Annotated in this window: 101 protein-coding genes, 2 tRNA genes and 1 riboswitch (2 of these 104 cut by a window edge); of the genes, 44 read left to right on the forward strand and 59 right to left on the reverse strand. The window is 36.1% G+C overall.

Annotated elements, in window-relative coordinates; translation table 11 throughout:
• On the forward strand, nt 1-408 hold the 3' portion of the coding sequence (locus ZA07_RS02655) for a GEVED domain-containing protein (protein ID WP_053970186.1). The gene continues 3987 nt to the left of window position 1, outside the view; the window shows 408 of its 4395 coding nt (coding positions 3988-4395); the start codon falls outside the window, past its left edge; the stop codon is at nt 406-408.
• Between the two features lie 7 nt (nt 409-415).
• On the opposite strand, the gene ZA07_RS02660 is transcribed toward ZA07_RS02655, so the two are convergent.
• Nucleotides 416-739, reverse strand: coding sequence for a hypothetical protein (locus tag ZA07_RS02660; protein ID WP_053970187.1), 324 nt, complete (start codon nt 737-739; stop codon nt 416-418).
• Between the two features lie 49 nt (nt 740-788).
• Here ZA07_RS02660 and ZA07_RS16140 point away from each other — a divergent pair, with 49 nt between their 5' ends.
• The 3 genes from ZA07_RS16140 (at nt 789) to ZA07_RS02670 (ending at nt 3622) form a co-directional block, all read left to right on the forward strand.
• A complete protein-coding gene (locus tag ZA07_RS16140; RefSeq protein WP_232395455.1) occupies nt 789-947 on the forward strand; it encodes a DUF5522 domain-containing protein in 159 nt (52 codons plus the stop codon).
• 127 nt (nt 948-1074) lie between these two features.
• Nucleotides 1075-3063 carry a urocanate hydratase gene (locus ZA07_RS02665; RefSeq protein WP_053970188.1) on the forward strand — a complete coding sequence of 663 codons (1989 nt, stop codon included), beginning with the start codon at nt 1075-1077 and terminating at the stop codon, nt 3061-3063.
• A gap of 19 nt (nt 3064-3082) precedes the next feature.
• On the forward strand, nt 3083-3622 hold the full coding sequence (locus tag ZA07_RS02670) for a DUF4136 domain-containing protein (RefSeq protein ID WP_053970189.1): 540 nt from the start codon (nt 3083-3085) through the stop codon (nt 3620-3622).
• Between the two features lie 33 nt (nt 3623-3655).
• On the opposite strand, the gene ZA07_RS02675 is transcribed toward ZA07_RS02670, so the two are convergent.
• On the reverse strand, nt 3656-4009 hold the full coding sequence (locus ZA07_RS02675; protein ID WP_157492040.1) for a hypothetical protein: 354 nt from the start codon (nt 4007-4009) through the stop codon (nt 3656-3658).
• A gap of 362 nt (nt 4010-4371) precedes the next feature.
• Here ZA07_RS02675 and ZA07_RS02680 point away from each other — a divergent pair, with 362 nt between their 5' ends.
• Nucleotides 4372-6135 (forward strand): aromatic amino acid hydroxylase, encoded by a 1764-nt coding sequence (locus ZA07_RS02680; protein WP_053970191.1) that lies wholly within the window; start codon nt 4372-4374, stop codon nt 6133-6135.
• On the opposite strand, the gene ZA07_RS02685 is transcribed toward ZA07_RS02680, so the two are convergent.
• From ZA07_RS02685 to alaS, 8 genes are all read right to left on the reverse strand, one after another.
• Nucleotides 6132-6881 (reverse strand): enoyl-CoA hydratase/isomerase family protein, encoded by a 750-nt coding sequence (locus ZA07_RS02685; RefSeq protein ID WP_053970192.1) that lies wholly within the window; start codon nt 6879-6881, stop codon nt 6132-6134. The genes ZA07_RS02680 and ZA07_RS02685 overlap by 4 nt on opposite strands.
• 110 nt (nt 6882-6991) lie before the next feature.
• Nucleotides 6992-7606, reverse strand: a complete 615-nt coding sequence (locus ZA07_RS02690; protein WP_053970193.1) for a DUF4230 domain-containing protein — start codon at nt 7604-7606, stop codon at nt 6992-6994.
• 136 nt (nt 7607-7742) lie between these two features.
• A complete protein-coding gene (locus ZA07_RS02695) occupies nt 7743-8393 on the reverse strand; it encodes a response regulator transcription factor (RefSeq protein ID WP_053970194.1) in 651 nt (216 codons plus the stop codon).
• Nucleotides 8383-10257: a tetratricopeptide repeat protein gene (locus tag ZA07_RS02700; RefSeq protein ID WP_197276690.1), complete on the reverse strand. Its 1875-nt coding sequence runs from the start codon at nt 10255-10257 to the stop codon at nt 8383-8385. Before ZA07_RS02700 ends, ZA07_RS02695 begins: the two co-directional genes overlap by 11 nt.
• Nucleotides 10258-10565: 308 nt before the next feature.
• Entirely contained in the window at nt 10566-11087 is a 522-nt protein-coding gene (locus tag ZA07_RS02705) for a DUF6252 family protein (protein WP_053970196.1), read from the reverse strand.
• A gap of 78 nt (nt 11088-11165) precedes the next feature.
• Nucleotides 11166-12068 (reverse strand): GSCFA domain-containing protein, encoded by a 903-nt coding sequence (locus tag ZA07_RS02710; protein ID WP_231628618.1) that lies wholly within the window; start codon nt 12066-12068, stop codon nt 11166-11168.
• A 126-nt stretch (nt 12069-12194) separates the two neighbouring features.
• The gene (locus ZA07_RS02715; RefSeq protein ID WP_053970198.1) at nt 12195-12935 is read right to left on the reverse strand and encodes a hypothetical protein; all 741 of its coding nucleotides are present in this window, start codon (nt 12933-12935) and stop codon (nt 12195-12197) included.
• Between the two features lie 63 nt (nt 12936-12998).
• The gene (alaS, locus tag ZA07_RS02720) at nt 12999-15611 is read right to left on the reverse strand and encodes an alanine--tRNA ligase (RefSeq protein WP_053970199.1); all 2613 of its coding nucleotides are present in this window, start codon (nt 15609-15611) and stop codon (nt 12999-13001) included.
• A gap of 130 nt (nt 15612-15741) precedes the next feature.
• Between alaS and ZA07_RS02725 the strand changes: the two genes are divergently transcribed.
• From ZA07_RS02725 to ZA07_RS02745, 5 genes are all read left to right on the forward strand, one after another.
• Nucleotides 15742-16713: a M23 family metallopeptidase gene (locus ZA07_RS02725; RefSeq protein WP_053970200.1), complete on the forward strand. Its 972-nt coding sequence runs from the start codon at nt 15742-15744 to the stop codon at nt 16711-16713.
• On the forward strand, nt 16713-17042 hold the full coding sequence (locus ZA07_RS02730) for a MerR family transcriptional regulator (protein WP_053970201.1): 330 nt from the start codon (nt 16713-16715) through the stop codon (nt 17040-17042). Before ZA07_RS02725 ends, ZA07_RS02730 begins: the two co-directional genes overlap by 1 nt.
• Nucleotides 17043-17117: 75 nt before the next feature.
• A complete protein-coding gene (locus ZA07_RS02735) occupies nt 17118-17717 on the forward strand; it encodes a LemA family protein (RefSeq protein WP_053970202.1) in 600 nt (199 codons plus the stop codon).
• A 5-nt stretch (nt 17718-17722) separates the two neighbouring features.
• Nucleotides 17723-18169, forward strand: coding sequence for a TPM domain-containing protein (locus ZA07_RS02740; protein WP_053970203.1), 447 nt, complete (start codon nt 17723-17725; stop codon nt 18167-18169).
• Nucleotides 18166-18993: a YgcG family protein gene (locus ZA07_RS02745; protein WP_053970204.1), complete on the forward strand. Its 828-nt coding sequence runs from the start codon at nt 18166-18168 to the stop codon at nt 18991-18993. The genes ZA07_RS02740 and ZA07_RS02745 overlap by 4 nt, the downstream gene beginning before the upstream one ends.
• Nucleotides 18994-19076: 83 nt before the next feature.
• Here the strand turns inward: ZA07_RS02745 and ZA07_RS02750 are convergent, their stop codons facing one another.
• Nucleotides 19077-21884 (reverse strand): outer membrane beta-barrel protein, encoded by a 2808-nt coding sequence (locus ZA07_RS02750; RefSeq protein ID WP_053970205.1) that lies wholly within the window; start codon nt 21882-21884, stop codon nt 19077-19079.
• Between the two features lie 127 nt (nt 21885-22011).
• Nucleotides 22012-23316 carry a ribosome biogenesis GTPase Der gene (gene der, locus ZA07_RS02755; protein WP_053970206.1) on the reverse strand — a complete coding sequence of 435 codons (1305 nt, stop codon included), beginning with the start codon at nt 23314-23316 and terminating at the stop codon, nt 22012-22014.
• Between the two features lie 80 nt (nt 23317-23396).
• Here der and ZA07_RS02760 point away from each other — a divergent pair, with 80 nt between their 5' ends.
• The gene (locus ZA07_RS02760) at nt 23397-23903 is read left to right on the forward strand and encodes a hypothetical protein (protein WP_053970207.1); all 507 of its coding nucleotides are present in this window, start codon (nt 23397-23399) and stop codon (nt 23901-23903) included.
• A 9-nt stretch (nt 23904-23912) separates the two neighbouring features.
• Here the strand turns inward: ZA07_RS02760 and era are convergent, their stop codons facing one another.
• Entirely contained in the window at nt 23913-24797 is an 885-nt protein-coding gene (gene era, locus ZA07_RS02765; protein ID WP_053970208.1) for a GTPase Era, read from the reverse strand.
• A 109-nt stretch (nt 24798-24906) separates the two neighbouring features.
• Here era and ZA07_RS02770 point away from each other — a divergent pair, with 109 nt between their 5' ends.
• Together ZA07_RS02770 and hutF are read left to right on the forward strand one after the other, a co-directional pair.
• Nucleotides 24907-25698, forward strand: coding sequence for an N-formylglutamate amidohydrolase (locus tag ZA07_RS02770; protein WP_053970209.1), 792 nt, complete (start codon nt 24907-24909; stop codon nt 25696-25698).
• Nucleotides 25698-27077 carry a formimidoylglutamate deiminase gene (gene hutF / locus ZA07_RS02775; protein WP_053970210.1) on the forward strand — a complete coding sequence of 460 codons (1380 nt, stop codon included), beginning with the start codon at nt 25698-25700 and terminating at the stop codon, nt 27075-27077. Before ZA07_RS02770 ends, hutF begins: the two co-directional genes overlap by 1 nt.
• Before the next feature lie 4 nt (nt 27078-27081).
• Here hutF and ZA07_RS02780 read toward each other — a convergent pair whose 3' ends face one another.
• A complete protein-coding gene (locus tag ZA07_RS02780; protein WP_053970211.1) occupies nt 27082-27540 on the reverse strand; it encodes an RNA methyltransferase in 459 nt (152 codons plus the stop codon).
• Nucleotides 27541-27637: 97 nt separating this feature from the next.
• Here ZA07_RS02780 and ZA07_RS02785 point away from each other — a divergent pair, with 97 nt between their 5' ends.
• Both ZA07_RS02785 and ZA07_RS02790 read left to right on the forward strand, forming a co-directional pair.
• Nucleotides 27638-28393 carry a metallophosphoesterase gene (locus tag ZA07_RS02785; protein ID WP_053970212.1) on the forward strand — a complete coding sequence of 252 codons (756 nt, stop codon included), beginning with the start codon at nt 27638-27640 and terminating at the stop codon, nt 28391-28393.
• 11 nt (nt 28394-28404) lie between these two features.
• Nucleotides 28405-28752 (forward strand): VOC family protein, encoded by a 348-nt coding sequence (locus ZA07_RS02790; RefSeq protein ID WP_053970213.1) that lies wholly within the window; start codon nt 28405-28407, stop codon nt 28750-28752.
• 37 nt (nt 28753-28789) lie between these two features.
• On the opposite strand, the gene ZA07_RS02795 is transcribed toward ZA07_RS02790, so the two are convergent.
• From ZA07_RS02795 to ZA07_RS02805, 3 genes are read right to left on the reverse strand one after another with little or no spacing between them, the layout of a single operon-like run.
• The gene (locus tag ZA07_RS02795) at nt 28790-29836 is read right to left on the reverse strand and encodes an NAD(P)-dependent alcohol dehydrogenase (protein ID WP_053970214.1); all 1047 of its coding nucleotides are present in this window, start codon (nt 29834-29836) and stop codon (nt 28790-28792) included.
• A 2-nt stretch (nt 29837-29838) separates the two neighbouring features.
• On the reverse strand, nt 29839-30873 hold the full coding sequence (locus ZA07_RS02800) for an Atu2307/SP_0267 family LLM class monooxygenase (RefSeq protein ID WP_053970391.1): 1035 nt from the start codon (nt 30871-30873) through the stop codon (nt 29839-29841).
• Nucleotides 30874-30905: 32 nt separating this feature from the next.
• On the reverse strand, nt 30906-31871 hold the full coding sequence (locus ZA07_RS02805) for an aldo/keto reductase (protein ID WP_053970215.1): 966 nt from the start codon (nt 31869-31871) through the stop codon (nt 30906-30908).
• A 510-nt stretch (nt 31872-32381) separates the two neighbouring features.
• On the opposite strand from ZA07_RS02805, the gene ZA07_RS02810 reads away from it, so the two are divergent.
• The 9 genes from ZA07_RS02810 to ZA07_RS02845 all read left to right on the forward strand — a co-directional run bounded on the left by ZA07_RS02810 (nt 32382) and on the right by ZA07_RS02845 (nt 40494).
• Entirely contained in the window at nt 32382-33290 is a 909-nt protein-coding gene (locus tag ZA07_RS02810; RefSeq protein WP_053970216.1) for a hypothetical protein, read from the forward strand.
• A gap of 166 nt (nt 33291-33456) precedes the next feature.
• Nucleotides 33457-33984: a hypothetical protein gene (locus tag ZA07_RS02815; RefSeq protein WP_197276691.1), complete on the forward strand. Its 528-nt coding sequence runs from the start codon at nt 33457-33459 to the stop codon at nt 33982-33984.
• 133 nt (nt 33985-34117) lie between these two features.
• Complete coding sequence (locus ZA07_RS16145; protein WP_197276692.1) at nt 34118-34327, forward strand: SIMPL domain-containing protein; 210 nt, start codon at nt 34118-34120, stop codon at nt 34325-34327.
• Nucleotides 34328-34365: 38 nt separating this feature from the next.
• Nucleotides 34366-34815, forward strand: a complete 450-nt coding sequence (locus ZA07_RS02820; protein WP_231628619.1) for an SIMPL domain-containing protein — start codon at nt 34366-34368, stop codon at nt 34813-34815.
• A 141-nt stretch (nt 34816-34956) separates the two neighbouring features.
• Nucleotides 34957-35460, forward strand: coding sequence for a hypothetical protein (locus ZA07_RS02825; RefSeq protein ID WP_157492042.1), 504 nt, complete (start codon nt 34957-34959; stop codon nt 35458-35460).
• Nucleotides 35461-35617: 157 nt separating this feature from the next.
• Nucleotides 35618-36271, forward strand: coding sequence for a DUF6000 family protein (locus ZA07_RS02830; RefSeq protein WP_053970219.1), 654 nt, complete (start codon nt 35618-35620; stop codon nt 36269-36271).
• Nucleotides 36272-36400: 129 nt separating this feature from the next.
• A complete protein-coding gene (locus ZA07_RS02835) occupies nt 36401-37573 on the forward strand; it encodes a serine hydrolase (RefSeq protein WP_053970220.1) in 1173 nt (390 codons plus the stop codon).
• Between the two features lie 69 nt (nt 37574-37642).
• On the forward strand, nt 37643-38902 hold the full coding sequence (locus ZA07_RS02840) for a TlpA disulfide reductase family protein (protein WP_053970221.1): 1260 nt from the start codon (nt 37643-37645) through the stop codon (nt 38900-38902).
• Between the two features lie 170 nt (nt 38903-39072).
• Nucleotides 39073-40494: an amidohydrolase family protein gene (locus ZA07_RS02845; protein WP_053970222.1), complete on the forward strand. Its 1422-nt coding sequence runs from the start codon at nt 39073-39075 to the stop codon at nt 40492-40494.
• A 106-nt stretch (nt 40495-40600) separates the two neighbouring features.
• Here the strand turns inward: ZA07_RS02845 and ZA07_RS02850 are convergent, their stop codons facing one another.
• The gene (locus tag ZA07_RS02850) at nt 40601-41188 is read right to left on the reverse strand and encodes a hypothetical protein (RefSeq protein WP_053970223.1); all 588 of its coding nucleotides are present in this window, start codon (nt 41186-41188) and stop codon (nt 40601-40603) included.
• Between the two features lie 54 nt (nt 41189-41242).
• Nucleotides 41243-41335: transfer RNA gene (locus tag ZA07_RS15975), tRNA-OTHER, on the reverse strand.
• 351 nt (nt 41336-41686) lie between these two features.
• Here ZA07_RS15975 and ZA07_RS02855 point away from each other — a divergent pair.
• From ZA07_RS02855 to ZA07_RS02885, 7 genes are all read left to right on the forward strand, one after another.
• Nucleotides 41687-42751: a hypothetical protein gene (locus ZA07_RS02855; RefSeq protein ID WP_053970224.1), complete on the forward strand. Its 1065-nt coding sequence runs from the start codon at nt 41687-41689 to the stop codon at nt 42749-42751.
• A 168-nt stretch (nt 42752-42919) separates the two neighbouring features.
• Nucleotides 42920-44242 carry a hypothetical protein gene (locus tag ZA07_RS02860; protein WP_157492043.1) on the forward strand — a complete coding sequence of 441 codons (1323 nt, stop codon included), beginning with the start codon at nt 42920-42922 and terminating at the stop codon, nt 44240-44242.
• Nucleotides 44243-44404: 162 nt separating this feature from the next.
• Nucleotides 44405-45505 carry a reverse transcriptase family protein gene (locus ZA07_RS02865; RefSeq protein WP_053970226.1) on the forward strand — a complete coding sequence of 367 codons (1101 nt, stop codon included), beginning with the start codon at nt 44405-44407 and terminating at the stop codon, nt 45503-45505.
• 136 nt (nt 45506-45641) lie between these two features.
• Complete coding sequence (locus ZA07_RS02870) at nt 45642-48314, forward strand: UvrD-helicase domain-containing protein (RefSeq protein WP_053970227.1); 2673 nt, start codon at nt 45642-45644, stop codon at nt 48312-48314.
• A 151-nt stretch (nt 48315-48465) separates the two neighbouring features.
• On the forward strand, nt 48466-49422 hold the full coding sequence (locus ZA07_RS02875) for a hypothetical protein (protein ID WP_053970228.1): 957 nt from the start codon (nt 48466-48468) through the stop codon (nt 49420-49422).
• Between the two features lie 55 nt (nt 49423-49477).
• Entirely contained in the window at nt 49478-50392 is a 915-nt protein-coding gene (locus ZA07_RS02880; RefSeq protein ID WP_053970229.1) for a hypothetical protein, read from the forward strand.
• Between the two features lie 90 nt (nt 50393-50482).
• Nucleotides 50483-51178, forward strand: coding sequence for a YDG/SRA domain-containing protein (locus ZA07_RS02885; protein ID WP_053970230.1), 696 nt, complete (start codon nt 50483-50485; stop codon nt 51176-51178).
• A 4-nt stretch (nt 51179-51182) separates the two neighbouring features.
• On the opposite strand, the gene ZA07_RS02890 is transcribed toward ZA07_RS02885, so the two are convergent.
• The 21 genes from ZA07_RS02890 to ZA07_RS02995 form a co-directional block, all read right to left on the reverse strand.
• On the reverse strand, nt 51183-51536 hold the full coding sequence (locus ZA07_RS02890; protein WP_053970231.1) for a (deoxy)nucleoside triphosphate pyrophosphohydrolase: 354 nt from the start codon (nt 51534-51536) through the stop codon (nt 51183-51185).
• Nucleotides 51537-51800: 264 nt separating this feature from the next.
• Nucleotides 51801-52454 (reverse strand): DUF4391 domain-containing protein, encoded by a 654-nt coding sequence (locus tag ZA07_RS02895; protein WP_053970232.1) that lies wholly within the window; start codon nt 52452-52454, stop codon nt 51801-51803.
• On the reverse strand, nt 52454-55687 hold the full coding sequence (locus ZA07_RS02900) for a helicase-related protein (protein WP_053970233.1): 3234 nt from the start codon (nt 55685-55687) through the stop codon (nt 52454-52456). The genes ZA07_RS02895 and ZA07_RS02900 overlap by 1 nt, the downstream gene beginning before the upstream one ends.
• Before the next feature lie 9 nt (nt 55688-55696).
• Nucleotides 55697-57601 (reverse strand): DUF262 domain-containing protein, encoded by a 1905-nt coding sequence (locus ZA07_RS02905; protein WP_053970234.1) that lies wholly within the window; start codon nt 57599-57601, stop codon nt 55697-55699.
• A 4-nt stretch (nt 57602-57605) separates the two neighbouring features.
• Nucleotides 57606-59528: a site-specific DNA-methyltransferase gene (locus ZA07_RS02910; protein WP_053970235.1), complete on the reverse strand. Its 1923-nt coding sequence runs from the start codon at nt 59526-59528 to the stop codon at nt 57606-57608.
• A gap of 1 nt (nt 59529) precedes the next feature.
• Nucleotides 59530-62658 (reverse strand): type III restriction-modification system endonuclease, encoded by a 3129-nt coding sequence (locus ZA07_RS02915; protein WP_053970236.1) that lies wholly within the window; start codon nt 62656-62658, stop codon nt 59530-59532.
• A gap of 9 nt (nt 62659-62667) precedes the next feature.
• On the reverse strand, nt 62668-63948 hold the full coding sequence (locus tag ZA07_RS02920; protein ID WP_053970237.1) for a DGQHR domain-containing protein: 1281 nt from the start codon (nt 63946-63948) through the stop codon (nt 62668-62670).
• A 9-nt stretch (nt 63949-63957) separates the two neighbouring features.
• Entirely contained in the window at nt 63958-64761 is an 804-nt protein-coding gene (locus ZA07_RS02925; RefSeq protein WP_053970238.1) for a hypothetical protein, read from the reverse strand.
• A gap of 3 nt (nt 64762-64764) precedes the next feature.
• Complete coding sequence (locus ZA07_RS02930; RefSeq protein ID WP_053970239.1) at nt 64765-66651, reverse strand: site-specific DNA-methyltransferase; 1887 nt, start codon at nt 66649-66651, stop codon at nt 64765-64767.
• Between the two features lie 446 nt (nt 66652-67097).
• Entirely contained in the window at nt 67098-67397 is a 300-nt protein-coding gene (locus ZA07_RS02935; RefSeq protein WP_053970240.1) for a hypothetical protein, read from the reverse strand.
• Nucleotides 67398-67591: 194 nt separating this feature from the next.
• Nucleotides 67592-68257, reverse strand: a complete 666-nt coding sequence (locus tag ZA07_RS02940) for a response regulator transcription factor (protein ID WP_053970241.1) — start codon at nt 68255-68257, stop codon at nt 67592-67594.
• 2 nt (nt 68258-68259) lie between these two features.
• Entirely contained in the window at nt 68260-69924 is a 1665-nt protein-coding gene (locus tag ZA07_RS02945; protein ID WP_053970242.1) for a tetratricopeptide repeat protein, read from the reverse strand.
• A 77-nt stretch (nt 69925-70001) separates the two neighbouring features.
• Nucleotides 70002-70733, reverse strand: coding sequence for an SOS response-associated peptidase (locus ZA07_RS02950; RefSeq protein ID WP_053970243.1), 732 nt, complete (start codon nt 70731-70733; stop codon nt 70002-70004).
• A gap of 262 nt (nt 70734-70995) precedes the next feature.
• A complete protein-coding gene (locus tag ZA07_RS02960; protein WP_053970245.1) occupies nt 70996-71472 on the reverse strand; it encodes a hypothetical protein in 477 nt (158 codons plus the stop codon).
• Nucleotides 71473-71524: 52 nt separating this feature from the next.
• Nucleotides 71525-71617, reverse strand: a riboswitch (SAM-I-IV-variant riboswitch).
• A gap of 236 nt (nt 71618-71853) precedes the next feature.
• Nucleotides 71854-72351: a hypothetical protein gene (locus tag ZA07_RS02965; RefSeq protein ID WP_053970246.1), complete on the reverse strand. Its 498-nt coding sequence runs from the start codon at nt 72349-72351 to the stop codon at nt 71854-71856.
• Nucleotides 72348-73070 carry a hypothetical protein gene (locus ZA07_RS02970; RefSeq protein WP_053970247.1) on the reverse strand — a complete coding sequence of 241 codons (723 nt, stop codon included), beginning with the start codon at nt 73068-73070 and terminating at the stop codon, nt 72348-72350. The genes ZA07_RS02965 and ZA07_RS02970 overlap by 4 nt, the downstream gene beginning before the upstream one ends.
• Nucleotides 73067-74437, reverse strand: coding sequence for a site-specific integrase (locus ZA07_RS02975; RefSeq protein WP_053970248.1), 1371 nt, complete (start codon nt 74435-74437; stop codon nt 73067-73069). Before ZA07_RS02975 ends, ZA07_RS02970 begins: the two co-directional genes overlap by 4 nt.
• A gap of 53 nt (nt 74438-74490) precedes the next feature.
• Nucleotides 74491-74563, reverse strand: a tRNA-Met gene (locus tag ZA07_RS02980).
• Between the two features lie 61 nt (nt 74564-74624).
• Nucleotides 74625-74804 (reverse strand): CPXCG motif-containing cysteine-rich protein, encoded by a 180-nt coding sequence (locus ZA07_RS02985; RefSeq protein WP_053970249.1) that lies wholly within the window; start codon nt 74802-74804, stop codon nt 74625-74627.
• A 71-nt stretch (nt 74805-74875) separates the two neighbouring features.
• The gene (locus tag ZA07_RS02990) at nt 74876-75703 is read right to left on the reverse strand and encodes a Two component regulator three Y domain protein (RefSeq protein ID WP_053970250.1); all 828 of its coding nucleotides are present in this window, start codon (nt 75701-75703) and stop codon (nt 74876-74878) included.
• Nucleotides 75704-75870: 167 nt separating this feature from the next.
• Complete coding sequence (locus tag ZA07_RS02995; RefSeq protein ID WP_053970251.1) at nt 75871-77778, reverse strand: ATP-binding cassette domain-containing protein; 1908 nt, start codon at nt 77776-77778, stop codon at nt 75871-75873.
• An 82-nt stretch (nt 77779-77860) separates the two neighbouring features.
• Here ZA07_RS02995 and ZA07_RS03000 point away from each other — a divergent pair, with 82 nt between their 5' ends.
• On the forward strand, nt 77861-78259 hold the full coding sequence (locus ZA07_RS03000; RefSeq protein WP_053970252.1) for a DUF983 domain-containing protein: 399 nt from the start codon (nt 77861-77863) through the stop codon (nt 78257-78259).
• Here the strand turns inward: ZA07_RS03000 and ZA07_RS03005 are convergent.
• From ZA07_RS03005 to ZA07_RS03045, 9 genes are all read right to left on the reverse strand, one after another.
• Entirely contained in the window at nt 78234-79277 is a 1044-nt protein-coding gene (locus ZA07_RS03005; RefSeq protein WP_053970253.1) for an FAD-binding oxidoreductase, read from the reverse strand. The genes ZA07_RS03000 and ZA07_RS03005 overlap by 26 nt on opposite strands.
• A gap of 73 nt (nt 79278-79350) precedes the next feature.
• Nucleotides 79351-80250, reverse strand: a complete 900-nt coding sequence (gldN, locus tag ZA07_RS03010) for a gliding motility protein GldN (RefSeq protein WP_053970254.1) — start codon at nt 80248-80250, stop codon at nt 79351-79353.
• A gap of 48 nt (nt 80251-80298) precedes the next feature.
• Nucleotides 80299-81873, reverse strand: a complete 1575-nt coding sequence (gldM, locus tag ZA07_RS03015; RefSeq protein WP_053970255.1) for a gliding motility protein GldM — start codon at nt 81871-81873, stop codon at nt 80299-80301.
• A 55-nt stretch (nt 81874-81928) separates the two neighbouring features.
• The gene (gldL, locus tag ZA07_RS03020; RefSeq protein ID WP_053970256.1) at nt 81929-82567 is read right to left on the reverse strand and encodes a gliding motility protein GldL; all 639 of its coding nucleotides are present in this window, start codon (nt 82565-82567) and stop codon (nt 81929-81931) included.
• Nucleotides 82568-82641: 74 nt separating this feature from the next.
• On the reverse strand, nt 82642-84009 hold the full coding sequence (gldK, locus tag ZA07_RS03025; protein ID WP_082316496.1) for a gliding motility lipoprotein GldK: 1368 nt from the start codon (nt 84007-84009) through the stop codon (nt 82642-82644).
• A gap of 157 nt (nt 84010-84166) precedes the next feature.
• A complete protein-coding gene (locus ZA07_RS03030) occupies nt 84167-85333 on the reverse strand; it encodes a formimidoylglutamase (protein ID WP_053970257.1) in 1167 nt (388 codons plus the stop codon).
• 9 nt (nt 85334-85342) lie between these two features.
• Complete coding sequence (gene topA / locus ZA07_RS03035; RefSeq protein ID WP_053970258.1) at nt 85343-87829, reverse strand: type I DNA topoisomerase; 2487 nt, start codon at nt 87827-87829, stop codon at nt 85343-85345.
• Between the two features lie 160 nt (nt 87830-87989).
• On the reverse strand, nt 87990-88730 hold the full coding sequence (locus tag ZA07_RS03040; RefSeq protein ID WP_053970259.1) for a hypothetical protein: 741 nt from the start codon (nt 88728-88730) through the stop codon (nt 87990-87992).
• 74 nt (nt 88731-88804) lie between these two features.
• Nucleotides 88805-90040: an LVIVD repeat-containing protein gene (locus ZA07_RS03045; protein WP_053970260.1), complete on the reverse strand. Its 1236-nt coding sequence runs from the start codon at nt 90038-90040 to the stop codon at nt 88805-88807.
• Between the two features lie 146 nt (nt 90041-90186).
• Here ZA07_RS03045 and miaB point away from each other — a divergent pair, with 146 nt between their 5' ends.
• The 9 genes from miaB to ZA07_RS03090 all read left to right on the forward strand — a co-directional run bounded on the left by miaB (nt 90187) and on the right by ZA07_RS03090 (nt 99483).
• Nucleotides 90187-91632, forward strand: a complete 1446-nt coding sequence (miaB, locus tag ZA07_RS03050) for a tRNA (N6-isopentenyl adenosine(37)-C2)-methylthiotransferase MiaB (RefSeq protein WP_053970261.1) — start codon at nt 90187-90189, stop codon at nt 91630-91632.
• Between the two features lie 4 nt (nt 91633-91636).
• Complete coding sequence (locus ZA07_RS03055; RefSeq protein ID WP_053970393.1) at nt 91637-92905, forward strand: sigma-54-dependent Fis family transcriptional regulator; 1269 nt, start codon at nt 91637-91639, stop codon at nt 92903-92905.
• Between the two features lie 6 nt (nt 92906-92911).
• Nucleotides 92912-93421 (forward strand): LptE family protein, encoded by a 510-nt coding sequence (locus ZA07_RS03060; protein WP_053970262.1) that lies wholly within the window; start codon nt 92912-92914, stop codon nt 93419-93421.
• A gap of 4 nt (nt 93422-93425) precedes the next feature.
• The gene (locus ZA07_RS03065; RefSeq protein ID WP_053970263.1) at nt 93426-94427 is read left to right on the forward strand and encodes a hypothetical protein; all 1002 of its coding nucleotides are present in this window, start codon (nt 93426-93428) and stop codon (nt 94425-94427) included.
• A 6-nt stretch (nt 94428-94433) separates the two neighbouring features.
• Nucleotides 94434-94790, forward strand: coding sequence for a preprotein translocase subunit SecG (gene secG / locus ZA07_RS03070; protein WP_053970264.1), 357 nt, complete (start codon nt 94434-94436; stop codon nt 94788-94790).
• A gap of 147 nt (nt 94791-94937) precedes the next feature.
• The gene (groES, locus tag ZA07_RS03075; protein WP_053970265.1) at nt 94938-95213 is read left to right on the forward strand and encodes a co-chaperone GroES; all 276 of its coding nucleotides are present in this window, start codon (nt 94938-94940) and stop codon (nt 95211-95213) included.
• 23 nt (nt 95214-95236) lie between these two features.
• Nucleotides 95237-96868 (forward strand): chaperonin GroEL, encoded by a 1632-nt coding sequence (gene groL / locus ZA07_RS03080; RefSeq protein WP_053970266.1) that lies wholly within the window; start codon nt 95237-95239, stop codon nt 96866-96868.
• A gap of 230 nt (nt 96869-97098) precedes the next feature.
• The gene (locus ZA07_RS03085; protein ID WP_082316497.1) at nt 97099-98361 is read left to right on the forward strand and encodes a parallel beta-helix domain-containing protein; all 1263 of its coding nucleotides are present in this window, start codon (nt 97099-97101) and stop codon (nt 98359-98361) included.
• Nucleotides 98362-98424: 63 nt separating this feature from the next.
• Nucleotides 98425-99483, forward strand: coding sequence for an SO2930 family diheme c-type cytochrome (locus tag ZA07_RS03090; protein ID WP_053970268.1), 1059 nt, complete (start codon nt 98425-98427; stop codon nt 99481-99483).
• A 159-nt stretch (nt 99484-99642) separates the two neighbouring features.
• On the opposite strand, the gene ZA07_RS03095 is transcribed toward ZA07_RS03090, so the two are convergent.
• From ZA07_RS03095 to ZA07_RS03125, 7 genes are all read right to left on the reverse strand, one after another.
• The gene (locus ZA07_RS03095; protein ID WP_053970269.1) at nt 99643-100413 is read right to left on the reverse strand and encodes a 3-hydroxybutyrate dehydrogenase; all 771 of its coding nucleotides are present in this window, start codon (nt 100411-100413) and stop codon (nt 99643-99645) included.
• Nucleotides 100406-101188: an alpha/beta fold hydrolase gene (locus ZA07_RS03100; RefSeq protein ID WP_053970270.1), complete on the reverse strand. Its 783-nt coding sequence runs from the start codon at nt 101186-101188 to the stop codon at nt 100406-100408. Before ZA07_RS03100 ends, ZA07_RS03095 begins: the two co-directional genes overlap by 8 nt.
• A 12-nt stretch (nt 101189-101200) precedes the next feature.
• Nucleotides 101201-103687 (reverse strand): TonB-dependent receptor, encoded by a 2487-nt coding sequence (locus ZA07_RS03105; protein WP_053970271.1) that lies wholly within the window; start codon nt 103685-103687, stop codon nt 101201-101203.
• Nucleotides 103688-103826: 139 nt separating this feature from the next.
• The gene (locus ZA07_RS03110; RefSeq protein ID WP_053970272.1) at nt 103827-105257 is read right to left on the reverse strand and encodes a hypothetical protein; all 1431 of its coding nucleotides are present in this window, start codon (nt 105255-105257) and stop codon (nt 103827-103829) included.
• Nucleotides 105254-106123 (reverse strand): alpha/beta fold hydrolase, encoded by an 870-nt coding sequence (locus ZA07_RS03115; protein ID WP_197276693.1) that lies wholly within the window; start codon nt 106121-106123, stop codon nt 105254-105256. The genes ZA07_RS03110 and ZA07_RS03115 overlap by 4 nt, the downstream gene beginning before the upstream one ends.
• A 77-nt stretch (nt 106124-106200) precedes the next feature.
• Nucleotides 106201-107706, reverse strand: a complete 1506-nt coding sequence (locus ZA07_RS03120; protein WP_053970274.1) for a class I adenylate-forming enzyme family protein — start codon at nt 107704-107706, stop codon at nt 106201-106203.
• Entirely contained in the window at nt 107699-109183 is a 1485-nt protein-coding gene (locus tag ZA07_RS03125) for a sodium/pantothenate symporter (protein ID WP_053970275.1), read from the reverse strand. Before ZA07_RS03125 ends, ZA07_RS03120 begins: the two co-directional genes overlap by 8 nt.
• 285 nt (nt 109184-109468) lie before the next feature.
• On the opposite strand from ZA07_RS03125, the gene ZA07_RS03130 reads away from it, so the two are divergent.
• Nucleotides 109469-111853, forward strand: coding sequence for a hypothetical protein (locus ZA07_RS03130; RefSeq protein ID WP_053970276.1), 2385 nt, complete (start codon nt 109469-109471; stop codon nt 111851-111853).
• A gap of 267 nt (nt 111854-112120) precedes the next feature.
• Here the strand turns inward: ZA07_RS03130 and ZA07_RS03135 are convergent, their stop codons facing one another.
• The 3 genes from ZA07_RS03135 to xrtF all read right to left on the reverse strand — a co-directional run bounded on the left by ZA07_RS03135 (nt 112121) and on the right by xrtF (nt 113806).
• Nucleotides 112121-112735, reverse strand: coding sequence for a hypothetical protein (locus ZA07_RS03135; protein WP_053970277.1), 615 nt, complete (start codon nt 112733-112735; stop codon nt 112121-112123).
• Nucleotides 112736-112824: 89 nt separating this feature from the next.
• The gene (locus ZA07_RS03140; protein ID WP_053970278.1) at nt 112825-113259 is read right to left on the reverse strand and encodes an exosortase F system-associated protein; all 435 of its coding nucleotides are present in this window, start codon (nt 113257-113259) and stop codon (nt 112825-112827) included.
• On the reverse strand, nt 113252-113806 hold the full coding sequence (gene xrtF, locus ZA07_RS03145) for an exosortase family protein XrtF (protein ID WP_082316499.1): 555 nt from the start codon (nt 113804-113806) through the stop codon (nt 113252-113254). Before xrtF ends, ZA07_RS03140 begins: the two co-directional genes overlap by 8 nt.
• A gap of 87 nt (nt 113807-113893) precedes the next feature.
• Here xrtF and ZA07_RS03150 point away from each other — a divergent pair, with 87 nt between their 5' ends.
• Complete coding sequence (locus ZA07_RS03150) at nt 113894-114349, forward strand: GAF domain-containing protein (protein WP_053970279.1); 456 nt, start codon at nt 113894-113896, stop codon at nt 114347-114349.
• Nucleotides 114350-114461: 112 nt separating this feature from the next.
• A protein-coding gene (purH, locus tag ZA07_RS03155) for a bifunctional phosphoribosylaminoimidazolecarboxamide formyltransferase/IMP cyclohydrolase (protein ID WP_053970280.1) crosses the window boundary here: on the forward strand, nt 114462-115343 show its 5' portion. 651 nt of this gene lie beyond the right edge of the window; 882 of the gene's 1533 nt are visible here — the first part of the coding sequence; its start codon is at nt 114462-114464; the stop codon falls past the right edge of the window.

The following is a 115343-nucleotide window of genomic DNA, read 5'->3' on the forward strand; positions in this document are numbered from 1 at the left end:
GGACTTTTTGAAGACGCCACCCAAAACATTTATTTAGAAGACACTTATACGGGAATTATTTCAGATTTAAGAATGGCTCCTTTCAGCTTTAACAGTGATGAGGGCATTTACAACGATCGATTTATTTTAAGGTACACTAATGAAACGCTTAGTTTACCTGAATCTATATTGGAAAATACCATTTCAATAAAAGCTCCAAACGGCAGTTATATTTTGGTGAATTCATCCCAAGGTCCCATTGAAGAAATTCATATTTTAGACCTCACAGGAAAGCGCCTTATACAAGAGAATGCACTCAGCTCCTCTCAGGTAAAGTTAGAATCCTTAAATCTTTCAACAGGTTCCTATTTGGTTTCCGTAACCCTTAAAAATGGATTTAAGAAAACTCAAAAAGTGATTTTAAAATAAACACCAACTAAATATATTTTAAAAAGGCCCAAACAGATCTTGATTTTAGATAGTCAGGATCTGTTTCGTTTAAATAAGCTTCTCTTTCAAAGGAAATGTTCCGATAGGCCAATCGTTTATTTTTATACTTGAAGAATCGTATGGTAAATTCCAAAAAATACCACACATAAAAAGGAATAATAAAAAGTTCCAATTGCTGTACTTTGTGGATCCTTTCATGAAGCAACAATACCTTGTCATTTCTTAATTCGGGATATTTTAAAATGATAAAAGGAAAAATAGTCAAACCACTATAGCCTTTTGGTATCAATTTTTTTGAAATGACAATCATATTTTCAGAAAACTAAAATCAATCCAAATTACATTATCTTTGCCACATGATAAAAAAAAGAATTCCTATTGAGGAAGGCGATTATTATTTAACCCCTGAAGGCTACCGATGCTTTACCGAACAATACCATTTAAAAAGAGGTTATTGTTGTGAAAGTGGCTGTAGGCATTGCCCATACGGATATAACAAAAAGACAAATTCGCAATAGCCTTGGATCGGTTGTTAATGACATATCGCAAAAAAGTTGCCAATACCCACCACCGGGTAGATATTCGTTACCCCTAGTTTTTCTTGAACACTTCACACCAAACAAGTTTAACTAAATTAAAGCAACCATGACATTTAAAGAAGAAATATTACAGGGGATACCAAGTGAATTACCTACCCCAAAACCATTCGAAAATCAAATAAACCACGCTCCTAAACGAAAGGAAATTTTATCCCAAGAAGAAAAAACCTTGGCACTTAAAAATGCCCTTAGGTATTTTGAGCCTAAACATCATAAAACTTTAATCCCTGAATTTAGGGAAGAGCTAGAAACCTATGGACGAATTTACATGTACAGATTCCGTCCCAATTATAAAATGTATGCTCGCCCTATAGAGGAATACCCGGCAAAAAGCAAGCAGGCTGCAGCCATTATGTTGATGATTCAAAACAACCTAGACTATGCTGTAGCCCAACATCCACATGAATTAATTACCTATGGTGGTAATGGTGCTGTCTTTCAAAATTGGGCCCAATACTTATTAACCATGAAATATTTGGCTCAAATGACCGATGAACAAACATTGGTTATGTATTCTGGCCACCCAATGGGCTTGTTCCCTTCTCACAAAGAGGCTCCAAGGGTTGTGGTTACCAATGGAATGATGACACCTAATTATTCTAAACCAGACGATTGGGAAAAATTCAATGCGTTAGGTGTCACTCAGTACGGACAAATGACAGCTGGGAGTTATATGTACATCGGTCCACAAGGTATTGTTCACGGAACTACAATTACCGTTTTAAACGGATTCAGAAAAATAAACAAAACACCTAAAGGTCACCTCTTTGTTACATCTGGTCTTGGCGGAATGAGTGGTGCTCAACCAAAGGCAGGAAATATTGCAGGTTGCATCACCGTTTGTGCGGAGGTGAATCCTAAAATCACCAAAATTAGACATGAACAAGGATGGATTGATGAAATCATTACCAATTTAGATGACCTAGTTTCTAGGGTACAAAAAGCAAAAACAGCTGAAGAAACCATCTCATTGGCCTATCTAGGCAATGTGGTTGATGTTTGGGAAAAGTTTGATGCTGAAAACATTCAAATAGATTTAGGAAGTGACCAAACATCCCTTCACAACCCATGGGCTGGAGGATACTATCCTGCGGGCCTATCTTTTGAAGAAGCTAATAATATGATGGCAAGCATTCCAGAACTATTCAGGGACAAAGTGCAAGAAAGCCTACGTCGTCATGCTAATGCTATCAATAAACATACAGCCAAAGGCACCTATTTTTTTGATTACGGAAATGCCTTTTTATTGGAAGCTTCCCGAGCCGGAGCAGATGTAATGGCTGAAAACCCAACTATAGGTCGTGAATTTAAGTATCCTAGCTATGTACAGGATATCATGGGACCCATGTGTTTTGACTATGGATTCGGACCATTCAGATGGGTTTGCACTTCAGGAAAACCAGAAGATCTAGAAAAAACAGATACTTTAGCTTGTCAAGTTTTGGAAGATTTAATGAAGCAAGCCCCAGAAGACATCCAACAACAAATGGCAGATAATATTCAATGGATCAAAGGTGCACAGGAAAACAAACTTGTTGTTGGTTCCCAAGCCAGAATTCTTTATGCCGATGCAGAGGGTCGCATGAGAATTGCAAAGGCCTTCAATGATGCTATTGCCAATGGGGAAATAGGCTACGTTGTTTTAGGAAGAGATCATCATGATGTTTCAGGTACAGATTCTCCTTACCGAGAAACAAGCAACATCTATGACGGATCCCGATTTACTGCCGATATGGCCATTCACAATGTTATTGGAGATAGTTTTAGAGGCGCTACCTGGGTGAGTATTCACAACGGTGGTGGCGTTGGATGGGGTGAAGTTATAAATGGCGGATTCGGCATGGTTCTTGATGGTACTTTAGAAGCAGAAAAGCGCTTAAAATCAATGCTTTTCTGGGATGTCAACAATGGTATTTCAAGACGCAGTTGGGCCAGAAATGATGGTGCGATGACAGCCATTCAAAGAGCCATGGAAAACGAGCCATTACTAAGCGTAACTTTACCAAATTTAGTTGACGAAAATTTGCTAAATTAGAAGGACTAAATCATACGCTATGAAAAACACTTTAAGAACTTTTGGAGTATTACTTTTGTTAATCTCCGTATCCTCTTGCACCTCTGTGAGGGTGGCAACGGATTATGACAAAAACGCAAATTTTGACAATTATAAATCATTTGCCTTTTACAAACCAGGTATTGATAAAGCCGAAATAAGCGATTTAGACAAAAGAAGGATTCTTCGAGCCATTGAAACCGAGATGTTAGCCAAAGGCTTTACCAAATCTGAAACTCCCGATTTGTTAATAAGCATTTTTACCAAATCTAGAGAGCAAGTGAATGTTTACAACAACGGCTGGGGACCATATGGTTATGGTTGGGGCTGGAGTCCTTATTACTGGAACTCTTACAGTTCTGTATCAACAAGCACCGAAGGAACCTTATATGTTGATCTTATTGATGCCCAAAGAAAAGAATTGGTTTGGCAGGGTGTTGGAAGTGGATACCTGACTCAAAACATGGATAAGAAAATTGAAAGAATTTCTGAATTTGTCCATGAAATCCTAATGCAATATCCTCCTGGACAAAAAAAATAAAGCATAAAAAAAGCGACTTTAAGTCGCTTTTTTTTATTTAGGCATATCCATGTAATGATACTTCTTATATTGTTCTGGTGTTAGGATATCAGTCATCTTAAGATCTAGATTTTCATTAATGACATCCATTCTAGCTTTCTCTAATTTTGGCTCTAAATTAGCTTTTTTAATCTCTCCTGTATTCTTTGCAGCCTCAACAAACACTTCAAGAACCAACTCTTCCTGTTGCCCGTTTAAATGTAGTTTTTTACTCAATTCTATTGCATCCTGTTTAGCCTGTGCAATTAAATCTTCTGATGCAGCAACTTTTTTATCTTGAGCTACAGTAGTTTGCATTCCAACAAAGAAAAGCAACATAAAACCAAATAAGGAAATGACCTTTTTCATAATATAATAATAGTTAATTAGAATTTTAATTTAAGTGCTAAATATACAAATTAAATTGAATTATTTTTCCTCAGCTATGAAAAATGCCTTTTACAGCATAGCTTTTCACTTTATCCAATAAAAACGTATCTAATATTCAATATCTCCCATTTTTTGATCTCCTTTATTAGTTCATCTAACAAATTATAGAACTCTTTAAAATTATTTCCCTTAAAGAAAATCCAAATAGTAATTACGTCCTTGAATTATAAATAGTTAAATAGGCGAGATGAATTGCAAAACAAAGGAAGATTCGTTATTTTCCTTTATACCAACAAAAAAATTGAATATTTTGTAACTTTACCCAGATACTTTTAAGAATTATGGAATTACAATCAATAGAATCCAATAACATTTTAGATAGGCTTCCAAAGCACTTAAAACAATTCATCAAACCACAGAACTATGATGATTACACCCCAATTAATCAAGCTGTTTGGAGATATGTGATGAGAAAGAATGTGGACTATTTGAGTAAAGTAGCTCACAAATCATATGTTGACGGATTAAAACAAACTGGCATTTCTATTGATGACATTCCTAACATGTATGGAATGAACCGCATTCTTAAAGAAATTGGTTGGGCAGCCGTAGCAGTAGATGGATTTATTCCTCCGAATGCGTTTATGGAATTTCAGGCCTATAATGTGCTGGTAATTGCCAGTGACATCAGGCAATTGGAACATATTGAATACACACCAGCACCAGACATCATCCATGAAGGAGCAGGACATGCCCCTATAATTGCAAATCCTGAATATGCCGAATATTTAAGACGATTTGGAGAAATAGGTTGTAAAGCCATTTCTTCTGCCAAAGATTATGAACTTTATGAGGCTGTAAGATACCTTTCCATATTGAAAGAAGCTCCAGGAAGTAAAGAAGAGGACATTCAAAAAGCTGAAGCCGATGTTGAATACCTTCAGGAAAACATGGGTAAACCAAGTGAAATGGCTTTAATAAGAAACCTACATTGGTGGACCGTTGAGTATGGATTGATAGGTACTTTGGATAATCCAAAAATTTATGGCGCTGGATTACTTTCTTCAATAGGCGAAAGTACTTGGTGTATGACAGACCAAGTAAAAAAACTTCCGTATTCTATTAAAGCTGCAGACCAAAGTTTTGACATTACGAAACCCCAACCCCAATTGTTTGTGACCCCCAATTTTGCCCATTTAAGTTTGGTTTTAGAAGAATTTGCAAATACCATGGCACTTCGAACTGGAGGTTTATCGGGAGTCAATAAACTTATTGAATCAGAAGCTCTAGGGTCTATTGAACTAAGCACTGGTCTTCAAATTTCTGGCGTTTTTTCAAATGTAATTTCTCACAAAGACAAACCTATTTATATTCAAACCACAGGAAAAACAGCTCTCTCTTACAGAGAAAAACAACTTGTTGGACATGGCACAAATCATCATAATGGAGGCTTTGGTTCTCCTGTAGGAAAACTTAAAGGCATCAATATATCTATCGAGGATATGAGCCCTAGAGATCTAACGGCCTATAACATTTTTGAAGGCGAGCGTGTTACATTAGAATTTGAAGGCGGCGTCAAAGTCACTGGAAATATTATTACAGGAAAGAGAAACTTACAAGGTAAAATTATTTTAATAAGCTTTGAAAACTGTACGGTATCGTACAAAGAAGAGATTCTTTTCCAACCAGAATGGGGCATTTACGATATGGCTGTTGGTAAGAAAGTTGTTTCAGCATTTTCGGGACCAGCAGATTTTAATAGTTTTGATTTATTGACTCACAAGTCATCTACAGAAACGATTAAGATTAAAAAAACTCCTAAAGAGAAAGAACTAGAAGTACTTTATCAACAGGTTAGAGATTACAGAGAGGGCAATACCCAAACTATTTCCAGACACAAAGTTTTAGAGCAGTTAATTGAAAACCATCCAGAAGATTGGTTGCTTCCAATAGAGTTATATGAATTGGCATTCCAATCCAGCAAACAGGAACTCTGCGAAGCTATTTTAAAGCATTTGGAAGGTATCAAATCCAACAGACCGCAGGTTGGTCATCTTATTGATGACGGATTGGACATTATTGAAAAATCTGGAGTATTGAATTAAAATTTATTCAGGAAGTTTTTTGTTGTTTCACTAAGAACCAATTCACCACTGGTTTTAGCCCGTTCAATCAGTAGGTTGTCCCAGTGTTCTGTCCCAGACCACAAAGCCCGTTTCATGGATGCCATGGCATCTGTATGGTAACTAGACAAGCTTTTAGATAGTTTTTCCAATGTATGGTCCATATCCTTTACATCTTCAAAACATTCAGAATACAAACCCTTCCCTAGACACCACTCTGCCGAATAGAAATTTTTGCAATCCATGCTTAATTGAGATAGGGCTCCTACGCCTATTTTTCGCTCAATTGCAGGAGCTATAACGAATGGTCCTATCCCTATGCTCAATTCGCTTAATTTGATCGAGGCGTGCTGGGTAGCCACACAATAATCTGCCGCCGCTAAAATACCAACACCTCCACCTACTGCTTTTCCTTGGGCTCTAACCAAAATAAACTTGGAACATCGCCTCATAGCATTAATCACATTGGCAAATCCAGAAAAGAAAGCCAATCCCTCCTCCGGCGTTTGAATTTGTTTGAGCTCATCGAAACTAGCCCCGGCACAAAACGTTCTATCACCACCACTTTTTAAAACAATTACCTTGACATCAGGATCCTTGTCTGCATACAAAATGGCTTTCTGTAATTTTTTCAATAAATCACTGGGGAGTGAATTATGGGATGGATGGTAAAACTCAATGGTACCAACATGCTCCGAAACAGAAAAATTAACGTATGGATTGGACATAATGTTTTAATATTTTAAAGCCGAATATACAGTTTTTAATGATTTTTAAAAATGATAATCATGAGGTTTTTCGCGGAGATAAACCAAAACATAAAATATTCTAGTTTGATTTAAAATGGCAAAAATTCAAGTTCTTCTATTTCATTAATAGATGAGCCGTTATACTCCAAAGTCCATCCCAAACTATTGGTAAGAATATAAAATTTGGAGAGCTCGCTTATCAATCTATTTTCGGCGTTTTTCTTTAAATCGGAAGCTTCAATTTTCTTCATCAAGGAAACTTTCACCTTATTTTTAATCTGGTTATAGTCCTTGGCCTCAAACTGATTAAGAAAATCTGCTTGCACATCGTAATATTCAAAATCTGGATTGACCTTTATTTCTTCCTTTGGTATGCTCAGTATTCTCAATGTTTTGGTTGATTCATCCAATTCATATTCAATTTGACTCAAATCATAAGCAATTGTAACATCGGCATTGACGACGACCAATGCCTTCTTTTCTGCGCTGATCAAATCGCCAAAAAGTGCCTTTGAATTTTTATAGGTAAACACATCACTAAAGTGACCCTCGGTAACTACCAGCTTACCTACATTCTTAATTTGTTCCAAAATAAGATCGGAGTTTTCCTGTAGTATAATCTGATCCTCCTTTTTGTTTTCGCATTGCCTAAAAACAAAAATAATTGCCACGGCAATAACAACTCCCAATATGACTTTTCGCATAGCCCTAAAATACAAAAAGCATTGGTTGCTTCGACAACAAAGCCTAACCAATGCTTTTACCCCTTTGATAAATTAATAGCTGTGTAAAAATAAGTATGAAATAGAATATTTATATTACCGAAAGGTTAATTAATAATTAAATCAACTTATTGTTTTTAGCCTTCTGAACTGCCTCCAATTTGTTATGAACCTGTAACTTCTTGTAAATATTTTCAATATGCTTTCTAACAGTTCCTGAAGAAATCAATAGATTATCTGATATTTGAATATAACTTAATCCTTTACTCAATTGTTCTAAAACATCTATTTCCCTTTTGGTTAAAGTGATTTCCTCTTGACCATTACCCACCTCCAGTTCCATGGGCTCCCTGAGAAGCTTAAGGGTCTTTAGAGCTATGGAAGGATTCATTGCTGCTCCTCCATTCATGGTATCTAGAATACCATCATGTAAATCCTGAGCATTGATATCTTTCAACAAATAGCCGTCTGCCCCAGCTTTTATTGCTTTGAAAATATGTTCGTCATTATCAAAAACGGTAAGCATAATAATCTTAATCTGCGGGTATTTCTTTTTCACATGGGCGGTAGCTTCAATACCGTTTAACTGTGGCATTTCAATATCCATTAAAATCAAATCGACGAGATGGTCTTTCTCAAGTTTCTCCAACAAATCTTCTCCTTGTATTGCAGTATACTTACAAAGTAAATCTTCAAAAAAAGACAATTTTTCTTTTACCGTCTTTATCAGAAAGGAATTATCATCTACAACAACAATTTTAACTGGCATTGCTTAAACTATTATGAGGTGGTAAACTTAAAGTAATTTGAGTGCCAACTCCTGGTTTAGAATCAATCTGGCAATAAGCTCCAATGTCTCCTGAACGCTTTTCCAGGTTATGCAGCCCATTTCCCATGTTTACATCATCAATGGAAAAACCTTGACCGTTATCCTTTATGGTGACCAGATAGTTTTTAGGCTTATCGATTTCTATTATGATTTCAGAAGCATTGGCATGCTTTAAAGCATTATGAATACTTTCCTGAACCATTCGATAAACAGCAATACCTTTTATAGAGTCGAACACATCCGTTTTATCAACCGTTGGAGCAAGTCCTAAATGAAATTGAACGCCTTGGGTAGCCTTTTTAGCTTTTTCCAAATAATTGATAATACGTGACTGAAGGTCTTCAATGGTTATATACTCCTTATTCATTGCCCAAATGGTATCTCGCAATTCAAAGATCGTATCTGAAGCAAAGTGCCCAATTTCGTCCAACTTATCTTTAAGACGATCATCTTGGATATTATAGGCATACTTTAAATTATCTAAAGATGAAATGATGAAGGTCAATTGTGCTCCTATATTATCATGAAGATCTCTTGAAATGCGCAACCGTTGTTCTTGTAACTTGTTTTGCGTTTCAATTTTTAAAAGAGCACTTTTAAGTTCGCTTTCTTTAGCCAACTGAATATTTTTAAGCTTTTGTTGGTTGTACATAAAAAAGCCAATTACCCCCAACAAAACGGCTGCAGCAATGGCTCCGTAAATCTGATAGTTTTTGTTTTGAATGGTAAGCTTTTGCTCAGCTAGTTCAGCCCTATGAACTAGTATTTGCTTCTCTTTCTTTTCGGTATCATATTTCACTTCCAAATTGGCAAACTCTTTAGCATTTTCCTCAGAAAAAAGGGAATCTTTTAAAAGCACATATTCTTTAGTTAGCTGTCTGGCCTGATCCAAATCCTGAAGCATGAAATAACTTTCAGCTGTATTTAAATACAACTCTCCATTAGCAATGCTTTCAGCAGGGTATTTATCTATGAGATCAAATGCCTGTCCGGAATATTTCAAGGCTTCCTTAGGTTGATTTTTGTAATTGAAAAGAGAAACTAAATTCACTAAAATTGAAATATTTTCTCTTTCGTCAAACTCATAATTCTCAGGCTTATTTAATGCCTTAAAGTACAAATCTATGGCTTTGCTGTAGTCTCCAAGTTCTTGATAAGCATTGGCCAAGTTGTCTAATATTTGATAATAGCCAATTTTATTGTTGCTTTTGTCGGCAAGCTTAAGACCTTTTTCAAGAACCGTAACAGCTTCATGAAACCTACCCAAGGTTTTTAGATTTATCCCTATGTTGTTTAATGATGCTACTTGTTCTTTTTCTAAATTGTATTTCTCCCTAATTTCCAAGGCTTTTTGGTGATACTCCAGTGATTTTTCAGGCAAATTCATGTCTTGATAAATCAATCCGATATTATTAAGTGGCGCTGCAGTACCTCTTTCACTCCCTTGATTTTCATACATTTTCAAAGCCTGAAAAAAGTAATTTAACGCTTGCTTATAGTGACTTTGGTTCCAATGGAACATCCCCAAGTTATTCAAACACATGACCTCAATGTTTTTGAATTGATGATCTCGGCTCAATTTCAAAGCCTTTTCAAAATAATATCTGGCCGAGTCAGCTTTCCCTGTAATATCCATATAGATGCCATGGGTATTGGTAAGTTCTATCAAACCAAACATAAATTGGCTTTGCTTAGCGAGATGCTCGCCTTCTTCAATCATACCTAATGCTTTTTTAGCATCGTTAAATAGATAAGAAGACGCAATTCTGTTTAAGGCTCTAATTTTTACGGAATCATTTTTCATTTCCTTTGTGACTGCATAAAGACTATCCAGGTTTTGTGAAATCAAAGAAAAGCTTAAGAAAAAAAAACAACAGAAAAGAAGGGGAATCTTTGTCATGGTAATATAAAAAAAGACATCAATGGAGATCTTATGATCTTTCTACTGATGTCTTTCTTATTAAATTGATTAATAGCTTCCTAAATATAGTTAAAAATATCAATTCCTAGTAATTTAATCGACAAACTACTCGTTCTAAAAGATTAAGGGTTTTACACTTATTTTTACTTTTTAAATATTGCTAAAAAAACCCCTTTGACATCATTAATTAACTACATCTTATTTAAATTAAAAGAACCATCCGTTACCTCCCTAGTTGATCCATCATTCGGGTTTTTGGCTGTAAATTGAAAAGTCCCCTTTATGGTAGCATCCGTTTCTTCTGAAATATTAATTTCCCCAACCACCCCAGATGCATCAAATGGAGCACTCCAAGTTTGACTTTGAGCAGGATTCTGGGTGTTGGGCTCAATATAAGAAGCGAGGATAAAGACACTTTCATCAGTTATATCATAGGTACCTACTCCATCATAATAATTAATTTGCATATTGATTGCTTGAGATGAGGAGTTTCCCTGCATAACTAGAACCGTATTACCTCCTCCCGATTGCACAGTAGCAAAAGAGGTTATCTCCAGCGAAGTAAAACTCTCTCCATTAATTTTTGCTGTAATGGTTCCTGATGCCGCTTGAGTATCACCCGGATCACCGCCATCGTCGTCCTTTTTACAAGAAGTGAGAGTTACGAAACCCAATGCCATAAATAGCATAAGTGTCAATTTAAATGTTTTCATTTCAATAAGTTTTGATTAATAGTTCAGCAAAAATGCAACCTACTGAAATTAAATTCAATACGACAAATGTCGTATTTATTAAAAATGTATAGACGGAATTTCTTTCTGTAGTTCTGACTTTTCTCTCTCCAATTGACTAAGAAAAGCTTTGTAAGATTCGGATTCAGGATTAAACGGTTTGTGTTGCAAGCCTTTTTGAATTTTATCCACGCGTTTCATAATGGGTTCGGTTGATTCTGAAAACCATACCTTTTGAAACAAATTCCAAATGTAGTCGATAGCCATATTATTGGGATGAACCAAATCCTCTGCATAATAACGGTAATCCCTTAAATCGTCCATCATAATTTCATATGCGGGGAAATAGAAAAAATCCAAATCATTAATTATTTGGTGAATAGCTGCCAAAAGATGCGCTTTGCTTCTTGTGTTTTCAACAAAACCATCCTTAATATGTCTGATAGGAGAAACTGAAAAAATAATCTTTACAGTTGGGTTAAGCTGTCTTAACAATGAAGTTATTTTCAATAAACTTGAAACTATCTCCTCTATAGACAATAGCTTCTTTTTAAATTCCCTTTGAGGTACTTTATGGCAATTAGCCACAACTTTTTCAGAAGCTTGATGTTCATATACCCATGCTGTTCCTAAAGTGATAACATGATGAGTAGCCGCCTTTATAGTTTTGTGCGTATTCTGCTGGGATTGATTTAAATTTTGAAGTAAGTCTTCCTGATTAAGAGCGTTCATCTGTGAGTGGGCCTCAAATGACTTCCAAACGCCATCCATCTCAAAAACATCCTCAGACTTGTATGGAATGTCGTCAACAATTCTTTGAACAAACCTTTCAATGGCTAGCGGGTGAAAAAAAATTCCAATCGGGTTGTGTACCGACTGGAATTTAAAATAGTTCAATTTTGAACCTATATTTTCTACAAAACAAGAACCGATTAAAAAAAGTTTGGAATCGTAATCAATCAAACTATTAGTTTGATTAGTTAACCGTATTTGTGTTTGTAGTCTCAATTAAATTTCCTTATTAACCCAAAAATCCTCAGACTCTAAGTTAATAATAGTCTGAGGATTTTCTTTATATTTTCCTTTAGTTTAGTAGATATATTGAAGCAAGATAGTTTCTTCATTAGCAGTTCCAGGCTCAAACGTAGTTGCTCCTGTTATAGGGTAACCATCTGAATTGTAGCTAAATGTGTTTTCATAACTATCAGTAATTGCAGCCCCACCTGTATTAATATAAGTCAACACATTATTTTCATGAGTCTCAAAACTCCCAACTAGCTCAAAGACATCTCTTTGATGCAAATTAAGAAAAGGACTGTGCTTATCATCATATGTATACGAATAATCCTGATCTCCATTAACATCCTCTTCAGATATTAAATTACCATCAAGAAATGTTAAAATATAAGTATTCATACCATTTTCATCCAATGTAATAGTACCATCTTCATTATAAGAGAACACATTCGATTGAATCTGCATCCCTCCTGAAGAATACGTTTCGTTAATTAATCTATTTTGAGAATCATATTCAAATGACGTCTCCCCAACTAAGCTTCCGTCTTCATACTCGCTTATTTGAGATAATAAATTATTCTCATAACTATAAACCTCTTCATATCCTGGACTACTTGCACTTACAAGTTTATTCCCATCATAGGTAAAATTAATGGTGGCACTAGTTCCGTCATCATAGGTTTCAACAATTTGAGACACTAAAAGGTTATTTGAATCTGAAGTAATGTCCTCCTCCGAAGAAGAGTCATCACTAGAACAAGATGAAATAAAAATAGTAGTTGCAATACATAAAATAGAAAATAATTTTCTCATAAGTTTAAGTTTTTAGATTTAGAACAAGCTATAAATATAAAAAACATTTAAACTTTAAAAAAACTAATCCAAATACGTCTTGGCCTGATCCAAAGCCTCTTTGATCCCCGCCGGGTTTTTACCTCCTGCTGTAGCAAAGAATGGCTGTCCGCCACCGCCTCCTTGAATGTACTTTCCTAGCTCCCTGACAATAGTTCCTGCATTCAAACCTTTATCTGCTACCAACTCTTTAGAAATATAGCATGACAACATCGCTTTTCCATTTTGCTCGGTACCAAATAACAAGAATAGATTGTCCATTTGTCCGCCTAATTCAAAACTTAAATCCTTGATTCCGGCAGCATCCAAATCCACTTGTTTGGCTAAGAACTGTACTCCATTCACTTCGGTGATTTCCTGTTGCAAGTCTCCTTTCAAGTTTTTGGCCTTTTCTTTCAACAAGTTTTCTATTTCTTTCTTAAGCGCATTGTTTTCTTCTTGAAGCTCTTGAACCACAGTTACAGGATCTTTAGGACTTTTTAGTAACTCCTTTAATGATTGATAGTCTCTATCTATTTCTATAAAATAATCCCCAACCTCAGCATTTGTAATAGCTTCAATCCTTCTAATTCCTGATGCTACAGCGCTTTCAGAAACAATCTTAAAGTACCAAATTTTACCCGTTTCCCGCACATGGGTTCCCCCACAAAGTTCTATTGAATTCCCGAATCTTATGGTACGTACACTATCGCCATATTTCTCTCCAAATAAAGCCATGGCTCCTTCATTAATAGCCTCTTGAATAGGAATATTACGTTGTTCTTGTAATGGAATATTTTCTCTTATTCGAGCATTAACGAAATCTTCTATTTGCTGTAATTGATCCTTCTCGACCTTTGAAAAGTGTGAAAAATCAAAACGCAAACCTTTTGCTTTCACCAAAGACCCTTTTTGCTCCACATGAGTCCCAAGAATACTTCTCAAAGCTTGATGTAATAAATGTGTCGCTGTATGATTAGAAGCCGTTAAGTTCCTTGCTTCCTCGTTAACCACAGCTTTAAAAGTTTCTTCTATATTCTTTGGTAAGTTCTTTACAAAATGAATAATGACATTGTTTTCCTTTTTTGTATCTAAAATATAAACCACATCACCATTAGAACTTTCTATATGCCCTCTATCTCCTATTTGTCCACCACCTTCTGGATAGAAAGGTGTCAGGTTGAAAACCAATTGATATTGCTCTCCATCTTTCTTTGTAGTCACTTTTCGGTAACGAGTAATGCGAACATCCACCTGTAATCGGTCATACCCTACAAATTCTTCCACATCATCGTCTTTCAAAATGACCCAGTCTGAAGTTTCTGAAGCAGAAGCTTGTCTAGATCGGTCCTTTTGTTTTTGCATCTCTGCTTGAAAAGCCTCTACATCTACTTGATATCCTTTTTCACGAGCAATTAATTGGGTTAAATCCAAAGGAAATCCATAGGTATCGTACAATTCGAAAGCTTTTTTACCAGAAATTGTTTTTTCCTTTGAAATTTCAATAACTCCCGCCAATAATAACAATCCTTGATCTAAGGTTCTCAAAAAGGATTGCTCCTCTTCTCGTATGACATTTTCTATTAATACACGCTGCTTTCTGATTTCGGGGAAAGCCTCCCCCATTTGATTTGAAAGCGTTTCTATTAGCTTATAGATAAATGGTTCTTTTTGATCTAAAAAGGTGAAGCTATATCGAATGGCTCTTCTAAGGATTCTTCTTATGACATATCCAGCTCCAGTATTACTTGGCAATTGTCCGTCTGCAATCGAAAAAGCAACAGCTCTCACATGATCTGCTATAACCCGAACTGCTACATCAATTTTTTCATCCTTACCATAATTCACTCTAGAAATAGTTTCTATCTCTCTAATTATCGGAGTAAAAACATCGGTATCATAGTTACTTTGTTTTCCTTGCAACACCATACATAAGCGCTCAAATCCCATACCGGTATCAATATGCCTATTTGGTAAATTTTCCAAAGAGCCATTGGCTTTTCGGTTGTACTGCATGAATACCAAATTCCAAATTTCTACCACTTGTGGGTGGTCTTGATTCACCAATTCTCTTCCAGATTTTTGAGCCTTTTCTTCGGCAGAACGAATATCTACATGAATCTCACTACAAGGACCACAAGGACCTTGATCTCCCATTTCCCAAAAATTGTCTTTCTTATTTCCTAACAGGATTCTGTCTTCAGGTATGATAGCCTTCCACAAATCATAGGCCTCTTGATCCATAGGGATGCCTTCAGCTTCATTTCCTTCAAAAACAGTAACGTAAAGAATCTCTTTATCTATCTTGTAAACTTCGGTTAATAATTCCCAAGCCCAAGCAATAGCCTCTTTTTTAAAATAATCTCCAAAACTCCAATTCCCCAACATCTCAAAAAGCGTATGGTGATAAGTGTCATACCCTACTTCTTCCAGGTCGTTGTGTTTTCCTGAAACTCTTAGACATTTCTGGGAATCGGCAATTCGGCTACTTTTGGGTTCTGTATTGCCTAAGAAGTATTCCTTAAAAGGAGCCATTCCCGAATTGACAAACATTAAGGTAGGATCATCCTTTAAAACCATCGGAGCCGATGGTACAATTAGGTGACTTTTATTCTCAAAAAAGTTTAAAAAAGTAGAGCGAATCTCTTGCGATTTCATAGAGTTGGAAATTCTCGTTGCTGTTAAAATTATATTAATTGCGAAACAATTTTTATCTTTGTTCGTTTCGCTTTAAAATCAATCTATTTAAATGATTTTTACTAATTGCAAAAATAGCATAATTTAAGTAATGAGTAAGGTAAAATATTATTACGATCCAGAAACCCTTTCATACCGAAAAATAGAGCGCAAAAAAAGAAGGACCTTTAAGTATATTTCTGTTTTTTTATTGGCCTCTGCCCTCTTTGGTTTTTTGTCAGTATTTATTTCAAGCCAGTATATCGAATCTCCTAAGGAGCGTGCTCTAAAACGTGAATTGTCAAATCTTCAATTGCAATACCAGTTAATCAACAAAAAGATGAATGAGGCCGAAGCCGTTTTATCAAGTATTGAAGATCGAGACAACAACATATACCGCTTATATTTTGAGGCCAATCCTATTCCAGAAGAACAACGTAGAGCTGGTTTTGGGGGTATCAATCGCTATAAAGACCTAGAAGGTTTTAACAATTCCAAATTGATCATTGAAACCAACAAGCGTTTGGACATCCTTCAAAAACAGATTGTGGTTCAGTCCAAATCTCTTGATGAAATAGCTAAATTGGCTGAAGAAAAAGAAAAATTACTCGCAGCCATTCCTGCCATTCAACCTGTAAGAAATGAAGATTTACGCCGTATGGCTTCTGGTTATGGCGTGCGTTCTGACCCTTTTACAAAAGCAAGAAAAATGCACTGGGGCATGGACTTTTCAGCTCCTAGGGGAACGCCCATTTACGCCACAGGAGACGGTGTTGTAACACGTGCTGACAATAGAGCTACAGGTTATGGGAATCACATAGAAATTGATCATGGTTATGGCTATGTGACCATCTATGGGCACCTTTACAAATACAACGTCAAGAAAAATCAAAAAGTGAAACGTGGTGATTTGATAGGTTTTGTTGGAAGTACTGGTAGATCTGAAGCACCACACCTCCATTATGAAGTCCATAAAGACGGCGAACGCATCAACCCCATCAATTTTTACTACGGAAGTTTAACTGCCGAGGAGTTTGATGAATTACTGCAACATGCGAGTATGGAAAATCAATCTCTTGACTGATGCACATCAATTTGCCCGAAAAACGATATTACACAATTGGCGAAGTGGCCAAAGCTTTTAATGTCAATACGTCATTGATTCGTTTTTGGGAAAAAGAATTTGATGTTTTAAAACCTAAAAAAAACGCCAAGGGAAACCGAAAATTCACACCAGAAGACATTAAAAACCTTCAGTTCATTTATCATTTGGTAAAAGAACGTGGCTTTACGCTAGAAGGTGCCAAAACACATCTTAAAGAGGAAAAGAAAAAATCCCTTAGTAATTTTGAAATAATTAGTAAATTAGAAAGTATTAAATCTCAGCTCATTAAAATTAAAGAACAGCTGTAACAATTTTCTAAATCAAGCTACAAATTATTTGTATTAATCATCATAACATTTTAAAACTTTAAACACGTCACTATTATGAAAAAATGGCTTATACCCTTAATTATTATCCTTGTTGTAGGATTTGGAGTTTATAGGTGGGCAGTAGGATTTAACAATACCGCTGTAGAATTAAACGAAAACGTAAGCGAAGCTTGGGGTAATGTTCAAACCTCGTATCAAAGAAGAAATGATTTGATTGGCAATTTAGTAAACACAGTAAAAGGAGCTGCTGATTTTGAACGCACTACTTTAACCGAAGTGATTGAAGCCCGTTCTAAAGCAACGCAAACGACTATTGATCCTTCTAATATCACACCAGAACAATTAAAACAATTCAACGAGGCTCAAGGTGGCTTGAGCAGTGCCTTATCAAGGTTATTGGTAACCGTAGAGAAATATCCAGATCTTAAGGCCAATCAAAATTTCTTAAAGCTTCAAGACGAATTGACCAGTACGGAAAATACGATTCAAACTGCGAGAACACGTTATAATGAGGCTATAAAACCTTACAACAACCATGTTAAGAAGTTTCCAAACTCCATTCTGGCAGGTATTTTTGGCTTTGAAGGCAAGCCCTATTTTGATGCTGAAGCAGGAGCTGAAAAGCCGGTTGAAGTTGATTTCCAATTTGATTAAACATTATGTCCAACATTGAAGACTTTTTAACTTCTGAAGAAGAGCAGGAAATTATTGAAGCCATTAGGATTGCAGAAAAAAATACTTCTGGCGAGATAAGGGTTCACATTGAAAGAGAAGCAAAAAAAGACACCTTTGAAAGAGCCTTGGAGGTTTTTCATTTATTAAAAATGGATAACACCAAACAGCAAAATGGCGTACTTATTTATGTCGCAGTTGATGACCACTCGTTTGTCATTTATGGAGATAAAGGCATTAATGAGGTGGTAGAACATGATTTTTGGGAGACCACCAAAAATGCCATCCAAGCTCAATTTAAAAAAGGACATTTTAAACAAGGACTTATTGATGGTATCCTCAAAGCTGGAAAGGAACTGGAATCCTTTTTCCCTTGGGATGCCAATGATATAAACGAATTACCAGACGATATTTCAAAAGGTTCCATTTCATGATTATAAACAAACAAGGCAATAAACTATGGGGTTTCAAACACCTCTGGACCTTATTGTCCCTATTACTTTTAACCTCAGTATCTCAAGCACAATTTGATATTCCGCCTGTTCCTAAGGAGCAGACCAGTGTTTACGACTATATTAACTTGTTGAATAGCTCTCAAAAAAGCAATCTTGAAAACAAGTTGATAAAATACTCTGACACTACTTCAACGCAAATTGTAGTAGCCATCATTGAGAGCACAAAAGGCGAAAACATTGGTTTACTAGCACCAAAATGGGCTCACGAATGGGGAGTTGGACAGGCCAAGGAAGATAATGGTGTTTTCATATTGCTTGCCAAAAACGACCGCAAAATATGGATTGCCCCTGGTTATGGGGTAGAACATAAATTAACGGCAGGTATTAATGGTGAGTTAATCAGAAATATTATTATCCCAGAGTTTAAAAAAGGAGATTTTTATGGTGGCCTAGACAAAGGAACCGATGCTATTTTTAAAGTATTGGAAGGTACTTATAAAGGAACTCGCAAATCCTCGCAAGCCGATGAGTTTCCAATAGGCCCCATCATTATTCTCATCTTTTTCCTTATTGTCTTTATCATTGCCCTATCAAAAAATAAACGAGGCGGTGGTGGCTCAGGCGGAAGACGCTCTAGCGGCTTTGATATTTGGGACGCCATTATATTAAGCAATATGGGAAGAGGTGGTTACGGCAGATCCTCTGGTGGCTTTGGTGGCGGAGGAAGCTTCGGAGGTGGCGGCTTTGGCGGTGGCTTTGGAGGCGGCGGCTTTAGCGGCGGTGGTGCTGGAGGAAGTTGGTAAATCTTTCTTTGTAACTTAAAAACCAAAAAGGGGCGTCTCAAATTGAAACGCCCCTTTTTGGTTTTTCAATTTTTGAATATTTCTTAGTCCATCCAGAAACCACCACGGTCATTCACTTCTCCCTTTTTACCTAAACTATTGAACTTCCAACTAAAGCTCAACATAAAATACTGTTGTAGTACGGTACTCTGTGAATCTTGAATATAATTCTGGGTAGCCGTTCTTCTGGCATTGGTATTTTGGTTTAACAAATCATAGACTTTAAAAGTGGCTGTAGCTTTATCTTGTAGAAAGGAATAGGCCACTGTTGTATTCCAGAACCAAGCACTTTTCTGGAAACCGGCCGAAATGTTGGGATTATAATTAAAGGTTATATCATTTCGCCATTCAAGATTCTTTGGAAGGAAAAACCCGGTTCTAATATTCAAATTGTGGTATTGGAATCTCTGATCTTCAAATTCTTCCAAGTCGTATGAATTGTTTGTAAATGTCAACGAATACCTAGGTCGAATTTCAAATACATCTTTCCAAGTGAACTTAAAGTTTACTTCTGGAGATAGAGACCTCACGTCACTGGCATATTGCACCCCATTATTGAAGTTGACGTTTCTAGCAAAATTTCCATTGGCACCTACCCCAAATCTCACCGTTCTTAAAGAATCTATTTTCACTTCTTTATTGTAATCCATTCCCGCATAAATTTGATAGTTCCCATCAACATTTTCATAAGTTGTTTCTCTTACAAAATTTTCATCAATGATGGTTTTGGAAACCACAGCATTATCTGTTACTCGAGCATTGACATAAGACCAAAATCCTGTATGTTTTTGAAAGTCATAATTATTGAATCCCATGTACAATCTATGATTGTTTGACGGCTCCAAATTGGGATTACCCACAATGGTATTCAATGGGTCTGACACATTTGTAAAGGCTTGAAGCTGGAATAATTCTGGCGGATCATTATTCAGCCTATACCCCATATACATTGAGGATTTACCACTAAATCGGTAATTGGCATTGGAATATAATTGAACCGCTTCAAAATCACGTTCTATATTAAATTGAGGTCTTAAATTATCACGGTTTTCAAGCGTTCTAAAAATATATTCGGCTCCAGCTCTAGCTGAGAATTTTTCGCCACGGTAACTCAAGGATAATCCGGGTGTACTATTTTGATCTAAATACTCAAAGTCTGTACTCAAATCTTCATTGAATTGAGAATATTCCCCCATATCATCCAAATCATAGGTGGATTTAACATCGGTAGACTTGTTTCGATTAAACTTGTATTCCAAATTCACAAAAAACTTCTTTTCTACAATGGGAATACTATACCTTATTTCAGAACCCAAATTATCGGTTTCACCATTCCCATCTGTAAATTGGTTTCTTATGGTTTCATCAATTAAAATGAAGTCTGGATTATTAGGGTCCAACTCATCCGCTCCATAGACGTAGGTTTCAGAATTCAGGAAATCGTCACTATTTGATTGACCTATTTCATTGGTAATACCAACTCGTAAATACCCTCCTTTGTCAAACTTCTTGGTAATATTGATTCGGTTATTAAAGGTTTTACCATCTCTTTCCACAAAGGAATTTGTTGCCGATGTGTTAGTCAATTGTCTTTCATCATTGAAGGAACTTTCTCCATTATCAAAGGAGGTCTTGGTTCTTGAATAACGAAACGAAGGCTGCACATTGATCAAAAATGTAGAGTCCACCTTAATATCAAATTCCAAATTTGCCGAATGGCTATCTGTGTCATTATCGCTTCTAGATCTCGAATCTGTATAGTATCTAGAATCGGGCAAAATGTTTTCACGTTGTGTGGTCGATTCATTAAAAGAGCTACTTCCCGAAAAGAAATAATCGGCCGAAACATCAGTATCCTTTCCTATTACATCCGCATAATTCATCCCTGCATTTTGGGAAGTCGTAATTCCTTGTCCGCCACCAAAAGTTCTTCCATCAATCGTAAAGGAACCGTTACTATTCCAAGACATACTGTTTCCACGACCAAACATTTTTTCAATTTCCCCAAAACTAAATCCGGGGGAATTGATGTTATTCCCTCCTGCTAAAACACTGATTCGTCTATCGTTATCAAAATAATTAAACATTCCGGCGAATTCGTACCGCTCATCGGTACCGCCACCTGCAGACACCCTTCCAAAAACACCTTTATTGTTTTCTTCTTTAATCGTTAGGTTGATGGTTTTGTTTTCCCCATCAGTCACTTCTCCTGTAAATGCCTCGGATTTACTTTTGGTGTCTACCACCTGAATCTTTTCAATGATATCCTTGGTTAAATTTTTGGTTGTAATACTAGGATCATTACCGAAAAATGGCTTCCCATTAACCAATATTTTATTTACAGATTTTCCATTGACCTTAATGGTTCCATCATCCTCAACCGTCACACCTGGCAATTGCTTCAATAAATCTTCTACCGTTGCATCTTTTTTGGTTTTAAAGGACTTCACATTAAATTCTAAAGTATCCTTCTTAATGGTCACAGGAGCCGAAGCCTTAATCACGACCTCATCCAAGGCGTCAGAACTTACTGCCATGACAATATTTTTAAGGTCAATCACCTCTTTATCCAATTTGATATTTTGATAATAGGTTTTATAACCTACATACGAAACAAACAAATTGGCTTCCGTATCTCCCGTTTTCTCCTGTAGGGAGAATCGACCGTCTTTATCAGAAATGGTATAGGTAATCAAAGAGCTGTCCTTAACTCTTTGTAAATAAACAGTAGCCGATTCTAAGGGTGATTGATCTTCTTCTGCAACTAGTTTTCCAGAAATTTTAAATGGATTGGTTTGGGCAATAGAAGTTAAGGCATAGAAACATGCCATGAACACAAGGAATTTCTTCATTGACTTTTTTTGATTGATGTTTAGCTTATTCAGTTAAGAGAACGAAAATAGCTTAGTAATCGTATGAAACTTCTTAAAAAAAACCTAAACTTTCCTTAAAATTCAATGAGTTAGCCCCTATTAAATCCTATTTTTTACGCATATAAACGGTTACCGGAACTCCATGAAAATCAAAATGTTCCCGCAATTTATTTTCTAAAAAGCGTTTATAAGGATCCTTTACATATTGTGGAAGGTTGCAGAAAAATGCAAATTGCGGTTGTGGTGTAGGCAATTGCGTGATAAATTTAATTTTGACGTACTTCCCTTTATATGCCGGTGGTGGATTGTTTTGAATAATAGGAAGCATAACATCATTCAACTCTCTAGTTTTTATCTTTTTGCTCCTATTTTGAAATACTTCTACAGCAGTTTCAATAGCTTTAAAAATACGCTGTTTGTTCAATACTGAGATAAAGACAATAGGCACATCTGTAAAAGGCGCTATTTCTTGTCTTATTTGCTTTTCAAAATCTTTAAGGGTTTTATTATCCTTTTCTACAAGGTCCCATTTATTCACCAAGATAACAATCCCTTTTCGGTTGCGTTCTGCCAACCAAAAGATGTTTTGAACTTGACCATCAAAGCCTCTTGTAGCATCCAAGACAAGCAAGCACACATCACAGTGCTCAATAGCCCGTATACTTCGCATCACCGAATAAAACTCTAAGTCTTCTTTAACTTTTGATTTTCTTCTGATTCCGGCGGTATCCACCAAGTTGAATTCAAAACCAAAACGGTTGTATTTGGTATCTATAGAATCCCTAGTAGTTCCGGCAATATCGGTAACGATATAACGGTCTTCGCCAATTAAGGCATTAATAAAAGAAGATTTACCGGCGTTGGGACGTCCTACCACGGCAAATCGTGGCAACTCCTCTTCTTCTCTTTCTTCTTTTTCTGGCAAGGACTCAACTACAGCATCCAGTAATTCTCCAGTTCCACTTCCGTTGATACTTGCAATGGTATAATATTCTCCTAATCCTAAAGAGTAGAATTCTAAAGCATCATGAACCCTAGCAGCATTATCTACTTTATTAATGGCTAAGAATACAGGTTTTTCTACCTTTCTTAATAATTTGGCGACGTCCTCATCCATACCAGTAACACCAGCTTCTACGTCCACCATAAAAATGATAACATCGGCTTCATCAATAGCCAATTCTACCTGTTTATCAATCTCGGCTTCAAAAACATCATCACTACCTACAACGTACCCTCCGGTATCTATCACAGTAAATTCCCGTCCGTTCCAATCACTTTTACCATAATGGCGATCTCTAGTCACGCCGCTTACGGCATCAACAATGGCTTCACGACGTTTGATCAACCTATTAAAAAATGTAGACTTACCGACATTGGGACGTCCTACTATAGCAACGATACTACTCATAATCTTAGAATTGTTTGCAAAGGTAGTGTTTACAATCTGAAGAAAAAATACTATTTTTCTGCAGATTATCAGCTTCTTTTATGGCTTTATCCAATGACATTGTTTTAAGACCCCGATTTCAATTAGAATTATCGAGATCAAACCAAACCATACTCAAGGCATTTGAACAAACCAAAGGCCATCAAAAGAATTTTGTGGTTTCACGAATTGACAACCATGTTTTTATCAGAATACCAAAAGCAGAACAACATTATTGGTCTCCCCAATTGCATTTGGAAGTGTTGCCTAAAGATCAAGACAACTGTACGGTTCATGGTTTGTTTGGCCCCAACCCAACCATATGGACCATGTTTATGTTTCTTCATTTTATCGTGGCTGGTCTTTTTATCGTTTTTGGAATTTGGGCTTACTCTAACTGGACTTTGGAATTACCATTTGTGGTACAGCTCACCATCATGTTTTTGATGGTTATAGCATGGGTAACCCTCTATTTATTGGGTAGAATGGGAAGACATTCAGGCAAAGAGCAAATGCATCAATTACATGATTTTATGAACGACGTCTTGAAGCAGGAACATTTACTGTAATACAGAAGCTTACTTTTGATTGTATCCGAACCTTCTTAGTTGATTTGGATTGCTTCTCCAATTTTTATTCACCTTGACAAACAGCTCTAAATGAACCTGTTTCCCGAAGAAAGCTTCCAAATCCTTTCTAGATTCTACACCTACTCTTTTTAAGGCCGAACCTTTATGCCCAATAATAATACCCTTTTGAGTATCACGCTCAACCATAATGACTGATTGGATTCTGATAATCTCTTCTTCCTCCACAAAGGATTCGGTTTCAACCTCAACAGAATAAGGGATTTCCTTTTTATAATGCAGTAATATTTTCTCCCTAATCGTTTCATTAACAAAAAATCGTTCAGGCTTATCAGTCAATTGATCTTTTGGATAAAATGGAGGTGAGTCTGGTAACAATTCAACAATCCTAGTAAAAACGGTTTCTACATTAAACCCTTCCAGAGCAGACACAGGAATAATTTCGGCATTTGGCACTTTCTCTTTCCACAATTCCACTTGGGCTTCCAGCTGTTCTTGATTGGAAGTATCAATTTTGTTCAACAACAATAAAACAGGAATTTTAGAGTGGACAATTCGATTAAAAAATGCTTCATCCTTTAACTCCTTCTCCCCTATCTCAACCATATAAACCAACACATCGGCATCCTCTAGAGCAGACTTAACAAAGTCCATCATACTTTCTTGAAGCTCATAAGCTGGTTTGATAATTCCCGGGGTATCACTGAATATCACTTGAAAATCCTCGCCATTGACAATACCCAAAATACGATGTCTCGTGGTCTGAGCTTTAGAAGTAATAATTGATAATTTTTCACCTACAAAAGCATTCATCAATGTAGATTTACCCACATTGGGATTCCCAATAATATTCACAAAACCTGCTTTATGCCCCATCTTTGTCCGTTTCAATTTTGGCAAAGGTACAACCTTAACGGTTTACTTGCATCAAGGTAAAGAGATAACTTGTACTTTTGTAACTACAGACTAATTTTACAACCAGCACATGGTATACAACATTATTGAACCTACAGCCAAAAAAGTTCCTATCATATTAAGTTCACCTCACTCTGGAACCCTGTTTCCAGACGAGGTGAAAAAGCAATTAAAAGCAGAAGTCGTATCAAATCCCGACGATACCGATTGGTTTATAGATCAGTTATACGATTTTGCCCCTGCTATGGGCATCACGATGATAACCGCTCGATACAACCGATGGGTTATCGACTTAAACCGTGATCCAAATAGCAAGCCTTTGTATAATGATGGCCGTGTAATCACGGGCTTGGTACCAACCACCAATTTTAACGGCGATTCTTTATATCAAGATGAAACGCCAACGGAGCAAGAAATGGAACATAGATTACTGCAGTATTTTTTGCCATATCACCAAAAAGTTTCAGAGCTTTTAAATGAAACCAAATCGCAATTTGGAAAAGCCCTTCTTTTTGATGCCCATTCCATAAGAAAAGTTGTCCCTGGTATTCAGGAAGCCCCTTTTCCAGATTTAATTTTGGGAGACAACGACGAAACATCCGCTTCCAAAGCACTTATTGATTCAGCCATAAGTGTATTGGATTCCCACTCCTTCAACTTCAAGCATAACCACCCATTTAAAGGGGGGCACATCACTAGAAGCTTTGGAAAGCCTTCAGAAAACATCCATGCATTGCAATTGGAAATGGCCAAGACGAATTATATGGATGATTCCGAGACCAAATACCATCCCGAGCGTGCCGAACAGATGCGACTTGTTTTAAAATCCCTTTTTGTGAACCTAATAAATACCCTTTCCTAATGAGCAAAGCCTATCGATTCCACGCGCTTTTAACAGAAACCGGTTGGTTGACCAACGCTGTAGTAACCTTAAATGAGAACGGTTGCGTCCTTTCTATCAAGCAAGATGACTTGGCCCAAGCCGAAAACATTAATGGTTTTGCCTTACCGGGATTTCAAAATGCCCATTCCCATGCCTTTCAATATGCTATGGCAGGATTGGCCGAATTACATGAAGGTAGCGGGCAACCCGATGATTTTTGGAGCTGGAGATCGGCCATGTATGACTTGGCATTGCAAGTATCGCCTGAACATCTGGAAGCCATTGCCACCATGCTGTATAGCGAGATGTTGAGACATGGATACACCTCGGTAGCCGAATTTCATTATGTACACCACGACCCTGACGGAAATCCTTACAGCAACTTAGCTGAACTTGGTTCCCGTTTAATTTCAGCCGCCCAAACAGCAGGAATCCAAATAACTTTGGTTCCTATGTTCTATCAAAAAGGAGGCTTCGGAAAAGAAGCTGAAAGCAAACAGAAGCGATTTATTTCAAAGACCATTGAGGACTACTATCGCTTATTTGAAAGCAGTGAAAAAGCAGCACAATATTATGACCAGGCAAAAGTTGGCTTGGGGATTCATTCCTTGAGAGCCGTAACCGGTGAAGACATCATACAGGTGGGTAGAAACTTTGGCAATAACCGCCCATTTCACATTCATGTTTCAGAACAAATTAAAGAGATTGAAGACTGTAAAGCCTTTTACCAACAGCGCCCTGTTGAATGGTTATTGAACAACATGGACCTTAACCCTAACTATCATTTGGTGCACGCCACCCATTTAAATGATGATGAAGTTAAGGGGATTGCTACATCTGGCGCACATGTGGTTTTGTGCCCTACTACGGAAGGAAACTTAGGAGACGGTCTATTTAGATTTCACGACTACAAAGCACTTAACGGATCATGGAGTATTGGCACCGATAGCCATATAGGAATCAGTCCGATGGAAGAATTACGTCTTCTAGATTATGGCCAGCGTTTAACAACCCATAAGCGCAACACGTTTTACCTACCCTACCATGGGGACAGTGGTTTGAATGCCATCACTATGGCCTACAAAGCCGGAAGACAAGCCATGGGGCGCTCACATGAATCCTTTTTTGAAATTGGGCAACCTTTTAACACAGTGATCTTTGATGCCAATTCGCCTCTTATGGCAGCTACCAATATAAAACATATATGCAATTCCATAGTGTATGCCAGTGATGTGTCTCATATTTTGGGCACCATGGTAGAAGGTGAATGGATCACGTTTAAAGGACATCACCACAATCAAGGACACATTGTATCCGATTTTGTAAAAGCTTTGAGAGACCTGAAATCGAGATTATAAAATCTTAGGAACGAGGCTTCCCTATTCCACGGTCATACATCACGATACTTCCGGCAACAGATACATTGAGGCTAAGTTGAGAAGTGAACTTTACCAAATGATGGCTTTTCTCAATCGCCTTCTTGGAAAGACCGTGATCTTCGGCACCCAATAAGTAGACACAACGTCTTGGATGGTGAAAGGTTTCCAAAGGTTCGGCATCCTCAGTTAATTCCACACCTACCAGTCTTGCTCCCTTTGGTAAGTTGTTGTAAAACTCTTCAAAGGTATCGTAATGAAAATAAGGCATAGCCTTGACCGCATTGTGGGTATCGCAAGCCTGTTTGGCATATCGGTTTCCTATAGTAAATATAAAACTGGCTCCCATATTTTGGGCAGATCGCCAAAGCACCCCTAAATTCTCTGGGGTTTTCCCGTTTTGAATCCCGATTCCGAAAAACTCATTGACAAAATTATCGTTCATGATGCAAAGGTAACAATTCAAGGAAGCTTAAAAAGCTGGGTGTATCTCCAAGTTTGATGAAATGGATGTTGTAACTTTACCAACAACCTGACAGCAGATGACCATACAAGTTTGTTCAGATTTACACCTGGAATTAAAAGAGAACCGCGAGTGGTTTAAAAAGCATCCCATTATACCAAAGGGCGATATTTTAATCATTGCTGGTGACACCTACTTTTTAAACCGAAACTACGCCAAACTAGACTTTATCAAACAAGCATCTCAGGATTTTAAAGAGGTCTTTCTCATTCCCGGGAACCATGAATTTTACGGTGGTTATGATGCCGCTTATGCTTTATATCCTATTGTAAAGAACATTGCCCCCAATGTCACCTTGTTAAACAACACCTCCTTACAAATAGAAGATTACACCTTTATTTTTTCGACCATGTGGTCACATATCAGCAAGCAGATGTATGAAGTGATTAACGGCATGATTGATTTTAGAAACATCATTTATAAAGGCGGTCAATTTTACATGCACCATTTCAATAAACTACATAAAAAGTCCTTTGAGTTTATTTCAGACGAAGTTCAAAAGAAGGGAAAAAAGGTAGTGGTTACCCATCATCTACCAAGTACCCAATGCCACCTCCAAGAATTTAAGGGCAACTTGTTGAGTGAAGCCTTTTGTGCCGATAAAACCGATTTTATCTCCAATAACAACATTCAATATTGGATTTATGGACACAGCCATGGCAATCAAAGGGATTTTGAAATTTCCGGAACCAAGATGGTCACGAACCAGTTTGGCTATATCCATTCTGAAGAACATCACGATTTCAATTATGAAAAAACCTTAGTCTTAACTTAAAACCTCAAGACATGAAAACTTTAAAAGCCACCCGAATCAACATCATGATATCCCAAATGGATCAAAGTATTCAGTTTTATGTGGAAGTTTTGGGATTACCTCTATTGAATCATTGGGGTGACCATTATGCCGAAGTACAGGCCGCCAATGTGATTTTGGGTCTGCACCCTACCAAAGAAAACACCCAAATAGGTGATAATTTGAGTATCGGGCTTGGGGTTACCAACTTTGACGAAACGGTCGCTGACTTAACCGCCAAAGGTATTATCTTTAATGTTGAAAAGGATGGTTACATCAGACTGGCCCATTTTAAAGACCCTGATCAAAATGCTCTATATTTGGCCGATGTTAAAGAATAAAAAAAAGCAGAAGGAACCTTCTGCTTTTCTATTTCAACTATTTCTTAAGAGATGCCATATCAATGACAAAACGGTATTTGACATCGGCGTCAACCACACGCTCCCAGGCTTTATTCACCTCTTGAATATCTATCATTTCTACATCGGGTAACACTTGGTGCTCTCCACAAAAATCCAACATCTCTTGGGTTTCCTTAATCCCCCCTATCATGGAACCTGCTATATTTTTACGTTTTGAAATAAGCGCTCCACCGTGCACTTTAGAGAGCGGTTCAATGGCACCCACCATGGCCATGGTAGTATCTCGTTTCATCAATCCCAAATACGGATTCACATCATGATCAACAGGAACCGTGTTCAGTAAAAAGTCAAAGGAATTGGCATGTTCTTTCATTTGTTTGGCATCAGTGCTTATAAGTACCTCATCGGCTCCCAAAGCTTCAGCATCACCTGCTTTGTCTGGAGACCTCGTGATCATCACTGTATGAGCACCCAAGGCATGGGCAAATTTGATTCCCATATGGCCCAATCCGCCTAAACCAATAACCCCTACTTTATCTCCTTTTTTCACATTCCAATGTTTTAAAGGCGACCAAGTGGTAATACCAGCACACAATAGAGGTGCTACCTTAGCAGTATCCAAACTTTCTGGAATGCTTAGCACAAAGGCCTCATCTACCACCACACTTTCAGAATACCCGCCATAAGTATGTCCGCCGGTATGTGGGTCGTGACTGTTATAGGTAAATGTAGCTCCCGTTTCACAGTATTGCTCCAAATCATCTTGACAGGAATGACAAGTTCTACAAGAATCTACCATACAACCTACCCCTACCAAATCACCTTCTTTGTGACGTGTAACATCATTCCCAACGGCAGTTACCCTTCCTATAATCTCATGTCCAGGAACCACTGGATATTTGGCTGGTCCCCATTCACTGCGGGCAGTGTGTATATCACTGTGACAAACACCACAGTACAAAATATCTATATGAACATCTGTGGGCTTTAACCCTCGGCGTTCAATTTGAACTGGTTCTAAATCTTTATCCTTGGCATGTGCGCCATATGCTTTAACTGTCATCTTTATTGTTGTTTTAGTGATTTTCTTATTTCTGGAACCACTTTGGTTCCATACAATTCTATGGCCTTCATTAAATCTTTATGTGCAGGCCCGCCCACATCTATATGGGCCACATATCTAGTTAAGCCAAACATTTCAATCAGACTTAATATTTTATCTACTACTTGATTGGGTTCTCCCATAAAAAGAGCGCCTTCTGGAGATATTCCTCCTTCAAACTGCGCCTTGGTATAAGGTGACCACCCTCTGCTTTTCCCCACCCGATCCATTTGTGCTGCATAAAGCGGAAAATACTCAGCTAGTAAATCCTCTCTTGAAGCCGACAAATAGGTATGTGAATGCACGCCTATTTGCATGGAGCCCACATCATGGCCATGATTCTCATACTCCTGCTTGTAAAAATCTATCAAGGGTTTAAACTGTTGTGGCATGCCACCAATGATGGCAAAAATAATAGGCAATCCTAATTTGGCAGCTCTATATACTGACTCTGGCGTGCCTCCTACAGCTACCCAAATAGGTAAAGGTTTTTCGGGTCTGGGATAAATGGTTTGCTCATGCAAGGATGCCCTAAAATTTCCTTGCCAAGTCACCGTTTCCTCGGCATTAAGCTTCAAAAGCAACAGTAGTTTTTCTTCAAACAAGGCGTGATAGTCCTTTAAATCATAGCCGAACAAGGGAAAGGATTCTATAAAACTACCCCGACCAGCACATATTTCTGCCCGCCCATCTGAAAGCAGATCGAGTGTGGCAAAATCCTGGTATACCTTTACGGGATCAGAAGAGCTTAAAACCGTGACCCCACTACTTAACTTGATATGTTTGGTCACAGAAGCTATGGCTGCCAAGACTATTTCTGGAGAAGCTACCGCATAATCTGGGCGGTGGTGCTCACCAAGAACCAAGGCATCCAAACCCAATTGATCTGCCAATTTTATTTGTTCAAGCATTTGAGCTAAACGCTCTTTTGGGGGTTGGGCTTGATTGGTATGCCTGTCGAATGAAAGATCTCCAAACATGCCCAGACCAAATTCTATTTGATTCATAGTATTGATAGTACTTTACAGATTTAGGAATTGATGGTATTTATAGGACTACTGGCCTTATCCAACAGTTCCAAATCTTCGGCATCCAAATTCAAAAGCGGTGCTTCAAACAATGTTTTTAACTGAGATTGACTGGTGGCACTAGCTATAGGAGCCCCAATGGTAGGCTGAGCCAACAACCAAGCCAAAGACACGGTTGCCGGAGTGGTTTGATGTTTGTTTGAAACCGTATCAAGAGCTTCAAGTATGGCGAGTCCTTTATCATTCAGGTACTTTTTAACACTACCACCGCGCGGACTTTTTTCCAAATCTGCTTCTGAACGGTATTTACCCGTTAAAAATCCCGAAGCCAATGACCAATAAGGAAACACCGTAAGTCCGTATTGTTCTGCTAGCGGTCGGTATGTGGATTCAAAATCCCTTTCCAATAAATTGTAATGCGGTTGTAGTGCCTGGTATTTAGGCAAACCATATTTCTCTGAGGCTTGAAAGGAATCGTGTATTCTTTCTGGTGATAAATTGGAAGCCGCAATATACCTTACCTTCCCAGCCTGTATGATTTCTTGATAAGCTTCCAGGGTTTCCTCAACTGGTGTTACTTCATCATCAAAGTGGGTGTAATACAAATCGATATAGTCGGTTTGCAAGCGTGTTAAGGATTGATCAACTGCCTTTAAAATATGTTTTTTGCTGGTATCTTTAGGATGTATTCCCGTTTCTCCTCCCACTTTGGTAGCCATGATGACCTGTTCCCTATTTTTCCTCTCTTTCATCCATTTACCTAAAATGGTTTCAGACTGTCCGCCTCCTTTACCATCTACCCAGTAGGAATACATATCGGCGGTATCGATAAAATTAAAGCCTTGATCTACAAAGGCATCTAAAATGTGGAAGGATTCTTTTTCATTTAGGGTCCAGCCAAACACATTGCCTCCCAAATTTATGGGAGCAACCTGCAGGTCTGTTTGACCTATTTTTATTTTTTTCATGATGTTTTACTTAAGAAGTCCTAAGTTATCTAAATACCAAGAAAACAAGGGGCTTTGGACTGTTATAATATTCTTAAAATGATTTAGTCAAAAGCCTATTGGGTATTAACATTTTACAATTATCATATGGCCCTAGTGCCCAAAAAGCTATTTTAATGACTATTATACTCTGGTAAAGTGGCAAGAAATTTATTTTCTGAAGGTGAATGAATCAATTAACAGATTAGTTTGTTTAGTCTTTTTGATGAATACAATAGCCGATTTTATCAGTTATTCTGACATCAATCGAATATTATTCGAATAATAGTCGTTTAATAAACCTTTATAAATTTCACCATCAGGAGCTCCTAAAACCCAAACAATAAAAGAAATACCTATTATTTTGCTGAAAACAGCTTTAGCTCTATCAAAACCCCTTTAACGTGTAAGTATTTCTTTATATTTGGGTGTATATATAATAAATATATGTTCACCAGTGAACATATCCACATGTTGTAAACAATTTCTGAGATGAAAAAAAGAACTAAAATAATTCTTGCTTTGCTGCTAATATTACTCATCATTGCCTCCTATTTTGCTTACCAACAAAAGTTTTTTATTAAAATGGCGATGGTACCTTTGAGTACCTATACTCCAACTGAGATTCCGAAAGACAGCACGGAAACTTTTGTTGCTAGAGGTAATATGGACAATAAAGAAGCTTTCATCTATGTACAAGGCGGACCTAATTATGTGCTTTTTTCAGATTCGTTTAATCCCTTATTAGAAATTGAGAATAGTGATAACCTCTTAAAAATATATCCCCAACAATCTCAGATAATCAATACTTCTGCATTCGCTGCAAAACCTACTTTGACCAAAGAACAGGCCATTTATGAATTAAAACAAAGTGTTGAGTTACTTTCAAGAACGATTGCCTATTTTAAAAATCGGGATAAAAAAGTTTACGTTATTTGTCACAGTTATGGTAGTGAAATAGGACTTGAGTACCTTTTAAACAAAATAAACAAGGCCGATAAATTCGTATTAATGGGATTGAATCTAGATATGGATTTAAAAAACATAGACGCTATTAAAAAAGGGAAAATTATTATTTGGGAAGACGGTGTAAACCCAATAGAACAGGATCCTTTTCCTGGTTTTTTAATGGAAACCTCTTTAAAAGAAAAATTTACCAATATGTCAATGCTAATGTTGAATGGCGAAAAAAGATTTACAGAACTTCTTTCTGATGTTGACCTGAGTAATGTAGTTTATGTTTATGGAGAAAGTGATGCTTCTGTTGGACGGCCAAAGCAATATGAAATTGATTTTCTTAAATCAAAAAGTGTAGAGGTAATAAAATTAGATGGCGGACATATGAGCATGTGGACACCGGAATTCATGAATAAACTTTATAAAAACATTACAAAAGAATAAAAAACTGTTTACAACACTGGCTATAAGTAATTGCTTGTTCTCGCCTACTTCTGAAAATCCTCGCGGGTTTTCAGTTCGGTGTGTACTTGCTAAGTTAAGTGCTAACCCACGTAACTACTCATAGCCGAGACCGTTGTGCAACATTTGACCAAACTATCCTGAAAATATGTTTACACCAATAATCAGAATCATACTTGTCATATTTAGCTTGATATCAGCTGCATATTTTTACTCAAAAGAGGATTATGCAAATATGTCAATGATGTTAATAGCAGGTGGACTTTTTATTTACGGATATTTCAAATATGGAACTGTTTATGCTGCTTTTCAACAAATAAAAAAAGATAATGTAAAAAAAGCTGAAGAACTGATTTCTAAAATTAAAAATCCAGATAAACTGACTAAAGGTCATAAGAGCTATTACTATTTCACGACTGGAATTATTGCTTTAGAGAAAAAGGAATTTGAAAAAAGTCATTCTGACTTGACTCAAGCCCTGAATATAGGATTAAGAACTGAAAACGATAAATCAATTGTATTGTTGAATTTAGCGAATATTGAACTTTTGAGAAATGATTTTGATAAAGCGACTGAATTTATTAAAAAGGTTAGAGAACTTAACTTAAAACCATTAGTTGAATCGGAAACTAACCGAATTGAAAAAGAAATAAACGTTGCACAACAAAGTGTATAATTCATTGCTTCTGATTTTCCTTTCGGAAAATCCTCGCGCTGAGCTATCACCAAGTTTTATTTGCTAAATTAGTGACCAGGCCAACGCAACAAACCATACACAAACCGTTGGCAACCATTAAAACAAAACGCAAATGAAATTGAAATTAGCATTATTAACTTGTTTAATCCTTTTAGGGTTAAATATTTCCGCACAAGAATCAAAATACATTGAAGTAACAGGAAGTGCTGAAATGTTAATTGAACCTGATGAATTTATTTTCATTATCGGGATCGAAGAATACTGGAAAGAAGAATTTGAAAAAAGAAGGAATTCGAGGATTACAAAAACAAGGTTAAAATAAGCGAAATTGAGGGACAACTTATAAAAGATCTAAATGAATTGGGAATCAAAACAGAGGATATAAAGTCAACCGAAGTCGGAAACTATTGGAGATACAGAGGAAAGGAATTTTTAATCAGCAAAAAACTTGAAATTTCACTGACCGACTTTAAATTAATAAACCAAATCATTTCTAAACTAGACCGAAAAGGAATTGACTATATGCAGATTGGAGAACTGAAAAACAAAGAGCTGGTCAACTATCGTAAAGAAGTAAAAAAACAAGCATTACTTGCGGCAAGAGAAAAAGCAAAATATCTTTTAGAAACAATTGACAAGGAACTTGGTGATGTTATTTCAATAACTGAACTAAATTCTGAAAATTACTTTTGGAGACCAACATTATCAACAAGTAATGTTATGATGAATTCAAGTGAAAATCCTGAAGCCGAAAACGAAAAGAAAATCAAATTGAGATTTGAAATTAATGCCAAATTTGGAATTAAATAACGGTTGCCAACACTGGCTATAATTCATTGCTTGCAAAGTGCTAAACCAAAAACCATTAACTTTAACCGGCTTGATTCCTACTCCGAAAATCATTCTGATTTTCCTCGCAACGGAATCATAGCCTAACCGTTAGCATACATTATGAAAAACATCACACTACTGATTTTAATATTGAGTTTTATAAGTTGTAATTCAGACAAAAAAACGTCTGAATTAAAAACTACACCTGAAAAACTTAATGCTGACTTAATTGGGATTTATGAATATAAAACACCTGAACAATCTGAAAATCACTACATCGTAATTGACACTCTAAATGGAAAATATAGCGGACTTTATTTCGGAACCGAAGATAGTGGCGGACACGGAGTTTTCTTTTATGGAAACGGAATGGAAAATCTGAATTTAGAAAACGGAAAAATCAGTTTTGAAATTGGAAAAAGAGACCTTTACGAAACAACTCGATTTAGAATTGTGAAACATAAAAGAGATTTAGAAAAAGACTCAACAAGTGGAGTTTCAAAAGGACAGTTAAAATATAGCGGAGAATTATCAAAAAACGGATTGAAATTAAACTGTGAATCTGAATTTGGATATTGTTGGGAGAACGAACTGAATTTTGAAAAACTACCTGAAAATAAATAACGTATGCTAACACCGGCTATAGTTCATTGCTTCTGACTTTCCTCTCGGAAAGTCCTCGCAAATTTGCTATCTTCGGTTTTCGGCGGAAAATCCTCGCGGATTTTCACGCAACGAAACCATAGCCAAACCGTTGTACGCAATTTGCCCAAACTGAAAAATGGACGAGAAAACAAAAAAACAAATCGAATTACATTCTGCTGGAGCGACAGTCAGACATAAAAGTTCATTTGAGGAATTGGAGCATTACTCAAACGAAAAAAAGCTCGAACCTGATTTTATAAAAAAATGGTGTGTTCCTTTCTATATGTTTCAAATAAACAACACAGCTGAATTTATAGAAAAGCTTGAGCCATTAAAAGCTGAACTCAATACAGGTATAGTTAAGAATTTACTTGGTGATTTTAATTGGAGGACACGAATTGTCGGAGCATATTTCTCAACAATAATGGAATTAAAGGAAATTGAGGATATAATCGGAATTCATCTTTTAAAAAGTCAAGTTTGCTATGCTGGAACTGGATATTGTTTGACTTTAGCTTCTTTCAACACTAAAAATGGAATCGAATATTTAAAAAAATATCTTGATTACTATTTGACTCAAAAGCACTTACATTTTGACCAAAGAGATGCTATGTCTGCTCTTAAATGGACTGACCAACTCAACGGAACGAATGAAATGGAAAAATATTCAGACCTATACCAAGATTGGGTTTCTGACAAATATGCTCAAGATTTAGAATTGTCATTTAAGGGATTTGAAAGTCAAATGGAGAGTTTAATTAAAATAAAAACTGCGTACAACAATGTATAACCGCAATTACGGCGGATTCGACTACGTCCGAATCCACTCGGAATTGCTAACGTCAGTTCTTAACCGAAAATCATTAACTTTAAATCCGTAACTGACGGTTATACGAACCGTTAGCGAGAATTGTAAATAATGAAATATATAATCCATTTGTTAGCACTTTTTATCCTTCTTGGGTGTAATGACAAGAAGGATGTTAAAAACAATCAAGAATTAAACCCTGTTACAGAGAAGCTATTAACCAAATCACCTAAGGAAATTGGTCTCAATGATTCAATCTTCAACACAATAACAAAAAAAATTGAAGACCAAGAGTACACAAATATTCATAGCCTTTTGATCGCCAAGGATGGTAAGTTAGTTTATGAAGAATATTTCGATGGCGAAGACAAAAATCTGGGGCAGGATCTTGGGTCTGTTCATTTTACCGACACTACGCTCCACGATATACGCAGCATTTCCAAGAGCGTGGTATCAGCTCTAATTGGCATTTGTATTGACAAGGGGCTAATCAAGCATGTTTATCAACCTATTTCTGATTTCTTTCCTGAATATGAATTTGAAGGAGCCAAATCGGAATGGACTGTCCAACAGTTTCTGACCATGACCACTGGCTTGGATTGGAATGAGAATTTACCCTATACCGACCCAGAGAATGGTGAAATTCAAATGCTTCGCAGCAAAGATCCCTTGAGCTATGTATTGAATAAGCAATTAAAAGACCTACCGGGAACAAAATGGGTGTATGCTTCAGGAGCCACATTGGTTTTAAGCGAAATCGTGATGCGTACCAGCAAAATGCCACTCGACCAGTTTGCTAAAGAAAATTTATTCGTTCCGTTAGGAATTGAAAAGTTCGAGTGGAATAAATATTCCCATGTTTCTGGTGGGGCCGACATCATTGCCGCTGCGGCAGGGTTGAGATTGAGACCACGAGATCTCATGAAGTTTGCACTCCTGTATCGGAATAATGGTCGATGGAATGGACAGCAGATAATCAGCGAAAGATGGGTCAATGAGACCTTTAAAAGACGAATCACTTACCCTTGCGACCCCGGTTATGCATGTGTAAACTTTTACTGCTACCAATGGTATTCTTGGGACGACTTTGCCGGAGAAAAGGGTTTTGAACTAATTAAAGCAGATGGTAACGGTGGTCAACGAATCTACCTAGATCTTGATAATGACTTAACGGTGGTAATGACTGCAGGAAATTACAATTTGGAAATACCCTCTGAGAAATCTGCCTACACGTTGCTAATGAAAGAAATCTATCCTATATTCCAAAACACCAAAACTCGCTAACAATGTATAAAAACCATTAAAACGGTTTTTATACTAACCGTTGTGCAAAATTTAAAACCGAAATCGAAAATGAAATATATTACCAAATTTACCTTACTATTTGCAATACTATTCTTCTTGAACTGTTCGAAAGAAAAAGAACAAAGTTTGCTCTTAAGTGGAAAAGTAATAGGAACTGAAACGAAATCTATTCTTCTAGTAAAACCAAACCAAGATATGAGGTTTGACTCATTAATTGAAATTCCGGTTGAAAATGGGAAATTTTATTTTGAATCTAAACTCGATAATCCTGAAGCTGTCAATCTTTTTCTTGGAGAAGCCAAAGAAAATGGAGGAGGACGTTTTATGCCTCTCTTTTTGGAAAACAAAAAAATTGACTTAACCATTCATTCGGAAGAAGAATTTGACAAAAACGTAACTAATGGAGGAAACCTAAACGCTGAATACACAAAATTCAAACAAAATTTTGAGAATAAATTCAACAATAGAATAAAACCACTTCAAGATAGTATTAGTGCACTTTTTAAGAGTGACGAATATCACAGTGATAAAGCAAAACTACTTTATGCGGAATTAAGACAAACCAAAAATCAAGATGAGAAAGTAGTCATTTACAAAAAGCTTGATGATTTAGAAAAATCAGGAGAAAATTTAAGCCCTAAAGCCAAAGAGTTAGACAATAAAATAAAACCTATTTACGAGGAGCAAAAGCTGTTTAAGCAAAATTACATTGAAAACAATCCTAACCTTGTGTCATATTCCTTTTTTTTAGACAACTTGATTTTTAATAAAGAAAATCTTGATGTTAATTCTACTAAAAAAACTTACAAGATATTATCAGACGCCCATCAAAATCATCCATATAACGAACTTGCATCAAACCTAATTAATGCAATTGAGAACATAAAAATTGGAAAAAAATATACTGACTTTTCCGCACCTGATTTAAATGGAAATGAAATCAAACTTTCTGAAATAATTAATGGAAAAGTAGCATTACTAGATTTATGGGCTACTTGGTGTGGGCCTTGTATAGCCAAAAGTAGAACAATGGTTCCTCTCTACAACGAATACAAAGACAAAGGATTTACAATTATTGGAGTTGCTGGAGAATTTAAAAATACAGATAGACTTGTAAAATTCCTTGAAAAAGAAAAATGGCAATGGACAAACCTTATTGAGTTGGACAGACAAAATAATATTTGGCAAAAATATGGAGTCGATGGTGGCGGCGGTGGAATATTCCTAATTGACGAAAATGGAATAATATTAGCAAAAGACCCGACCGCTGAAGAAGTTAGAATGGAATTAGAGTCTCGATTGAATTAAAAAAACTTTGCACAACACCATGTAAAAATAATTGCTTGGTTCTAGCCTACTCGGAAAATCCTGCGGGTTTCCCTCTGGTTCGTTGCATTTTTAGTAAGTTAGTTGCTTGCACACGCAACTATCCTTACACAAACCGTTGTGAGCAATATAAAAAATGAATAGTAGTTATTATGAGAAAGCTATTTACTATAATTTCAATTACAACACTCATATCAATCCTTGTCTCTTGTAAAAATGAGATTACAGGAGATATTATAATCACTAACACCAATGTTATTGATATAGAAAATCTTGCCACCATTGGCAACCAGACCATTGCTATAGAAAATGGTAGCATTAAATCAATCACACCTTTTTCAAAGTCTGATAATTACAATTCTGTAATTGTAGTTGACGGAACTGATAAATTTATAATCCCTAGCTTGTGGGATATGCACGTCCATTATGCTACTTCAAGAGAACACCCCAATTTTCGAAAATTATTTATCGCTAACGGTATTTTAGGGGTTAGAGATTTATGGGGCAATTTAGAGGTAAGAGATTCTTTAGTCGCTTCAAATTCGATGATGCCACGAATCTTTCTCTCTGGCGAAATCATGGATGGTCCGTTTAGTCTTTTACAAGGTTCAATCAAACCAAAATCGGCAGATGATGCCATCCGTATTGTAGATTCGCTTCATAATGAAGGAGCTGATTTTATAAAAGTCTATGATGATTTGACTAAAGAAATTTATATAACAATAGCCAATAGATGTAATGAATTAAAATTCCCTTTTGTTGGACATACACCTAACGATATGACAGCTCTTGAAGCTTCAGAATTGGGTCAAAAAAGCATAGAACATCTTAACGGAATATTCGAAAGTGCTTCTTCAGAGCAAAAGAAGATAGATAGTTTGGAATCTGCATTTAAAGAATTCTTTTTGCAAAGAGATATTCCTAACGCCATTGGTGCTTTTACATCAATCGGTAAAATGTACTCAAGCAATTACGATGAAAACGAATTGATAAAATTGTCCAATGTCCTTAAAGAAAATGAAACCTACATTACGCCCACATTGATCACGCATTATCACCAGTGGTATCGGAAAGATAAGAGTATTTCAAGTAATGAAAGCCTAAAGTATATTCCGAAACAAATGCTTGAAAGCTGGAATCCACAAAATGAATTTCCTACACAATTATTTGATGAGGAAACCTGGGATTCAGGAAAGGAAAAAGTTACTACCGCTAAAAAGATAACCGAGCGGTTAAATAGAGAAGATGTTAAACTCCTTGCAGGCACTGATTGCGGCAACTTTTATATTGTTCCAGGATTTAGTCTTCATGATGAACTTGAGTTAATGGTTAACAGCGGAATGAGCACTGGTCAAGCACTAAAAACAGCCACAATCAATCCGGTCACCTTTTTTAAAATGACAGACTCTTTAGGTACAGTTGCAGAAAAAAAAATTGCTGATTTGGTTTTGCTTAATGGAAACCCCCTTGAGAATATTAAGGAAACGAAGAATATTTATGGTGTAATCAAAGGAGGTAAATATCTTGATAGAGAAAAATTGGATAAATTATTAAAAGAATCTGAAACAGAGTAGAAAATACTGGACCCAACATTGGCTTTAAGTAATTGCTTGTTCTCGCCGAAGATTCCTTTAGCTTTTCGTTCAAGTAATTTATGACCATTTTTTTATCGATCAGTTCCTAATAGGCAACTTTGGGCTTCTGCTTTCTCAACCATGTCTCAAATCCCTTGATATGGCTAAAATAGGATCTCTGGCTACTTGCCTTCAAAGTTTTCTCCTTAATGGCACGATCAAAAGCAAAGGCCTCTTTAATCTTTGTTTTGGGTGGCTTAGGTGCATCCACGACCTTCGCAACACCTTCGTTGATTCCCTTAACAATATTTGGGGAAGTATTTATGGTATCCTTGACCTGACTGCTTGGTTTAGACTTTTTATCTGTATCGTTATTGTAACGTTCTGAATTGTCCACATATGGACTGTACCCTTGATTCAATAATTTCAAGGTAAGTTTTTGATAAATTGTAAGTACAGCCAAACGTTCTTCTTTGGTCTTGTACTTGTTGGCAGACCCATAGATAGGTTTTTGTCTTTTCAGTTTTCCAGTCTCTGGGTCGGCAAAGGAAAAATAGACATACCATCTCTTTTTGACGTCACCTTTTCCCGTATAGATTTTGGGGGTGGAAAATTTTTGCTTCAATGACAAATCGTATTCACTTTCGTATTCATTTTCGTATTCACGCTCTAAGAGCTCCGTAAAATTAAGCATAAAAAAAACGGTTTGGAAGCTCCAAACCGTTTAATACTGCGACTTTGTCATTTGTAGCGGGAACTGGACTCGAACCAGTGACCTTCGGGTTATGAGCGAAGCCAAAATTATTTTATAACTAACTCAAAACCAGTATTTTATCCCGTTATTTTTTTCGATAGCGCACACAAAACGTGTGCAGCAAAAACGAATTTGATGTTGTGGTTAAACATTCAATATCAAGCAATTTAGGCAAAGGTTTTGAGATATCAAAATGGAAAAATCCAAAACTTTAAGAAGGGAAAATTTTCAAGAAAATTCTTTCAAATTTTAAGGTATTTTTATAGATTTAGACTCTCCTCTCTTAGAACAATTATAGCAGTTGTTTCTATCCCGAATTTATTGGATAAACAACCACATGGTAATTATATAATAAAAATAAACACACCAGGTGTGTTTATACACATTTTGTGTTTCATACTGCGAAAACCATAAACATCTTTTAAAATAACAAACCGAGTGAATAAAAAACAACACATTTCTGAAAGTCAGCTTTCTGAAATCCTAATTAAAAGAATGGATGAATATTTCATCGCAATAACGGGAAATACTGGCTCTAGTGCAAGAGCAATGCATATTAAAACGGCTCAAAGAATAAATATTCAAACTGTTCAAACCCAATGCAAAAAATCAAAGCTTTTTGATGGAGACTTTTGGGGTTATGGAATAAATAGCATATGTGATGGGACTGAAATTCATTCAAGTACAGATGTTGAAAATTTTAAAAGACTTCAAGAATTAAACAAGCATCAAAATGAAAATAGATTATTATGGCTGTTAACATTTAAAGTTGAGGGAGAAAGTCTCTTTGTGAGTATTTTTTGCATCGATTCTGCAACATTTGGCGTCAATTCCAATTTAAATACCAAATACGACTTAAAAGATTTTAAAAACGCACGTGTAAGGGCAAGAGGTAATGTAACTTACGTAGATTTTATTTTTGAAAATTTAGAAAAACCAATTCATTTTCAAATTGATAGTTATGCTCAAGGAGGTAAACTTAACGGAGAACGATTGGCTGAATATTATATTGAGCAAATAACTAAAAAAGCGGAGGAAATTAAAGCAAATCATCAAGCCGCTAAAAGTGTCGTGGACGAAAGAAAATTAATTGAAGATGACGTTGATGTCATTGAGCGTAAATTGAGAAATATTTTCGTTGGTACTTTAGTAAATCAAACTGGAAAAGAAAATTACGAGGACATAATTACAGGAAGTCCAAAAAGTGATATACGAAGAAGAATTAAACAACACGTTGACAAACATCCTGGTGAAAATATTGATGATTATAAATCATTGAAAAATGCAATTGAATTTGCGGATATTGAACATTTGAAGTTGGTTATCTTGAAAGATTCGAATTGGCAACATTTTGAACCAATTTTTAAAACTAAAGGTGCGACTGAAAAGTATTTTAACCAATTAAGCCAAATACGGCATCCTCTAAAACATTCAAGAAAATTGACTGATTTAGTGAAATTAGAAGGAATGGCATCAATCGAATGGTTCAACCAAATTCTTTAGGAAAAAAGTACGAAAACACGACACCGTGTATAGCTCAATGCGGCTGAATTTTCTACTGAAAATTCCTTACAATTTGCTATCTTCGGTTACGGCGGAAAATCATAGCTGATTTCCCGCAACGAGCCATACGCAAACCCGTTGTATGCCATAAACAAAAACATATCATAGTTGATTATTAAAGAAAATATAAATATTTATCTAGATGAACAGTTACGACTGCGATTAGACCTAATCATAAAGCGTTTATCTCATTCTGTGAATCATATTGATATTGTTAATTGGCTCAGTAACTTTAGAAAGGATGAATTTGAAAAAGCTGTTAGAATACTAGAATGTCTTGAGTATGTAACAGAAATTGAGTTAATAGATCACTTCAATGATAGAATTGCTTCATTGATTTCACTCTACGGAAACAGCCGAAATATTATTATCCATGCCATTGGAGATTATGGCAAAAGTGGGACAATGATAACTTATTATCTAAAGAAGGCACCAAATTTTAAGCAAATCGAATCAACAACAACTTTTTACGAAAAAGCTACTGAATTCAAATACAAAAAGAAAACTAATTCTATTCCAAAAAATTCTATTTTGATACTTCTCGATGACTTTTTAGGAAGTGGTCGATCATTATGGAATTATTACAAAACATTTATAAAACCCCAAACAGAGAAAATACCTGAAATAACAGATTTATGTGCAATGTCTGTTTACCATTTAGGAAAGGCAGATAGGTTTTTGACAGGTATAATACCTGACATAAAAATAATTAGCACCATTAAATATCAATGTTTTAAAAATGGAAAGTCCCCTTTTGGTTCCAATCAAAATATAGAGTACTATCGTGATTTTGCTTTTTATTACGGTCAACACCTATTTTCAATTGACAATAATGGAGAAACAAAAATACATCCGCTCGGTTATAACAATTCTCAGGCATTATTAGTATTTCCATATAACCCACCAAACAACACTTTACCAATAATTTGGTCATCAAAGTTTGTTAAGAAATTTGAAAAACGTTGGATCCCTTTGTATCCAAGAAACCAAGTGTTTAAAATTTCTCGCGCAAAATCACTAAGAAACGAATTAGCTTATGAATTGGGCTTGCTTAAGATGAGCGGCCCTGAAATAATAGATACATTTTATTCAGGTAAAGGTAAATTAAAATGGAAGTCGTATTCCTATATAAAATCTACTGATTTTAGATTATTTGCTTATATGCGCCTTAAACAACAAGGGAGACTTGATCAAGTTATCTGTGAAATATTAGGACTAACATTGACGGACGTTGAAAGTATATTAGAAAATGGAATACAGAAAGGAATTTTTGAAGAATCTGGTGAATTATCTTCAAGGGGTAAAATTCTATATGGAGATTGCTTAAAAACACTCAAAAGATTAAAGAATGAAGTCGGCAGAAGTGCAATAAATTATGAACTTAAAAAAATAAATTACTTACCTAAAAAATTCAATGGGAAGGAAAGATAAGAAAATTAGCCATTATCAATTTTTTGAAATTGATTCTGTTCTGTATACGAATGGAGGCTCTAAAGTAACTTTACATCATCTTGTATGCAAGTCGGTACAGTTGTCAGCTTGCATACAACAACGCGCAGCGTTGATTTCAAGTAAATCGTAATTTTCTTTTCTATGCCTTCCCAATTGGATAACATAAAAAACTCGTTAGATGAAGCAAATGCTTCCAAAGATTTTAAAATTGAAATAATAAACTATTCCCAAAATCTTGAAAAAAAGGGTTTACCGATAATTTTTTCCTTACCCGATTTGAGTTTTAAAATTGGACTGCCTTTTCATGTAATACAGGAAATTCTAAAAAATAAATCAAATCACTACAAGACTTTTAAAATTCAAAAGAAAACTGGTGGTCATAGATGGATAACAAGCCCCGATGAACAACTTAAAAGAATACAAAGGTGGATCTATGAAAATATTTTAAAGAATGTCCCAGAACACGATTGTTCTTTTGGTTTTGTTAATGAAAGGTCTATAATTGATAATGCAAAGAAACACGTTAATCAGGATACTATTCTCAATATTGATTTATATCGATTTTTCGATTCTATTGAGCAGAAAAGAGTAGCTGGAGTATTCAAACACCTAGGATATCAACCCAATCTGGCTTATTCAATGGCAGAATTACTTACTGCTAAAATGAGTAGAGCTTATTGGAAAGAGATTGAAGATGAAAAAGTCCTTTCTGATACTTTTATAGAAGAATGTCCACAAATTTTACCTCAGGGTTCACCCGCAAGTCCAAGAATTGCAAACTTTATAGCACACAGTTTGGACACCAGAATGGCTAAATTAGCTAAAAAACTAGATGTGAATTACTCACGATATGCGGATGATTTAAGCTTTTCTGGAGATTATAAAAAACTTCCGTCAATAAAGACACTAAGGAAAATTATAATGAATGAAGGGTTCTTTTTAAATGAAAAAAAAGTAAAATATTTCAAGCGTTCTCATCGCCAAATTGTTACTGGAGTGGTTGTTAACGATAGAATTAGCGTACCAAGGGAATTTAAAGAAAAACTTCGTACTGAATTATATCATTGTATCAAAAAAGGACCTGCTGCACACCTAAATTGGCTAATGAGCAATAAAGACTTTAAAATTAAGACTAATTATCGTGACCATTTATTAGGTAAAGCTTGCTTTGTATATGCTGTAGAACCGGAAACAGGTAAAGATTTCTTGGAAATGTATAATCAAATCAAATGGGAACTTTAATTATTAAAACATAAAAAAACAGCATACAACAACACCTATACGCAATACCCTTCGGGATGCTACGACACCATACATGAAGCGTCAGCCTAGAGTAGCCTAAAGAAAAAGTAACTAATTCAAATTATAAGGTGTAAATATGACATCGACTATTATTTTCATTACTGCATTAATAATTGGCGTTTTTATTTTTTACAGACATTTAGTAGAAAAGAAAAAATACCAAAACACTACTTACCTATCCAACTTACAAAAAGTCCATTTGTTTTTTGATATGATCGACAAGTTCGATGACTATTTAACTTGGGTTGAACGTGATCAAATAAAAGCAAGGTTTTCTGATATCGGCAAATACTTTAAAAACAAATCAAAATTCTACAAGAAAGAAGAAGCGGTAAAAAAATTCAACGAAATCTTTCAAGACTTTGACAACTACATTGCGACCTATAACCGAAATTATGTTCTTGCTCAAAAAGAAAAATTAAACATTTACTTTAATGATATTGAAGGTAAAAAGTTGGATGACCAACAACGAACTGCACTTATTACAGACGAATATTCCAACTTAATAGTTGCCGGAGCAGGATCTGGAAAAACATTAACCATTCTCGGAAAAGTGAAATACCTAGTAGAACAGAAGGATGTTAAACCTGAAAACATTCTTTTACTTTCTTTTACCAAGAAAACCGTTGATGAGTTAAACGAACGACTTAAAAACATCGGGCTTGGTGCAAGAGCAACTACTTTTCACAAACTCGGGTACGACACCATAAAAAAGCATCAAACTACTGCTCCTGTTGTAACTAACGAAAACACCTTAAGCAATGTAGTAAAAGAGTACTTGTCTAAAGAAATCTTTAACCATGCAGAAGCATTGGAAGCATACATCGTGTACGTGGCGTGCTATATGAATATTCCAGAAGAACACGAAAGTTTCAATTCCCTTGGGGAAAAATTAGACACCGAAAAGGGCATTGATTTTCAAACTTTAAAATCTAAATGCGAGCCAGAACCGCTAAATAAAGTAGCGTTAACATCACTAGACACCATACAAGGCGAAAAGGTAAAAAGCGTCGAAGAGCTTACAATAGCAAATTTTTTGTATTTGAACGGCATTGAGTACGAATATGAAAAACCTTATCCTTTCGGAAATACAATGTATCGCCCTGACTTTTATCTAAAGGATTACGACATCTATTTAGAACATTTTGGCGTTGACGAAAATAACAGAGCTAAATGGCTTACACCATTTAATGAAGAAAAGTATGTCGAGGAAATGGAGTTAAAACGCGAAACTCACAAAACAAACAACACCAAACTTTTAGAGACCTACTCCTATTTCAATCGAGACAACATTTTGCTTGACAAACTAATTGGAATGTTGAGAGATGAAAATGTGATTTTCAAACCCCGAGATGTAAAAAACATCTACACAAAAGTCACGGACAATGACAAAAAATTTGGAAAAGAAATAATAAATCTGATAAACACCTTTATCAACCTGTGCAAATCAAGACAATTAAACTACAATTCAATAATTTCCTTGTTTTCAAACAAAAACAGAGCTGAAAATGAGTTTATGCTAGAAAGACAAAACACTTTTCTGAAATTCGCACTTCCAATTCTAAAAAGATATGACAAGACGCTTAAAGAAAGAGGTGAAATTGATTTCAATGACATGATAAATCAGGCTACTGAACTCATAAAAGTAAACAAACCGCAATACTCATATCAACATATTATCATTGACGAATATCAAGATATTTCATATTCACGATTCAATCTAATTAAAGAAATTCGGGAATTATCGGGTGCAAGATTAATTTGTGTTGGCGACGATTGGCAATCCATTTATCGCTTTGCAGGCAGTGATATTTCACTATTTAGCAATTTTGAAAAACACGTTGGGAAATATGAACAATTATTCATTGAGCAAACATATCGTAATTCACAGTCGCTTATTGACATCACTTCTAAATATATTCAAAAAAACAAAAAACAAATCCAAAAAAGACCGAAATCCAAAAAAGAACCTTTGGAAAATCCCATCAAATTTGTTTATTATTCAGCGGACAATGCAGAAGATATGTTCATAAGCGAAGTTCAATCCCTAATAGACAAAAATGGGAATAAACCTATTTTGGTTTTGGGCCGGCATAGCTTTGACATCAATGAGTTTATCAAACTCACACCAAATAGCAAAATAAAATACTATGAACGAAGCGACAATTTGGAAATAAAAGGCTTTGAAGACTTAGATATAAAATATATAACTGTACATAAATCAAAGGGCTTAGAAGCAGATAATGTAATAGTGTTGAATCTTAAAAACCATTTGCTTGGTTTCCCTAACAAAATGACGGACGACCCGATGTTGTCTTTATTACTTAGCGATAATGAAGAATTTCGATTTGCCGAAGAAAGGAGATTGTTTTATGTGGCACTTACAAGAACAAAAAATGAAGTGGTGTTGCTTATTCCGACGGATGTTTCACTTTTTGCTGAAGAGTTGGCATCAGACAATGACTTCCTATTAACTGCAAAAAATGAAAAATTGAACAAAACAAATTGTCCGTATTGTCAAACAGGACATCTTGTAATCAGAAATAACACAATTAGAAACAATCAATTTTTAGGTTGTTCGCATTACCCTAGTTGCAATCAAACCTTTAATGATATAAAAATCTTAGAAAACACTATACTTTGTCCTAGTTGTAAAAGTGGATATATGACAAATAGAAGTGGGAAATTTGGCAATTTTTTAGGATGCACAAACTACCCGAAATGCAACAACACTATAGATTTAAAGTGAATAAAAAACCAAAACAACTGAAACTGGCTACAATCAGTAGCTTCTTTCTTTAATATTTTTTAGTAGTTGCTCATCATGCACAACCCAAGGATATATGGATTTTGACACTTTAAAATACAATTAGTCTAATAAAAATAGAAAAAGATTTATAATGAATACTTCAGAATCAAACTTGACAAACCTCATACCAGTTGAAGCAATTCAAGAAAGGGATATAGATCTTATGATTTTGGAAGAACTTAAATGCAATCCACTATTCATAGATTGGGTGTTATCTAAATCTATTGGAAAACAAGATGCTTACACGTTCAATGGAGCTTGGCACTCGCTCTCACAGGTAGGACTAGGAGAAAGCGACCTAGCATTTAAAATAAGTACAGAAAAAGAAGAAATTATCTTTCTTCTAGAAAATAAAATTGATGCTAACTTCCAATTTGATCAAGCAAACAGGTACCGATTAAGAGGTCAAAAGAGAATTGAGTCCAATGAATGCAATTCCTTTTACACTATCTTAATTGCCCCTGAGAATTATATCACAAGAAATAAGGATTTTGATTTTTACATTTCTTATGAAGAAATTAAATCTTGGTTTATAAAACAAAATAACATGGGGCTAAGAGCCAAATACAAAGCAGAATTACTAACAATTGCCATTGAAAAATTAAGAAGAGGGTATTCCGCTATTGTTGATGAAGATGCCACGGACTTTTGGTGGAAGTATTTTAGTTATGCCAATGAAAAATACCCCCACCTAAAAATGGTTAAACCTCAAGCTGGTATCCCAAAACGCTCTAGTTTTATTGTGTTTAAACCAAAGGATATTGGATTATCTAAAAATGATAAAATAATCCATAAAGGGTATGGTGCCGTTGACTTACAATTAGGAGGACAAGCCGAAAATATTAAACTATTAGAACAAAAGTTTGAATCAAACTTAACAAGTGAAATGAACATTGTTAAAGCCTCAAAATCTGCCGCCATCAGAATAAAAATTGATCCAATTAATGTCACCTTTGGATTTCAAAATCAATTAGAAATCATCGAAAAGGCACTTTCTAAAGCAGACATTCTTTATCACTGGGCATCATTGAATTTAAAGAAAATATAAATGGTAGAGTACGAGATAAACTAATAAATACTTTACTGAAATTTTAGAATAGATTATGTTAGAATATTTAAAATTCTTATTTTCAAAGGTTAAGTCTTTTGATAAAAAACTACAAGACATCTCTTTTCTTTTAGACAAGACATGGATAAGAATTACACCAGATGGATTCAATGAAAAATGGTTCTTTAGGAAAAATGGATTGCTCACAATATCTCAAAATGGAAATATTATTGATGGGAAATTTGATCTTCTAAATAACTACTTGCTTCTAGAGTTTTTGGGGAAGAAAATACTTTTAAATAAAAGCTTAATTTACAATGAAATCCTTCTATTAAAAAAGGACTCAAATGATTCCGAATTATATGCTTTTTATAATGAGGCAAAATTTTCACCAGAAGATTTTTTAAAGCATCTTAATTTTTCAAGAAATACGGACCTTAATATTAAAAAAATCACTCTTATTGATAACACTATTGCTGAAATAATAAGGGAACCAAGTCAAAAGGGAATAAGCAAGGGAAATTTGGTTTGGATTAATGATCAACTTTGCAATGAGGATTATATTGAAACAGATTATAATTACTATAACTTGACAGCAGGTGAGATTACTGAAATATTTTACAAGAGAAAGTTTCAAATTTTTGACAATCCGATTGTAATTAAGCAAAAATGGAAAAAATTAAGTATAAATGACAGCATAATTTCCTTTAATCAAAAAGTTTCTAATGGCTTACATAAAATAAACTTCAAATATGGAATAGAAGTTGAAAATAATATTATTAAAAAAACATACCATATATCATATTGGAAAACAATAATAAAAAAAAGAAAACTTGAAATTTGGAGCAAAACTTCAGATGATTACTCAATTGGAGATTTGGTTAGAGAAAATGATAATTCTATAGAAGATGGCAACTATTGGATAGGGTTGATTGAGGTAATTAAGGTTAAACATGGAAAAATTTATTAAAATGAACCATCAAAAATATTTGATTGGACCAAAAGTGATCAAAAACCAGTCCATCCAATTTAATCAAATTAATAAAATCACATCATAAATATGGCCAACCTATTTTTCGGAGAACCCACAAATATCAAGGAAGGTGATCAATTCGTGAGCAGGAAAGATCTAATAGATGCTAATCTTCACAGATCTACTATGCATGGTATTGATGGCAATGGAAATGAAGGTGTTGCCGCAATAGTTCTTTCGGGAGGCTATGAGGATGACCGAGATTATGGTAATGAAATCATCTATACTGGACATGGTGGCAATGACCCACAAACTGGAAAACAAATAGCAGATCAATCCTGGAGTGATCATGGCAACAAAGGACTTGTAGTAAGTGAGCTTAGAAATTTACCTGTAAGAGTAATACGAGGATATAAACACAAATCTCCCTTTTCTCCAAAATCTGGGTATAAATATTATGGCCTTTTTAGGGTTGTGGACCACTGGGAAGAAGAAGGCAAAGGTGGTTTTAAAATATGTAGATTCAAACTTGTCAAATTAGAGAACCTCTTGGATAAATCAACTGAGATTATTAAAATAGGTTGCTTGGTCAAACTTGAGCCACTTGGAAAAGATTTTAAATGGTTTTGTATTGGAGCAGAGCCTCCGGCACAAATATCGGCTCAAAAGATATCTGACTCTGGAAATTTTGGCCAGGCTTTACTTGGCAAAAAAACAGGAGATATAATCAACATAGGGAATGGTTTTAAAGTCCTTGAAATAAAAAGTTACCTAAGTAAGTAGTTGGCTAAAGCAATATCAGCCACTGGCAAATCATTTTTTTTAGTTCCTCTGGTGGCAACCATTCATAACTATCATGATCCGTCATTTTGAAAGATGCAGAAACAAAATCACAGGAGTATCCAATTAAATTAATTGTGACTTCTTCAAACTGATATGGAAAAGAACCTATCCTCTTCTTGATTTCAACCTGCATTCCTAGTTCTTCAAATAATTCAGGTGATAAGGCTTCCTTTTCCGATTCCTTGTTTTCAATTTTTCCTCCAGGAAACTCCCATTTCTCTTCCAAAGATTTGCCTTGTTTTCGTCTGGCAATAAAAACATGATTATCTTTAAAAATTACTCCACAAACTACATTCATACAAAATGCTATTCAGTAAATTTAGGGTTGAACCATTTCATCCTTATATATAAAGTATAGTATAATAACCTTTCACTTTGGTTTCTTACAAAGATTCTTTATTAATACTAAAAATCCAGTCAAGGACAATATCCTAAATACTCTCATTTCTCAAATCAATACCTTTTCATTATCTTATCTCCTAATTATTGTTCAGGGTTTCTTTTTCTTATATAGCTTCATTAAGATATTTACTTGACAGAGGTAAAGTTACCTAACACTTTATTAACTTGAGAGAATACTTTCAAGCAATTTTTCAGCTTGTCTTAGCTTAATATTTAATTCAACCTTATCATTGAACTGCTTGCTTCTTGATATTGCTGATTTGAGTTTACTGATCTCCTTCTTCAAGCGATCTACTTCTTGTTGGTTCTTTAGAATTGAACCTAAGGACTGTTTACCTAATTCTGGTTTACCTGTGAGTTGAACGCATAAATCCTTGAATACTGCATCTAAACTTCCTTTTAGGTTAATTTCATAGCTGTTATCGTCCTTATTGAACCAATCTGAAGTAAATGTCCAATCAATTACGGCAATATCATCATTGGTTGGATGTAGATGTTTGGAAGCCGTTGAAATATAAGCTTCCCCATTGTACTCTACCCAAAACACTATATGGTATGGTATGGCCTTATTAATGATATCAAGGATTTTAAGGATATCGGATTTTTGCTTGAGTTCTACCTTGAAAACCTGTATTTCCTGAATATCCTTAGCATCCAAGTTTACCGTATCCGCAGAAAGCTTATGAGTCCATGAAATACGCTGAATACAGTCTGTAAATAGCTTCTTCTGCTTGGTGTTGGTGTACTCGTCAAATGCATTCTTAGGAACAACTCGACCAACCTTGGTTCTTACAGGTAGATTGAAGAAATCCATTAGCGAACAATTAAGAATGATACCAATTTGAAGTCTTCTATTCCTTTTATTTTCTCCTGAAGTGCAGTTGTGCCACCTGATTTGAATAGGCTTAGAACTTCCTTTTCTTCTTCCTTCTGTAAAATGGTACTAATTCCTTGCTTCAGCAGGTTTGAGTATTCGTCCATTTGGTGGTAGTCATCTGTCTCTTCCGCTAATACAGCACAAACATCTTCTATCGGTGCAGTTTTACCTTTAGCAAGCATTCGCATGGCGTCCAATATCTTCTTAGACTCAACATGGTTTAGGATTAACTCACCATTCATCTTCATATACACCAAGTAGTAAGGGTGCAACCTGTTCAGCTTATTGATATTGACACTTGAGTTCACATTCTTGAGCACGAAGATTACACCACTTTGAAGAATTGGGCTGGAATTTACCACTGCATGAAGACCTTCTGGAATGTTTTTCAATTCACCGTACTCCTTAATCATGTTCGATAAATCTACTCTAAAATCATTCAATCCAAGGTCTGTAATACTCACACCTTCTCTCAAATCTTCTAAGTCAATTACTTCTTCTTGTAGTCTCTGAAGCTGAATTTTCCTGTACTCTAAGTCTTTTTCTTCGGTATTTAGAATGTTATCATCACCTGTACTTGCCATGTTGCTAATGAGCATCTTATTCTCAACACGCTGCTTTAGATTTATATAATTATCAAGTGTAACGTCAGGCCAAAAGTTGACCATGGTAATACTCTCGTTCTTGGAACCAATTCTATCTACCCGCCCGAAGCGTTGAATGATTCTTACAGGATTCCAATGAATGTCATAATTGATAAGGTAATCGCAGTCTTGTAGGTTCTGTCCTTCTGAAATACAATCTGTGGCAATTAGTAAATCAATAGAGTCTGAAATGCTTGGATACAACTGTGCTTTGTCTTTCGATAGGGGTGAAAAACAAGTGAGTATAGCATTTAGATCTGCTGGTATCTTTTTGGTGGTGCATAACCTTCTTGAACCTGTTATAATTGCTGTATTGAGACCATAATTATCCTTGAGATAGTCATGGATATTTTCATAGAGATAGTTGGCTGTATCGGCAAAGGCTGTGAATACTATTGCTTTCTTGTTTTCTGGATTAAATGGCTCATTTACCTTCTTGTCTAAAAGACTAATGAGGTGCTGAAGCTTGGTGTCTTTCTCCCCACGTATATCAACAATATTGCTCCAAAGGTGATTCAGTACAGCAAGGTCTTCATTAAGATCTTCACGCCATTTTGTTGTATCCATATCGGCAATGTGAACCTTAATCTTCTTACCAATTACTTGTTCTTCATCAGCCCAATTGGATTCAAAGTCATAGTTCTCGTCACTCAGGATTTTGTGAATGCCTTCATAGTCGTCTGCATCCCCTTTATCAATGGTTTTAATGGCGTTTTCAATCTGGCTTATAATACCTTCCAATGTGATACGGAAAGAATCTACAGAACTCTCTAAACGCTTGAGCAAGTTGATACGCATAAGAATACGCAAACTCAATTCTCTATCTACCTGAGATAGTTTACCTGAACCTGATCGTACTTCCTTATCATACAAATCGGCATAGGCTTGCACCTTGCTTGGTAATATGTAATTTAGTGGTGTATAAACCGATAAATTGAGCAGTGTAAGTTTCTCTGCTATATCTACATAGGTTACTTCATCAGAATCAGTTAATGCGCTATGAATAGATACAGGTTTATTACGGTCTGGGAACTTACCAATGGCTGTGGTATCGTAATAGGTTGTTATATGCTTCCGTGAACGTGCTATGGTCAATGAGTCCAATATTTCAAAGAAGTCAAAGTCGAGCATATCTAACAGCTTCTCAGTGGTGCGCTCCACAGTTTCGTATCTGCTCCAAATGTTAAAGGCTTGCTGTGCTTTTCTGAATATCTGGTCGATTCCGCTTTGGGTGTCTAATTTTTCATCAATGTTCTCCGCATCACCTTCATAGGCTAAAGCTAACTGGTTACGTAAGTCGTTGAACCTGTTATTTACAGGGGTTGCAGAAAGCATCATCACCTTAGTTTCAATACCTTCCTGAATGACCTTACGCATCAACTTCTGGTAACGATTCTCTTTGCCAACTACCGTATTGTTATTTCTGAAATTGTGAGATTCATCTATGACAATAAGACCATAATTGCCCCAATTTACATTGGCTAATTCACGTCCATTACTGATACCACGTTCTCGGCTTAAATCTGTATGGAATAGCACATCATACCTAAATCTATCAGCTGCTAAAATGTTGTTCTTATCATTGTGGCGGTAGGTATTCCAATTGGCTTCTAATTTCTTAGGACAAAGAACCAATACGTCTTTGTTCCGCATCTCATAGTACTTGATTACACCTAAAGCCGAGAAGGTTTTACCCAAACCAACAGAATCTGCCAATATGCAGCCTTTGTACTTCTCTAATTTATTGATGGCACCAATAACTGCATCTTGCTGAAAGTTGTACAACTTCTGCCAAACCAAAGTGTCTTTAAAGCCAATTTGCTCATTGGGCAGTTTATCCAAGGACAGGTCATCTAAGAAGTCATTGAATATGTTGTAAAGCGTTATGAAGTAAATAAACTCAGGACTGTTCTCCTTGTAGGCACTCTCAAAGTAGTCTTGCACTTTTTGGGTTACATCCTTCAAGTCTTCTTCATTCTCCCACACTTGATTGAACCAATCTAAGTAGGCTTTACTATCTGGATATTCCGCTTTTTGAATGAGTGTAGGAAACCCTTTTTTATGTGTTATTCCTAAATCCGAAGTGGTGAAACCACTGACGTTTGAATAGGCTTGAGCATTCTCGTTGCCCTGGTTCACATGAATCATCCCGTTGAGGGGCTGATTGTTGTGTTTGTTGGATTTGAAAGTGACCTTTTCTTTTACCCACCTTGAGCATTCTTTGGCAATGGCTCTTTGGTTAAGCTGATTCATCAATCTCAATTCAAACTCACCACCACAAAGCTCTGACTCTCTTACAATATGTGGTATATAGAACTTCCTGCTTTCCTTCTGTAACTTCTCTTCAATGAAGGTAGGTGAACTAAAAATGAAACGCAGTTCATCAATTTTGCCCAATTCCTTTTTGAGCGCTTCAAAAGCATAAATAGAGAATGTGGAAGCCGCAATACTGAGTTTACTACCTTTTCTTATGGTCTCCTTTAGGTCATCACCCAAACGTGTATTTACATTGTCGATAAGCTTCATGACATCACCTTAATATTTCCAAATTTTGATAATGTCCTCAATAAGAAGCTCGGTTCTTTTTTCGATTGTTGACTCATCCCAATTTTCAAAGTCAATGAAATATGTATTCAAGAGAAGAGTAGACTGCTTAGCTATTTCTTTTTGCTTTGTATCAAATGAAGAATTGCTTACTGAAGGATTAAGAGAGGTAGTAAGCAAGGTTAAGTTTCCTAAGCTGTGCAACTTATTATTCCTATTGACTATTTTATGATAATAGCCATGTGGATCCTCTTCTGTCATGACAGCATGCACCGCAATATCAAATTCATTCTGGGGTATTAAGTTTCCTTCCAAGGGCCAATGCTCATACCACTTTAGAGGTAGAACATGTTCAATGGTCAAACCTTCATTTACAAATTCTATTTTCTCTTGCTTTTTACCTCTTTGGAATTTTTCTATTTCCAAAAGGATATTAGAAATACTTCTGGTTCGATTCTTTTCTTCTCTATAAAGAGGCCTTTCTTTAAGCTTTTCTTTAACTAATGTATCCGTTGGCCATAAGTTGGTGTCACCAGTCTTTGACTTTAAGTATTCTATGAACTTTTCAGCTGTCTTGCAGGTGTCCACTTGTTTAATAAAATCAAGAAAGACTTTATTATAATTTTTGGTTGTGTATCCACATAAAAACCTTCTGGTAATGTATGAGTCGAGTGCTGTAAACATACCTATCTTCTCCTGCAATGGAATCTCAATATCACCCTGAATCGCCAAAATCAGAGGATAGATTGTTGAAATGTCCATATCTCTTAACCTTGAACAAAATCTGCCAAATACAGTCTCCGAATTAGGCTTTAAAATGGACTTGTAAATGACACTGAAGCGATTCAATTCTTTCAATTCTTCTTCCACTGTAGTGAAAGAGTCATTATTGACAATGAAGAATTTGTAATGATAAAACACTTGGTCATAGCGAATATCATTCCGCATTTTCAAGGTCAAATAATCAATAACGAAGAATTGAAGGTGTGTTTCGTAATACCGACCTCTACTGGTCTGGTCATGCCATTTAAATTTGGCACTTGCATCATCAAATTCATCCCAATATTTCTCATAAACGCTATCAAGATCAACTTGGCTTCTATCGGCTCTCATGAAAATGTAGTTACGGATTAAGTCCGTTTCTGTTAAAGAGGCACCTCTACCATTCATGGTCTCAAATATCATTTGAGGGTCATCATTCTGATCGAGGTTGATTTCTACAAATTGGAAGTCTCGTTTCAGCGTAAGCAGCAACTTGGGAATAATCGTTTCCATTGGCTCGGTTGCAGCATTGATCAGTTCTTCCAATTTTTCATAGAAGAAGAGATAGGCTGCTAACATTCGATACCTTCTCTTTGCTACATCACGGTAGGTTTTCCAGCCAATACCATATTCCTCAAGAATGGGATTGATAAGTAACTCCTCAACTTCTGCGTAGTTGTGGTCTAAAATCAGTTTGAACTCTTCATTGTTGAACTTAGTAGGTTCGAGCTTATGCTTTTGATTATCGTAGTCTGTTTGCCCGTATACCTTGTCATTGAAAAGCAGTTTATTCAAATCGTTTAGAAGGTTCTTGTCACCTACATGTTTGCGGCATATTTCTCTGAATGCAGTTATAAATAGCTGAAAAGTGGTCAAGCGCTGTTGCCCATCAATAACGCTGTAAGTCACAACTGTACTTGTAGTAGTAGATTCCTGAAATAGGACTATTGAACCTGTATAATGTGGGTGGTTTTTGTTGTTATTGTTACGTTCATTCAGTTTATTACTAAAATCATCCCAAAGAGGTTGCCATTGGTCTTGTTCGTTCCAAACATAATGCCTTTGAAAAACAGGTATTTGAAACCTAATTTGCTTATTGAAAAGATCTTCTAGATGTGGTTTGCCTAAATTCATATGGTTATAATACTTTCATTTCAGTTTCCGGACTTAGTTGCTTGAGTAGCTGCTTTACATTGGTTTTGGCAGTATCATTCCTAAAGCCACTGTCTTTGAACACTATGCGTAGCGGTGCATCTTTGGCAATGGCTTTTGCAAAGTCTTCATCAATGCCACTATCAAAGCAAGCATAGAGCGAGTTCTCAGCTACTTTAAAGGCCTTCTTGCCGGATACATCTACCTGCTCAATTTTGAGCGATAGGGGTAAGCCCCAATCCAACATGACTTGGGCCAATAAATCATAAGCTGTACGGTCAGCCTTGACATTGTCTGCAAAGAGGTCTAAGTTCCCTTGGTCATAGTCCTGTGGCTTGTAGTAGACATCCTGCATGTTGCTGCTGTCCAAGCGATAGACACGGAAACCATAATCTATAGCTGCATTGGTTTCTTCTTTGATTTTTTTGGCTGCTCTGCGGATTCGTTCTTTGCCTATTTCACAGATATTCTTGTAACCTGCTTTATAAGCTTCACTTTTTTCATCAGTTAATTCTGGTAGTTGAACCTGTATGAATTTTCGGTTACCCGAATCTTCAGAGTTCAATTGCATTGTAGCATGAGCAGAAGTTGCTGAGCCTGAGAAGAAATCGAGTACAATTGAATCTTTTGCGGAAGACATTTCCATAATGAGTCTTATTAACTCTAAAGGCTTTGGGTTCTCGAATATTAATGAGTTAAAAGTTTGTTTTTGCCATCTTGTATCAATCGAATTGTCTATGTACCAAAAACTATCGGGTACGGATAAATCTTCACCTGTTAAATATGATTTGATACGTGGAGGTGTAGAAGGGTCTCCAAAATAAATCATATCATCTTCAAGAAGCTTCTCGAGTTCATCTTTTGACTTAGCCCAACCACGAGGTGGTATTGGACAAGGTTTTCCTGTATCAGGGTTGATTACGGTATAATCTTTAGCCCCACCTTCTCTGGAAAGGTTATCATCCATAAAAACCCCTTTTTCATCAATCTTATTCCATCTACTTAAATGGGCGTATTTCGGTCGTTTATACAAGTCTTTTATTTCATTAAGAACTTCATCTAATTCAAGTCCTTGTTTCTTTAATTGATTAAATGCTTTTACAATGTCTTTAGCACCTTTTTTCTCAATACGCCAAATCTCTTTGTTCAAAACTTCTATGTCTCGAGAATAACACAAAAAGTATTCGCATGAAACACTCACAATGTTTGCCTGATTTTTATTGGAGTTGTTTTTATGAATGAATTGAGCCACGAAGTTGTACTCTCCAAAAATTTCATCACATACTTTTCTTAAATGGTGCACTTCATTATCATCAATAGAAATAAAAATCACTCCATCCTGAGAAAGAAGATTCCTTGCCAACTTCAATCTTGGGTACATCATACTAAGCCAATCAGAATGATACCTTCCTGCCGTTTCTGGATTGGCTACCAAACGTTGATTGTACTCGTCCTTCTGTCCGCTCTCAATCAGTTCTTCTTGGGCATCTTTGCTAAAGTTGTCTTTGTACACAAAGTCTTTACCTGTGTTGTATGGCGGGTCTATATAGATCATCTTAATCTTACCCAAGTAGCTTTCTTGAAGTAGCTTGAGCACTTCTAAGTTGTCGCCTTCTATGTAGAGGTTTTCGGTATTATCAAAATCTACAGAGTCTTCCCTTACAGGGCGTAAGGTTTTGGTAGTGGGTAGGTTGGCAGTTACAATGGCTTCTCGTTTACCTGGCCACTCTAAACGGTAACGCTCTTTATTGCCTTCAATAATATCGCTACTTAACTCCTGTTGAAGTAAGTCAAAATCTATTTTGATTCCTTCTGCTGTTTCGGTAACACAATTAGGAAACCGCTCAGCAATGAACTTACTATTCTTGTTCGCCCACATCGGGCTTTGCATATCTAATCTCTCTTCCATATTACTTCAGTTCTAACATTTGACGAAGGGTGTCATAATTGGCTACTTTCTTAAAGCTCACTTCTGCTCCGCTTATCTCTTTGAAGTGTTCAGTAGCACAATGGATTTTTAGTTTCTCTATTTCTCGTAAGTCCATATCCGAATCAGATCCTTTGGTCTCAGCTACAAAGTAGATATGGCGTACTTTGTCTTTATCAAAAACAATAGCCCAATCAGGGCTGTAGTTGGCTACAGGTGTGGACACATAGAAGCTTTTTGGAAGCTTAGCATAGACCACAACTTCAGTGCTGTTTTCTAATGCAGTAGCAAAGTCTGATTCAATCTTCGAGTCTGAGGTAAGGAAGTCGTAAATGTGTTTTTTGAGCAATTCGGACTTACGCAATGCAAACTTATCGTTGGTAAACACGGTCTTGGCATCATGCCTTTCTTCGGTCTTGTGATAGACAATGTTGTTGATAATGAGACTTGCTTTTACTTCATTAATCAGCTTGCTGCATTTACCGATAAACTCTTCTGGATTCTTACGGATCAACAAGAACTTCTCTTGCTTGATTTTCTTCAGTATCTCTACAATTGTTCTACGAGTGAGGTTGGTTTGTACTTCTATTTCACCAACAACATCATAAACCGTATTGGAATACAAATCATTCTTGAGTTTCATGTATTGGCGTTTGGACTCACGTACCAAACTACCTTCCTTCATTTGCTCTGCGGTACCATCTTCTAATTCTCCTGTCTTTACTTCATATACACGGTCTCCAATATTGAGTTGTGCATTTATTTTGACTTTAGAATCCTGAATAAGTTGCTCTGTATCAAACTGTACTTCGTAAATGGTTTTGAGGTTAATCTTCTCCCAAAGTGCTTGAAACTCTTTCTTAGCGAAGTTCTTGTTGGTGTTTAGAATTACCGTTTGGCGTTCATCTTCTGGTTTAAACTCAGCACCTGTGTAAATGGTCTGTAATAACTTGCAGACAGATTCTTTATAGGGTTCAAGTTTTTCGGGTAAAGGAACTTTACCTTGCTCAATCAGTTCTTTCCCTTTAGGGGTAATCTTGTAATCTTCATCAATAATTTCACCAACAATGAGTTTGAACTGTAGCTTCTTGGCATCATCTTCTGTAAGGCGTAATTCTTCACCTTGCTCGTTGGTAACAAGCTTGCTTACAAAGTATTCTACTTCTGCTTTTTGTGGTCTGTCTTTGAGCGTTTCGGCTATTTCTTTTTGTAATCCTTTGGCAAAGGCTTCATAACTTTCAGAAGCAATTACAGTAAGCTTATTCAACTCATGCACCTGGTCACCAACTAACTCAAAATCCTGACGGACTCCACGCTTATCAACACACAAACGCATACCACGCCCAACTTCCTGTCTGCGTCTGGTTAAACTGCCACTTTCGGCATGTTTTAAGGCACATATCTGGAAAACATTCGGGTTATCCCAACCTTCTTTAAGAGCAGAGTGTGAAAATATAAATCGTGTAGGTTCTTCAAAGCTCAGTAACCTTTCCTTGTCTTTCATAATCAAGTCATAGGCTGAAACATCTTCTGATTCTTCCTTTCCACGTTTTACTGTAGGGTCAACAGTTTTACCTTTTTTGTCTATTGAGAAATAGCCATTGTGTACTTGGTCTGCAGAATCTCTTTTGAGGTATTCTCCAAAGTTGGTAGGCATATAGCCTTTATGCACTTTACTTGGGTCAGTATCTTTTAAAAAGTCGTTGTATTCCTGCTCAAATAGGTCTAAGAACTCGTTCTTGACCTTGTCATACTCTTCTTCAAATATCTGGGCGTATTCACCCAATTGCTGGTCTCCTAATTCATCATAAACACGGTATTTCTCTACGGTATCAATGAAGAATAGACTCAGGACTTTAATGCCTTGACCAAAGAGCTGCTTTTCCTTTTGCAGGTGAGATAGGATACATTCTCTTATCTGTACTCTACGAAAGGCGTGTTCATCTTTATCATTAAGAATATCACCTGGATACACATCTTCACCACCGACTACTATCTTATTGAGGTAGCCATTTATTTCGGTAACGGTCTGATTTTTGTAAGCAGGCATATTGCCTGATTGCTCATAGATATTGTAGCCTTCTGCCACCTTAACACGTTTCTTACTAATACTCCCCGAAGCAGTACGCTTTTCATGCTCTATCCATGCATAGGGCGGCTTGGTGGTGCTTAAACTGATACTCTCTAAATAGAGATAGCCATTGGTGCCTGTTGAGCCTTTTAAGTTGATACCCTTTACCTGTATTTTCTTGACCAAACGCTTGTTGTAAGCATCTAAGGCATCTAAGCGATAGACTTTATTGTATTCCACTTTGTGCGTAGCTGAATAGCGCAGCGTGAACAGTGGATTGAAGTCTTGCATGCTCTCCAAGGTTCTTGCACCATCTACGGATTGCGGTTCATCTATGATTAAGATTGGGTTGGTTTGGGCAATAATCTCAATGGGTTTACGAGTTCCAAATTGGTCTAACTCCTGATAGATTCGTCTGGCATCTTTACCACGGGCATTGAATGCCTGGGTATTGATAATCATAACGCTGATTCGACTATCAGAAGCGAAATTCTCAATATCCTGTGGGCGACCTGAGTTGTAAATAAATGGATTGATCTTGTGCCCGTAGAGTTCTTGAAAATGGTCTTGTGTCACCTGAAATGACTTGTAAACTCCTTCACGAATGGCAATGCTGGGTACAATTACAATGAACTTGCTCCAACCGTACTTCTTATGCAGCTCATACATGGTACGGATATAGGTATAGGTTTTACCCGTACCTGTTTCCATCTCTATGGTTAGGTTGTAGCCCAACTTTACACCACGCGGACGTTCTATTTGTTGGCTTTCATGCAGGTCGTTCTTCTTTTGAACTTCCTGAATGTTCTTGAGCATCTGCGTTTCCATGAGTTGGATAGCAGAGTTACGGTAGCCTATTTCTTCTTCTAATCCAAAATCTAAACTTTGCTCTCCTGTAGCTGCTTGTTTGGCTTTTCGTATTAGCTCTTTACTGCGTTCTAAGGTGAAGCGATTGGTTTTGAGTGGTTGCCCTTCAAAACTATCTACTACCATTTTAACTGCATCTATTTGAAATTGTTGTTCTTTAAACTGTAACTTCATTTTATTTCTTTAAACAGGGATTCCTATTGCTTCTGCTAATTCTTTAAATAGTTGACTTTGCATACCACCTGAACCAGATCCTGCATATTTGCTATTTTTACCAAATAACAATTCAGCTTTTGATAGATTAGAATTTTCCTCATTCTTAATCAGTTTTTCAAAAATATTTTCAAAAATTTTGGTAAGTTCTTCTATGTTTAAGTCGAGTAATTTGGTTTCTTCATAACCCGGAAACAAGCCTAACTCCATATTTTTATTGATATGCCCTAACAACTTAATTAAAGCACTAAGCCCTGTAGTTTTCGTTAATATAGTTGACGCTTCTTTATCTATTGAAGCTGGCCAATAGTCTTTTAAAACCTTCTTGATGGCATTAAAATAACTAACATATACCTTTGGTAATTTTTTATACAGGTCTCCATCCTCTTTATAATCATTGGTCACTTCACGCCAAGTGCCACGAGAACCAAAATGTGATAATAAGGCCTGCATTAAAAATGACTGTGAGACAAAGCCTTCTTGTTTTCTAAAATTCTGAACAAATCCATTTAACGGAGATTTTGGAGAACTGTTTAGATATTTACCCAGCTCGTGAGCAATATATAAATTGCTTTTTGTCTTGTCTTTATAATCTAATGGCGGCTCACCAAAGATATCGTAGTACAACGAGCGATCGACAGGTTTTTGATTAAAATTGACACTTGCAAAAATGCTAGCCTGTTCCCACAAATCATAATTAACCAAGATTGTACAGTTAAATTTATACTCATTTACTTTATTTAATTTCTTGGTGTTTTCTTCAAATTCTATAGAAAGTTTATTGTTGATGTTACCGTTTTTTAATGCCTCTCTATTCTTTTCTAATTCAGCAGAAAGTTCTTGATGCAACTTAAACATCGCTTTCATCCTGTGTTGTCCATCCACTATCAAACAACTTTCCTTTTCATCAGGTAAACTAAATGTTACCACCTCGTCTTTTATAAAAATTGTTTCTAGATTTAAATCAACACCCAATATCAAGGCAGAAGGAAATAACACTTCTTCCTTACTAGACTCATCAAACAAAGTCGTTTTTATATAATTCTTTATCCCTTCAACTCTTTTACCATTAGTAGGACGTTGGTAATATTTTTCTAGAACTGTTTCATTTTCCTCATCTGATTGGTCAGAACCATCCCAATTGGATTCTACTCTTTCTGTAAACTTAACGACGCTTCTAAGAGTCTTAAAAGCTACAGCAGTAATCAATATTCTTTGATTTTCTCTTTTATATAATTCTATTGCTTTCATACCCTTTTTTTATTGTTCTAAATCATCATCAGAAAACAAGCTCTGTTGGTCTTGATCTTGTTTTGTTTCTACTGCTACTAATTCAGGTTTCTCCGTTTCAGGGTCTCCTGGTGCTTTTTCTTCTTGTTCGTCCTTTTCACAACATTCATTAATCATACTTTTCAACTCCTCTACTTGCGATTTTAAATCATCAATGTTCGAAAATTGCTTTTTGTCTATTTGCACTTTTACTTCTGCCAATAATGTTTCTAATACATCATCCTTTATATTGAAATACTTTTCACGCATTTCGGTTTTAGCTACCTCTTCAGCTGTATTTTTAGCTGTTTCCTTTGCGGTTACCACTGCAACTTTTTCAGCCGTTTTTTCAGCAGTTTCAGCCGCAGTATCGAGCGAATCCTTCTTCATTTCTTTAATTGACTTAAACCCAAAGAATCCGGCTATGGCCAAAAGAATACCTAGAATTGCAGAGGATAACGACACAAAATTTGATTGTTCCTGCTTTTGGCGGAGTAATTCTCTATTATCTTCTTCAAAATGGGTAATTAACTCATTAATTTCACCATAAATTTTCTCATTATTCTTTTCAGCATTTTCTTTAAACTGAAACAAAGATTTTTGTAGTGACTCCTTGGTAAAAGTGGAATCTATTTCCATTTTGTAAATTACCTTTACTTCATGATTTTGACTCTGCTCTTCACTAGAAATTAAATTACACCCTAAAAATAGTATAGCAATTACGCATGATACCACCACTACAATTGAAGCAATATTGGTGATAAAGACTACATTGTTTAATTGTTTGTTATCCATAACTTATATCACTTTCATTTCTGTGTTAGGGCTTAACTGCTTAAGGAGTTGCTTAACGTTTTCTTTGGCGGTATCGTCTTTAAAACCGCTGTCTTTAAATACCACACGCAAGGGTTGGTGTTGCGCCAGTTCTTTAGCCAAGGCTTCGTCTACACCATTAGCAAAACATGCCATTAATGAGTTTTCTGCAATTTTAAAGACCTCTTTACCTTGAATAGTAAGTGTTTCTGTTTTTGCAGTAAGGGGTAAGCCCCAGTCTAGTAGTATTTGTGTTAGCAAATCTTCTGATGAGCGGTCTGGCTTAATGTTATCTGCAAAGGCCTCTAACTGCCCTTGGTTGTAGTCCTGAGGTTTATAATACACATCCTGCATATTACTGCTATCTACCTTATAGACTTTAAAACCATAATCTATATCTGCACCCGTTTCTTCTTTAATTTTAGTAGCAGCTCTACGGATTCGTTCTTTACCGATATCAGATATTAGCTTATAGCCTTCTTTCAAAGCTGTAGAATTTGCTTTGAAATCAGTTGAGCCCTCTTGTAAACTTTCAGGAAGCTGGATCATAATGAACTTACGATTTATTTTGTCTGTAGCTGATTGGGCAAAAACGGCATGAGCTAAACTTGCTGAACCTGAAAAGAAGTCTAAAATGATTTCATCAGAATTTTCATTAGTAGTCAACTGAACTATTCTTTGAAGTAACCTTACAGGCTTAGGATTATCAAAAATTGATTTACCATCAAATAAATCCTTTACTTCTTGAGAGCCTTCTTGGTTATGACCAACAGATTTGTTGTCCCACCATGTCCACGGTCTTATACCCTTGGCTTCTGAAAGAAATTTCTTTAATCTTGGCCGATTTCCACCATCTTTTCCAAACCAAATTCTATTATCAGCAACTAAATCTTTAAAAGTTGATTCAGCCATAGCCCAACAACGACCCTCAGGTGGAGGCATTTTTTCACCAGACGGTGTAGTAATTGAGTAGAACTGGGATTTAGGAGCCCTTCCCGTTTGACCTGTTAGATCAACCGAAGCCCAATCCCCTCTAGGGTCTTTATCTGGGTTCGTAAAGCTTTTTCTTCGTCTTTCATCCAATGGTAGGAAATTCAATTCACCTCCATCTATTCTTTTTGCATAAACTAGTATATGATCATGAGCAGGACTAATGTTCATTCTTGCATCAGGTGAAGTTTTTTTCTGCCACATAATATTTGCAATAAAACATTCAGCTCCATAAATTTCATCACATAGCTTTTTGAGGTTTGCCTGCTCTCCATCATCAATTGAAATGAAAATCAGCCCAGTATCACTTAGAAGGTTACGTGCTAATTTTAAGCGTGGGTACATCATAGTTAACCAGAGACTATGGTAACGCCCAGCGGTTTCGGGGTTTTGTACCAACCTAGCACCGTATTCGTCTACCTGGCCGCTTTCTTCTTTGTACTCGGCGCTGTCTTGCGTAAAGTTGTCTTTATAAACAAAGTCCTTACCCGTGTTATAAGGCGGATCTATGTAAATCATTTTAATTTTACCCAAATAACTTTCCTGTAAAATTTTAAGTACTTCCAGGTTGTCGCCTTCTATATATAGATTTTCAGTAGTATCAAAATTAACAGAGTCTTCACGTACCGGGCGTAGGGTTTTAGTGGTTGGTAAATTGGCTGTTACAATGGATTCTTTCTTTCCCGGCCACTCTAAACGGTAGCGCTCCTTAGGGCCTTCTACTATGTCGTGATTGAGTTCCTGTTTAAGGAGGTCGAAGTCGATTGCCTTTCCTTCTGCTCCTTCCGTAACGCAGTTGGGGAAGAGGGCTGCAAGCTTTTCAATGTTTTCATTCACCAAGTCGGGTGATTGGAGGTCCAGTTTGTCTGTACTATTGGGCATTATTAATGATATGTTTATTCAAATTTATTTCGAAATCAATATAGCAACCTCAAATAAACTGCATGAAATAAAAGAATTATAACCATACATTCTACCTAAATCACCAAAACGGCTTGCTAAAATATTTTTATGTTTTTGGGCATGCCCATTAGTAGTTGTGAATTGATTCAAATTTGAGCTTGTTTTATCTTGGGAGAGTCTAAATTTATAAAAGAAATTCTAATATAGAAAGTGAAATCATACACAAATTCTTGGCATTTCAAAAACTCCTTTTGCAAAAGTTCAACTAACCAACCTATAAACATGACTACCTTTAAAAATCATCTTAAATTAATTAAAGCCATTTTTTTTTGGAAATCATAAAAGCAATCATAATACTGGACATCCGAGAATAATAATTTTATTAGATGATGACATCCCAATTCAACCCGTTACCCATAAGTGTTTCATTGAAAAGCTGAATAAAAAATCCTCTTAAACTTCCACCGAAAACTGATATACTGTTGTTCCAGGTAGGAGATGTCCTCAAAAGCAAATATTCTTTCAAACTCCCTATGATCCAAATGATACAACACATCAACCAAAAAGTTCTTATGATGATAAATTTGGATATACCGGATATCTCCTGTATATGTTAAAGCGCTATCCAATGATTGACACTCCTGATCAATGATTAGTAGTTTTTCTCTATGAGTTAATTGATTAAAATCTTCGGCTTTCAAATTGGATTTCATTTGATTTTCCATTCCCAAGTTACAATTTTAGAGCTACTTCTTGACATACTTGCCATATCATTTTAAATAAAAAAAGCACCTCAAACGAGGTGCTTTTTACAATGTATAAATGAAATACATTGCTCTCCCTAAGAACTTATTGATAATAGCTCTGAGCAAATGTAAATCCTCATTTATGTATTTCCTTACGGTTTTCCACAAGGACATTAAATTAGTCCTAAATCTTTGGAAATGGCGACCAAATGAATCACATTATTGGCCTTAAATTGCACACGTAGTTTACTGATTCTCTTTTCAATGGAACTCAGACTGCTTGGAGTCATATTTTTTTTCTTTAAATAATCACTAATGTCATTTTGAGACAATCCAAAGGACAATTGCCTAAGCAGCTCAATATCAAAATCGTCAATTTCTAAATCGTTATTACTATGAAGAACACCCGAGACTTCAGAAGAGAGAAAAATTTGGTCTTCATAAACCTTTTTTATGGCCTCTGAAAGTTCCTGCAATCCCCTTCTCCCTTTACACACATAACCTTCTACTTGCATCTGTTGTATCAGACGCTTTATGGGGTGGATTCGGTCCTCTATGGAATAGACAATGACTTTAGTATCTGGAAACTCTTCTTTTATTGCCTCAGCTAAACCTTCGCCAGAAACAATTTTTTGATTGTGGTGATCGGGCTTAAATGATAAATCGGTGATCACCAATTGAAATGGGTCCCCATCCATATTGGATTTCTTGATTTTTAATAAAGCCTCATCACAATAATGTGATTGATGAATCTCTTTCACACCCAAGGTTTCCAAAATGGTATTTAAACCTTGGTTGATACTACCCAAATCATCGACTGTCAAAACTTTTGAAAACACATCTAAATATTTATGGTTGCTTTAAATCCCTTGTTAGGGCTTGATTCAAAAGTAATGGTTCCATCAACACCCTGAATACGGTTTTCCGCATTGAGGAGTCCTCCAGTCTTTTTCAATACCGTACCAATCCCATTATCGGAGTACTTTATTTGGGTTTTTGCACCTAATTTCTCAAAAGAAACCACCACTAATGATGCGCCACTATGCTTTTTCATATTGACCATCAGCTCTTGCAGTACGCGATACAATACCATTTTTTTGTTTTTCGACACCTTATCCCATTCTATATTTGACATATTTTTGGTTAGGACATTGACTTCTTCGGAGTTAAATCCTTTCAACATCCCCTTTAAATGGGTTTCAAATGGACCTTCCCACTCCATGGATGCGTGTGCCTTTGAAATATTCCTGGACTTGTTATAAACGGCATCCAAGTGATCCATGACGTCTTCTGATTTGGAATCAGTTCCCGTTTGCAGTTTGGTCATTAAGTGATACACTTCATTGGCTATTTCGTCATGAACTTTTTTTGACAACATGGATTCTGTTTCGAATACCTTCTCCAATTTTTCTTTTTCATGTTTGTTTCTTAACAAAACATAGCCCAAAAGTCCCATGATAATCAAAAGACCTCCTACTATTTGAAAAACAGTCTTTTTTTGCTTTTCCTTCAGTTGAAGTAATTTCATTTCATCCGCACGCTTCTTTTCTTTATAAAAATCATATTGCATAGCCGCAAAGCCATTTTTTACTTTTTGTCTAGCTTCATACATACTATCCGATAGCCGTATATACCCGGAAATCTCCGGATCACCCTCCAGAATCAATTTTTTAGTCAAGGCATCATTTAAGTAGGAGGCACTATTTAACTTCTTAGCTATTTTTAGCGCCTCATTGATATGATATTTGCTCCATCCTGTATCTTTTTGGCTCATTCCATATTGATATAAGTGTGAGTGACTGGAATAAAGACCTCTATAATCCTCTAAAAGCTCTCTTAGTTCTAATGCTCGCAGCATACCATTGACTCCATCTGGATTATCCAATTTACTTTGGACAAAAGACAAATTATCTAGAGTTCTGGCAATAAGAATACTATCTGACGTCAACAAACTTCTTTGATAAGCCATACCGAGCTTTTCTTCTGCCATTTTATAATCCTTACTATCCAGATAAATATTACCCATATTATTATAAATATTAGTACTATCACTAACTGACATTGCTAACTCAAAAGATCTATTGTAATACGTCAAGGCAGTATCATAGGCTTCAAGCGACCTGTAAACCCTACCTAAGTGATGATAAAGCCCCTTTCTTGCCGTGTTGGTCAAACTATCAACCGGTAATTTATCCAATAGCTCTAATGCGTTTACTGCGGATTCTTCACTGTTATTATTAAAACCCATCTCCATTTCAACTTGAGAAACCATTCTCAGATCTTGAACGGCTTGGAATAACTCACCACTATTCAAGTTTTTATCAGCTGATTTAGTATAAAACACATATGCTTTTGAAAGATCGGAAGGGGTTTCCGGTTTTAATGCTTTGTAGTAATAAAACCTGGCACTATCAACAGCATTTTGCCCAATGGATGAGGAAATAAACCCAAAAAAGAAGACTAAAATTATTTTTAAAAGAAGCGGGGATTGCTGGTCTAATTTCATGCCTCTAAAATAAATAATTTATAGGGTATGGAGACACAACAGCAGTAGATTTACATGGATAAAATCAACGGAAAATTTTAAAGACTAAGTTCTTCATACTGTACTTTCTCAAGTATCGTACTCACATTAGAATCCACCTTGGGACTAAACAAGTCTTTACTAACCGGATAGGCTTCCAATAGATTCTCTGGATAAGTTTCTGTAAGCAAACTTGAAATATCGCCTTGATTTAAATCAACCGACAACCAATTATGGGCATCCTCCTGGGATAAAATAACCGGCTGCCTTTTTTTTAGGTTGTGGATTTTCTCAAACATGGGACTGGCCTTTTTGGTAAGAATGGTAAACGTCAAATAAGTGCCAACCATGGTATATATTCCTGCAAGAGACAAGACAGATTCTTCTTTTGGTTTGATATGAAACGGATATTTTTTCTTGTTGTGATCATGAGGTTCAAAAAAACCAGAAACCGGAATGACACAGCGCTGTTCCATGATGGAATTTCGGTAAATAAAATGATCAAATACTTTTTCCGATTGCGCATTTAAGCCTCCACCATACCTCACAGCTTCTTTGAAATACGGCTTGATTTCATCTGGTTTTTTGTTGTCAGGGACAATGCCCCATAAACCAGGAGCAAGCACATTGGATTTTTCTTGAGGAATCACCAACATGTTGGGGTGTGAAAAACCATTCATGTGGTACTTGGGAGTATCAAAATAAGACCGCATGGACTCGTCTACCAAATCCACGCTATAAAATGCTTCAAGTTTTTTGACTTTATTGGTTGTAGAAGTATGAAAACACATAAACCGAGATTTTAAACAAGGTAAGAAAAGATGGGGTAATTGCCAATAAAATACTTTTGGTCAAGCTCCTTTCTTGGTTTATTAGGACCTATTGATAAATAAAAAATTATCAACCAGACAAACCATTGTTGTTTTTAGACAGATTGCCACAAACCCCCCTATTTTAGAGCCTTTTCAACGAAATCAACAAAGTGCAACAACGAAAAACAACATTGTGATAATTTTGTATCACAAATTTATCACGTGTTTTTATCACATGAAATTAAAATAATTCCATTGAATTATTAGACTCTAAAAACCTTGAATAATCATCCAAAATATTAAAAATAAAATCCCTTTCGGTCTCCGGTATAATAATACCAGTAATTGAAGAAGTGAAAGCGCTATGGAAAAACCAATCTTCCAATTTCCTACTTATTTTCTTTTTCACATCTGAATCATGTAAATGATTTAACGCTAACTTTTCCTCTTTCAAGTTTCCATAGAAATTCGCAAACCGATCTAAGTTGTTATAAATAGACTTCGCCTTATCATAACTCTTAATAAGTAGATCCTCTATACACTTATCCCCAAAATCTGTTAAAAAGGACATATTTGATCGAGCAAATCCGGAAATGTATAACTTAGCCGGACAATATTGACAAGGGGACAATAGCCGAACTTCCAAATAAAACTTATTACGGGTAATAACTTCACCCATCAATTCACGATTGTCATACGTAAAGGTAACTGGTGTCATGATACTTTAATTTTAAATTAAGTATCAGGAAAATCTAAAAAGCAAAACATTGAGAATTCATTTATTTTGACCCAATTGTCCGTATTCTAAACCACCGTGGCTTTTGTGCTCGGTTGGTACGCCTTTGGCGTTCCTGATACATTTCAAAAATAAGAAATTTTAAAAAAATTTCAAACTAATTCGGCTTCTAACCTAACAGCAAAATCACACCTATTATTATCATATAGATGCCAAGAAACCACGAATTAACTAAGCTTATTTTTTTAAATAATTCTTCTACAGATTCCTTTTGAGCATTGTAAATCGTGTAGGCTAAACCGGCTATGGTGAGAAGAACCCCAATATAAAATTTCGTATCCATAACTTAAACTCTAAATTTGACTAAAGCGACTTGATTTTATTTCTAAAATAGTTCTCCAATAGACTATAATCAAATTTCCATTCTTTTATAGAAGAACCAGGAAATCGATAGGTATAATGTTTATGATCCTTATCCTCACGAATTAATTCCATCAGTTCCAATAAAACCTTATCAAATTCCACCTGTAAAGATTCCGGAAGTTGGTCATCAATTGACTTTAGTATTTTGATATATCTTTTTATTTCCAAATCCGACTCCTCAAAATCTTGAACATAGCGTTTACGATACAACCACATAACCAATCCAATAAATTCCGGAGAATAAGCAAACTCAAATTCGTGATAGAGATTCAATTCCTTTTGGCAGTAGGACCCCAAATGAACATCTTCTAGGACTTCCCTTAAGTAAGCGCTCACTGTTTGACGTTTTTCTCCAGCCTTTTGAATAATGGCCAGTTTTAAATCTTCGGAAACCCTAAAATTGACGGTAGGTTCTTTTTCTTGGGACGTACTTTTCATAATGGTTCTTGGTCAGTTAATTTTTCTTTATGTATTGGAAAAATAGGGCCCATAAGCAAATTATGGGCATCCTTTTCGGCATTTGCTCTTAGTTCTTTTAAATAGACTTTACGTTCGGCCTTCCTTTCTTCGGATGTTTTAGGTTCTGGTTTTAATACCTGAACTATTTCTTGGGAAACCACCTGGATTTCTTCAAGCTCCAGCGAATTGGATTCCTCCAGCTGATCAACCTCTTTTGGATTCTCAGGTAAAAAGTTATCCTTCAACTGAGTTAAATGCCAGCCCAAAGCTTCCGATTGATAATAGAGTGCTTTCCAATGATCATCATTCAGTTTATTTCCCTCCAATGGCTGCCTCCCCTGCAAATGCAACGCCAATCTAAAAAAGCCATTCACCATTGCTACATACCTATTGATAAAATACTTGAAGGTATGTTCGCCAACCTCTTCCTTCAATTGCCAAAGTGCCATCATATTCAGTTCCAACTGGCCTTTTTTAATGAGGAAAATTTTATGGGATATGGTTTCATCTTCAACAAAATAATTATTCCCATTCAATTCATGAATAAACATTCGATCTTCATAAGGTTTGAATAAAAGATATTGCTCCTCATTCAAAAAGTCCTTGGAAACATATTGCGAAGGTATGAAACCAACAAATGGGACAATCATTTGCCCCATTAATCGCTGAAATTCCTCATCTACTCTTGCTGCTATCATAACTTCTCAAATAAATGTGAATAATCCTCTGGTAATTCGGCATCAATATCCCTTAGATATTTATTAAGGGCTTCCATAGAGGTATGCCCTGTAATCAACATCAAATGACTTTTTGCCTCAAAAGGCGAAGCCGATTTTCTTATCTCACGGTAAATTTTGGTAATAAAGGTATGCCTGAAACTATAAACACCATGGTTTGGGTTCAATTTGAAAGGCTTTTTAACCTTCTTATTGAACATTTTGGTATAGTAAACACGACGCTCCACATCACTCGTTTCTGAAGGCGCAATTCCTTCATGTGTGAACAGGAAAACTTCAGGGTCGTAGCCCGAAAGGTCCGGAATTTCGTTGTATAAAATTTCGGGAATAATTTTCGTTTTCAACGGACTGTTTTTGGCCTTGAAGGTGAGGGTACGATTTTTCATATCCACGTCTTTCACCCGTAGTCTGCAGGCTTCCACGGGTCGCAAAAATCCGAAGCAGACAAATTTGATAAATAAGAGCAAATGCGGATCCTCCTTTTCCAGATATTTGAAGATTTTTTCGAGTTCCTCTTCTGTGTACGTTTTGTGTCGCACTGGGGTCGTCTTGATCTTGGGAATATCATGGACAAAATTCTTATCAATCAGCTCATTATTTTCCAACAATTGGAACAAAGCTCCCAAATTGGTCCGATAGTTATTTCTAGTCCTAGAGCTTTTGGTCAATTCGATATGGTTTAGAAAATCCATCATCACTTTTCGGCTCACCTGTTTGATGTATTTAACCTCCTTATAGTTCTTCCTTAACCACGACGTAAACACCTTGACCTGGCTCTTGTAATCGTTATGGGATTTCTCACTGACACTGATCTGCTTCATCCTCAAGGCGAAGTTAAAAGCCTTGGTAACGGTTTCCCCCATAGTCTCCGCCGGAACCACTACAGGCCGCTCCTCTACTGTCTTAACCTTCTTTTTGGATTTTTTGGCCTTTTTACTCTTCTTAGCCTTGGACTTTTTCTTCTTGACAGGCTCTACTGTTTCACCCATAAATTTTTGGTAGCGTTCGGTATTGTCCTCATAAGGTGAGAACCCAGCTACGAGCATTTTTTTGAGTGTGGTATAAATTCCTGTCAAAACGGCCAAACGTTCCTCACGGGTTTTAAAATAGTTGGCACCACCGGTCAAATTTGTCTGACGTTCGAGCTTACCCGTTTCAGGATTTCGATAGGAAAAATAGACGTACCAACGCTTGGAAAGGTCGCCATTTGCATCTTGGATTTTAGGGCCAGAATAATCTTTTTTCAAAGGGGCTTGTGACTGTTTTTCGTGTACACTGGCGTGTGCAGCGGCATGTACGCGGTTAAATAGGGTGGTAAATTTAGACATAAAAAAACGGTTTGGCAACACCAAACCGTTGATATATCTGCTTTCGAAGCTAGTAGCGGGAACTGGACTCGAACCAGTGACCTTCGGGTTATGAGCCCGACGAGCTACCTACTGCTCTATCCCGCGATATTGGACTGCAAATATACAACCCTTTTTACTTTATGCAAGAATAATACTAAAAAAATTATTACTCCATAGATTTTGCCTCAAATTCAGTGAGCTCAAGACCATTTGAAACAGCCAGAACTTTAATGGGATTACAACACACCTCACAATCCTCAATATACTCCTGATTTTTAATGGAAACGTCAATTAACATAGAAATGGTTTCCCAACAATATGGGCATGTAAAGAAGTGCTCTATCATTTAAATAAGATACAAAAAAAAGAGGTCTTAGGGAACCTCTTTTTTTTCAAAATTCAATTTATAATTGGCTATTAATCTTCGCTAAATTCTGTGGCATAACCTTCTTCCTCATTTGAAGGTAACTTCATAATAGTTGGAGGATTCTGTCCAACAACACTCACATATTCCTTATCCAATTGATTATCACTTACCATAAAAACATCTAGATGAGGAAGCGTTCCTAACTCAAATGGCACAGTACCTGTTAATTGATTTGTGGAAAGAATAAGTTCCTTTAAATGTTGTAGTTGCCCAATACCCTTTGGTATAGAACCAAACAATTTATTATCAAGCAGGCATAATACTTCTAAACTAGATAGACTTTCTATTTCATTTGGTATGGTTCCAGTAAGTTCATTACTCCCCAAATGGAGTACTTTCAATGAGGTCAAATTTTTAATCTCCTTTGGAATTTCTCCAGAAAACTGATTGCTATACAATTTCAAGGTTTCCAACTTGGACAATTCACAAACTTGAGTAGGAATGTTTCCTGTCAATTGATTCATGTATAACTGAAGTGATTTCAAATTTTGAAGTCTAACTATAGACTGTGGAATGTTACCTGTTAATTTATTAAACCCAAGATTCAGTTCTTCTAAGTATTCTAAGTCTCCTAATTCCGTTGGTAACTTCCCTTGAAGGTTATTATATTCCAGACTAACCCCTACTACATGGTTATTTTCTACATCAACTCCAAACCAGGAGTTCACGTCTTGATCTAAATTCCATTTTGTAGTCCATTCGTTTCCATTCGTAGATTCATACAAAGCAAGTAAAGCCGATTTTTCTTTAGGAGAAACGTCGGCAAACAAATAAACCGAAACAAAAAAGAAGGCAATAAGTAGTTTAATAGTCTTCATTGGTTAGTGATTTGGGTTAATCTCTAAACAATATTAGACTCAAATCTGATTAAAAACAAATTTTTTCGATGAAATGCAAAGGCAATTCTGACTAAATCCTACTTCAACACCTTTATAAACATCCCTAAACCACCAAAATCATAGATTTTAAGACACTAAAAATTTAATTATGAAAGTTGATCTATTTCACTATGAATTTCTTCCCAATCTCGCATCAATTTTTCCAAAGTATCTTTTTTCTTTTGATAAGCATCAAAAAATTTCAGATCTGAAACTACTTCATCATAATTGGTCTGTAACTCTACATCAATCTCTTTAATCTCCTTCTCCAATTGACTAATCTTTGATTCCGTATTACTCAACTTATTGTTTAGGGATTTTAGTTTTTTCTGATCTACATAGGACTCCTTCTTACTTTCCTTTGGGGTTTCCTTTTTAACATCACGCTTTTCGACTTCTCTTAAATTTTCAACTTGTCGCTGTTCTAAATAAAAATCGATATCTCCAAGGTACTCCCGTATCTTTTGATCTTTAAATTCATAAACCACGTTAGTCAATCCTTGTAAAAAGTCCCTATCGTGTGAGACCAAAATCAAGGTTCCTTCAAACTTCCTTAAAGCCTCTTTCAATACTTGTTTTGACTTAATGTCTAGGTGGTTGGTAGGCTCATCCATAATAAGCACATTAAAAGGTTGAAGCATCAATTTGGCAAGCGCTAACCTATTTCTCTCACCTCCAGATAAAACTCGCACATATTTATCAACTTCATCACCTCTAAACAAAAAGGCTCCCAAAATATCCCTCACCCTAGGTCTATTCTTTTCATTAGCAGCATCAATCATTGTGTCCAATACCGTTTTATTACCATCAAGATATTCCGCTTGGTTTTGAGCAAAATATCCTAATTGTACATTGTGACCCAGCTTTAAGTGACCTTGGTGTTTAATATCACCCACTATGATTTTGGCTAAGGTTGATTTACCCTGTCCATTTTGACCTACAAAAGCTATTTTACTATCTCTATCCACCAACAAATCAATACCTTTTAACACTTGTAGATCTCCATAAGTCTTTGAGATATCTTCAGCCTCTAAAACGACTTTTCCTGGTGTGACAGAAACGGGAAAATTAAGTGTCATCACACTATTATCTTCCTCATCAACCTCAATTCTATCAATATTATCAAGTTTCTTAATAAGCGATTGTGCCATGGAAGCTTTAGAAGCCTTAGCCCTAAATTTTTCAATCAGTTTTTCGGTTTGTTGTATTTGTTTTTCCTGATTCTTTTGAGCAGCCATTTGCTGCTCTTTAATTTCTTTCCTAAGCACCAAAAACTTTGAATACGACTTTGGGTAGTCATAAATACGTCCCAAGGAAATTTCAATGGTACGATTCGTCACGTTGTCTAAAAACATTTTATCGTGAGAGACAATGACTACGGCTCCAGAACTGTTTTTCAAAAAGTTTTCCAACCAAATAATCGATTCTATATCTAAGTGGTTGGTAGGCTCATCCAATAATAGAATATCATGGTTTTGAAGAAGTAACTTTGCCAATTCGATACGCATTCTCCATCCTCCAGAAAAGGTATCTGTAAGTTTGTTAAAATCCTCTCTCTTAAATCCTAAACCTTGCAATACCTTCTCGGTTTCACCCTGATAATTGTAGCCTCCTAAAATTTCATACTGGTGCTGAACTTCATTTAAATCAACCATTAATTGGTGGTAACCATCACTTTCATAATCTGTTCTCTCTACTAGTTGGTTGTTGATTTCCTCCAATTTACTTTCTAGGGATTTTATTTCACGGAATGCTTCGTAAGCTTCATCTAACACCGTTCTACCAAATTCAAAATCTATATCCTGCTTTAAAAAACCAATAGTCACATTCTTGTCCATGGCAATTTGGCCAGAATCAGGTTCCAATTCCTTAGATAAAATCTTCAACATAGTAGATTTTCCTGCCCCATTTTTTCCAATCAATCCAACACGGTCACCCATGCTCAATTTGAATGTAATTTCTTCAAACAGGTATTCACCTTGAAAGGAGATCGAAAGGTTATGTATATTCAGCATATATGATTTTATTTGGTGTCAAGGTTGATTTATACCTTGGTTTTATGTTATCTTTCAAACGGCAAAAATAACGGAATTAATAATGATAAAAAAAGGAACTAAACTATATAGCATATTTACAGGAACATGCCCCGTTTGCCAAATGGAGTCGATGTACACCAATAAGAACCCTTACATCTTACCAGATGTATTGAAAATTAACGATCACTGCTCACATTGCCATACTAAATATAGGCTCGAACCTTCATTTTTCTACGGTTCTATGTATGTGAGTTATGCTGTAGGAATTGCTTTTGCTGTAGCTGCTTTTATTATAAGTTATGTATTTATAGGCACCAGTTTACTAACGGCATTTGTCTCGATTGTATTAACCTTGGTGGCCTTTGGCCCAATCATTATGAGACTTTCTCGCAATATTTGGATCAATATTTTTATGCATTACAATAAAAATTGGGCTAATAAGAATATCGATTCACATTGATTTCATCGTCAAGAGGAATGCCTAATTCAATGCTTTCAAATAATTGTTTGGCAACATAAGGAGCTATCATCACCCCTCTTGTTCCTAATCCATTTAAAACAAACATGGATTTATAAATGGGGTGCTCCCCCACCAATGGTCTTCTATCCTTTACAGTTGGTCTTATCCCTGCCTTTTGGTCAACTACCTCAAATTCACATGAAATCAACGACTTGATCTTTTCCTTCAATTCATCCCTTCCCTTTTGGGAAACCTCATGTGTTTTGCTTTCCCAATCATAGGTTGCGCCAACAGAGTAAAGATCATTGCCTTCAGACAAAATAAAACATGGCCCTTTTAAAATACCCTCAAATTGTAGATCTGATGACTTAATAACCATCACTTCCCCTTTTGTACCATTAAGCGGGATATCTTTGAAAAATGGGTTTCTTGTCACCCCATAACCTTCACAAAACACCATGTGTTTTGCTTTTAATTCACCATATTTAAAACCTCCCGCTACAATTTCTAATTGTGAATGGTCAAAACGTTCGTGTTTATAGGCATTCTTTTCAATTAAATAGGACTGAAATTTTGATAGAAGTCTTTCAGTATGCACTCTACCACTCTGCAAAACTTCACCCAATCCAAATTCGGCTTTTATGTTGAGATTATGGTTTTTAACAATATTAGGAGACAAATAGGGCTGCAAAGCGGGCTTATCCATAGCCTCAAACCACGCATTTTGTTCCTCGATGTTATTAAACCTTCTATACACAGGCATTGGCTCCAAAATTTTGCACCCAAGTTTTGATTCTATTGCTTGATAAAAAGGTAAAGCCAAAGCTAATTGCTCATGGGACTTCCATACCCCAGAAAAACGTTTTAAAATAACGGGATTATAAAGTCCTACAGCCACCTTAGAAGATTGCTGAGAGTCATCACTAATAACGCAAAAAGATTTATTCTGGGTTTCCAATACCTCAGAAAACGCCAATCCGGCCAACCCAAAACCTACGATAAGATAATCAACTTCCATAACGCAAATTTACATCATAAAAAAAGCCCACTAAACATAGTGGGCTTTTAATTTTATTGAGTTGTGGGAATTATTAGTACGCCCACATATCCAATTCAAAGTTTCTGATTTTCTCTTTGATTCTATCAGATTCCAATAATTGCATCAAAGCGTTTTCCGCAATGTACTCGTTAACCTTACGGTCACCATATACATTTTCTTCTTTGTATATATACCCGTTAAATCTTCTAGAGTTTAACAAGTGATCATACGAATATGGCATTGCACTATTCTTATTATTGAAAGACTTAGCTTCATGCAAAACACCTCTTGCATCTGGATAGAATACCCAGAATAACGGAATTGGTTCTTTGTTAGCTTCATCTTCAGAGTCGATAAAGTTAACGTCTGGAGCAGCTGGTGCAATACCTAAAATACGGTATTTCATTTCTGCTTGACGCTTGTCAAAGTACCAAAGTCCTTTAATTAAATAAGCGCTTACATCGTAAGAAGAAATATCTCTTTTTGTAACATACTCAGGAGAAACAATTCCTTCAGCGTTGTATTGATCATATCCAATATCCAATGTATCCACTTTAGACATAGCTGGAACTAGATCTTTAAGAGTGCGCTCACTAGTAAAATATGAATCACCGTAAACAGTTTCTATATCACCAGTATTCACTGCTTTCCATAGAACGTCAAATAATGATCTTCTATCTTTACCAATGTTCATGGTATCTACAGGATAATATAAAGGAAAGTTTACACGCTCATCAAGAACGACTTTCTCCCAGATCATCCTAGAATACAAGACGTCTCTATCGTCTACATAACCATATTCTAAAGGCTTATCATCATCGGCTAACTTTTGAGCCTCAGTTTTTACCCCTATCTCATCGGGACTTTTAGCGTTAAGAATATTAGCCTGCGAAAAAGCAGCTGACATTGAAAAAACGCCTATAACGGTTAATAAAAAACTTTTACAATTCATTTTTTTAATTTTTAAAATTTAGGGCTTGTCATCAATCCCTTCTACAAATTAGTCTGCCAATTCTACAATTACTGGAGAAACGTCTTTTAACTTGTATGAAGAGTTACCTTTGATTTGGGCTTTAATATCAAAAATTTGAATATTATCCCCTCTTCTAGCTCTACTCAACGCGTTTTTAGCTTGAGAATTTAATTTTGTTCCGCTTACAGCAACAGATGGTTGACCAGGAACTTTTACCTTAAAGGATGTAACTTGAATTGGTAATTCGAAGTCGAAGTCTTCTAAAATTGCTCCAACTGTTCCAATTTCTACGTTTCTTCTTGGTAACTTAACGATATCCATTTGTCCACTGATAGTACCAGTTGGTTTTGGAATATCCTTAATTCTAAAGGTTTTCTTATCAGAAACTGCAGAACCATCATCTAATGTACCAGTAACATTAATTGTTACTTCTCTACCAGAACCAGGTCTCATTTCATACTTCCCATTTCCAACTTTCTTAAGTCCAGCAGCATTAGCATTTACTTTGTGCTCTGGTACTCCAGCGAAAGAAATAGTCATTGGGTTAACAACACCTCTATAAACTACGTTCATTTTGTCAGCTGAAATAGTCGCTGAATTTGGTCTAGGAACAACTACATATTTACCAGCGAAGTCAATTGGTAATTCCTTACCATCTTCTAAGAAAGTAAACTGACCGTTAACATCATGCTCACCAACATTTCCTACAGTAAACTCGATACGAGCAGCACCAGTAGAATCAACTGCTCCTTCTCTATTCATGTCTAAGTTTTCACCTTCAACACTCAATTTAGTAGGAGTTACAGTAGCATATTTACCTAAAACCACTTTACCTGTGAACTTCTCACCAGCGAAAAATGCATTCTTGTCTGGCACTACAATAGCAGTATAATTTTTCAATGATACAGCTTGATCCAAAGTATTTCCTAAGAAAAGGTTGTACATGTTAGTTTCAGTAGCTTTAACATCATTCTGCATTGCAGTCAATTTTGTATAAGAAGCAATTGCAGGGAAACCTTTATAATGATAATCTAACCAGTTTAGCTTTTTACCATCATTGTTAGTAACTTCAGCAGTACTAAAACGTTGATCAAAGTTTTCTACAGCAGTTTGATATTTTACATCATCACCTAAGATTTCTTTAATATCACTTTTATACTTGTTTAAACGAGCCATAAAAGCTTCACCTTCTTTAGTCAAACGGTCACCCGTAAACCAGTATTCGTCAAGGAAATCACCTTTATCCATTTTTTCGGCTGGTAATTCTCCATTTTCTTCTCTTTCAAATTTTCCTTTTTCAAGAATCATTGCTTTTTGGGTTTCCAAAAACTTGAAAAAATCTTCTGAAATTTTGCTGATTTGTTCAGCTTTGTTAGCAGCTACACCGAATTCTGCTGGTTTCTCTTCTGCTTTTTGCTTCAATCCAGCAAGCATACCTTCGTTTGAAGTTGCTGCCAATTCGTTAGCTCTAACAAATTTATCGTTCATTAACCCGAATGCTGAAAGCACTTCTTTGGACATGGTCATTGCGATCATCGCAATAAAAACCAAGTACATAAGGTTAATCATTCTCTGTCTTGCAGATAATTTTCCTCCTGCCATATCTAATTAGTTTTCTTGTTATTAAAAATTAAGGGTTTCTAATAGCTAATACTAATTAGGCTTTTGTTCCCATTGCGTTCAACATACCACCATAAACACCATTTAATGATGATAGGTTAGAAGCTAATGATTGCATTTGCTCTTTAAGTTTGGCAGCGTTTTCTACAGTTTCTTCGTTGATAGCCGCTTGACGGTTAGCACTTTCTAACTGCACTTTGTATAAGCTGTTCAAAGATTCCATTTGTGCAGCAGCCATAGTTAACTCTTCGCTATACTTTTTAGTAGCAGCAATTCCATCAGCAGCTGGAGAAATTCCTTTAGCAGCTCCTTCAAAATTTTTGATGCTATTTCCTAAGCTTGTCATTAATTCAGCGTCGATTTTAGCTTCTTTTAATAAGTTATCTAATTTTTTAGACAACATACCTTCTGCATCTTTAGGCTCTTCTTTTTTCCCTAATTTTCTAGTAGACTCTCCACCAGCTAATTCAGGATATACTAAAGACCAATCTAATTCTCCTTGTTGCTTTTCAAAAGCTGATACGGTAAATACGATAGCCTCAACAATCATCCCAATAGTAAGAATAAGGGATCCAAAGGGCCAGTGTTGGATTTTAAATAGTGCTCCAATAATAACAACTGCAGCTCCTAGTCCATAGACCATATTCATTGTTGATAAGTTTCCTTTCTGTGCCATAATTTTTGTTTTTTAGTTAAGTAAAATACTTTTTTGGTAGTTTAATATTAATTTAGTTTTAATTGTATACAATTTTAGTTGCTAGCATTTAAGGTTACATCTGTACCCATGTAGTCTTGTACGGTTCTAAATCCGATATAACTTCTAGCAGAATCAGCATATTCGTAATCTCTTGAAGATACTTGTAAGAAATAAGCAACATCTTTCCAAGAACCACCACGAACTACTTTACGTTGGTTGTTTACGTCATTAACACTTGGGTTAATAGTAGAAACATATTCATAAGAGGCAGGATCATAAGATGCGCTTACCCATTCTGACACGTTTCCAGCCATGTTGTAAAGATTGTAATCATTTGGCTCATAAGATTTTGCCTCTACCGTATATAAAGCTTGGTCAGCTGCATAATCACCTCTTAAAGGCTTGAAGTTTGCCATGAAGCATCCTCTATCATTTTTGGTATAGTATCCACCCCAAGGATAAGTTGCAGCTTGCAATCCACCTCTAGCAGCATACTCCCATTCAGCTTCAGAAGGTAAACGGTAAGAATTCACAAAGTGTCTTCCTCTTTCTTTTCTGTAAGCATTGTGATAAAGAGTTCTCCAGCTACAAAATGCTTTAGCTTGTTTCCAAGACACACCTACTACAGGGTAATCCCCATAAGCATCATGCCAGAAATAATCATTGTGCATTGGCTCATTGTAAGAGTAAGCAAAGTCTCTAATCCAAACAGTGGTATCTGGATAAATCTCAACTTCCTCTTTAATGATATAGTCAGAACGCTTTTCACCTTTGTTTTTGGCAGCTTTCTCTATATCCATATGAGTGTACTGGAATTTAAACTTGGTAACATCCCAAGTTCTTTGACCGTTGTAAGACTCCTCTAAAGGAAGATACATCGTATCCATTACTTCAGCATAGTATTCATCTGGGTAGTCATCAGTATCAAAAATCAAATCTGCATCATGATTTAATTTTCTTCCTTCATAACCAGTTGGACCTAAGCCACTGTAATTGTCGTACATGTACTTTTCATATACGGTCATGTTTTCTGGATCTGCATCTTTAAATGCAAATTCCCCGATTCCACCGTTACCTGGTGCTTCACCCACCTCGTCAGCCAAAATAGCCAACTTAGTTCTGATGATGGAATCTCTCACCCAATTAACGAACTGTCGATATTCGCTATTGGTAATTTCTGTAGCATCCATGTAAAAGGATCTCACAGATACTGTCTTAGATGGCGCGTCATTAATTCCGGCCAAATCATCGTCGGCTTTACCCATGATAAAGGCTCCTCCCGGAACCAGTTCCATCCCATAAGGTTTTTCTGGGTGCCATTTCTTACCCTTTACTCCAACTAACTGTCCTCTATCTCCAGAGTTACAGCTAAAAAGCAGGGCTACTGTTGCGGTTAGTAAAATAAACTTCTTCATATCCATAGAAAACTCGAGGTTAATTTTTAGTCTTAATTTTTAAAAGAGCGTAAACATATTTATATATTTTCGAAAAAACAACTTTTTTTTAAAAAAAAATACTCTTTGTCGTGAAAATTGTGCATTTCAACGATAAAATTTCCGATAATTAACAAATCAGCAATTAGACACTGTTCTTTTGAAAAGCCTTAAACCAACGGTCTGGTAACTTATTGTTACAGGCATCCAAATAATCCTCGTGCATGCAAGGTAATAACGTATGTCTTTTTAATTTATTATTAACATTTGATAAAAATGGAATTTCTATCCACCAACGTTGGGTTTTATTACTTTTATAGAAGATGAGCTCTTGGTCATCTGTCAAGGTTATGAATTTTTGATAGCTATCTTCATTAGAGAAATCATCATCCTTCACCCTGTAATTGACACCCTCAATAAAATACCAAATCATTTGAGCCATTAGCATGGAGGTGATATCATCGTTTGATGAAGGCTTGTATTCATAAATACCAAAAGACGACACCTTATTGCTGATACCTGCATATCTGGTAATAGCACAAATTTCCTTTCCGTCAAAACCATTTGGAGTCACTTTTTGTCTTTCACTTAATTCAGCTGCTTTAATGCATCCTAAATCAATAGTAACAATATTAGCATCCCTCATAACTGGTTCTACCAATGATATATCTTTTGAAACCTGTCCCAAGCGATAATATTCAAAATATAATTTATCCATGAGGTCAATTTCTTCCTGAGAATTAAAATAGGTCTGATACCCCACGGAAGCATAATTGAATAAATTATAAGGTTGGTCTAATATAATTTTACCAACAAAGCTATCATTCTTAATGGGCTTTTGGGAATCTCCCAAATCAAATTTAGAATCAACATTAACTATATTGACCATAGGAGCTAAAGAATCATAAGCTCTATAATTAGCATATGTAAGATCTTGACTCCCACCTAATATAATAGGAATGATTTTTTTGGGAATTAAAATTTCCAAAATGGTCTTTAAGGCGAAATAAGTATCTTCCACCGATTCCCCTTTATTGATATCTCCCAAATCAACAATGGTTGAAGACCAATTTCCTGGAAAAAGTGAATACAAAGATTTTCTTACTTCGTTGAAGTTAAACTCCTCTCCTATATAATTGATATCATTTCTATTCTCAAGAACACCAACAATGGCAATCCTTGCGCCTTCAAGATCTGGAAAGCCCTGTTGTTTTGAGTAAATCTTAATTTTTTTTCCTAAGGCTTGGGTTGACAGCAATTCATTATGAGCCAAAACAGCTTCTGAAACAGGGGAAAGAAAATTAAAATTCATTTACTTCTATTACTTTTTCGTTGTAGTTTTTTTCTTGGTTGCTTTTTTCTTTGGTGCTACTTTCTCTAGATGAGATTTAGCTTCTTCCAGTGTCATTTCTGAGACGTCTACAGTCTTAGCCAATTCCACCTTAGTTTTTCCTTTTATAATATTGTGGCGTCCCCATCTGGCTTTTTCAACACGAATTCCTTCAGCTTCCCAATTATGGATTAACTTATCTTTTTCTTTTTGGATTTTATCCTCTATTAACTCAACAATATCAATATCAGATAAATTATCCCAATCATACTTCTTATTGACGTTAATAAACATATTGTTCCACTTGATAAATGGCCCAAAACGCCCTTTACCTTTAGTCACTTCCTTACCTTCATAATGATATATAGGTGCGTCTGCCTTTTGTTTTTGCTTTATTAAAACAACGGCATCCTCCATTTCCACACTAAGAGGGTCTTGACCCGCTGGCAATGAGATAAAGGTTTTTCCGTGTCTTACATATGGCCCGTACCTTCCATTATTGACTTCTACTTCTTCCCCTTCAAAATCGCCTAAGTTCTTAGGTAGCTTGAAAAGATCCATGGCCTCTTCAAATGTGATGGTGTTCAATTGTTGTTCTGGCGTTAAGCTGGCAAACATCGGTTTCTCTTCCTCATCTACCGTACCTATTTGCACCATAGGACCAAATTTCCCCAAACGTACACTTACTTGCCTTCCGGTTTTTGGATCTGTACCCAAAATGCGTTCTCCAGATTCCCTTTCAGCATTTTCTTCAACATCTGTTACAGTTGGATGAAAGTCCTTATAAAATTCCCTCATCATCTTAGACCAATCCACCTTACCGCCGGCAATTTCATCAAAATCTTCCTCAACCTTGGCGGTGAAATTGTAATCCAAAATAGTATCGAAATGATTCACTAAAAAGTCTGTTACAATCATTCCAATATCCGTAGGAACCAATTTCCCTTTATCAGACCCAACCTTCTCTGTCAAGGTTTGATCTTTAATTTGATCTTTGGCTAAAGTAAGCTGCACATATTCACGCTCGGTTCCATCTACAGTTCCCTTTTCAATATAATTTCTGTTTTGAATGGTTGAAATCGTAGGCGCATAAGTAGACGGACGACCAATACCCAACTCTTCTAATTTCTTAACCAGAGAAGCTTCGGTATAACGGTATGGTGGGCGTGTAAATCTTTGTGTCGCGGTTATATAATTATTAAGGAGTGATTCACCAACTTTCAAGTTAGGCAACATTCCTTCTTGTTCCAAATCCTCCTCATCTGTCCCTTCCAGGTAAACCTTTAAGAAACCATCAAATTTGATGATTTCCCCATTGGCAGTAAATTGCTCCTTATGCTTATCTGCCGAGATTTTCACATTGGTTCGCTCCAATTCAGCTTCACTCATTTGTGACGCAATAGCACGTTTCCAAATCAAATCATACAATCTCGCCTGATCCCTTTCCACATTAACACTATGCCTTGAAAAATCAGTTGGTCTGATTGCTTCGTGAGCTTCTTGGGCCCCTTTGGTTTTACCCGTAAAATTTCTTGGCTTGCTATAATTCGATCCGTAAGCTTTTTCTATTTCATTCTGAGCTCCTTTACGAGCTTCATCCGATAAATTCACGCTATCGGTTCTCATGTAAGTAATCAATCCCGCCTCATACAAACGTTGAGCCATGGTCATGGTTTTACTTACCGAAAAATATAATTTTCTTGAGGCCTCCTGTTGCAAAGTAGACGTTGTAAATGGAGCCGCTGGTGATTTCTTGGCAGGCTTTTTCTCTAAATCGGCAACCTCAAAATGAGCTGACACATTTTGCTCTAAAAACTTTAATGCCTCTTCCTTAGAATCAAAGTTCTTTGGCAACTTGGCCTTAAAGGTGTGTCCATCCTCCGTTGAAAATTCAGCGTCTATTCTGTATGAAGCCGTTGCTTCAAATCCTTGAATTTCACGCTCTCGTTCAACAATTAAACGAACAGCTACAGATTGCACACGACCTGCAGACAATCCGCCTTTCACTTTTTTCCATAAAACCGGAGACAGCTCATACCCTACTATTCTATCTAGCACCCGTCTTGCTTGTTGGGCATCAACTAAATCATAATCAATTCCTCTTGGGTTTTCAATAGCTTTTTGGATGGCCGACTTGGTAATCTCATTAAAGACAATACGCTTGGTTTTGGATTTATCCAATTTTAAGGTTTCTGCCAAATGCCAAGCTATGGCCTCACCCTCACGATCCTCATCACTTGCCAACCAAACGATTTCGGCGCTTTTCACTAAATCTCTTAGTTTTTTTACGACAGCTTTCTTGTCCTTGGAAACCTCATATTTTGGCTTAAAATCACCGTCAACATCCACCCCTAATTCCTTGGAAGGAAGGTCTGCAATATGCCCAAAACTAGACTCAACCTTGAAGTCCTTTCCTAAGAATTTCTCAATAGTTTTTGCTTTTGCAGGTGACTCAACGATAACTAAATTCTTTGCCATAAATACCTTTTTAAGGCTACAAATGTAGGCGAAAAAAAAGAAATCATCCTAATTTTCTGCATTATGCCGATAGATTCCACCTTAATTATTACATACTTGACAATAAAAAAAGTCTGCTTTTGCAGACTTTACATTTGAGATTTATCATATTTAAAATTATCTAATTATCAAATCCAATAACTTTCTTATAAATGACATACACAGGGTGATAAGTAAACGCCGAAGTCACCAAAACACCAACACCACACATTAAAAATCCTATCACAGAAGCCAATATGGAAGAGATCACAATAAGCCCAAAGGAAATCAACCATTTTTTATTTCCTAAAACAAAACTATTAGTAATCATATCACCTACCGACCACTCGGGATTAAATGCGAAAAAGATATTGAAGAAAGACATGGGCACAATGGCATATATTAATGGTAAACCACAAAACATTCCAAACAATATGGAAAGACCCAAGGTAACCAGTAATATTAAAATCATTTTACCTACATATTCCTTTTTGAAAAAATAGAACAAATCCCCGGTTTTCACTTCCTCATTTTCATCCAGTTTTTTCAACATTCTGAAAAACGCTGTTTTTATAGCTAGGGATACTAAGGCAATCGCCAAAATAGCCGAAAAATAAAAGAAAATCATCCCCAACGGCATTTCAGACAAATAAGCCTCTACAGCCTCTTCATTGTATCTACCATCAATAGACTCTGACCAAGCCAAAGCAATAATAGGAAAGTAAAAAATCATCACCACTGGAATAGTGATGGCAATAATTACTAGCTGCATGATCAAACCATGCAACCAACTTTTCTTAAATAATGCTACGGAGTCGTTAAAGACATCTCCAAAATCAAGTTTTGGAGCATTTTCAATTTTAGCTCGCACCCAATCAGACATAACGATTTAGTTTTAGGTTAGTTACAACCTCCAAACTAATAAATATTTCATCGTTAAACAACTAATAACCAGAATTAAAAGCTAAAAGTACTCAAGAGATTTATAGAGTTTTCAGAATATTCATATTGGTTTAAAAAACCATCCCCTACCAATAACAAAGTTGTTTCAAGAGGAATCACGTCACGGCCATCAACATCTTCAAAATTCTGAAGCTGCTGTAACTCCAAAGGATTGGCTTTGTTAAATATTTTTAATCCGGCTGTTCCATCACACACAAACAGACTGTTTCCCTGATATCCCAAGCCATATGGGTTTTCGAGACTATATTGCCCAACTAAAGTTGGATTCTGTTTATTGGAAATATCTATGACCTCTAAAACGCTTTCCATTTGACCACATGGATTTCCGCCCCTTAAAGTAAGATATGCATAATTTCCATCGACCACTACAGGATCACAGCCTTCCCAATGAAGAAACTCCGACATAAAAATGGGATTCGTCCTATCGTGAATATCATATATAAACATGCCATTGCTTCCTCCCATATATAAGTAATCTTCATAATAAAAAAGGGTTTCAATATTCCAACCCGCATAAAAACTACCATCCAAAACTGGTGATGATAGACTTGAAATATTAAAAATACTTAATTCATATTCCCCTACAGTATACAAGAAGTCATCAACAATTTGAAATCTAGCCAAAGAACCACCAACACCTACTTCACTACTACTTTCTGCCGCACCAATAAAAGGACCATTGACACCAAAATCTGTATCACTATTCAACTCAATTCGTTCCTCCTCAAGATACCATCCCACAATGACATTTTCGGTGTAATCGTAAGAATCAAAATCAACCATATAAGCTCCTTCGGGTATATCATAATTGTAAACATTAAAAACATCCTCTAATCTATTAACTTCTTCAATATTGTTCATGTCGGAAATATCAAATACCACCAAATCAATCAAGCTATCAGCAAACAAAAATCCATCCTTAATTGAAACATCCTTATTTCCAGGTATTTTTATAAAAGCAATTAAATTGGGATCAGAGGGATTGGTGTTATCTATCACATGAACTCCTGCATTATCTTCATTGATAAATATGTAACCGTTGTAATAGTAAATTTTCCCAGATTCCACAATAGCTTGCGGCCCCATAACCTCTACTGAAGTTCTTAACTCAATTTTAGACATTAAAATGGGATGCGCCACATTAACATACTCATATTGTGCACTATCATCTTTATTAGCGCAATTAACAAGGAGCACAAAAATTGACAGAAAGGAAACGACTTTTTTCATGGTTGGTTTTTATCTATTAGATGTAAAAATAACAAAAAGGTTGCCTCCTAATTAAATGAATTTTAACTTCTGCCATTATGTCACTATAATTAAATTAATCCTATCTTTGCACTCTTATTGATAGAAATAGATTCTACACATTTGGTATGGAGAAAATCATAGACGAAAACAAACAAGGAGAAAAACTGATCCTTGATCAGAAAGAAGGCAACCAAAGAAAACTTTTTATAGAGAGTTATGGCTGCCAAATGAATTTTAGTGATAGTGAAATTGTTGCGTCCATCCTCTCTGAAAATGGATTTAATACAACCCAAAACTTAGAAGATGCCGATTTGGTTTTGGTCAACACCTGTTCCATTCGAGATAAAGCCGAACAAACCGTTAGAAAACGTTTGGAGAAATATAATGCCGTAAAAAAAATTAACCCAAACATGAAAGTTGGTGTTTTGGGATGTATGGCAGAACGCCTTAAAAGTAAGTTTTTAGAGGAAGAAAAAATAGTTGACTTGGTGGTTGGTCCAGACGCGTACAAGGATCTACCCAACCTGGTTGCCGAAGTGGATGAAGGAAGAAATGCCGTTAATGTGATTCTTTCTAAAGAGGAGACTTATGGCGATATTGCTCCCGTTAGATTAAACAGTAATGGAGTTACTGCCTTTGTTTCCATCACCCGTGGATGTGACAACATGTGCACTTTTTGTGTGGTTCCTTTTACCCGTGGTAGAGAGCGAAGCCGTGACCCACAAAGTATTATCGAAGAAATTAATGATCTTTGGAGCAAAGGCTTTAAAGAAGTTACTTTACTTGGTCAGAATGTAGATAGTTACCTATGGTATGGAGGCGGATTGAAAAAAGATTTTTCAAAGGCTTCAGATCTTCAAAAAGCGACTGCCATTAATTTTTCTCAATTATTGGAGATGTGCGCCAAAGCACAACCAAAAATGCGCTTTAGATTTTCAACTTCTAACCCGCAGGATATGACTTTAGACGTGATTGAAACCATGGCTAAGCATAACAATATTTGCAATTATATCCATTTACCTGTTCAAAGTGGAAGCAACAGAATCTTACAAGAAATGAATCGTCAGCATACCCGTGAGGAGTATTTTGAAATGATTGACAACATCAAACGCCTCATTCCAGATTGTGCCATTTCTCAAGACATGATTTCTGGGTTCCCTACTGAAACTGAACAAGACCATCAAGACACCTTAAGTTTGATGGAATACGTAAAATATGACTTCGGATTCATGTTTGCATACTCCGAAAGACCGGGAACTATGGCTGAAAGAAAAATGGAAGATGATGTCCCTGAAGACACCAAAAAGCGTCGCTTGCAAGAAATTATAAATCTACAACAACAACATAGTTTATACAGAACAGAGCAACACTTGGGCAAGGTAGAGGAAGTTTTGATTGAAAAATCATCAAAAAAATCAGATGCCCATTGGTCAGGAAGAAACAGTCAGAACACAGTGGTTGTATTTCCTAAGGAACACTATAAAGTAGGAGATTTTGTGAATGTAAAAATCACCGATTGTACCACGGCTACCCTTATTGGAGAAGCTGTTGGGTATTCTGAAAACAACTAAACTTATGGAATCTATTCAAGCTATAAAACAACGATTTGGCATTATTGGTAACGATCACAAATTAAATCGGGCCATAGAAAAAGCCATTCAAGTAGCACCAACAGACATTTCAGTTTTAGTAACAGGAGAAAGTGGGGTCGGGAAAGAAAGTATACCAAAAATTATACATTCTTTATCCCATAGAAAACACGGTAAATACATTGCCGTAAACTGTGGTGCCATTCCCGAAGGAACGATAGACAGTGAGTTGTTTGGTCATGAAAAAGGTGCTTTTACAGGAGCCACACAAACACGTTCCGGATATTTTGAAGTTGCTGATGGCGGAACCATTTTCTTGGATGAAGTTGGAGAATTACCGCTACCTACTCAAGTACGCTTACTTCGTGTTTTAGAGAATGGTGAATTTATCAAGGTAGGTAGTTCTAAGGTTCAAAAAACGAATGTGAGAATTGTAGCGGCTACCAACGTGAATATGTTTGAAGCCATCAAAAAGGAAAAATTCAGGGAAGATTTATACTACCGCCTTAGTACTGTAGAAATTCATTTACCCCCTTTAAGAGAGCGTAAGGAAGACATTCACTTGCTTTTTAGAAAGTTTGCCAGTGATTTTGCCCTTAAATATAAAATGCCAACTATCAAATTGACTGATGATGCCGTAAGTATCCTACTCAAATATAGATGGAATGGAAACATCAGACAATTAAGAAACGTTGCTGAGCAAATATCTGTTATTGAACAAAACAGAACTATAACAGCAGAAGTACTACGAAGTTATCTACCCAATGTAGGCAACAATCTTCCTGCCGTTGTTAACAACAGCAAGTCTGAAAGTGACTTTAGCAGTGAAAGGGAGATTTTATACAAGGTACTTTTCGACATGAAAAGCGACCTTAATGACTTAAAGAAACTAACCATGGAATTGATGAAAAGCGGTAATGCTACCGAAGTTCAAAAAAGCCATGAAGGTTTGATTCAAAAAATTTACGGCGAAGATGAAGCCGAAGATGCCGTTGAGGATCTTGAAGATCTTGAAGTGCTATCGCTTCCAGAAAACCGAAGCCTCCCAGAACCTTTACCAGAAGAAACTTTAGAGGACAAATACCACTTTGCTGAAGATGTGGAAGAAGAAGAAACCTTATCTATACAAGACAAAGAATTGGAATTAATCAAAAAATCGCTTGAAAGACACCATGGAAAACGTAAATTGGCTGCACAGGATTTGGGCATCAGTGAGCGCACCCTTTACAGAAAAATTAAACAATACGACCTATAATCTATCATGACAAAATTCCTTAAACTGTTTTCTATCCTTGCCGCATTTGTTTTGGTTTCGGGTTGCGGATTTTACTCCTTCACAGGAGCTTCAATTCCACCAGGAACAAAAACATTTCAGGTTAATTATTTTCAAAATAACGCCCTATTGATTGAACCAGGGCTTGACAGGGATTTCACCAATGCCTTAACCGATCTATTACTGAACCAAACCAATTTGGAGTTGGTTAAAAGTGGTGGAGATTTGATATATGAAGGAGAAATTACAGAATACCGTATTTCACCAACAACAGCTACAGCAAACAATACAGCGGCCCAAAACAGATTGACCATGTCTGTTAACGTACGGTTCTATAACAGCAAGAATGAAGAAGATAATCTGGAGCAGCGGTTTACCTTTTTCTATGACTATGCCGGTAACCAACAATTAATTGGCTCTGATAAGGACACAGCCCACGAAGAATTATTTGAACGTTTGACTCAAGACATTTTTAATGCTACCTTAGCTAAATGGTAACCTTATGAATCGAGCCGAATTCCATAATATTTTACAACATCCGCAGGACATTTCTTCTGCAGATGTGGACGGAATTCGTGCCATTATTGATGCTTTCCCCTACTTTCAACCTGCCAGAGCACTTTATCTAAAAGCTTTAAAAGACGACGAAAGCTTCAAATACAATCAAGAGTTAAAAACAACAGCCGCCTATACAACAGACAGAAGTATCTTGTTTGATTTTATTACTTCGGAAGATTTTCAGCAAAATGAAATTTCCAAGTCCATCAAACAAAATACTATTTATCTCAAAGAAATGGATGTTGATGCTGATGACATTTCGGTAGATAAAAAAGTTTCTGACGACCCAGAGTTAAAAAAACATATTGAAGACACCAAAGATGTCTTGGACCCCGATTTGTTTCAGCCCAAAATCAAAAAGGCTCCTATTGCCTATTTTGAATTGGACAAAACTGAGGAAATTACAGAATCAAAAAGTGATACTTCTTTAAACGACACTGAGGAAAATATCTCAGAAATTGAAGAGGAAAGGACTTCAATTGATATTCTAAACATCGGAAAGCCATTAGAGTTTGACGCAAAAGAAACCCACTCTTTCAATGAATGGTTAAAACTAACCTCTTACCAACCTATTGAAAGAAATGAGGAGTCAGACAAAATGGATTCTTCAGAAAAAAAGGAACAACCGAAGGAAGTTTCAACTAAAACGGATGAAACAGAAACGGATAGAAAAAGGAAATTTGCTCTTATAGACAAGTTTATTTCTATCAATCCTAAGATTTCCCCAGAGAAATCTACAGGTAAAAACAAAAACTTGGCTGAGGAAAGTATTCTACAACCTGACGCCTTGATGACAGAAACCTTAGCCCGAATTTATTTAGAGCAAAAAAACTATAAAAAGGCAATTCAATCTTATAAAATTTTAAGTTTGAAATATCCAGAAAAAAGTGGTTTCTTTGCAGACCAAATTAAAGCAGTAGAAAAATTACAAGAACAAAATAAATAATTTAAGATGAGTACGTTCACAATATTTTTAGTACTAATTGTTGTAGTAGCCTTTTTATTAGTCGTAGTGATTATGGTACAAAACCCCAAAGGAGGCGGACTTTCTTCTTCTTTTGGTGGTGGTGGAACCCAACAATTGGGAGGAGTTAAAAAAACATCGGACTTCTTGGACAAAAGTACTTGGACGTTGGCCGGAGTGATGTTGGCATTGATTCTATTATCTAATGTTACCATTCACAGAGGAGCTCAATCTAATGAATCAAAAGCATTAGACCCAGCAACAACGACTCAGCCAGTTACCACCCCAGATGTTCCTGCTCCAGCAGAAAACGCAACAACTACAGCACAAGATTCTACAAAGTAATCTTTAAAAATATTTTAAAGAGCCAACCAATAGGTTGGCTTTTTTTATACCTCAAATTATAGTAAATGAAATTTTGTCAGTCCTTTGGCATTGGCATATTTTTAGCTTCTCCCAAAACAATAATTATTAAAATTAAATTTTAAACATATGGCATTAAACATTAAACCTTTAGCAGACAGAGTTCTTGTAGAACCTGTTGAAGCTGAAACTAAAACAGCTGCGGGAATCATCATTCCTGATAACGCAAAAGAGAAACCACAAAAGGGCAAAGTGGTTGCTGTTGGTAAAGGCACTAAAGACGAGCCCATGACTGTTCAAGTTGGAGACACTGTTCTATATGGAAAATATTCTGGAACGGAACTTAAATTGGACGGTAAGGACTATTTGATTATGCGTGAAAGCGACATTTTCGCAATTGTTTAATCTACTAAAAATTAAAATACAACATGGCAAAAGATATTAAATTTGACATTGAAGCACGCGACGGATTAAGACGTGGTGTTGACGCATTGGCAGACGCTGTAAAAGTAACTTTAGGACCTAAAGGTCGTAATGTAATCATAAGCAAAAGTTTTGGAGCTCCACAAGTAACTAAAGATGGGGTTTCTGTTGCAAAAGAAATTGAATTAGAAAACGCTCTTGAAAACATGGGAGCTCAAATGGTTAAGGAAGTAGCTTCTAAAACTAATGACTTAGCCGGAGATGGTACTACTACAGCTACTGTCTTAGCTCAAGCAATCGTCAAAGAAGGTTTGAAAAATGTGGCAGCAGGAGCTAATCCTATGGATTTAAAACGCGGAATTGACAAGGCGGTTGAAGCCATTACTGCCGATTTAGAATCTCAAGCTAAAAAAGTTGGAAATTCTTCAGAAAAAATACAACAAGTAGCTGCCATTTCAGCTAATAATGATGATACCATTGGTGAATTAATCGCGAAAGCTTTTGGTAAAGTAGGCAAAGAAGGTGTTATTACTGTTGAAGAAGCTAAAGGAACTGATACGTATGTAGATGTTGTAGAAGGTATGCAGTTTGACAGAGGATATCTTTCTCCTTATTTTGTTACCGATGCAGATAAAATGGTTGCCGAATTAGACAACCCATACATCCTTTTATTCGATAAGAAAATCTCTAACCTACAAGAAATTCTTCCAATTCTTGAACCAGTTGCACAGTCAGGTCGTCCTTTATTAATCATCTCTGAAGATGTAGAAGGTCAAGCTTTGGCTACATTGGTTGTTAACAAATTACGAGGTGGTTTAAAAATCGCTGCAGTGAAGGCTCCTGGATTTGGCGATAGAAGAAAAGCCATGTTAGAGGACATCGCTATTTTAACTGGAGGAACTGTAATTTCTGAAGAAAGAGGATTTTCTCTTGAGAATGCTGACTTAAGCATGTTAGGAACTGCAGAAACCGTTACCATTGATAAAGACAATACAACAATTGTTAACGGTGCTGGAAACCCTGAAGACATTAAAGGAAGAGTGAACCAGATCAAAGCTCAAATAGAAACCACTACTTCAGACTATGATAAAGAAAAACTACAAGAACGTTTAGCTAAGTTAGCTGGAGGTGTAGCTGTTCTTTATGTTGGTGCTGCAAGTGAAGTTGAGATGAAAGAGAAAAAAGACCGTGTTGATGATGCTTTACATGCTACAAGAGCTGCTGTAGAAGAAGGTATTGTTGCTGGTGGTGGTGTTGCCTTGGTTAGAGCTAAAAAAGTTCTTGAATCATTAACAACCGAAAACCTAGACGAAACAACAGGTGTTCAAATTGTAAATAAAGCCATTGAAGCACCTTTAAGAACTATTGTTGAAAACGCAGGAGGAGAAGGATCTGTAGTAATCAACAAAGTACTGGAAGGAGAAAAAGATTTTGGATACGATGCCAAGAATGAGAAATATGTAGACATGTTTGAAGCGGGAATTATTGACCCTAAAAAGGTGACCCGTATTGCTCTTGAAAATGCTGCCTCTGTTTCTGGAATGATATTAACAACAGAATGCGCACTGGTAGACATCAAAGAAGATGAGCCTGCAATGCCTCCAATGGGAGGTGGCGGCATGCCAGGTATGATGTAATATAATTACAATCATATTAGCTTCATAAACAAGAGAGGGCCTTGAAAATTCAAGGTCCTCTCTGCATTTATACACTTTCAATATCAGGAAAACAACCGAAATTATAAGTCCGAAATTATCGTTGGACATCCAAATTCACATAGCATAGAGGAATCAGGAACACCTATTAATAGTTTTTTACAACCTTGGTTATTAATAAAATGTACTAACAATTCTTAAAAACCAAAGCTATGTATCAAACTATTAAAAAATTATTTTCGACAGTGAGTAAAGTCATGTGCTTTACCTTAATAATTACTTCTTGCAGTAATGACGACGACAACAATGATTATTTCCCCACTTCACCTTCAAACGTCATAACCATATCTCCTGGAGCTAATGCTCAAAATGAAGCCTTAGATGTATTTATTGAAGTTGAATCAGGTCAAACGATCCTTTTTGAAGCCGGAACCTTTAATTTCACCGGCAGTCTTTCTATGACAGGCAAAGATGAAATAATCATCAAGGGAGCTGGAAGAAACCAAACTTACTTGGATTTTAGCGCTCAAAACTCTGGAGGGGAAGGTATTCTAGTAGAAAACTCCACTAGTATCCGATTTGAAGATCTTACTATAAAAGACGCGGTTGGTGACGCGCTCAAAACAAGGGAATGTACCAAGGTTAGCTTTGTAAATGTAGCCACCGTATGGTCTGGCGAACCCAGTTCTAATAATGGTGCTTACGGCTTATATCCCGTATTATGTGATGATGTATATATTGACAATTGTTATGCCTATGGCGCATCAGATTCGGGTATTTATGTGGGTCAATCTAACAATGTAATTGTTAAAAACACTGTGGCCGAAGGAAATGTTGGAGGAATCGAAATTGAGAACACAACCAATGCCGATGTATTTGATAATGATGTATTTGACAATACAGGAGGTATTTTGGTATTTGATCTTCCCGGTCTAACCCAAAGCGGTAGTGGCACAAGGGTCTTCGACAATAATATTCACGATAATAACCGCAGTAATTTTGCTCCCGAAGGCAATATTATCGGTAATGTACCGGCCGGAACAGGTATCATGGTATTAAGTACCAAAAATGTGGAGATTTTCAACAATGCTTTAGTCGACAACAATTTCACCAATTTACTTGTTGCTAGCTATTTAATGGTAAATCCAAATCCACAGGACCCAACATTTAATCCATTTCCACAAGGTCTGAGTATTCATGAGAACTCGTATACCATGTCAGGAACTGTTAATCCCAATCAACCCGCTTTAGCCCAAGCATTAATGCAATTGTTCCAACTAACCGGTTATCCTAATATTCTGCTGGATGGCATCTTGATGCAACCTACAGATGTTTGCCTTCAAGAAGCCACAGACCCTAGCTTCATAAACCTAAATGCCGCAGTAGACCCTACGTTTGAATCTTTCACTATGGATACATCACCCCACGATTGCAGCCCAGATCCATTGCCACATGTGGAATTTGAAGAATTTTAACATCAATCATTCAAAAGTACGGCCTTCCAAAGGCTGTACTTTTGAACCATTTAAATATTAATTATGAGTTTACATTTAAAATATCTATTTATGGGTATTATGGGCATGTTATTTTTTGCCTGCAGCACTTCAGATGACTATGTGGAAATCCCAACATCAGGTGTGAATATACCTTCAGAGACTCCGTTCAACACCCTTTCTGAATATAATTTTTTTCTCGGAGACCTTAAAAATTTAAAACCTAATACTGAAGATGGAATCATTCCATTTGACCTCAACACACCGCTATTTAGCGACTATGCCCTTAAAAAGCGATTTGTATATGTCCCAGAAGGAAAAACAATCGCTTATAATGATACGGAAGTTCTAAACTTCCCCACCGGCTCTGTTTTGATAAAGAATTTTTATTATAACCTAGATGGTGAAGATCATATTATTGAAACACGATTATTAATAAAAACAGCCTCTAGCTGGGAACCCGCGACCTATAAATGGAACGATTCACAAACCGAAGCTTATCATTCAGTTGTAGGTGGCACAAAAAATGTTACTATCACTATTAATGACATACAACAAACTTTCAATTATTCAATTCCCAACGAAAACCAGTGTATTATCTGTCATGGAAACAACGGAAAAATAGAAGCCATAGGCCCTAGAATACATAACTTAAACAAAGACTTCAACTATGGTTCAAATACCGAAAATCAAATAACCCATTGGGCCAATCTGGGGATCTTGGAGGCTCCTACCAATACAAACATCCCGTCATGGCCTAAGTTTGAAGATACCACAGCAGATTTAAATGAACGAGCCAGAGCATATCTTGCGGTGAATTGTTCGTCGTGTCATTCAGCGGGGGGAGCTGCCAATAACTCTGGGCTTTACTTGGGCTATTTTAATGAAAACCCTTTAAGCCTTGGTATTTATAAAACACCGGTAGCAGCTGGGAGCGGGTCTGGAGGCTTTACATATGTCATTGAACCCGGAAATGCTTCGGAATCGATCCTCTTATACCGAATAAATTCCAGCGAGATTGACATTAGAATGCCAGAGATAGGTAGGGAATTGATTCATAATGAAGGTGTCGCACTTATTGAGGAGTGGATTAATAGTCTTTGATTGAACGAATGCTAAGTTTAAAAAAGCCATAGTCCATTAAAGGCCCTTCTATTAGGAATTTGAAACGAAACAAATCATAAAAAAGTTGCCTAACTCAAAACAGTTAGGCAACTTAAAACGCTTACAATTAAACTAATTCAAAAATTAATTCTTTATTTCTTATTGAGCGCTCCAACCACCATCAAGGGCGAATGATGCACCAGTGATTGTGGATGAGGACTCCTTAGCCAAAAGCAATGCCGTATCTGCAATAGCCTGAATAGGCACAAACTCTTTAACAGCTTGTTTCTTTAACATGACCTTTGAGACCACTTCTTCTTCTGAAAGATTATGAGCCTTGGCTTGATCTTTAATTTGATTTTCTACTAAAGGCGTTTTCACATACCCGGGACAAATAGCATTACAGTTTATGTTATAAGGAGCTCCTTCGAGAGCCAAAACCTTGGTCATTCCTATTACCCCATGTTTGGCAGCAATATAAGCAACCTTAAACTCTGAAGCTCTTAAACCATGAACTGAAGATACATTGATAATTCTACCAAATTTCTGCTTTTTAAAAAATGTCCATGCCGCTTTAGACGCATAAAAGGACGCATTCATGTTAATTGAAATAATAGACTCATATTTGTCATTTGGAAATTCATCGATTGGCGATACAAATTGAATTCCCGCATTATTTATCAAAACATGAATTCCTCCCAACAACTTAACTGTATCCGATATCAATCCTTCAATACTGCTAGGATCCATCAGATTCGCATTGGAAAATGCCACATTTATATTATGAGCTTCACCTATTTCATCAGCAATTTCCTGTCCATTTTCTTCTAAACCATGAAACATAATATCATAGCCATGAATTGCAAAATGCTTAGCAATTCCCAATCCGATGCCACTGGTGCTACCAGTTATTAAAACGACTTTATTCATTTTTCAAAAAATTGTACAAAGTTTGATTAAATGCTAGCGACTGATCCATAACTACTCCATGTCTAGAATTTTCAATAATCTCCAAACGTGCATTCGCCATTCTGGAAACATACTCCTTCTTAAAATCCACAGAGGTGTAATCCATATCAGAGGCTATAACCAAGGTAGCATGATCTATTTTTTTCAAATCTTCACCTAGTCCCCAGGACATCAATGTCAAAAAAGATTTTTCATAGGCCTTAGGATGATTTTCCTTGCAACGCTTTTCAAAAATCATTCGCATCTCCTTTTGATCTTCCTCAGGAAACATGTTGTATGAGATTTCAGCAGCTAATTCGTCCAAGCCCCTTGTTCTCAAAAATTCGGTTCGATGACTTATCAAATCGTCTCCAATTTGCCCCATCCCATTAAAATCTGGTCCACTATTAACAATCACCATTTTATCCACATACTCTGGATGCGAAACCGCCATTTGAAAAGCAACGGCACCTCCCATTGAAAATCCTACAAAATGAGCATGTTCAATTTGTAACTCATCCATGAGTTGTTTGACATCCTCAACCATAAATGAGACTCCGTAATCCTCGTTTGGAATTGTAGTATTTCCATGGGCTCTTAAATCTGGCACCAAAACTCTAAACTCTTTAGAGAAAAATGGCACCTGAGCATCCCAATCTTGTTTGGTGGAACCCAGACCGTGAAGTAATATGATGGGACTACCTTGACCTTGATCAAGGTAATCCAACTCAATATTATTTACATTTACTTTGGGCATTTTCAATTTGGTTTACTGGTTCTTATTTTTCTTGAAAAAGTCTATGGTATATTTCAACTCAAAAGAAACCAGTGTCTGCATCGCTGGAGAAGCCACAAATTGTCTTACTTCGGCATTAAATAAGTTGGTAACACTTGCGCCTGCTGTAAAATTATCTGTGATATAATAACCAACATTTGCATCAACTGTAAATCCACCCAATTGCCCGTAATTCCATGTTCTTCCATTTTGTGCATTTTCAATAACATCATTAACCCCATCACCATTTAAATCTTGAGTTTCAGCAGCTATATTGATGCCAGAGAAGAAATCATATTTTTGAGTCCAGTTTCCAAAAATGGTCCCGTAAAACTTTTTACCAGAATAATGTAACCCTAAACCAGCCTTATGCTCTGGAGTATTTACAGGAAGTTCTGTTTCCAATACAACACCATCTAAGTTTCCATCATTATTCATATCATTTTTATCCAAATGACGTCCGAAATAAGAATAATTTAAAGAGGTTCTCCATTGATCAGATAAGTAATAGTTTAATCCCAAGTCCAGTCCATAGGTATCTACATGACCAAAATTCAAATACGTAAGTACAAAGGACCCGTCTGACCCTTCAACCACATCACCTATAGGTTGGTCACCAATATGGGTTACGAATTTTCCATTTGCTGCATCTGCAATATTTCTTAGTGGACTAATGAAATTATCAGATTGGTTGTAGTAAGCACTTACATCAATAAACATCTTTTTAGATAACTTCCCTTTGAACCCTAATTCATATGAATTGATAGTTTCAACTTGTAATTTGTCTATTGTAGAACCATCACTCAGCGTAAAGCCTTCTCCATTACCTAAAACCAAGCCACCAAACAGGTTACCTTTCAAGTTTAAGATTGAAGGTACCGCAATACCTCTACCATATGTTAATCTGAAGGTTCCAGCGTTAATTTTCTTAGTAATAGCTGCCTTTGGAATAAAATTGGAGCCATATAAATCATGGTTATCAACTCTAGCTGCAAATAAGAAATTCCATCCAGAATCCTCAAGTCGGTATTCAACTTGACCATAGAAACCTAATTGGGCGATATCAATACTTCCGTCCTGATCCAATAAATAAGTCCCTTTAGAGTCAGCCATATCCAGCTGGTATTGACCACCCGCAGTTAAATAAAATTGATTCCAATTGTTGTTATACTGGGCTTCAGCATTAAATCTACGAGAAGCATCCTTAAAAACAGCCCCTCTTTGTAATGCCACTCCAGTTCCAGGTCCTGTTGGAAACCATTGTTCAGTATAAGAGCGCTCCAAAGCCTCTTCTTCTGAAAACCCGTTATTTATGAAAGACACATAATTTTGTGTTCTTTGGTTCATAGCATAGGTATCCTCTGTATTACTCCAAGTGTAGTACGTATTGGCAAAAACATGTTTTGACACGTATTTTAACTGAGCTACATCGATAGTCCAGTCCTTTATTAAATTTCTACCGGCATTAGTAATAGCGATATTATTGTTATTACTATGTCCATAATATCCTATAATTTCAGATCCTGGAGCTGGTTTAAAATATAATCCTGTGCCATATTTTGTAGTATTGAAATCATAGTCTATTCCTAATTCTTTATAACCTTCAGTTCCTACATATACTGTATCAACATAATTAAAATCTTCTCCTTGAGACCTTTCAAAATGAACTTTATAGGCGAACTTATCACTCACCGCTTGCGCATGTCTTACCCTAGCGGACAATACTTTTTGATTTCCACCTCCAAAAGCGAGTGTCGTTCCTTCAGAAGTTCTTGGATTCTTTGTAATTGTGCTTATCAAACCATTATGAGCGTTAGGTCCATAAAGAGTTCCGTTTGGACCTAATAGAATCTCAACGCGCTCAATATCATCCTTTGTAACTGTAGCAAATGTTCCTAACGGCAAACCTGTAGCAATCAATGTAGACAAACGATCATCGGTAACTTGTAAATTTTTAGAATTAAAAGCTGAATTAAAACCACGAATATTAATTCCTGTACCTAGGACACCGCTTCGAATAAAATCCACACCTTTCTCTCTAGCCGCTAACTCCCCAACATTAAAACTTGAATATTCTTTAATGGTTTTTGAATCAATCACATTAACGGTAGCTGGAACATCAGTCAGCTTTTGAGGTTGCTTGTTAACGGTAAGGATAACCTCATCTAAAACACTTGAAGATTCCTCTAGCGTTTTGTTTAAAGTAACTGTTTGACCAGACATAATTGTTACTTGTTCTTTGATTGTGGTATATCCCACAAAAGAAATAGAAACCTCATAAGTTCCCTCTGGGATTTCACTAAGTTTAAAGTTACCATCAAAATCACTCATGGTTCCTTTCCTTAACGATTCGATATAAACCGATGCACCTGATAGAGGCTCATTGGAGCTATCTAAAATTTTACCTTCAAGAACCCCCTCGCTTTGAGCTAGAGCCAAAAAGGAATTAAAAAAAATGAGAATAAAGCATAGTTTTTTCATAGTTAAAACTTGATTAAATTAGTTTGTGCACGCAATCTAATTGTATTGAAAAAGAAAATGGGATTGAAAGAATAACTGTAGGCGTGTGACTTTTTATATTCACTTTGATTTTAAACTAAAAAACAACTGAAAACACCCATTAAATGGACACAAACAAAACGTGCGACTTTAATTTCTCAAATGCTTCTGGTAAATTTTTTGAGAGCTTTTCAATGACTTTGGCCATCAATTCTTTTTGGTTTGAAGTCGCTTCAATATCAACTAAAGGATCTTTAATTTCTTTCAAAAGCACCTCAGAGCTAATTTTACCCTCCATAAAGCGTGATAAAGAAATACTCCATGCAATATTAGGCACATAATTATTTTTAAGCTTTCTTTCGTTTTCTCGCTCTTCCAAATGATACTTCGAGGAAACTTTAAGAACTTCTCCATACTTTTCTTGAGATACCAAAGCACTGACATAGGATGTAAAAAAATGATGCCATCTATGCTTGAGAATATCTTCATTGTATTTCTTAAGGAATATTTCAGCAGTTGATATGGCCAAATCGGCTTTCCCTAATTCAATATAGGTACGAATCAGGTAGGACGCATATCCTATTTTTTGATGATAATTATGAGTCTCTTGATATAATTTCACATGTTTATTCAGTAATCGCCTAGCCTCTGTCGCCTTATGAGCTCTTAATAAAATAGCCACTAAATTATTGACATACATAAGGGTATCATTATTCTCATACCGCACTGAGAGATAACCAAAATACTCTGCTTTTTTAAAATCCCCTTCTTTGGAATGCAAAAGAACCCTACTGGCATAATAATTACAAAGTAATCGTTTGGAATACATCATTCCATTGCTGAAAAACCGATCTATTTTTTCGAATAAAATCTCTAGCTTTTGATTCTCTCCATAGTTGGTATACATGAAGGCCAATAAAACAAAGGCCTGATATCTATTTTTACCATCTATGGTTTCATTCTCAAAAATGTCCATCAACCATGACTCCATATGACTGGTCTCTTGATTGTTCAAGGTGTATTGATCGGTTATGGCAGAGGTAGCATGATATAATTTATCCTTTACCTGCATGGATTGCTCATAGGCCCCTTTGAATTCCTCCAGAAATCGCGAAACAATTTGATGATCATTATATCGCATTCTCACCAATAAATAAGGCTTATATTCTCTGGCTAAATCATACAACGTCTGAAAATTAAACTCAATAGACTTATATTGTGTCAAGTATCCCAAAAACTCAGCTTCATCATCAGCCGTAATGGCATCCGTTAAAATCTTCCTTTTTAAATCAATAAGCCACTCCAGAGTCAAATCTACATCGATGGCTCTAATTCGCCTCTCCACCCAATTCTTGATGTAAGAGTATTTTCTTTTGTTAATAGAGTCATCAAATTCTTCAAACCCAGTCTGATTTAAACAATTACTAATCAATAAATCAAAAATAGCCTTCTTTTCAGCGTCCAGAAAATTCTCTTTGGAAGCTAAATATCTCGCTTCATTAGGAAGTAACTGTTTATTGAATTCGGTAAATTTTTTAAGCTTAACTTTCATGGCTCTTGGAGAAATGAATTTATTAAGGTATTGACTTCTTCAGATTTTTCAAATTGAACAAAATGTCCCGCCTCGTCAACCATTTCCAATTGGGCTCCCTTAATTTTTTCTATTGCTAACTGCCCTATCTCTTTGGTAGTTGAATTAGGATGCAAATATTTATTTGGTATTAAATAATCCTTGGAACCAAAAATGACCAAAGTTGGTTTTGAAATAGTCTTCAAATCATCAAAAACCGGTTCATCTAGCATACCATGAACACTTCGCACTATGGCCTGGACATGCTGATAAAAATCTGAGGCTTCCCTAATATTTTTCCGGTCCTCAATCATAATTTCAACTTCCTTTGGAGCTTTGTAAAAATTCAAAGCGTAGTTCTTTTCTATTTGCGCTTCGGATGTACTTCTCACGAAATCTTCAGTAAAAGCATTTTTTAAGAATTGTGCCTCTTGACCTGAAAAGGTTTCTATTCCCGCAGGAGCTATCAAAATCAGCTTTTCAACTAACTCTGGATACAACTCAGTAAATTTAAGGGCAGCCTGGCCTCCCATGGAGTGACCAACCAAAATGACATGATCTAACTTTTGATTTTCCATAAACCTACGAACTACCTTTGCATAAAAACTTGGCGTATAGGGAGCGTCAACCTTGCTAGATTTACCAAAACCAGGCAAATCCAAAGCATAGCAGGTATAATTCTCTTGAAGTCTTGAAATGTTATTTGACCATGCCTCGAGATTACTACTTAGCCCGTGAATAAAAAGTAAATTTTTATCTGAGTTACCTTGCTTTACATAAGCAATTTCCATTGAATCTAAAGACACATATTGGGTGTCAAATGAGTAGGCGGTTAAGATATCTTTCATCTTACCTGACGCTTTTTGGGCTTGTACATACATACTACAAACGATAATAAAACACAACGTAAATTGACGACACATTTTCACTCTTGGCTTATGGTTTTCAAATATTTTAATAGTTTCTTCCTGGACACCTTGCTCAAACTTGTCAAAGGAATTTCGTCTAAGATAAAGATGGACCTTGGATGCTTAAAAGACACTAAGGTTTGATCTAAATAATTCTTTATAGTTTCCACTTTTAAATTGCTCCCTTCCATTTTAGCCACAAAAGCTAAGCCACATTGCCCCCATTTTTCATCTTCAACACTCAAAACCACGGCCTTCTTAACCTCTTTTATTTGTTCTAAATGCATTTCTATTTCTTGAGGATAAATATTTTCACCTCCAGAAATATACATATCATTCTTTCTTCCTTTGATATACAAAAATCCATCCTCATCGCGGTGAGCAAAGTCGCCCGTATGCAGCCACCCATTTTTAATTTTACTCTTGGTTTTGACAGAGTTATTCCAATATCCTGGAGTTACTACTTCTCCTTTAATACACAACTCGCCAATTTCATTTGTTTTGGCCTGTTCGCCATTTTTATTTAAAATTTTCAATTCCAAATAAAAATTGGGTTTCCCAATAGAATTTGGTTTAGTTAGTATCATATTGTGGTGCAAAGAGGTTATACTGGGACCTGCCTCGGTTAATCCATAACCCGGCCTTATTAGAATCCCCTTTTCTTCCTTCCAATAAGAGACCATCGAACTAGGGACCGTTTCTCCTCCAGAAATAATATACCTCAAATTTGACAATTCAACCTCCTTAAAAACTGGCGATTTTTGCATCATTAGTAGCATGGTTGGAAGTGCCATGAACAATGTCGTATCATAAATACTTAAAAGTCTTAGAACCTTTTCAGGGTCAAATTTTTCAACCATACAAATATGCCCTCCTTTATGCAGTAAAGGTGTCACAAAAATGTTCCATCCCGAAGTATGGTATGGTGGCAAGGAGTTAATGGTAGAATCTCTATATGTTATCCCTAATTGCATGGAGGTGTTCAGACTATTCCAAAACATCATTTTGTTTGTATACAACACACCCTTTGGAGCACCAGTTGTGCCAGAGGTATAAAAAATAAAGACCGGATTTTCTTCCTTGATTGGTAAATCCCTTTGGCAAACTCCAATAGGATTCATATAAATCTCTCGAATGACCTCCCTGGACAACACTTTAATATCTGAGATATCTAACGTTGGTAATTTATCCTTTTGAGAGTCTGAAACAACCATAAGACTGGGAGTACAATCTTTTATTAATCTAGCTAATTCAGAATTGGAAAATCGGAAATTCAAAGGGACAAGCATGAGTCCCATTCTTTGACATGCTACAAACAGAACGATATATTCCAGACAATGCTCTGAGAGGACTGCCACCCTATCGCCTTCAGAAAGACCAATATCAACAAAACGATCAATCAATCGATCTGCATAGGTATCCAACTGGGCATATGAATAAGTTTCATTTCGCTCAAAGGAGGTAAGGGCTATTTTATTAGGTGTGTAATCTGCCCATTTTCGTATCCAATCCAATCTATCCATTTGTTCTTGAATCTATTTTGTTAATAATTAATCCCACGCATAGTGAGATAACGATTCCTATTGCAGCAGACACTCCAGGATTGTTCACTGGTTCTTGCATATAGGGCGTAATCCTTCCATAATAAATACCAAAATGTACAACTAACGATACGATACTTGCTATAAAAACAGCACGTGTAGAAACTGTTTTAAAGAAAGTTCCAAAAAGCACGGGCACAAAAGCAGCTCCAAAATAGGCATAGACCCCATTTTGGGCAAAAATGGCAACACTCACATTAGGATTTTTTATTTGAGCCCAACTAAAAAGAAAACTTACAACGGCCAAAACCACAACAACTAGCTTATTAACTATGATGGTATTTTCAGGCATCCTTTCTTTTAAAATTGGCTTTAAAATATCTGAAGTAATCGTAATTGACAGGGATTGAATTAAGCTTTCTAAAGTAGATAATCCAGCAGATATTAAACCAACAACAATAACCAATCCTACTCCTACCGAAAATGTTTGTACCACATAAGTTGGAACTATTTCATCCATTTTTAAAGAGACACCATTCACGGAAAGATCTGGAAAGCTCATCCTTGCATATAATCCAACGATAACTACCGAAAAGAAAACCAGCATAAAAACAATACCACTAAATAAATAGGAATTAATTTTTGACTGGTCTTTTAAGAGAAGTGATTTGGTTATAATATGTGGTTGACATACGACGGCAATTCCTATTACTATTTGACAGAATATAATTTCAAAATAGTCCCTAAACAGAAAACTTGAAGCATTAGTAGGTTTTGCTAATTGAGGATCTATGGCACTTAAATCATTTAACAATCCTGAGATCCCATTAGAGAAATACTCATAACCAGAACCGACCAAAATCAAGGCCACTATAAACATAATAATAGCCTGTATAGTATTGGTATACACCATGGAGTTAGCTCCACCAAACATCATGTAGCCAAAAACAAAAACGGTGATTCCTAATAAAACATAAAAAGGCTCAACATTTAGGGATTTTGAAATTACCTGCGTAATCCCAACATTAATTAACACAATAAAGGTGATTAACAGCAATGCAATCACGCCAAAAAATAACTTATAAGAATCGCTATTGTATCGCTTTCCAATCCATTGGGCCATGGTTGTCGCCTTAACCGACTGACCATATTTGGCATATCCTTTTGTAAAAACAATAAGTGAAATTAATGCCGCCAAAGGAAAAACAACCCCAAAGGATAAGACACCAGACATACCGTACAAAGCAATAAAGCCCGGATTAATAATAAACGTAGCTGCACTTGTCATTGAAGCCGCAAGGGAGAGCCCCACAACCCAAGAAGGAAACCCTAAATTACCAACGGCATAATCAGCAATACTGGAGGTTTTTCTTGCACCTCTAATAACAAAAAATAAAATTACAGCTGCATAAATGGATAAAAGTATCCACATATAAGCAGACATAGTAGTTGAAGCCATAAATAGTTAAATAGTTTGTGCCACCAAAATATAACTTAAAATGCATACAAAAAGCACTTAAACGCATATATTTTATGTGACTATTTAATTATTTTAAATTAATTCCCAATAAAATACCTATTTTAAAGACTAAAACAAAGGTGTGACTTTTATTTTTGAGTCCCATTTAATTTTTTAAAAGGTCTTTATAAACCCAAGGAATTTGTAATAAAATTCATATAATTATTTTCAGCTTTCTTTTTTATATTTTTTACAATTCTCTATTTTTACTTAAAACCCAAAGTCATGATAAAATCAATACTCCCAAAAACCATATTGTTTTTATCCCTAGGAACTACTTTATTAGCACAAAAACCAAATACACTTCAAACCGAATCGGCTTATTCTAATTATTTTTCTTTGGACAAAGAGGTTATCCACACTCAAGTGAACAAACTCCTCTTTTTTCCTACAGAAATTCTATGGTTTAAAACTTACATTTACAACATTAAAACACAACTCCCCTATCTCACAACTGTCAATATTTACACTGAAATATTTGATGAGGAAGGGAAATTACTTTCAAAAAAACTCTGGTATGCGGAGAATGGTTGCTCGCATGGAAACATAGAACTATCCAAATTCGAACCAGGCAATTACTACCTCAAGGTCACCACCAATTGGATGAAAAACTTTCACATTCCTGAATCGAGCGTGACCGCTTTTCAAATTATTGGGGAGGAAGTCAACCAAACCACCAACAGTCTTACATCACTCCCCAAGTATGATCTTCAGTTTTTGCCCGAAGGAGGTCACTGCATTGCTAATGCAACCAACTCCATAGGATTCAAAGTTCTGAGGCAAGACGGGAAAGGAGAAAAAATTGCTTCCGGTCTTATTAAGGACTCTTCAGGAAAAATACTATTGACCTTCCATAGCAATGATTACGGAATGGGAAAATTTCAGCTTGAAATGAAAAGCAATGTTTCATACACGGCAGAAATTCTATTTGATGACGGACATAAAATAACCAAACAACTACCGCGTGCCGAACCTTTTGGAATTAACTTAATAACACATTCCAACAATAAGGAAACTGTTTATATCACCATTCAAACAAACGCTGCTACCCTTCCTAATTTATTAAAAAAGCCTTATTATTTCTTAATTCACCGTGATGGCTTTAAAAAAAGAGTTGATGTAAATTTTTCTGCTGACAAGCTTTCATACACTTTTCTTCTAAACATACGAGAACTCATGGATGGTGCTAATATCATTACTGTGTTTAACGACCAGAATAAACCCATACTGGAGCGCGTCATATTTAACTTTACCAACAACCTGATTAATTCAGTTGACATCAGTAAAATTGAAAAAGGGCGGGATTCAACGAGGATTTATTTTAAAAAGACAGATAATGATCAGGCCTTTTATCAATTGAGCATATCTGCCCTACCTCGTTTTTCAAAAGCAAATAACCTTAAAGAGGATATCACCTATGCCTTTCTTTTAAGACCTTATATTGAAGGACACCTTGAAAATGCAGCTCATTACTTTGAGGAAAAAAGCGTAAAAAACATTTATGATTTAGATCTACTTCTTTTAAACCAGGGTTGGAGTAAATACTCCTGGAACCATATTTTCAATTACCCTCCAAACGACAAACATTTTTTTGAAGCTGGAATACAGATAAAAGGAAAACTGACACAACCACAAAAAAATTACAATGAAGTTCTCTTGTTCTCTCATGAAAACGAATTAATGATCAGCTCAGAATTGGACAAAGACCATTACTTCTCTTTTGATAATCTCTTTTTATCGGACAGTAGCTACATAGGTCTTAGCTTAAAAAATGATAAAGGCGAAATCCTTAAAAAAGGAATTTATTACAATGTTTATCCCACCAAAAATTCGGGCAATCTAGATGTTCCACCAAGTCACAATAACCTATTCAAAGAAAAACACGCTATTAGTTTCCCAGATTCCTTTCTAATAGATCCCAAAACAACGCAGCTTGACACTGTTAGCTTATCAACCAAAAAAGAATACAAACCAAAAAATGAAATTTACAGAAAAGGGTTTAATGGGAAGTATGTAGATCTAGAGAATAGATATGACCCATTTTCTAGGGTCATTGATATCATACGAGATCAAGGATTTGATATAAGTTACCAAGGTACGAATGTGATAATATCTTCCAGAAGAGCTATTGGATTTGCAGGAAGAAACCAACCTGCTATTTACATGGACAATAGAAGACTAGATGCTAGTGACATGACCATACTCCCAAATTTACTTGTTAGTGATATTGACGAAATCTACGTGTCCCGTCAAGCAGATGTTTTTGGAGGTTTGGGAGGTAGCATCAACATCTTCACTAAAAAAAGTATTACCACTAGAAAAAAGAACAAGGAAACATTCAATTCGTCCGTATTAAGCTTTGGATTCTCAATCCCTGAAAAATACCATTCTCCGTTTTACAACACTTCAAGAGAGTCAAACTTTAGGGATTACAGCGTCTTGCATTGGATTCCTGATATCACCTTTAATGAGTTAGGGGAATTTTCTATTGATTTGCCCAATTATGATCCCGGTTATGAATTATACATTCAGGGTATGGGCAGTAATGGCATGCTCATTTCCCAAACCAAAGAAATTACCATCCGTCCACTTGGGGAAGGTTCCGAATAAACGACCATATATAAAATATAAATGCCACCCTAAGGGGTGGCATGTCTTTTCTTTTTCTGTTTTAATGCTCAATTACATTGAGCTAAATACACAAACTACTTCTTCTTTGCAGTAGCTTGTGGAGCTTTCTTTGGAGCCGCTTTTGGAGCAGCAGAAGGCTTAGCTTTAGGCTTTGATTGTCCCATAATTAATGTCTTTAATACGACACAATAAAAGTAGCTAGAAATCCATTCGTTGATATTTTCTTTGGCTATAATTTAACTAAAATCATGGAACTAAAATCAAGGTATCCCACATTAAACCAATCATATCGGCACCTTCTTCTTCTCCCATACTATCCAGATTTATAGTAACAAACAATAGGCCTTCATCTCTTTTTCCGCTGTAGGAAGCAACTTCGTAAGTTTCTATTTCACCCTTATACTCCAATACAGCCTTCAAAACTTTCAACTTAACACCATCTGAAAGCTCCTTTTCATAATCCTCTCGTTTCATTTTATAACCATAGCTCACACTCTCCTTTATAACTTCATTCAGCATCATTTCTTTCAGCATATTGGGATCAAAAGACTCATATTTTTGAACTAAAACTCCAGAACCCATAGCCGTAAACATCATTATTTGAATAACCCCTTCTTCTATTTTTGACTGCGTTATTTTATGGTTCTTAATATGTTTAAATTTAAACTTACTGTCCTTGAATAGCAATGTATCCTTTTCTTTTAATAGCACTTCCGAATCCTTCCCATTAATTTTTAGGTGATACGTTTCATTTAAATTAACTTCAAACTCTTCCCCATCAACAGAAAGGATTAAGTCCGTTTGGGCAAATGAGATTAAAACAAAAGAAAAGTAAGCAATTAGAGTAGGTAATGTTTTCATATAATAGTTTGGTTGATTAGTTAATCAACCAAAAATACATGGTCAGGTAAAAATTTCCAACAGAAACCCATATTAAGATTTACAAAAAATCAAACTTTAACCTGAAGCCTTTGGTAATAAAACGCAGGGATAAGAATTAAGAGAATTATTGGCTGAATAAGAAACCTGCGCACATTAAAAAACAAATAGTAATCCTCCCGTCTTGGGTTGACCACAAAATACAAGAACAACATCATCAATAAAACATAGGCTACCCCATATAAAACTGCTGAAAACTTTACCGCACCCCAGTCTTTAAAAAGAACCCAGATAATTCCCAAAGAAATTATGGTGTTTAGTGTAAATCTTAAAGTTGTCGACAATACTAACCTTAAAGTTTCCCTTCTTGGAGAATCTATGTATAAGTAATCATTCTTAAAAAATGTAAGGTAAGGATCATAGAAGAGCTGATCTTCAAAATACCTAATCAACACCAATAAAATGACTAATACGAAAACCGAAAATAACTGCAAAAACCTAGTCATTTTTTGTCTTACTTAAATTAGAAAACCGATTCACCCATAAAATCCATAATAAACATACCAAACCATAGATAATGGCAGGAAATATTACCTCATGTAAAATTTCAGATCGCCAAGGGTAGTGATACAAACCAATAGACAGTAAGGCAATTCTAAACAAATTGGCCACATACACCAAAACGCTACCCAACAACCCATACAAAAATGTTGTTTTCCAACCTCCCCTAAATGCGATTATAAAAGAAATAAACAAAATAATCACACTGATAGAATTGCACCCCTCTACAATTCTAGCAAGATATTTTCCATTGACAATAAATTTAATGGTAGGCTCTTCTGAATGCGGAACCATTTGCACCTCATACCCAAGGCACCTCAATAAATCAGCACTCTGTTCAGCAACCAAATGAGTTAGGTAATCGGGATAATAGATATTTCCCGTAGACCATTGTAAATAAAATTTATACGTAAAGGTAAGTACCGCATAGACCAGCAAAAAGGTAAGCATAAACACAATAACCGCCCGATACTTTTTTAATAGGGATTTCAATCAAATAATTTTTTCTGTGTTAAATTTATACAAAATGATTCTCAGTACTCATGCCTTTTTAAATACTTTTGGCAAAAAGTTTGAATTATGAGTTTGGAAGGTCTTAAGCCACAAGTAGAATTGATTGTTCGGGATGAAACCTCATCTTTAGATGAACGCCTTTTGAATATTTGCAAGCTTCTAGAAGAAAATGTTCCATATTACAATTGGGTTGGTTTTTATTTCAAAAATGGAGATAAAGAAGAATTAAAGTTAGGCCCTTATGTAGGTGACCCAACAGACCACACCATCATCCCTTTTGGAAAAGGAATATGTGGTCAAGTAGCCGTATCAAACCAAAATTTTGTAGTACCAGATGTTTCGGCTCAAGACAATTATATTGCTTGTAGCATCACTGTAAAAGCTGAAATTGTTATCCCGATTTTTGTAGATGGAGAAAATATTGGGCAAATAGACATTGACTCTAATACTCCAGATCCATTTACTTCAGAGGATGAGAGATTTTTAGAGTTTGTCTGCAAGGAAGTAGCTGCCATTCTATAATTGTAAACCGCTTTCGTTTTTCAGCTAAAATTCCTGTTCATTTTTAGTTGTTTTGCTATCATTTTTCGGGCTGAAATAGTTATTTTTGCCCCTTATTTACAACACTTCAAAAATGAGCAATAGCAAAACGATTAAATCGGCCTTAATTTCTGTATTTTCTAAAGATGGTTTAGAACCCATCGTAAGACAATTAAATGACCAAGGAGTTACTATTTATTCTACTGGAGGGACTGAAACCTTCATTAAAGATTTAGGAATAGATGTAGTGCCTGTTGAGGATGTCACTTCATACCCTTCTATTTTGGGTGGTCGTGTAAAGACCCTTCACCCTAAAATTTTTGGAGGGATTTTAAACAGACAATCCAATTCCTCAGACATTAAAGAGCTTGCTGATTTTGAGATTCCGCAAATCGATTTGGTTATTGTTGATTTATATCCATTTGAGAAAACAGTTGCTTCAGGAGCAGACCATCAAGATATTATTGAGAAAATTGATATCGGAGGTATTTCTTTAATACGTGCAGCCGCCAAAAATTACGCTGATGTGGTTTGCCTTTCTTCCATGGAAGATTATGCAGAATTTTTAGAATTGTTGAAAGAAAAAAATGGGGAAACCTCAGAAGAAGACCGTAAACATTTTGCTGCCAAAGCTTTTAATGTTTCGTCTCATTACGACTCTGCCATCTTCAATTATTTCAATAAAAATCATGAGATTCCCACTTTAAAAATAAGCGAAACCAAAGGACAGGTTTTACGTTATGGAGAAAACCCTCATCAAAAAGGATTCTTCTTTGGGGATTTTGATGCCATGTTTACAAAACTTCATGGAAAAGAGTTGAGTTACAACAACCTTTTAGATGTAGATGCAGCCGTAACTTTGATTAAAGAGTTTGAAGGTGAAGCTCCAACTTTTGCTATTTTAAAACACAACAACGCCTGTGGTTTAGCTCAAAGAGAAACAACCAAACAGGCTTATATAGATGCCCTAGCAGGG

This window comes from Mangrovimonas sp. ST2L15, assembly GCF_001280515.1.
Lineage (GTDB): Bacteria > Bacteroidota > Bacteroidia > Flavobacteriales > Flavobacteriaceae > Mangrovimonas > Mangrovimonas futianensis.

Coding starts and splice junctions, on each gene's coding strand:
- gldN (WP_053970254.1), bottom strand. CDS start 80,250: ATGAATTGTAAAAGTTTTTTATTAACCGTTATAGGCGTTTTTTCAATG.
- alaS (WP_053970199.1), bottom strand. CDS start 15,611: ATGAAATCGCAAGAGATTCGCTCTACTTTTTTAAACTTTTTTGAGAAT.
- ZA07_RS02780 (WP_053970211.1), bottom strand. CDS start 27,540: ATGAACGATAATTTTGTCAATGAGTTTTTCGGAATCGGGATTCAAAAC.
- ZA07_RS02830 (WP_053970219.1), top strand. CDS start 35,618: ATGGACGAGAAAACAAAAAAACAAATCGAATTACATTCTGCTGGAGCG.
- ZA07_RS02680 (WP_053970191.1), top strand. CDS start 4,372: ATGGAATTACAATCAATAGAATCCAATAACATTTTAGATAGGCTTCCA.
- ZA07_RS02665 (WP_053970188.1), top strand. CDS start 1,075: ATGACATTTAAAGAAGAAATATTACAGGGGATACCAAGTGAATTACCT.
- ZA07_RS03030 (WP_053970257.1), bottom strand. CDS start 85,333: ATGAATTTTAATTTTCTTTCCCCTGTTTCAGAAGCTGTTTTGGCTCAT.
- ZA07_RS03100 (WP_053970270.1), bottom strand. CDS start 101,188: ATGCCCAAAGTAAATGTAAATAATATTGAGTTGGATTACCTTGATCAA.
- ZA07_RS03120 (WP_053970274.1), bottom strand. CDS start 107,706: ATGGATAGATTGGATTGGATACGAAAATGGGCAGATTACACACCTAAT.
- hutF (WP_053970210.1), top strand. CDS start 25,698: ATGAGCAAAGCCTATCGATTCCACGCGCTTTTAACAGAAACCGGTTGG.
- ZA07_RS02995 (WP_053970251.1), bottom strand. CDS start 77,778: ATGCTGAATATACATAACCTTTCGATCTCCTTTCAAGGTGAATACCTG.
- ZA07_RS02880 (WP_053970229.1), top strand. CDS start 49,478: ATGTTAGAATATTTAAAATTCTTATTTTCAAAGGTTAAGTCTTTTGAT.
- ZA07_RS03150 (WP_053970279.1), top strand. CDS start 113,894: ATGAGTTTGGAAGGTCTTAAGCCACAAGTAGAATTGATTGTTCGGGAT.
- ZA07_RS02945 (WP_053970242.1), bottom strand. CDS start 69,924: ATGAAATTAGACCAGCAATCCCCGCTTCTTTTAAAAATAATTTTAGTC.
- ZA07_RS03090 (WP_053970268.1), top strand. CDS start 98,425: ATGAGTTTACATTTAAAATATCTATTTATGGGTATTATGGGCATGTTA.
- ZA07_RS02930 (WP_053970239.1), bottom strand. CDS start 66,651: ATGCCCAATAGTACAGACAAACTGGACCTCCAATCACCCGACTTGGTG.
- ZA07_RS02925 (WP_053970238.1), bottom strand. CDS start 64,761: ATGGATAACAAACAATTAAACAATGTAGTCTTTATCACCAATATTGCT.
- ZA07_RS02975 (WP_053970248.1), bottom strand. CDS start 74,437: ATGTCTAAATTTACCACCCTATTTAACCGCGTACATGCCGCTGCACAC.
- ZA07_RS02990 (WP_053970250.1), bottom strand. CDS start 75,703: ATGAAGACTATTAAACTACTTATTGCCTTCTTTTTTGTTTCGGTTTAT.
- ZA07_RS03135 (WP_053970277.1), bottom strand. CDS start 112,735: ATGAAAACATTACCTACTCTAATTGCTTACTTTTCTTTTGTTTTAATC.
- ZA07_RS02850 (WP_053970223.1), bottom strand. CDS start 41,188: ATGCTTAATTTTACGGAGCTCTTAGAGCGTGAATACGAAAATGAATAC.
- era (WP_053970208.1), bottom strand. CDS start 24,797: ATGGGGCATAAAGCAGGTTTTGTGAATATTATTGGGAATCCCAATGTG.
- ZA07_RS02685 (WP_053970192.1), bottom strand. CDS start 6,881: ATGTCCAATCCATACGTTAATTTTTCTGTTTCGGAGCATGTTGGTACC.
- ZA07_RS02770 (WP_053970209.1), top strand. CDS start 24,907: ATGGTATACAACATTATTGAACCTACAGCCAAAAAAGTTCCTATCATA.
- ZA07_RS02695 (WP_053970194.1), bottom strand. CDS start 8,393: ATGCCAGTTAAAATTGTTGTTGTAGATGATAATTCCTTTCTGATAAAG.
- groES (WP_053970265.1), top strand. CDS start 94,938: ATGGCATTAAACATTAAACCTTTAGCAGACAGAGTTCTTGTAGAACCT.
- ZA07_RS02895 (WP_053970232.1), bottom strand. CDS start 52,454: ATGGATTTCTTCAATCTACCTGTAAGAACCAAGGTTGGTCGAGTTGTT.
- ZA07_RS03040 (WP_053970259.1), bottom strand. CDS start 88,730: ATGTCTGATTGGGTGCGAGCTAAAATTGAAAATGCTCCAAAACTTGAT.
- ZA07_RS03095 (WP_053970269.1), bottom strand. CDS start 100,413: ATGAATAAAGTCGTTTTAATAACTGGTAGCACCAGTGGCATCGGATTG.
- ZA07_RS02670 (WP_053970189.1), top strand. CDS start 3,083: ATGAAAAACACTTTAAGAACTTTTGGAGTATTACTTTTGTTAATCTCC.
- ZA07_RS03000 (WP_053970252.1), top strand. CDS start 77,861: ATGATAAAAAAAGGAACTAAACTATATAGCATATTTACAGGAACATGC.
- ZA07_RS02745 (WP_053970204.1), top strand. CDS start 18,166: ATGATTATAAACAAACAAGGCAATAAACTATGGGGTTTCAAACACCTC.
- der (WP_053970206.1), bottom strand. CDS start 23,316: ATGAGTAGTATCGTTGCTATAGTAGGACGTCCCAATGTCGGTAAGTCT.
- ZA07_RS02790 (WP_053970213.1), top strand. CDS start 28,405: ATGAAAACTTTAAAAGCCACCCGAATCAACATCATGATATCCCAAATG.
- ZA07_RS02935 (WP_053970240.1), bottom strand. CDS start 67,397: ATGGAAAATCAAATGAAATCCAATTTGAAAGCCGAAGATTTTAATCAA.
- ZA07_RS03140 (WP_053970278.1), bottom strand. CDS start 113,259: ATGACTAGGTTTTTGCAGTTATTTTCGGTTTTCGTATTAGTCATTTTA.
- ZA07_RS02690 (WP_053970193.1), bottom strand. CDS start 7,606: ATGCGAAAAGTCATATTGGGAGTTGTTATTGCCGTGGCAATTATTTTT.
- groL (WP_053970266.1), top strand. CDS start 95,237: ATGGCAAAAGATATTAAATTTGACATTGAAGCACGCGACGGATTAAGA.
- ZA07_RS02965 (WP_053970246.1), bottom strand. CDS start 72,351: ATGAAAAGTACGTCCCAAGAAAAAGAACCTACCGTCAATTTTAGGGTT.
- ZA07_RS03115 (WP_197276693.1), bottom strand. CDS start 106,123: ATGAAAGATATCTTAACCGCCTACTCATTTGACACCCAATATGTGTCT.
- ZA07_RS02915 (WP_053970236.1), bottom strand. CDS start 62,658: ATGAAGTTACAGTTTAAAGAACAACAATTTCAAATAGATGCAGTTAAA.
- ZA07_RS02885 (WP_053970230.1), top strand. CDS start 50,483: ATGGCCAACCTATTTTTCGGAGAACCCACAAATATCAAGGAAGGTGAT.
- secG (WP_053970264.1), top strand. CDS start 94,434: ATGAGTACGTTCACAATATTTTTAGTACTAATTGTTGTAGTAGCCTTT.
- ZA07_RS02805 (WP_053970215.1), bottom strand. CDS start 31,871: ATGAAAAAAATAAAAATAGGTCAAACAGACCTGCAGGTTGCTCCCATA.
- gldM (WP_053970255.1), bottom strand. CDS start 81,873: ATGGCAGGAGGAAAATTATCTGCAAGACAGAGAATGATTAACCTTATG.
- ZA07_RS02750 (WP_053970205.1), bottom strand. CDS start 21,884: ATGAAGAAATTCCTTGTGTTCATGGCATGTTTCTATGCCTTAACTTCT.
- ZA07_RS02810 (WP_053970216.1), top strand. CDS start 32,382: ATGAAAAAAAGAACTAAAATAATTCTTGCTTTGCTGCTAATATTACTC.
- gldK (WP_082316496.1), bottom strand. CDS start 84,009: ATGGATATGAAGAAGTTTATTTTACTAACCGCAACAGTAGCCCTGCTT.
- ZA07_RS02840 (WP_053970221.1), top strand. CDS start 37,643: ATGAAATATATTACCAAATTTACCTTACTATTTGCAATACTATTCTTC.
- topA (WP_053970258.1), bottom strand. CDS start 87,829: ATGGCAAAGAATTTAGTTATCGTTGAGTCACCTGCAAAAGCAAAAACT.
- ZA07_RS02785 (WP_053970212.1), top strand. CDS start 27,638: ATGACCATACAAGTTTGTTCAGATTTACACCTGGAATTAAAAGAGAAC.
- ZA07_RS02910 (WP_053970235.1), bottom strand. CDS start 59,528: ATGGAAGAGAGATTAGATATGCAAAGCCCGATGTGGGCGAACAAGAAT.
- ZA07_RS02815 (WP_197276691.1), top strand. CDS start 33,457: ATGTTTACACCAATAATCAGAATCATACTTGTCATATTTAGCTTGATA.
- ZA07_RS02920 (WP_053970237.1), bottom strand. CDS start 63,948: ATGAAAGCAATAGAATTATATAAAAGAGAAAATCAAAGAATATTGATT.
- ZA07_RS02845 (WP_053970222.1), top strand. CDS start 39,073: ATGAGAAAGCTATTTACTATAATTTCAATTACAACACTCATATCAATC.
- ZA07_RS02900 (WP_053970233.1), bottom strand. CDS start 55,687: ATGAAGCTTATCGACAATGTAAATACACGTTTGGGTGATGACCTAAAG.
- ZA07_RS02730 (WP_053970201.1), top strand. CDS start 16,713: ATGCACATCAATTTGCCCGAAAAACGATATTACACAATTGGCGAAGTG.
- ZA07_RS02795 (WP_053970214.1), bottom strand. CDS start 29,836: ATGACAGTTAAAGCATATGGCGCACATGCCAAGGATAAAGATTTAGAA.
- ZA07_RS02835 (WP_053970220.1), top strand. CDS start 36,401: ATGAAATATATAATCCATTTGTTAGCACTTTTTATCCTTCTTGGGTGT.
- ZA07_RS02715 (WP_053970198.1), bottom strand. CDS start 12,935: ATGAGAAAATTATTTTCTATTTTATGTATTGCAACTACTATTTTTATT.
- ZA07_RS02725 (WP_053970200.1), top strand. CDS start 15,742: ATGAGTAAGGTAAAATATTATTACGATCCAGAAACCCTTTCATACCGA.
- ZA07_RS03105 (WP_053970271.1), bottom strand. CDS start 103,687: ATGAAAAAACTATGCTTTATTCTCATTTTTTTTAATTCCTTTTTGGCT.
- ZA07_RS02875 (WP_053970228.1), top strand. CDS start 48,466: ATGAATACTTCAGAATCAAACTTGACAAACCTCATACCAGTTGAAGCA.
- ZA07_RS03055 (WP_053970393.1), top strand. CDS start 91,637: ATGGAATCTATTCAAGCTATAAAACAACGATTTGGCATTATTGGTAAC.
- ZA07_RS02870 (WP_053970227.1), top strand. CDS start 45,642: ATGACATCGACTATTATTTTCATTACTGCATTAATAATTGGCGTTTTT.
- ZA07_RS03130 (WP_053970276.1), top strand. CDS start 109,469: ATGATAAAATCAATACTCCCAAAAACCATATTGTTTTTATCCCTAGGA.
- ZA07_RS02700 (WP_197276690.1), bottom strand. CDS start 10,257: ATGAAAAATGATTCCGTAAAAATTAGAGCCTTAAACAGAATTGCGTCT.
- ZA07_RS02970 (WP_053970247.1), bottom strand. CDS start 73,070: ATGATAGCAGCAAGAGTAGATGAGGAATTTCAGCGATTAATGGGGCAA.
- ZA07_RS02760 (WP_053970207.1), top strand. CDS start 23,397: ATGGCTTTATCCAATGACATTGTTTTAAGACCCCGATTTCAATTAGAA.
- ZA07_RS03045 (WP_053970260.1), bottom strand. CDS start 90,040: ATGAAAAAAGTCGTTTCCTTTCTGTCAATTTTTGTGCTCCTTGTTAAT.
- ZA07_RS03005 (WP_053970253.1), bottom strand. CDS start 79,277: ATGGAAGTTGATTATCTTATCGTAGGTTTTGGGTTGGCCGGATTGGCG.
- ZA07_RS02865 (WP_053970226.1), top strand. CDS start 44,405: ATGCCTTCCCAATTGGATAACATAAAAAACTCGTTAGATGAAGCAAAT.
- ZA07_RS02660 (WP_053970187.1), bottom strand. CDS start 739: ATGATTGTCATTTCAAAAAAATTGATACCAAAAGGCTATAGTGGTTTG.
- ZA07_RS02825 (WP_157492042.1), top strand. CDS start 34,957: ATGAAAAACATCACACTACTGATTTTAATATTGAGTTTTATAAGTTGT.
- ZA07_RS03085 (WP_082316497.1), top strand. CDS start 97,099: ATGTATCAAACTATTAAAAAATTATTTTCGACAGTGAGTAAAGTCATG.
- ZA07_RS02985 (WP_053970249.1), bottom strand. CDS start 74,804: ATGATAGAGCACTTCTTTACATGCCCATATTGTTGGGAAACCATTTCT.
- ZA07_RS16145 (WP_197276692.1), top strand. CDS start 34,118: ATGAAATTGAAATTAGCATTATTAACTTGTTTAATCCTTTTAGGGTTA.
- ZA07_RS02950 (WP_053970243.1), bottom strand. CDS start 70,733: ATGTGTTTTCATACTTCTACAACCAATAAAGTCAAAAAACTTGAAGCA.
- ZA07_RS03125 (WP_053970275.1), bottom strand. CDS start 109,183: ATGGCTTCAACTACTATGTCTGCTTATATGTGGATACTTTTATCCATT.
- ZA07_RS02905 (WP_053970234.1), bottom strand. CDS start 57,601: ATGAATTTAGGCAAACCACATCTAGAAGATCTTTTCAATAAGCAAATT.
- ZA07_RS02705 (WP_053970196.1), bottom strand. CDS start 11,087: ATGAAAACATTTAAATTGACACTTATGCTATTTATGGCATTGGGTTTC.
- ZA07_RS02740 (WP_053970203.1), top strand. CDS start 17,723: ATGTCCAACATTGAAGACTTTTTAACTTCTGAAGAAGAGCAGGAAATT.
- ZA07_RS03065 (WP_053970263.1), top strand. CDS start 93,426: ATGAATCGAGCCGAATTCCATAATATTTTACAACATCCGCAGGACATT.
- ZA07_RS02675 (WP_157492040.1), bottom strand. CDS start 4,009: ATGAAAAAGGTCATTTCCTTATTTGGTTTTATGTTGCTTTTCTTTGTT.
- ZA07_RS03110 (WP_053970272.1), bottom strand. CDS start 105,257: ATGAAAGTTAAGCTTAAAAAATTTACCGAATTCAATAAACAGTTACTT.
- gldL (WP_053970256.1), bottom strand. CDS start 82,567: ATGGCACAGAAAGGAAACTTATCAACAATGAATATGGTCTATGGACTA.
- miaB (WP_053970261.1), top strand. CDS start 90,187: ATGGAGAAAATCATAGACGAAAACAAACAAGGAGAAAAACTGATCCTT.
- ZA07_RS02960 (WP_053970245.1), bottom strand. CDS start 71,472: ATGACACCAGTTACCTTTACGTATGACAATCGTGAATTGATGGGTGAA.
- ZA07_RS02890 (WP_053970231.1), bottom strand. CDS start 51,536: ATGAATGTAGTTTGTGGAGTAATTTTTAAAGATAATCATGTTTTTATT.
- ZA07_RS03060 (WP_053970262.1), top strand. CDS start 92,912: ATGACAAAATTCCTTAAACTGTTTTCTATCCTTGCCGCATTTGTTTTG.
- ZA07_RS02735 (WP_053970202.1), top strand. CDS start 17,118: ATGAAAAAATGGCTTATACCCTTAATTATTATCCTTGTTGTAGGATTT.